Here is a 115343-nt window from a genome sequence, read left to right on the forward strand (position 1 = left end):
ATTTCCTGCATATGGAATGACTTGAGTATGATGAATGTATCCATTGATATATATTATAATTGTAATATTGCAACCTCCAATATCAACCATACAAACACCAGATTGTTTTTCTTCGGCTGTTAGTATTGCTGTACTTGAAGCAATTCCTGAGAATATGATATTTTTTACTTTTAGATTACATTTTTTTACCGCTTTTATCAGGTTTTTTTTTATTTTTTTTTTATATGTGATTAAATGAACTTTTGCAGCCATACGAAATCCAGAAAGTCCAATAGGATTTTTTATACCAGTTTCTTGATCTATTAAATATTCTTGTGGTATAATGTGTAATATACTGTAATCATTTTTTAATTTTATTGATCTGGCTGTATGTATTGCACGATCTACATCAATTTTAGTAACTTCATTATTGTTAATGGGTACAATACCTATTTCATTTTTACACTTAAAATATTTATTTGATAATGATAGATATACGTTTGAAATATTACATTCTGCCATAGTTTCAGCTTCATATATTGCTGTTTTTATGCATAATATAACTGATTCTAGGTTTTTTATATTTCCTTGATCAATTCCCGTTGCAGGACACTGTCCTATACCAACAATGTTAATTACATTATTGATTAAAAGCTCTCCTACTAATACAACAATTTTAGTAGATCCAATTTCTAATCCTACTATTAATTTTTTATTTTTTTTTTTTATCATGATACTTTTAGCCTGTTTCCATGATTCAAAACTGTATAGATTTTGTATGAATAAAAGTTTATGATTTTATATTATATACAATAAAATTTTGATAAATTGTTATTGTAATTCTGCTGTTCTTAAAATTGCACTTCTTGATTTAGGATTATTTAAGATTTCTATAATATTTGGGAAAATTCTATTTATGATTTTAATTTTTTTCTGATACATGTTTTTGATTTGTTTTTCTGAAATTGGAATTCCCATTGGGATATCATTAATACTACTATTTTTTAACATGAATTGTTTTACAATTTTATCTTCTAATGAATGAAAGCTAATTATTGATATTCGTCCTTTTTTATTCAATATATTAAGGATTTTTTTGAGAAAAATTTGGAGTTCTTGTAGTTCTTGGTTAATGAAAATTCTAATTGCTTGGAAACTTTTAGTAGCAGGGTGTTTTTTTTGGTTTTTTTTTGTTTTAACTTTCATTATAATTTTTGATAATTGTTCGGTTGTTGTAATGGGTTTAATATTTTTATATAGTTCAATTTTTTTAGCTATTTTTTTTGCAAATCGTTCTTCTCCAAATGTTTTTAAAATATTTGCAATGGTTTTTTTATTATTTGAGTTGATCCATTGTGCTGCTGATATTCCTTGTTTCTGGTTCATTCTCATATCTAATGGTCCATTTATTTTAAATGAAAATCCACGATTTTTTGACATTAATTGCATTGTTGACATTCCTAGATCTAATATGATTCCATCGATCTTTTTTTTTATTTTATTTTTTTTAAAAAATAAATCAATATTTGAAAAGTTTCCATGTATAATATGGAATCTAGGATCTGATATTTTTTTTGCAATTTTTACCGCTTCAAGATCCCTATCAATTGCATAAAGTTTTCCTTTTGGTCCTAGTTTATTTAGAATATTTAATGAATGTCCTCCAGATCCAAAAGTTCCATCAATGTATGTTCCATTTTTTTTAATATTTAATGATTGTATTGTTTCTTTTAATAAAACACTCTTATGTAATTTTGTATTCATATTATGTACATAACTCACATTCAAAGTAGATAATTTATGTATGAGATTATTATTTTTCTATTCCTATTATTCCTGAACGGGACATTTCAATAATCTTAGATGTTGTTTTTATCATTTTTAAAAATTCATTGATTCTTTTATTTGTGCCAATAATTTTTACAATATATGTGTTGTAATGTGTGTGTACTATTTTTCCATGAAAAATATCTATTATGATTTTCATATTTTGAATGTCATATCCTGAATTTTTTATTTTAATTAACATAATTTCACATTCAATATATTTTGTTTGTTGGATTTGTTGTACTTTTAATACATTAATTAATTTACGTAATTGTTTTTCAATTTGTGAAATGATTTTTTTATCACCATTTGTTTGTATAGTCATACTAGAAATTGTTGTATCTTCAGTAGGTGACACAGTAATACTTTCGATATTATATCCTCTTTGTGAAAAGAGTCCTATTACTCGAGATAATGAACCGGATTCATTTTCTAATAATATTAATAATATTTGTTTCATAAATATAGTATTCCTTATTTTCGTAGCCACATTGCATTCATTCCTCCTCCACGTATTTGCATAGGATATACGTTTTCGGAATGATCAATTTTTACATCTACAAATACTAAATTCCCATTTTTTATTTTTTGTAGTGCATATTTTAGTTTTTCTTTGAGTTCATCACGTTTCATAATTGAGATTCCAATATGACCGTATGATTCAGACAATTTTACAAAATTTGGTAATGATTTCATATATGAATGTGAGTGTCTTCCTTCATAAATAATATCCTGCCACTGTTTTACCATTCCTAAAGCATGATTGTTTAAATTTAAGATTAGAATCGGTAATTCATATTGCATAGCAGTTGATAACTCTTGTATATTCATTTGTATGCTTCCATCTCCAGTAATACATACTACTGTTTCTTTTGGAAAGGCTAATTTGACTCCTAGAGCTGCTGGTAAACCAAAACCCATTGTTCCTAAACCTCCGGAATTAATCCATCGTCTTGGTTTATTAAATGGGTAATATAATGCAGTAAACATTTGATGTTGTCCGACATCAGATGTAATATATGCTTGACCATTTGTTAATTCCCACAATGTTTCTATTGCAAATTGTGGTTTAATTGTGAAATTATCGTTTTTATATTTTAAACTTTTTACATTTTTCCATTTATAGATCATATTCCACCATTTTTTCAAACGATGTGATGGTAAAGGGTATATTTGTTTTTGTAAAATATTTAACATTTTTTTTAATATTTTTTTTGCATCACCGATAATTGCAATATTTGCTGTCACTGTTTTTGATATTGATGTTGGATCAATATCAATATGTAATATTTTTGATTTTGGGCAATATTTTTCGAGATTATTGGTAGTTCGATCATCAAATCGTGCACCGATAGCTAAAATAACATCAGAATAATGCATTGCCATATTTGATTCGTAGGTTCCATGCATTCCTAACATTTGTAAATTTTGAGGATGTTTTCCTGGAAATGCACCTAGTGCCATTAATGATGTTGTGACTGGAATATTTAAAATTTCTACTATACTTTTTATTTCTTTTGTGCTATTTGAATTAATGATACCTCCACCTAAATAAATAATTGGATATTTAGCTTTTAATAAAATATCTAATATTTTTTTTATTTTCCATATTTTTATAGATTTAATTGGTTGGTATGATTTAATATAAAGTTTTTTTGGCCAAATATATTTGTATTTTTTATTTTTATTTAGGATATTTTTTGGAAGATCAATAACAATTGGACCTGGTCTCCCAGTCGAAGCTAACCAAAATGCTTTTTTGAAAACTATAGGAATATCTTCAGTATTTTTTACTAAAAAACTATGTTTTACAATAGGTCTTGAAATACCAATCATGTCGCATTCTTGAAATGCATCATATCCTATTAAAGCAGAGTCTACTTGACCAGATATAATAATCATTGGTATAGAATCCATATATGCTGTTGCAATTCCTGTTATTGCATTTGTAGCTCCTGGTCCTGATGTTACTAATACTACTCCTATTTTTCCGGTAGATCTCGCATATCCATCTGCCATATGTGTAGCACCTTGTTCATGTCGAACAAGAATATGTTTAATATTATTGTAGTTTTTTAATGCATCATAAATATCTAATACGGATCCTCCAGGATATCCAAAAATATATTCTGTTCCTTGATCAATTAATGAACGAATTACCATTTCTGATCCTGATAATAATTCCATTATTTTTCCTTAAATTATATTACTGATGGATTTAATGTTGTTTTAAATTAACATTTTTATGATCATTACTACTGATAATTTTAATTTTATAAAAACAACATAGTTGGGTTTTGTATTTTTTATATTTTATATGTATTTCAGATCCATGAATATTTTATTGGATCTGAATATTTTACTATATTTATTAATCAATATTTCTTAATAATTGATTGATTTCTACTTTTTTTAATGTTTTATAATCAACTTTTTTTACGATTACTACGCAATATAGATTATATTTTTTATTTTTAGATGGCAAAGTTCCAGGAACAACAACTGAACCTGAAGGAATTTTTCCATAAGTAATTTCTTCTGTCATACGATTGTAAATTTTTGTACTTTTCCCAATGTATACACCCATAGAAAGTACTGAACCTTCTTCTATTAGTACTCCTTCTACAACTTCGGATCTTGCTCCTATAAAACAATTATCTTCAATAATAGTTGGGTTATTTTGTATTGGTTCTAATACACCTCCAATTCCTACACCTCCAGAAATATGCACATTTTTACCAATATGTGCACATGAACCTATTGTAGACCACGTATCGATCATAGTATTGCTGTTAACATATGATCCAATGTTAATGAATGATGGCATAATGATTGTGTTATCTCCAATAAATGCTCCCTTTCGTATTGTTGCTGGTGGAACAATTCGAATATTGTTCTTTTTAAATTCTTTTTCTGTTGTTTTTTCATATTTTAATGGAATTTTATCATAAAAATTATTTTTTTTATCTGATATTATTTTGTTTTTTTTAATGCAAAAATATAATAAAATTGCTTTTTTTAACCATTGATGTGTAATCCAATTCCCGGATATTTTTTCTGATATTTGTAGTATACCTTGATTAAGTAAATTAATTGTTTCTTCAATAGCATTTTTTGTTTCATGATTAACATTATAAGAATTAATTTGATTTTTTATTTCAAAAGCTTTATCAATTATTGTTTTTAGTGTTTTCATTACTTTCAACTCTGATGATGGATGAATTTTTTATACATATAATATTCATAATGATGAAAATTTATATATTAATATATTTTTTATGTATTTTTTCTTGTGTTCTTTTAGTTAAAATTTCGCAACCATTTTTAGTAACTAAAACAGTATGCTCATATTGTGCAGATAATTGATCATCTTTTGTACAGATTGTCCAATTATCATTCATACAAAATACTTCACAAGTACCAGCATTAATGATTGGTTCAATTGTGAATATCATTCCTTTTTTAAATAAGATTGTGGTGTCTTGATTTTTATAGTGTAAAATATATGGTTTTTCATGAAAATTTTTTCCAATACCATGACCGCAGTATTCTTTAACAATAGAAAATGGAGTGCTATCAATATAGTTTTGTATTGTATTTCCAATGATATTGACAGGTATTCCTGGTTTAATTTTTTTGAATGTGATGTATAAACTTTTTTTAGCTGCATGACAAAGTTGTTTAGATAATGTATTAGTTTCACCAACAATAAACATTTTAGAAGTGTCAGAGTAATATTTATTTTTTATCACTGCAACATCGATATTAACAATATCACCGTTTTTTAATATTTGATCTTTTCTTGGAATACCATGACATACGGTATTATTTACAGAAATACAAGTAGATTTTGGAAATCCATGGTATCCTAAACATCCTGGAATTGCATTTTGTTCATATACTATGTAATCATGACAAATATTATCTAATTGTTCAGTTGTAGTTCCAGGAATAACATATTTAGAAATCATATTCATAACATTACTTGCTAAGTTTCCAGATATTCTCATTTTTTTAATTTCTTTAGTATTTTTTATATAAATATTCATTTTTGAACTTATATTTATTTAATATAAAATGTTATAATACATTAAATAATATTGTTGAAAGTATTTTTATTGTATATTATTTATCGATTTTTACTATAAAATATTGATTTTTTTGAAATAATTTAATTTTTATGAATTTATTGATAATAATACATTATTTATATAGAATACTAATTATTAATTTTAAAATATAATATAATGTTAATATATTTTTATTTTTTTAATGGAGATTATTATTGTGAAAAGAACGGTTATGAGTGACATGATAAAGGCTGGTGTACATTTTGGTCATCAAACTCGTTATTGGAATCCTAAAATGAAATCTTTTATTTTTGGAATACGTAATAAAATACATATTATTGATTTAGAAAAAACGATTCCTATGTTTAATACTGCTCTATTAGAATTAAAAAAAGTTTATACAAGACAAGGAAAAATTTTATTTATAGGAACTAAGAAGTCTGCAAGTAATATTATTAAAATATCAGCTATGAATTGTAATCAATTTTATGTGCATCGGAGATGGTTGGGAGGCATGTTAACGAATTGGAAAACTGTTCGTCAGTCAATTCATCGATTAAAAAATTTAGAAATGCAAATGCAGGATGGAACTTTATCTAAGCTAACTAAAAAAGAAGGTTTAATTAGGATGAGGGAATTGTTAAAATTAGAAAATAGTTTAGGAGGTATTAAAAATATGGGTGGTTTACCAGACGTTATTTTTATTATTGATGCACAACATGAACGTATTGCTATTAGAGAAGCAAATAATTTAGGAATTCCAGTATTTGCTGTTGTAGATACGAATTCTAGTCCAGATGGTATAGATTTTATTATTCCTGGTAACGATGATGCGATTCGTGCAATTACTTTATATTTAAAAATTATTGTAGATTATATATCACAATGATACTTTTTATAAAGTATATTTTTATTACATTATACATATAATTATTTTTAATTATATTTTATATATTTTATTCTTATATGTTTTATATTGTATTTTGAGGAATATTATATTCATGCGTATTAATATTGATCTTATAAAAAAATTACGATTAAAATCTGGTATTAGTATTATAGAATGTAAAAATGCATTAATAAAATCTAAAGGAAACATTGAAAATGCAATAATGATTTTAAAAGAAAATGAAAAAATCAAAGCAAATAATAAAATTAATAATATTGCGATTCGTGGTATTATTTTAACTCACGTTATTAATAATCACGCTTATTTAATTGAAGTAAATTGTGAAACAGATTTTGTTGAAAAACATGATGATTTTGTAAATTTTGTTCATGATGCTTTAGTTATTGCGCATGATAAGAATATTAAGGATATAGCGTTATTAAAATGTGTTTTAGAAAAAAAACGATTGTTATTAATTTCAAAATTTAATGAAAATATTGTTATTCGTAGGTTTTTTGTATTATTTGGAGATAATATTTCAGACTATTTGCATCATGATCGTATTGGTGTGATACTGCATGCAAGTAGTAAAAAAAATGATTTATTAAAAAAAGTTTCGATGCACATTGCAGCTTCACGACCAGATTTTATTTCTAGAGATGATATTCCTAATTCTTTAATTGAACAAGAAAAAAAAATACAATTAAATATTGCATTACGATCAGGAAAATCTGTATTAATTTCAAAAAAAATTGTTCACGGTCGTATAGAAAAATTTATTAATGATATTTGTTTATTAGAACAAAATTTTATTTTTGATATTTCAAAAAAAGTTAAAGATTTTCTGGAAGATAATCACATAAAAATTTTACAGTTTGCTCGTTTTGAACTAGGTGAAGACATTTAAAATATTTTTTAGTATAATATTATTATCATGAATATTATAAAGATTGTGAATGAAAAAGTATGAATTTTATATATAAACGTATCGTTTTTAAAATTAGTGGCGAAGTTATTAAAGGTATTAATAAATCAAAAATAAATGATGATGTTATTCATGATATTATTCGTGATATTAAATTTATTTTAAATAAAGGAGTAGAAGTTAGTATTGTAATTGGTGGAGGAAATTTATTTAGAGGAGTTTCGTTATTAAAGTTAGGGATCAATAGAGTTACATGTGATTACATTGGTATGTTATCTACAGTAATTAATGGATTGTTTTTAAAAGATCTTTTCAATAAATGTAATGTTCCGGTATATCTAATGTCTGCGATTGCTACACATAATATGTGTAATGAATATAATTTAGAGAAGGCATTGCATTTATTATCAAAATCAGTTGTTGTAATTTTTTGTGGAGGTCTTGGACAACCGTTTTTTACAACAGATTCTGTAGCGTGTTTACGTGCTATTGAAACCAATTCTGATATTATTTTGAAAGGAACAAAAGTAGACGGAGTATATTCCAATGATCCAAATAATTCTAAAAATTCAGTTTTTTTTCATCAGTTGAGTTATCAGGATGTTTTGAAAAATGAGTTTAAAATTATGGATTTAACAGCATTTATTTTAGCTCGTGATTATAAGATTCCAATTTGTATTTTTAATATTAATCATAAAAATGCTTTATTCCGTATTTTAAGAGGCGAGCATGAAGGAACAATTATTAAAGATATTGATTAATATTGATACGAGTATTATTAATTTTTATGTTATATCATGGATAAATTGTATTTAATTCCATATAATGAGGGAAATATATGAAAAGTGATATCATAAAAAATATTACAGAACAAATGAATTCTTGTATAGAAAGATTTACAAAAAATATTAATAATATAAGGACTAATCGTGTGTCATCAAAAGTATTAGAAGATATTAAGGTGGATTACTATGGTTTAAAAACTCCATTAAAAGAATTATCTAATATTACAATCGAAAATTTTAATACATTAAAATTAAGTGTATTTGATCGTAACATGATTCGAATAATCGAAAAAGAGATTTTTCATTCAAAATTAGAAATAAATCCCATTGTTCATGATAATGTTATCAGAATAATTATTCCTCCTTTGACTGAAGAAAGAAGAAATAAATTATTTAAATTAATTCAATCCGAATCTGAAAAGAGTCGTATTAATATACGAATTATAAGACGTGATGCAAATGATAAATTAAAAAGATTTGTAAAAGATAAATTAATTAGTAGTGATGCTGAACGCATTATACAGAATGAAATACAAGATTTGACTGATAAATATATTAATAAAATTAATGACATATTATCAAAAAAAAAAATTGTCATGATGAAAATATAAATAATTCATAAATTGTCATCATAATATTATAGAATAAATATATAGTGTGATGTAATATAATTATATGTTTTTATAAACCATATTATTAATAATGTAAATTATAATTCGCATTATTAATAATGATGATGTTATTTATTATTAAAATTTAAGTAAATTATGAAAATATTTTTTATTCGGTATTCTTTATTTTTATTTTTTTGTTTCTATAGTGTTAGTGTTTTTGCTCAACCATCAGATGATTTTAAAAAAATAGATTTTATTGGTTTAGATAATATTGCTAGAAATGTTATTTTGAATTATAAAGTAAATCATCAATATAAAATTAGTGATATTGGTAATACATATCTTAAATTATCAAAAACAGGAATTTTTAATCATATTACAATTTCTGAAATTAATAAAACTGTATTTTTTATATTAAATACACATCCGATTATTTCAAATATTATTTTCAATGGAAATTATAAGTTAGAATCTATTTCTATTTTAAATGCGTGTCGATGTTTTGGAATACAAGTTAATCACGTATTTGATATAAAAAAAATTATACATTTGAAACATATTATACAATGCTTATATCATAATATTGGTATATGTTATACAAAAATTAATATTGATTATAAATTAATAAATGATCATTTTGTTTTAATTAATATAAATTTAATAGAAGGTACTTGTCCAACATTAAAAAATATTAATATTATTGGAAATCACGATTTTTTAAATTCTGATCTTATATCCTTATTTCATTCTTATTCTGGATTCTTAAAAAATTTAATTTTTTCTAATAAATATAATGATGATACCTTTCGTAAAGATTTAATATTGTTAAAATCTTTTTATTATGAACATGGATATATTGATTTTTTTATTAAGAAAATTACTTTAGTTTTATCAAGTGATAAAAAGAGTATGAATATATACATTAATATTTTTGAAGGTAAAAAGTTTTATGTATCAAAGGTATTAATTCATGGAAATTTTAGAAGTGATATAATTGATTTGAATTCTTTATTTTCAAAAGTTTTTTATCAAGATCCATATAATGTATATCAATTTTTTGAAATACAGAATAAATTACGAACCTTATATTTTAATTTTGGATTTTTACAATGCAATTGCTATTTTCAAACTGAAATTAATAATATTAAACATAGTGTTGTTGTACATATGTATACCTCTCTTGGTGAGAGGATGGTTGTAAATTCTATACATATTCAAGGTAATACTTTTACAAAAAATTTTGTATTATACCATCTTTTAAAAAATATTAAAATCGGTTCTTATGCAAATTTAAGTGTCATAAAACAAGGTAAATATATTCTTGAAAATTCAGGATATGTGAAAAATGTTTTTTTTAATCTTCATATTATTCATAATCGCAATAGAATTGATGTTGTATATAAGGTACAGAATAAAAATTCTCATGCTCTTAATATGAAACTTGGTTATGATTTATCTTATGGTCCAAATTGTAATTTTAAAATTAGTAATAATAATATTTTTGGTTACGGTATATTAACAAAACTAAATATTTTTCATAACAATAGAAAAAATAATGTTCTTTATGAATTTAAATATCCAAATGTATTAAATAACGTAACATGGATGAGTAAGTTTTTTTATAATCATATCATCTATAATACAGATTCTATTTTATCTAGTAATGATATTTATGGCATGAAAGAAAAGATAAATTTTTATTTTTATAAAAATAGTTTAATTAATTTTTATTTTTATAATTATCATGATTTTTCTATAAAAAAAATACATACATGTTCTTTGTGGAATAATTTTAAATTTTTTAATATTCATTTTAATAATCATAATTTAAAAAATTATGATCATTCAAAAATTTCGATTTCTTATTCATTTATTTATAATAGTGTACCAAAAGTTTTGTTTCCAAATTATGGTAATAAATTATCATTTCATCAAAATATTTATTTTTCTAATGTTATAAATCATTATCATAAAGAGTTATTATTTTTTGAACGATATTTTTCTTTTTTTAAATATATTAGATGTGTTTCTCATGAGAGATTAAGAATTGGTTTTATTTCTCCATTTCATCATGTAAACTATCCAGTTTATGAAAATTTTTATTTAAAAGATGATAATAATCTTCGTGGTTTTATTAATTTAGGATTAGGACCTAGTAATTTTGATTCTAGAATTTGTAATAATAAATCTTATAAAACAAAAAAATTAAATCATGGTTTTCAAAATCATTTTGGTGGAAATATATTTTTTGTTAATAAAATGGATTTTATAATTCCAAATTTTTATATTTTTAATCATTATTATGATCGTTTTTTTCATACAACATTTTTTATAGATATTGGTAATATTTGGAATACAGATTGGAAAAATACTATTAAAAATGTGTATTATAAAATTACAAATTATAGTCATCCACATTTTGTACATGTTACAACTGGTATTGAATTGACATGGATTTCTCCAATTGGTCCCTTAGTATTCTCTTATGCTTATCCAATATTACATTATTGTAGAGATATTTTAGAACCATTTCAATTGAATATTAAAAATAATTGGTGATTCTTTTAAAATAGTTGATGTAAACATGAAAACACTTTTTCACTTATTACCTCATCGTTATCCATTTTTATTAATTGATCGTGTCAGATATTTTAAAAATAAAAATATAGTTTTTTGCATTAAAAATATTACTGCAAATGATCCTTGGTTACAAGGTCATTTTCCTAATCATTTTATTTTCCCCGCGGTATTAATGATTGAGGCAATAGCACAAGCAGCAATTATTTTATCTCTATTGAATCATCCTGATCATCAAAATTCTAATGGATATTATTATATTACTGGGATTGATGTTGCTCGATTTAAAAGACGAATAATTCCTGGAGATCAGCTAAAAATAGAAGTATTATTAATTAAAGAGATTAGAAATATAATTTTTTTTAAGGGATCAATTTTTGTAAAAAAAAATATTGTGTGTCATGCTAAAATCATGTGTAAATATATTTTGAATTGATTATTATAATTTTTTATAATATGAAATATTAATAAATATTTTTATGATTATCAATATTTTTCAATTTTTTATTTTTATTATAAGATATTAAATAATATGATGCATCCTAAATTTATTCATTTATGTACTCAAAGTGATTATTCAATCATAAGTGGTTTAAATAAACCGAAAGAATTGATTCAACAAGCGTATAAATTAAATATGCCAGCATTGGGAATAACTGATTATGGTAATTTTTATGGTGCAATAAAATTTTATACTTCGGCAATGGAATATGGAATTAAACCGATTTTTGGAGTAAAATTCAAAATAAAATTTAATTTTATTTCATCATTAAGTTTAATTAATATTATTGCTTTAGATACCATTGGTTATAGAAATTTAATATTACTAATTTCTAAATCGAGAACTAATTTTGATCCAACGTCTTGTATAAAAGAAGATATAATAATATATCAGGACTGGTTATTAGAGTGTAGGAAAGGATTACTTATTTTGTCTGGTGGTTATAATGGAGATTTTGGAAAATATATTCTTAATAATAATCAAAAAATTATAAATGAGTTTATAAATTTTTATAATACATATTTTTTAGATTTTTATTATTTTGAAATACATCGTACAAATCGAATTTATGAAGAAGAATACATACAAAGTATTTTAAAACTCTCAAAAATTTATGAAATTCCGATTGTTGCCACTAATGATGTGTGTTTCATACATAAACGTGATTTTGATATTTATAAAATTAAATTATCTATTCATCAAGGTGTAACACTGAAAAAATACACTAATCATACTAATTGTAGTCATGAACAATTTATGAAATCTGAGCAAGAAATGTGTTTGTTATTTTCAGATATTCCTGAGGTATTAAGAAATAGCATTGAGATTGCACAACGCTGTAACGTTAGTATACCTACTGGAAATTATTTTTTGCCTATTTTTTCAAAAGAAAATACTGATGAAAAACAGTTATTAATTAATATTAGTTTAAATGGTTTAAAAAATCGATTAAATGTTTTATATCCAGATAGTAAGATTAGAAAATTAATGGAAATAAAATATCGAAATCGATTACATGAAGAGTTAGATGTAATTAATAAAATGAATTTTCCTGGATATTTTTTAATTGTAATGGAGTTTGTAAAATGGGCAAAAAAAAATGATATTCCAGTGGGTCCAGGTCGAGGTTCTGGAGCTGGATCTTTAGTTGCTTATTCAATAAATATTACCGAATTAGATCCTTTAAGATTTGGTTTAATTTTTGAAAGGTTTTTGAATCATGAAAGACGATCTATGCCAGATTTTGATATTGATTTTTGTATGGAAAAAAGAGATTTGGTAATTGAACATGTAGCTCAAGTATATGGAAAAGATCGTGTTGCACAAATAATTACATTTGGAACAATGTCAGCAAGAGCGGTAATTCGTGATGTTGGTAGAGTTTTGGGTTACCCTTATGGTTTTGTTAATTCAATTTCAAAATTAATACCTTTAGATATTGGTATTACTTTAAAACAATCTTTATTAAAAGATTTAGATTTTTTTAATTTATATGATAAAAATATTGAAGTAAAAAGATTAGTAGATATTTCTCAAAGATTAGAAGGAGTTATTAGGAATACAGGAAAACATGCTGGAGGTATTGTAATTTCTCCAAGTAAATTGAAAAAATTTACACCCGTACAATGTGATGATAATATATTCATTACACAATTTGATAAAAATGATATTGATTATATAGGATTATTAAAATTTGATTTTTTAGGATTAAGAACGTTGACAATTCTTCATTCTGCTGTAAGAATGATTAATAAAAGATTAAAATACAAAAATCAAAAATTAATACATTTGAATCATATTTCTTTGCAGGATAAAAAAAGTTTTGAATTATTGAATACTGGAAATACAATTGCAGTATTTCAATTGGAATCATATGGCATGAGAAATTTAATTTTACGTTTACAACCAGATTGTTTTGAGGATATTATTTCTTTGATTGCTTTATTTAGACCAGGTCCATTACAATCAGGTATGGTAGATAATTTTATTAATCGTAAGCATGGAAAGGAACCTATTTCATATCCTGATAAAAAATGGCAACATATATCCCTAAAACCAATATTAGAATCTACATATGGTATTATATTATATCAGGAACAAGTTATGAAAATTGCACAAGTTTTGTCTGGTTATTCATTATCTCAAGCAGATATATTGCAGCGTGCGATGTCTAAAAAAAATTTTAAAGAAATGTCAAACCAACGCATAAAATTTCAAAAATGTGCTATGATTAATGGAATATCGAATTTATTATCGAGTAAGATATTTGATTTATTAGAAAAATTCTCAGGATACGGTTTTAATAAATCACATTCTTCTGCTTATGCTTTAATATCATATCAAACATTATGGTTAAAATCTAATTATCCTTCTGAATTTATGGCTTCTGTAATGAGTGCAGATATTGATAATTCAGATAAAATTAAAATCTTAATTTACGAATGTCGACGTATGAAAATTAAAATAATTCCTCCAGATATTAATATTAGTGAATATTTTTTTACAGTTAGCAAAAATAATCATATCATTTACGGTTTAGGAGCGATTAAAGGTTTAGGTAAAAATGTGGTGAAAGAAATTATTTTATCCAGAAAAAAAGTAAAAATTTTTCATAGTTTATTTGAATTTTGTATAAATGTTTCATCACAGTGTATTAATAAACGAGTTTTAGAAAAATTAATTTTTTCTGGATCATTTGATTCATTTAAGGTTTCTAGAGAAATATTATTTTATTCAATATCTGATGCTATTCAACTTTCAAATCAAAATAAAAAATTAAATAATATTTGTCAATTAACTTTATTAAAACCTTTAGAGAAAGAAAATAAAATTTTAAGTATAAATTATAAAAAATCAAAAAATTTATTTTGGACGAATAAAAAAATTTTATGTCATGAAAGAGATGTAATAGGTTTTTATCTTACTGGTAATCCAATTTGTGAATATTTATCAGAATTAAAATATTATACCAATGGTTTCAGAATAAGAGATATTGTTATTTCTAAGAAATCAAAAATAACCATATTTGGTATAATATCTTCGATAAGTATGAAAATTACAAAAAAAAAAAAAAATATTATTTTTTTAGAATTGATAGATCATCCAGATAAAGTTGAAGTTATTATTTTTGATTATATAGAAAAATTTTATAAAAAATATTTAAAGAAAGATAATATTGTGATTATTAAGGGTTATGTTTCTAAAATTGATGCTTTTAATTCCATTAAATGCATTGCTCATAAGATTATAGATATTAATTATTATAGAGATAAATATGTGAAAAAATTAGTTCTTTATATTAAAAATCATGATATTTATGATGCATTATATAATGACATTAAAAATATTATTACACCATTTTTGGGTGGTAAAATACCAATATATATTTGTAATATGATTAGTAGACCTAAATCTAATTTTAAATTGCATTGTCGATGGAATGTTAAAATTCATCAAAAATTATTAAATCGTTTAAAATTTTTGTTAGGAAAAGATAGCGTTCATTTAATGTTTTGATTTTTTTTTATTTAATATAAATTGTATAATGTTGTCAATATGTATGGTGATTTTTTTTTGAATGTTTTTACGTTCTTGATATTCCACAGTATTTTGATAAACGGTATTTTTATTAATAATAATGATATTAGGGATACCAATTAGGTTTGCATCGGAAAATATTACTCCAATTCTTTCATCTCTATCATCCATTAACACTTTAATATTTTTATTTTTAAATTGTAAATATATTTTTGTAGATATTTTTTGAATTTTTTTACATTGATATAAATTTATTGGAATAATTAATACTTCAAATGGAGCAATATGATTTGGCCATATTATTCCTTTTTTATCATGATTTTGTTCAATAATTGCGTTAATTAATCGCGTTACTCCTATTCCATAACATCCCATATGAATAAGTTTTTTATTTCCTTTTTTATTTGTGATACTTGAATCAGTATTTTTAGAATATTTTGTACCAATTTTAAAAATATGACCTATTTCGATACAATTTTTAATTTTATATCTATATTTCGATTCATCATAGTTTATGATATCGTATATTTTTTTTTTTTTAAAGTTTTGTTGTAAAGAATATTGATGAAAATATATATTATTAATTAAAACTATTGGTAAAATAGAATCTAAATATGAAATATGAGTATCTATAATTATTGGTATTGATAAGTTAACTTCTTTTGTTTTTTTTAAAATATTTTTGATTTTTTTTTTTTCTGAAAATAATATTTGATTTTTTTTTATAATTTCTGGCTGACAGTTTTTAATTTTATTGATATTAAGTTCATGGTCTCCTCGAATCATAAATGCAAAATATTTATTTTTTTTATGATTTATATTGATAATAAAAATCTTTATAATTTTTTTTTTCATTTGAAAAAATATATTTTTTATGTTGTAGTTATATTTTTTGAGTATTTTATTAATATTTATTATTTTATTTGGTAAGATTTTTTTTTTAACGGTTTTTTTTATTTCATATGAATTATTTTTTGAATTTTTTTTTTTATAATATGAAATCATGATTTGATCTTCACCATTATTAGATGGTGATTGAAATTCATGTGAATATTTTCCACCTATTAATCCAGAATTCGCTTGTACAGAATAAAATTTTAAATTCAATACGTTAAATATTTTTTTATATGCATCGTATATTATTTGGTATGTTTTTTCCAATGAATGCTCATTAATATGAAATGAATATGCGTCTTTCATAATGAATTCTCGAGCCCTCATAGTTCCAGATCTAGGCCTAATTTCATCTCTAAATTTTTTCTGTATTTGATATATTATGATTGGTAATTTTTTATATGATGTGATTTCTTGTGTAATAAATTGTGTAATCATTTCTTCATATGTTGGACTCAATATGAAAATATTATTATTTCGATCATATATTTTCATTAGTTCTTTCCCATATTCTTGAAAACGGTTACTTTTTTCCCATAAGTATTTCGGTTGTAATAAAGGGAAAGACATTTCTATTGCATTCAATTTATTTATTTCATAACGTATAATTTTTTTAATGTTATTTAGTACTTTTAATCCATTAGGCAACCAAATATATAGTCCTGATGATGATTGACGTATTAATCCTGATTTTAACATTAATTTATGGCTAATAATATCTATTTTTTTTGGAGTTTCTTTTATGGTATATAATGGATATTGGCTAGTTTTCATTTGATATATTATAAATTGATATCATAATAATATATTATAATGTACTTTATGATAAATTTAAATTAATATTTAAGTTCTTGATCTTTATATAATTTAATTTTTATGAAATTTTATATTAAAAATATATATTACATAATACATACATATTTATTTTTAATAAAAGGTTGTTGAATGTGAAGTACGATGATCAAGAAAAAACTGAAAAACCAACTCGTAATTATATTAAGAAAGCTCAAGATCAAGGTTTAAAAAATTATTCCATTCAGTTGAATACTTTTATGATTTTATTATCTGGTTTTTTATCAATTTGTATTTATAATAATCAGATTTTTTTATTTTTTATAAAAATACTTACTTTAGGTTTTTCATTTCAACATGATAATATTTTAGATAATTATTTAGATTCAGGTTTTTTACATTATGTACTAATACAATTTTTATATTTTTTTTTAATTTTTTTTTTTATTTCTTTTAGTTTTCTTTTAATTACACCTTTTTTTTTTAATGGTTTTTTTTTTAAATGGAGTTTTTTTAAGTTTTATTCATTAAAAATGAATATTTTTAATAAAATTAGTATGTTTTTTTCCTTGGAATTATATTTTAGTTTTTTTACGAAGTTAATGATGATACTGATGATATTTTTAACAACTTGGGTATATTTCATTTATTGGTTTTTTGAAATAAACAATTTAAGTTTTTTATTACCATTTTCATCTTTTAATATGATTATGAAATCATTATTTTATTTTTTTATTTTTATTTTATTTAGTTTAATTCCAGTAATGGTTTTTGATATTTTTTTTAAAAATATTTTTTATTATAGAAAATTAAAAATGAGTCGTAGAGAAATAAAAGATGAACAAAAAAAATCAGGTATAAATTTTCATATTAAACAGATAATTTATAAAAAACAAAATCAACTGCTGAAAAAAAAAATGTTAAATGTTAGTTTTGATAAATATGTTTTATTTTTTTCTTTAAATTATGCTGTTGTTATAAAATATTCTTTAAAAGAAAAATATGATTTAAAAATTATTTCTAAAGGTTGTGGTAAAAAAGTATTAAAAATTAAAGAAGTTGCTTTTAAAAATAATATTTTAACTATTTTAGAAACAAAATTAACGTATGATTTATATGTATATGGTGTAATAAATTCACCTGTTCCTGATAAATACTATAGTGAAGTTATTAAATTTTTAAAATGATTAAATTACTGAATTTTTCATGGATATTAAATTTTAATATTTAATTATTGTGAAGTTATTACTGATGTTGTATAAATTTTAATTCTGTGAGTATAGAATGATTATAAATATTATTTTTTTTACTATATTAAATATTATCAGAAAGATTAAATGGAAGAAATTATTTGGATCTATTTTTATTTTAATCATTTTATTCATGATGATATTACCACTCCCTTCTTTATTTTTGGATATTTTTTTTACATTTAATATCATTCTTTCAATTATGATGCTTTTAATTTCAATGTTTATAAATGATGTATTGGAATTTTCATCTTTTCCTACTATGTTATTATTTTCGACGTTATTAAGATTATCTCTCAACATTGCTTCTACTAGAATTATTTTGTTAAAAGGTCATTTGGGTCTATTTTCTGCCGGTCATGTTATTGAATCATTCGGTAATTTTTTAGTTGGTGGAGACTTTTTAATTGGAATTATTATATTTATTATTTTAATTATTATTAATTTTATTGTTATTACTAAAGGCTCTGAACGCATTTCAGAGGTGAGCGCAAGGTTTGCTTTAGATGGTCTTCCTGGTAAACAAATTTCAATTGATTCTGATTTGAATACAGGATCGATTAATTCGGATATTGCTAAATATCGCCGTTTAAAAATATTAAGAGAAGCAAATTTTTATGGTGCTATGGATGGTGCTAGTAAATTTGTTAGAGGTGATGCTATTGCAGGTATTTTAATTATGGTTATTAATATTTTTGGTGGTTTATTGATTGGAATTTTTAAACATCATATGAAATTAATAGAAGCTAGTACGTCTTATACGATACTAACTATTGGTGATGGATTGGTTGCTCAAATTCCTTCATTAATGATTTCAACAGCTGTTGGGGTTATTGTAACAAGAGTTGACACTAAAAAAAATATTAGTGAACAAATTTTTAATCAGATATTTCATAATACAAATGTTATTTTATTAACTAGTATTATAATTGGTATTTTAGGATTTATACCTGGAATGCCTAATTTGGTTTTTTTATTTTTTACATTTTTTTTAATATTAATTTTTTTAGTAATCAAAATGTCTAAAAAAAATATTTTGAATAAAGATGTTATGAAAACTAATAATATTAATAATATATCTAATTCTGATCATTATTCTTATAATGTTTCATGGAATGATGTTGTTTTAGAAGACGTGATACGTATAGAAATTGGTTCTATGTTAATTTCAATGATTGATATTAATAAAAAAAATAATTTATTTACTTTAATTGATCTTTTTAGGAGAGATTTTGCTAAAAAAATTGGTTTTTTACCTGATTCAGTACATGTTATTACTAACTTAAATTTGTCTCAAGACTTTTATCGTATTGTTATTAATGGTATTGAATATGGAAGAGGAAAAATTTTTATTGATCATTTGGTAGCTATTGATATGGGTAACGTAAAAAAAAATATTTCTGGAAAAAAAATAATAAAAGATATTTTTAAAATGCCTGCTGTGTGGATTCCAATATCTTTAAAATTAAAAGCTGAGAGATATCAATACTGTATTATAGATCCTGAAGAATTAATTATTACTCATTTTAGTAACATTATGTTTGAAAATTTAAAAGATATATTTAGAAGATCTGAATTGCAAAAACTATTAGATTATACATCCACTAAAATTCCAAACCTTGTTGATGAATTGATTCCAAAAATTATGGATTTAACATGTTTACATAAGGTATTAAAAAATTTGTTGATGGAAAATATTCCTCTTCGAGATATGCGAACCATTTTAGAAACATTGATTGAATATGCTTCACATAATCAAGATTCAGAAAAATTAACTAGTTTAGTTCGTTTGTCTTTAAGTAAATTTATTACACAAAATTTATTTTATAATAAGGATACGATTCATGTTATGCGTTTTGATGCAGAATTAGAAAATAAAATTCTAAAAATATTGGAATCTAAAGATATTGTTTTTGATCCTGTTTTTAAAGAATTATTATTAGAAAAAGTTGGTAATGCTATTTCATATCAAGAATCTATGAATGATCCCTTAGTGTTACTAGTGAGACATACTATACGAAGTTTTTTGTCTGTTTTTTTACGTGATTATTTTAAGAAATTAATTGTTTTATCTGATCTTGAAATATCAGATAATAAGAATATTATTGTAAAAAATATGATATCATTTTCAATATAATGGATACGACTAGTATCATTATAAAAATTTTAAGGTAGGTATTCCTAAAATTTTTAGACCTAATTTAATGGTTTTTCCTATTAAAAATGATAATTTTATTCTACTTTTTTGAGTTTTAATAGTTGAGGTATAAATAATAGGATATTTTTCATAAAATGTTGTAAATAATGAAGATATTTGAAATAAATATAAACATAGAATGTGTGGTTTTCCATCTTTTATCATAGATGTTATGATTTCTTCAAATTGTAATAATTTAATTGATAATTTTATTTCAAGATCAGTATTTAATATGCATTTCACATTAAGTTGTCGTATAGAATATTTTGATTTTTTGATAATGGATTGAATTCTTGTATATGTATACTGTATGTATAAAGCAGTATTTCCATTAAATGATAACATATTTTTCCAATCAAAAATATAGTTTTTTTTTCTGTTTTTTGATAAATCAGCGTATTTAATAGCACTAATTCCAATAATTTTTGATAAATATAGGATTTTTTTGTTATTGAAACTCGGATTTTTTTTTTTGATAATTTTTATTGATTTTTGTATTGATTTTTTTATTAAAGTTTTAAGTTTAATTAGTTTACCGTCTCTAGTTTTAAATGGTTGATTTTTTTTATTTAATACCATACCAAATTCATGGTGTTCAATTTTAATTTTTTTTTTGATATATCCTGCTTTTTTTGCAATAATTTGAATTTGTTTTAGGTGTTGTTTTTGTCGAACATCTGTATAATAAATTATTCTTTTTGCTTTTAATGTTTCTATTCGATATTTTAGACAAGCTATATCAATAGTGGAATATAAAAAGTTATTATTTTTTTTTTGAATAACAACACCCATCTTTTCACCTTTTTTATTTTTTATTTCATCAAGATAAATAATAGTTTTTCCATCATTCTCCATTGCAATTTTTTTTTTTTTTAAATCTGAAATCATGTTTCTTATCATTGGTATATAGAAGCTTTCTCCGGTAATATTTTTTTTTTTTAATTTTACATTTAGTTTTTTGTATATTTTTTGGTTTTCTATTACAGTAGTTTGAATTATTTTTTTCCATAATGATATGTAATGGTGATGAGAGTTGTTTAGTTTTGTGAGATATTTTTCTGATTCTTTTTTAAAGTTTTCACTTTTTTCATATAGTATCTTTGATTTTTGGTATAAAATTTCTAATTCTTTTAAAGAAATATTTTTTTCATTTATTACAATATTTTTTCTTTTTAATAGAGCAATCATCATTCCAAATTGTAATCCCCAATCTCCAATATGATTGATTCGAATTACATTATAACCCATGAATTCTATTACTCTAGACATTACATCACCAAGAATTGTTGATCTTAAGTGCCCAACATGCATTTCTTTTGCCATATTTGGTGAAGAGTAATCTATAATGATGTTTTTATTTTTTTTTTTTTTTATATCTAAACGTCTACAGTATGTAATATTTTCTATTTTTTTTGATAACCATTGTTTTTTTAAAAAGATATTAATGAATCCAGGATGTGAATATTCTATTTTTTCAAATATCTTTTTAGAATTTAAATATAAAATTATGCTATCAGACGTTTTTTTTATTGTTGTATTTATTTTTTTTGAAATTTCTATTATTCCATTTATTTGATAGTGTCCAAAATTTGATTTTGAAGATAGTTTTATAAGTTTAATATTTTTTTTTGATATATTTGATTTTAATGCTGCTTTTGTAATGTATGTAATTAATTTTTTTTGAATATTCATATGATGTCATGTGTTATATTTAAATTTTTTGTAAGTATACCTGATTTGTATTTTACAATATTATTTATTTATGATTTTATATTATAGTTTATTTTTAATGTAAATAATTTTTGATATACAAAATATTTTATTACAATTCTGAAAATTATATAAAAAATTAAAAAAACATGTTGACATATTTTTATGATCATGTAGTATGTATTTATAAGTGATTTACACTACGTTCTTTAAAAATTAATTAGATAATTATTGTGGGCACTAAAATTAACTGTCAAATATTCTCTTATAATTTAAAGAGATTAGATTTTTGAAGTTTTAAGCTACATCAATTGAAGAGTTTGATCATGGCTCAGATTGAACGCTGGCGGCAAGCCTAACACATGCAAGTCGAGCGGCAGCGAAAGAAAGTTTACTTTCTTGTCGGCGAGCGGCAAACGGGTGAGTAATATCTGGGGATCTGCCTAAAAGAGGGGGATAACTGTTGGAAACGATAGCTAATACCGCATAATGTTGGAAAACCAAAGTAGGGGACTTTTTAAGCCTTACACTTTTAGATGAACCCAGACGAGATTAGCTTGATGGTGAGGTAATGGCTCACCAATGCGATGATCTCTAGCTGGTCTGAGAGGACAACCAGCCACACTGGAACTGAGACACGGTCCAGACTCCTACGGGAGGCAGCAGTGGGGAATCTTGCACAATGGGCGAAAGCCTGATGCAGCTATGCCGCGTGTATGAAGAAGGCCTTCGGGTTGTAAAGTACTTTCGTCAGGGAAGAAATGAAAATAGCTAATAACTGTTTTCTTTGACGTTACCTGAAAAAGAAGCACCGGCTAACTCCGTGCCAGCAGCCGCGGTAATACGGGGGGTGCAAGCGTTAATCGGAATCACTGGGCGTAAAGAGCACGTAGGTGGATAATTAAGTTAGATGTGAAATCCCTGAGCTCAACTTAGGAACTGCATTTAAAACTAATTATCTAGAGTATTGTAGAGGGAGGTAGAATTCCAGGTGTAGCGGTGAAATGCGTAGATATCTGGAGGAATACCTGTGGCGAAAGCGGCCTCCTAGACGAATACTGACACTGAGGTGCGAAAGCGTGGGTAGCAAACAGGATTAGATACCCTGGTAGTCCACGCCGTAAACGATGTCAACTTGGAGGTTGTCTACTTGATAGATGGCTTCCGAAGCTAACGCATTAAGTTGACCGCCTGGGAAGTACGGTCGCAAGGCTAAAACTCAAATGAATTGACGGGGGCCCGCACAAGCGGTGGAGCATGTGGTTTAATTCGATGCAACGCGAAGAACCTTACCTGGTCTTGACATCCATAGAATTTCTTAGAAATAAGAAAGTGCCTAAGGGAACTATGAGACAGGTGCTGCATGGCTGTCGTCAGCTCGTGTTGTGAAATGTTGGGTTAAGTCCCGCAACGAGCGCAACCCTTATCCTTTTTTGCCATCGGTTCGGCCGGGAACTACAAGGAGACTGCCGGTTATAAACCGGAGGAAGGTGGGGACGACGTCAAGTCATCATGGCCCTTACGACCAGGGCTACACACGTGCTACAATGGTGCATACAAAGAGAAGCAATTCTGCAAAGACAAGCAAATCTCATAAAGTGCATCTTAGTCCAGACTGGAGTCTGCAACTCGACTCCACGAAGTCGGAATCGCTAGTAATCGTGAATCAGAATGTCACGGTGAATACGTTCCCGGGCCTTGTACACACCGCCCGTCACACCATGGAAGTGAGTTGCAAAAGAAGTGAGTAGTTTAACCCGTTAAAAGGAGAACGCTTACCACTTTGTGGTTCATAACTGGGGTGAAGTCGTAACAAGGTAACTGTAGGGGAACCTGCGGTTGGATCACCTCCTTATAATAAATTACACTTTAATTTTTTAAAGTGCCCACAATAATTATTGTGTACTTAAATAGGCTTGTAGCTCAGCTGGTTAGAGCGCACCCCTGATAAGGGTGAGGTCGGTGGTTCAAGTCCACTCAGGCCTATAATTTATGGGGCTGTAGCTCAGCTGGGAGAGCGCCTGCCTTGCACGCAGGAGGTCAGCGGTTCAATCCCGCTTAGCTCCAAGCAACGGTTATTTTATTTTATGAAAACAAAATATAGTAGAAAAATAGTAATAGATATTGAAACTACAGGAATGAATAAAGTAGATAAAATTTATAAAAATCATAAAATTATTGAAATTGGAGCTATTGAAATTATAGATAGAAGTATTACATCCAATACTTTTCATAAATATCTTAACCCAAATCAAGAAGTAAGTGATGAAGCATTCAAGATACACGGTATTTCAAATTCATTTTTAAAAAATAAACCAATTTTTCTTGATATTTATGATGAATTTATTAATTATATAAAAAATTCAGAAATTGTTGTTCATAATGAAGGATTTGATATTAGTTTTTTAGATTATGAAATAAAAAATATTAATAATAAATTTAAAAAAATATCTAAAATATGTAATATAATTGATACACTTAAAATAGCAAGGGATTTGTTTCCTGGAAAAAAAAACAACTTAGATGCTTTATGTAAGAGATATAATGTTCTAAATGTAAATAGAAAATTACATAGTGCTTTAAATGATTCGAAATTATTATCTGAAATATATTTAAGAATGACAAGAGTTCAGAAAAATATTGATTTTAGTCACAATATAAAAAATGAGTTTTTATTAATTAACAATAATGATTTTGATAAAAAATTAAAAGTTCTAAAAACAAGTTTACAAGAGAAAGAAAAACATATTGAATATTTGAACAATATGAAAAATTATCATAAATGTTTATGGATAAAATAGTATTAATAATTTATGATAAGTATTATTATTTGGTGCGATAGTTCAGTTGGTTAGAATATCGGCTTGTCACGCCGGGGGTCACGGGTTCGAGTCCCGTTCGCACCGTTTTTATAACATTAAAATATTTTAATATTTTATTTTATTTAAAACTTGTAAGGAATGTTATGAGTAAGAAACATATTGTGACATGGGATATGCTTCAAATATATACAAAAAAATTAGCTCATAAAGTACTTGCAATAAGACAATGGAAAGGTATTATTGCAGTTAGTAGAGGTGGACTAATTCCATCAGCGTTATTGGCTCGTGAGTTAAGTATTAGGTACGTTGATACAATTTGTATATCTAGTTATAACAATCGTTGTTTAAAAAAAATAAAAGTTATTAAAAAATCAGATATTTATGATGAAAATATTTTAATTATGGATGATTTAGTAGATACAGGTGGTACTGCTAAAATTATAAGGAAAATGTACCCAAAGGCATATTTTGTAACTATTTTTGCAAAACCAAGAGGTATATCATTGGTTGATGACTATATTATTGATATCCCTCAAGATATTTGGATTGAACAACCATGGGATATGGCAATATCTTATATTGAACCTTTAATTAAAGAAAAAAAAATTTTATAATTCAACTATATTTATTTAAATATATTATTAAAAAAGTTTTATTGTAAAGTTATGAAAAATAATATGAATCATATTAAAAATATTATATTTGATGAAGAAAAAGAAATTAATTTTATAAAAAAATTCTTTGAAAAGAATTCAAAAATTCTATTAAATAGAATTAAAAAAGATATTAAAAATGCTCATCAATATTCATTATCAAAAATAATTACATCTATATTATCTGATGTTGATAATTTAGAAAAATCATTAGAATTGTCTAAAACAACATTAGGATTTGAAGAAATATTTTTAGAATTAAAAAAAATTTTGAATAGCATATTAAATTTGTTATATACTACTCATGTGAGTACTATAAATGATAAATATGTGTTATTTAATCCAAATATACATCAAGCAATTGCACTATCTAATTCAAAACAGGTAAAATCAAATTATATCCTTAATGTTATGCAAAAAGGATATATTCTACATCAACGTCTTTTAAGACCAGCTATGGTTGTTGTAGAAAAATAAATAATATATGTAATTTATTATATTATGTATATAATGCAAATATATGAATTACATATAAAAAATAAAAATATGGTTTACATGAAAAATAGTAAAAAAAATTTTTTTAATGAAATTGTAAAAAACAAAAAAATATATTATGATTATTTTGTTGAAAATACATTTGAAGCTGGTTTAGTTCTAAAAGGATGGGAAGTAAAATCCATTAGAAATAAATCTGTTAATATTACTAATTGTCGAATTTTTTTTAAAAATTTAGAAATGTATTTATTAGGATTAAATATAAATCCTAATTATAATTCTGATATAAATAAAAATGTTAGTTTAATTCGTAACATAAAAGTATTATTAAAAAAGAAAGAGATTACTTACTTACATGGTAAGTATCAAGTTTCGGGATATAGTTTAGTGATATTATCTTTATATTGGAAAAATGCTTGGTGTAAAATAAAATTAGCTATTGTTAAGGGTAAAAAAAAACAGGATAAAAGACTTAATTCTAAAAAAGAAGAATGGATACTACAAAAAAATAAAATTATGAAAAGATTATTAAAATAATATGTCATTATTAAATAATGAACATGAATTCCAAAAAATAGATACTATGTGGATGCATTATGCTTTTACATTAGCAAAATATGCAGAAAAAATAGGTGAAGTTCCAGTTGGATCTGTTTTAGTATTTGATAATCGTATTATTGGATCGGGTTTCAATTGTTCAATTTCAAAACACGATCCAACAGCACATGCTGAAATTATAGCTTTAAAGGAAGGAGGAAGAACTTTAAAAAATTATCGTTTGTGCAATTCAACTTTGTATGTGACACTAGAACCATGTATGATGTGTTTAGGTGCAATTAAACACAGTAGAATTTATAGATTGGTTTTAGGTACTAAATATAAATTTAATCAATTAAATTATAGTATTATGGGGATTATAGAGAAACTAAAAAAAAAAATAATAATTGATGAATCAATTATGATGGATCCCTGTATTCAATTAATAAAAAAATTCTTTAAATCAAAAAGAATTTAAAATATACTTTTTATTTTTTTTCTAGTATTGCAACAGAACATATGTATTTTTTTTCATCAGTAATGCTAATATGTATAGATTTCAGATTTAATTGAAATGCAAAAATTTTTGCTTTGTTTAATAATTTAACATATGGTTTTCCTAATTTGTCATGTAATATTTCAAAACTTGTAAATTTAATTTTATTACGAAATCCCGTTCCTAGTGCTTTTGATATAGATTCTTTAACTGAAAATTTTTTTGCAATAAAATTAGTTTTTTTTTTTATTGTTAATAACTTTTTTAATTCTTTTTTGGATAAAATTTTTTTTGAAAATTTATGACCGAATTTGTTTACAATATTTTTAATTCTTTTAATTTTTAGAATATCTATTCCTAATCCAATAATTGTCATATTTTTTAATTTTTCTCAATTTTAATTTTAAAATATAGATTTATTTTATTTTTAAGGAATTTTTCTATATCTTTTTTTGATTTTTGACGACAAATATTAATTTTTATCCCATTTTTACCAATAATTATTTTTTTATGTTTTTTTTTATTAATAATAATTGAAGCATAAATATCGTGTATTCCTAAATTATTGATTTTATATTCATCGATATTGATTTTTATTAAGTATGGGATTTCTTGATTTAAAAAACGAATAAATTTTTCTCTAATAATTTCAGATATAAAGAATTTTTTTGTAAAATTTGTGGTATATTTTTTTTTATGATTTTTTATGTCTTGTTTTGTGTATTTGTTGATTAAATTAGATAATGTTTCAATATTTTCTCCAGTTTTTGCAGAAACTGGTATAATTTCTAAAAAATCATGTTTATTTTTCATTTTTTTAATGAAGGGTAATAATATTTTTTTATTAATAATGTAGTCAACTTTATTAATTACTAAAATACTTGGTGCTAATGATTCTTTAATTACTGTTAAAATATTTTTTTCTATTATTGTCCATTGTGTTTTATTAATAATAAATAGTATTAATTTTTTTTTCTCCTTATTTAATATTTTTAAGGTGTTATTGTAATTTTTATTTTCATTCATACCTGGTGTGTCTACATATTGTATCTTTTTTTTTTTTTGATTTAAAATTCCAATAATATTTTGTATTGTTGTTCCAGATTTATGAGATGTAATAGAAATTTTTTTACCAAAAATAGTATTCAGTATACTAGATTTTCCAACATTTGTTCTTCCAATAAAATAAATATATGAGGAATTGTATTGATTATTTTTCATTTTATTCCTAATTTTATTCTTGCTTGATAAGCAGCGTGTTGTTCTGCTTTTCTTCTACTGGAACCAATACCAATTACTTTTTGATTCAATTCAATAATTGAGCATGTAATAGTAAATAATTGGTTATGTGTTTCTCCATAAACTTGTACAGTAATATATTCTGGTAACGGTAAATGTTTAGATTGTAAGTATTCTTGTAACCTTGTTTTTGAATCTTTTTGTGTATCACCTGGTACAATTTTTTTTAATCTTTTTTTATACCATTTTAATATTAATTTTTCAACAATGTTGATGTTGCTGTCAAGAAAGATACTTCCAATAATTGCTTCAATAGTATTTGCTAAAATTGATTCTCTTTTGAATCCTCCGCTTTTTAGTTCACCATTTCCAAGTGTTAAATATTTTCCAATATTAAATTCCAATGCAATTTTTGTTAGAGTTTTACCTTGTACTAAAGTAGCTCGCATTCTACTCATTTCTCCTTCATTACTTTCTGGAAAAGTCTTATATAAAGCATTTGCGATTACGAAACTTAAAATGGAATCTCCTAAAAATTCTAACCTTTCATTATGTTTATTGCTAGCACTGCGATGTGTTAATGCTTGTTGTAAAAGTTCAATTTTTATAAAATGGTAACCTAATTTTTTTTGTAATTTTCGTATCACAATTCAACTCTTTATAATTTTATCATTTTTAAATATTTTATAAAATTTTACCAATTCGGTGAAAATTAATACCGGTTGGCCATTGATTTTTTTTCTTATCTATACTCATCCAGATGTAATCTACTTTACCTAATATATTATTTTCTGAAACAAAACCAAGATATCTACTATCTAAACTGTTATCTCGATTATCACCCATAACGAAATAATGTTTTGGTGGTATTAACCATATTTGTTTTGGTTGATCATTTTGTTGAAAGTATGATTTTAACTGGTTTTTTTTTGCATATGTAATTAAAATATTATACCTATATTTATCTATATTTTCTTTATAAATCATACAATTATAATTTAATATATTATCAGGATGATTAAATTTGGATACATCTAAAATATTTCTTTTAATATCTTTACTTTGGGTTTCGTTATATGCATCAAAAACATAGTGATGTACTAAAATTTTTTTATTATATTTTTCATTCTGATAATCTTGATAAATAGTTAAAATTTTGTTAATGCTATCATATGAGATTTTATCTCCAGGAAGACCAATAATTCTTTTTACATATTGTTTATTGTGATTATTATTATCATTAAAAACAACAATATCTCCTCTTTTAGGAAGGTGATAAGTGAATATTGGTTTATTTGTAAAAGGGTTTTTAATATTATAAAAATTTTTTTTTACAAGTATATAGTCTCCAGGTAATAGTGTTGGCATCATAGATTCTGAAGGAATATAAAATGGTTCATAAAAAAAACATCGTATAATAAGGATTAAAAATAACATTGGGAAAAATGAACCAAGATAAGATAGTTTATCAATATAATTTACTGGTTTAATATGATTTTCATAATATGATTTTTTATGTATTTCAATATTTTTTTTAAACTGGTTTTTTTTATTGATGAATTTTTTAATTTTTCTAGTAATCCAGATAGTTCCTGTTACAAATACTGATATCGTTAATAAATTAGTAAAATTATTTTCCATACTTTTCCTTTATAATTATAAAAGATTAATGCATTGATTAAAATTATGATTTATTTTGAAATATTGAAAAAAATACTGTGTGTGGTATGTTAATGTTCCCTATTTTTTTCATCTTTTTTTTTCCCATTTTTTGTTTTTTTAATAGTTTTTTTTTTCTACTAATATCTCCTCCATAACATTTTGATAATACATTTTTTCTTAGTTGTTTAATATTTGCTCTAGCAATAATATTATTACCAATTGCTGCTTGTATTGCAATATTAAATTGTTGTCTTGGAAGTAATAATTTAATTTTTTCAACTATTTTTTTTGCTGTATCATAAATATGATTTTGATGAACAATAGAGGATAATGCATCAATTTTTTCTGAGTTAATTAATATATTTAAACACATTATATCAGTTTTTTTAAAACATTTAAAATTATATTCTAAAGAAGCGTATCCATTTGAAACAGATTTTAATTGATCAAAGAAATTAATAATTATTTCTGAAGTTGGTATTTCATATTGTAAAGATACTTGTTGTGCATGATACGTGATATTTTTTTGTATTCCTCTTTTAGTTAAACATAATTTCATAATTTTACCAATATATTTTGATGGTGTTAAAATATTACAAAATGATATTGGTTCTCTACATTCTTTTATGTTATTTAATTTTGATAAATAATTTGGGTTATTTAAATAAATTGTGGTATTATTTTTTTTATACACTTCATAAATTACAGTTGGAGTTGTGGATATAATATTTAAATTATACTCTCTTTCTAACCTTTCTTGTATAATTTCCATATGTAATAATCCTAAGAAACCACATTTAAAACCAAAACCTAATGCGCTAGAATTTTCAGGCTCAAAAATTAATGCTGAATCATTGAGGCTTAATTTTCCTAGTGCAATTTTAAAGGTTTCATATTGTTCACTATTTGATGGAAATAATCCTGCAAATATCTTAGGTTTAATTTTTTTAAAACCAGAAAGAGCAAATTTTGTTGGTCTTTTTTCTGAAGTTAATGTATCTCCTACAGAAAATGATGTAATATCTTTTATTCCACATGTAATCCATCCTACTTCTCCACATATTAAAGATTTTTTTTGTTTTCTTTTAGGTGTGAAAATACCTATTTTTTGTATAAAATAAGTTTTTTTTGTACTAATGACTTTAATATTTTCTCCTATTGATAATTTTCCATTCTTAATTCTTACTAAAGATATTACACCTAGATAGTTATCAAACCATGAATCAATTATAAGAGCTTGAAGTTCAGATGTAACAGATCCTCCTGGTGATGGAATATCAGTGGTAATTTTATTTAAAATATCAATTACACCTTCTCCAGTTTTTGCTGAGCATTGTATAGCATCTTTTGTTGAAATTCCAATGATATCTTCAATTTCTTGCATTACTCGCTTAGGATTGGATGTTGGGAGATCTATTTTATTTAATATTGGTATTACTTTTAATTTCATTTTTAATGCTAGATTACATGTTGCAACTGTTTGTGCTTCAACACCTTGACAAGAATCTACAATTAATAATGCTCCTTCACATGCACTTAGAGATCTAGAAACTTCATATGAAAAATCTACATGTCCAGGAGTATCAATAAAATTTAAATGGAATTTTTGTTTTTTTTGATTAATGTATTGTATTGTAACACTTTGTGCTTTAATTGTAATTCCACGTTCTTTTTCAAGATCCATTGAATCCAGTACTTGTTCTGACATTTCTCTTTGTGTTAAACCACCACATATTTGAATAAATCTATCTGATAGTGTTGATTTACCATGATCAATATGTGCAATAATCGAGAAATTTCTTATGTTCTTATGTATCATATTGATTTTTAATCTCTTTAAGTGATTAATAATGTTTATTATACTCATCATTAAAAAAAATAATACGATTATATATTATTTAAATCATTTTAAAATTTTCATACTATAATAATATAATAAAAAAATTTATAAAAATTTTTATAAATATATATAATTAGTAATTATATATGATATTTTAAAATTATTGATCATCATGATAAAACCTAAAAAAGTAATTCTTGGTATGTCTGGAGGTGTTGATTCTTCAGTATCTGCTTATCTTCTTTTAAAGAATAAATATATTGTTGAAGGTGTATTTATGAAAAATTGGGAAGAGGATGATAAATTTAATTATTGTTCCGCATTAGAAGATTTAAATGACGCGCGTAATGTATGTAAATTTTTAGGTATTCATTTACATGAGATAAATTTTTCTCATGAATATTGGAATTATGTATTTAAGGATTTTATATCTGTTCATAAAAAAGGAAATACACCAAATCCAGATATTTTATGTAATCAAAAAATAAAATTTGGAGTATTTTTTGATTTTTCTATGAAACAATTAAATTCAGATTATATTGCTACAGGACATTATGCACAAATTTCATATTTTAATCATAAACCAATGCTATTACGTAGTACAGATCTTTTAAAAGATCAAACATATTTTTTATATACTTTAAAACATTATCAATTAAAAAAAATACTGTTTCCTATAGGTCATTTAAAAAAATATGAAGTTCGAAATATAGCAAAAAAAATTAATTTATTAAATTCTCAAAAAAAAGATTCTTTTGGTATTTGTTTTATTGGTCCACGTAAAATGTCAAATTTTTTAAATCGATTCATTAGAAGTTTACCAGGAAACATTGTTACGATCCATGGATATATTATTGGTATACATACTGGTTTAGTGAATTATACAATTGGACAAAGAAAAGGTCTTGGTATTGGTGGAAAAAATGATAAAAAATTATTACCATGGTATGTAATGAAAAAAAATTTATTTAAAAATAGTTTAATTGTTGTTCAAGGTCATCAAAATAATAAATTATTTTCGATAGGTTTAATTGCTAGAAATGTAAATTGGATTAATAAAGATAACGTATTAGATATTTTTAAATGTACGTTAAAAACTAGATATCGACAAAAAGATATATCATGTAAAATAACATTATTAAATTTAAGATCTGTAAAAGCGATTTTTAGTCAACCTGTTTCATCAGTTACCATTGGTCAATCAGTAGTGTTTTATCAATATGATATATGTTTGGGAGGTGGAATTATTACATCTTCTATACCCTATTATCCAGATTCAAAAATTGATTAATATTTATATTATACTTTAAAGTATTTATTTGGAAGATTTTATATATGGAAAATTTCTATTTATCCGCAATTTCTCCTGTAGATGGAAGATATCATAAAACAACTTCTGTTCTTAAAAATATATTTAGTGAATATGCATTTTTAAAATTAAAAGTAAAAATTGAAATTAGATGGTTGCAAAAATTATCTAAGGTATCTGGTATTTTTGAGTTACAAAAATTTGATGATTTCACAAATGATGCATTGAATAATATAATAAAAAACTTCAATTATAATGATGCAAAAGAAATTAAACAAATAGAACATATTATTCATCATGATACTAAAGCTATTGAATATTTTTTAAAAAAAAAAATTTCTAAATTAATACCAAAAAAAAAATCAATGATAAATTTTATTCATTTTTCTTGTACTTCAGACGATATTAATAATTTAGCATACGCTAGTATGATGAAAAGTACTATATTTACAGTATTGTTACCATATTGGGAAAAAATTATATTAGTAATTAAAAATATGGCAATAAAATTTAAAAATATTAGTATGGTTTCTAGAACTCATGGTCAACCAGCTACTCCTACAACCCTGGGTAAAGAAATGTCAAATTTTTATTCACGTTTAATATTACAAAGCGTTAATTTAAAAAATACAAAAATTTTTGGTAAAATCAATGGCGCTACAGGGAATTATAATGCACATGTAGTTTCTTATCCTGATATTGATTGGGAAAAAGTAAGTGAAAGTTTTGTTAATGATTTAGGTTTTACGTGGAATTCTTGTACTACTCAAATTGAACCACATGATTATATATCAGAAATATTAAGTTGCATTATACGATTTAATACTATTTTAATTAATCTTAATCAAGATATTTGGGGTTATATTACATTACATTATTTTAATCAAAAATGTAGTACAAATGAAGTTGGTTCTTCTACTATGCCTCATAAAATTAATCCAATTCATTTTGAAAAATCGGAAGGAAATCTTGGTTTATCTAATTCTATTATGAATCATATGATATTAAAACTACCTATTTCAAGATGGCAAAGAGATTTAAGTGATTCTACTGTACTAAGGAATCTTGGAGTAACTATTAGTTATTCAATCATTGCATACGATTCAATTTTATTTGGATTAAATAAAATCCAAGTAAATACTATAAATATTGAAAAGGATTTAAAAGATCAGTGGCAATTATTAGCTGAACCAATTCAAATGGTTATGCGTCGTTTTGGAATTAATGATGCATATGAAAAATTAAAACAACTAACTCAAAATAAGAATATTGACGCTAATCAATTGCACAAATATATTGATTCATTAAATATTCCATCATATGAAAAAAATAAGTTGAAAAAATTAACACCAATTAATTATATCGGTAATGCTGTGGAGATAGTTAATAAAATATGTAATTGATTGTTTTTTATAATATGATGTATGTACTTTAATTTATAAAATTATTTTTAGGAATATGATGGGATTTTTAAAAAATAAAAAAATTTTAATTACCGGGATATTGAATAAAAGATCAATTGCTTATGGTATTGCTCAATCTATGTATTCTCAAAATGCATCTTTAGCATTTACATGCATTAACCAAAAACATAAAAAAAAAATACAAAGCATTGCTAAAAAATTTAATTCTAAAATTGTGATTAAATGTAATTTTTTTTACAATCATGATGTTAAAAACTTATTTTTACGTTTATCAAAATATTGGAAAAGCTTTGATGGTTTCGTTCATGCATTAGCATATATTCCAAAAAAACAATTTTTTGAATATGATCTTAATAATATTAATAAAAAAGATTATTTAAATACACATAATTTTACTTCTTATAGTTTAATACATATGTTGCAATTATGTCAAAAACAATTAAATAAAAACTCTTCAATTATTACATTAACATATTTAGGATCTAAAAAATCAATTCCTTATTATAATGTTCTTGGTTCAGCAAAATCTTCATTAGAAGCTAACGTAAGATATATTGCAAATATTCTTGGTAAACATCAAATTAGAATTAATGCCATTTCTTCAGGGCCTATTAAAACAACATCTTCATATAGCATTCCTAATTTTAAAAAAATTTTAAATTATTCTAAAAATTATTCTCCTATAAGAAGGTTAATTACAAATTATGAGATTGGAAATGTTGCTGCATTTTTATGCTCTAATTTATCTAGCGGGATTACTGGTCAAATCATTTATGTTGATGGAGGTTTGAGTATATCTGGAATGAATCATTTACAATGATGATTATTTATTTTATAAATTTGTTTAATTATTGGATAAATATCTATGTTTCAAAATAATCGATTATTGATACCAATGAAAATGACATGTAAATTAAAATCATTACAAATTTCTGGAATTGTTAAAAAATTTAAAAAAGGTTTTGGTTTTTTAAAAGTAACATCAAAAATAAATTATTATATTCCTCCTAAATATAACAAGTATGTTATGCATGGAGATCGTATTGTAGCGGAATTGTATTATCAAAATGGTAAAAAATTTGTAAGACCTATTATTTTAATTAAACCATTTTTAAAAATATTTATGGGTTATATTAAAAAAATAGGAAATAATGTTTTTATTAAGCCGGATTATCCTTTAATTTCAAATTTAATTATTTGTGACGTTAAAAAAAATAATGCACGTCATATTCATGATAGAGACTGGTTTATTGCAAAATTAATTCAACATCAATTAAATAATGGAAAAATATTTCAAGCAAGGTTAATTACATTAATCTCTTCCTATAATGACCCATTACTTCCTTGGAAAGTAGTGTTATCTAATCATAAAACTAATTATAAGTTTCCTAATATTTACAATTATGAAATTAATTTCAATAAAAAAATATTTCGAAAAAATCTTATACATTTAAATTTTATTACTATTGATCATGAATGTACGAAAGATATTGATGATGCATTATATGTTAAAAAACATGATAATGATGATATTACTATAATTATTGCTATTTCTGATCCTACTGCATATATTAATATTGGTAGTAATTTAGATGTTATTGCATCAAAAATGTTATTCACAAATTATTTACCAGGATTTAATATTCCAATGTTACCTAGGATACTTTCAGAAAATAAATTTTCATTACACCCTAACGTTAAAAAACCTGTTTTAGCATGTAAAGTTGTTATTGATAAATACGGTAATATTAATAAAAATTTTAATTTTTTTTTAGCATGGATAAAATCTCATGCAAGGTTAACATATGAAGATGTTGAAAAATTAATTGAAGGTAATAGAAGTTGGTATCATAAAACTAGTATCATCAATCAAATTAATGTATTACATGAATTATGTAATAGAAGAATGAAATGGCGTAAAAAAAATGCTGTAATATTTAAAGATAAAATAGAATATAAGTTTCATTTTTCTAGTAGTCATGAATTGATAAAAGTTACTTTTCAAAAAAGAGGAATTGCACATAAAATAGTAGAGGAGACAATGATTCTTGCAAATATTATTGCATCAAAATTTATATCAAAAAATTTGGGTTTTGGTGTATATAATTCACATATTGGTTTTAATGAAACCAATGCTAAGAATGTTTCTTTAATATTAAAAAATAATGGTATATACATTAACTCTAATAATATTACTACTCTATTAGGATTTTGTGAATTTCGTCGTATTTTAAATACTATTTCTACATGTTACATCGAATCCTGTATTCAAAAATATCAATCTTTTAGTGTGATGAGTTTAACACCAAAACCGCATTTTGCTCTAGGATTCAATGAGTATTTAACATGGACATCTCCAATACGTAAATACAGTGATATGATTAACCATAGAATAATTAAAAGTATTATTTTAGGTAATTCAGCGATTAAACCAAATCAGAAAATGATAATGAATATTATGGATTGTAAAAGAAGACATCGAACTATAAAAAAAAACATTGAAAATTGGTTATATATAAACTTTTTTTATAAAACTAAAAAAATAAATCAAATTTTTCAGGCAAAAATATTTGATATTTTACCGTATGGTATACGTGCTCAATTAATAATTAATGGAGCTAATGTATTTATACCAATGTGTCATATACATCATGTTCAAAAAGAAATTATTTGTAATCAAAAATATGGTATTTTATATTTAAAAAATAAAGAATTATATCGTATCTCAGATAATATTAGTGTGATTATTATTGATATACAGTTTGATAGTCGTAGTATTATTGCTAAACCGATTTAGTTTTATAGATGATATTTTAAATGAATATTTATTTTTCTATCAAAAATATAGATTTCATATTTTTAAAAATATAAATGTAGTAGTTTTATAGTTTCGATATTATACTATGAAATAAGGATTAATATTTTCAAAACTGAGGAGATAATGTGGATTATGTAGATTCAGATTTTAAGATTTATTTAAATTTTTTTGCAGTATTATTTGCATTAATAAATCCTATTGGTATGATACCAATTTTTATTGGTATGACTGGATTAAGATCACAAAACGATAGAAACCGAATTAATCTTATTTCAAATATTACTGCAGCTAGTATTTTAATTGTTTCTTTATTTATTGGTAGTTTTATATTAAGTTTTTTTGGTATTTCTATTGAATCTTTTCGTATTGCTGGAGGTTTATTAATTATTAGCGTTGCAACATCTATGATTAATGGACAATTAATGAGTAAATTACTTTTAAAAAATAATAAAAATAAAGTTGCATATAATAAAGAAAATATTAGCATTATCCCTTTAGGAATGCCATTAATTGCTGGACCTGGAGCTATTAGTTCAACAATCATATGGAGTACACATCATAATCATTATAATAATATGATAGTAGGTAGTATATTAATATTGTTTTTTTCATTCATGTGTTGGTTATTATTTCAACTTGCACCGTATTTTATTAGGATTTTAGGAAATACTGGAATTAATATTTTAACAAGAATTATGGGTTTATTATTGATGTCTCTTGGAATTGAATTTATTATTGCTAGTATTAAAATAATTTTTACAAAAATATTATAAATATTATAAAATATTTATACTATTCTTTTAACTCAGATAATTTTATATAATGTTGAAAAATACATATATTATAATTCGTAATTTGCATTTCGAAGATTGGAAAACAGTTTATAATTATATGAATGATTTTACGAATATTCGTAATAAATATACATTGGATGAAATCTTATTAGTAGAACATTATCCTATTTACACTACAGGACATGTATTAAATGATGATAAAAAAATAAAATATATTCATAATATTCCAATAACATCATCAAATCGAGGTGGAAAAATTACATATCATGGTCCTGGACAACAAATAGTATATTTATTACTAAATTTAAAACAAAATAAGATCAATATTAGACAGTTATTATTTTATATTGAACAAATTGTTTTAAATACTCTATATACTTTTTCTATTATTGGTAACAATAATAAATTGTATCCTGGAATATATGTAGATAGTAAAAAAATTTGTTCGATTGGTTTACGTATTCAAAAAGGTTGTTCTCTTCATGGTTTTGCATTAAATGTAAATATGGATTTAAAACCATTTTTTTATATTCATCCATGTGGTATTCAGGATATGATTATGACACAAATTTCTGATATTAAACCTGAAATTTCATTATATTATGTAAAAAAAATTTTAATTGAAAATATTTCAACATTTTTTAAAATATTATGCATTAAAAATTATTTTTAATTCTTACTATTTTAAGATAGTATTATTATTATTTTATTAATATTTTTTTAATAATTGGAATTTTACATGTTAAATATTCATCAAAATAACTTAAATAAAAAAAATTTAAAAAATAATCATTATAAAAAAAAAAATAATTCATTAAAACCTAAATGGATTAGAATTAAATTACCAACAAAATTTAACCATGTAAATAAATTAAAAAATATTTTAAGAAAATATGAATTACATACTGTTTGTGAAGAAGCTCGTTGTCCTAATTTAACAGAATGTTTTCATAATCATACTGCTACATTCATGATTTTGGGAAATATTTGTACTAGAAAATGTTCTTTTTGTGCTGTTAAAAAAGGAAGACCTATACTTGTTGATCCTCATGAACCTGAAAAATTATCAAAAGTAGTAGATAAAATGGGTATTAAATATATAGTAATTACTTCAGTTAATAGAGATGATTTAAAAGATGGTGGAGCCACTCAATTTTCAAATTGTATTCATCATTTACGTAAAAAAAATGAAAATATTAAAATTGAAATCTTGGTTCCAGATTTTAGAAATTCATTAAAATATTCCATTGATATTATTTCTAAAAATCCTCCGGATGTTTTTAATCATAATATAGAAAATGTACCACGATTATATCAATTGATTAGACCAGGTGCAAACTATTATCAATCTTTAAAATTATTACAATATTTTAAAAAAAAACACCCGAATATTTTTACTAAATCTGGTTTAATGTTAGGTTTAGGGGAAACTGAAAAAGAAGTTTTACAGGTTCTTCAAGACCTCAGAAATCATGATGTTAATATGTTAACATTAGGTCAATATTTACAACCTACTCAGAATCATATACCAATAAAAAGATACGTCACTCCTTTAGAATTTCAACATTTATATGAAGAAGCCATATCTATGGGTTTTACAAAAGCTTTTTGCGGTCCTCTTGTACGTTCTTCTTATCATGCTAATGAACAAGTAAAATAAATGACTGAATGTATGAGATATGTAATTATTTAATATGTATATTATATTTTATTCATGGAGATAAAATATTATGATGAATCAAAAAAATTTAAAAAATATTCCTAAAATTATTATAGCTTTGGATTTTTGTAAAAAACATTTAGCAATAGATTTAATAAAAAAATTAGATCCAGAGATTTATAAAGTAAAAATCGGTTATGAAATGTTCATACGATTTGGAGTATCTTTTATAGAAGAAATCAAAAAATTTAATTTTGATATTTTTTTAGATCTAAAATTTCATGATATTCCAAGTACTGTTTTTAAAGCTGTTTATTCTGTTGCAAAATTAGGTATTTGGATGATTAGTATTCACGGTTGTGGAGGTTATGAAATGATGATATCTGCAAAAAAAGCATTAAGTTTATTAAAATTGAATCCTCCATTTTTAGTAGCAGTAACTTCATTAACAAGTTTTAATATTCAAAATTTATCAACAATTGGGGTTTCTAGTTCTATAGAAGAATATGTTATTAAAATTTCTAAATTATCCCAATTAGCAAAATTAAATGGTGTGATTTGTCCAGGTTTCATGTCTAAAAAAATTAAAAATATTTTTGGAAAATCATTTAAGACAATAATTCCAGGTATGAGATTTATTGCTGATGATCATCATGATCACAATATGGTAATGTATCCTGATCAAATTAAAAATTGTGATTGTGATTATATTGTAATAGGGAGAAGCATTACTCAATCTAAAAATCCAATAAAACGTTTAAAAGAAATATTAAAATATATATAATATTTTAATAAATTTTTTATTAAATTAATTATATAGATATTTAATAATAATTTTTATTGTTTTAATATTTATATTATCATCATAAAAATTTAGTATTAATTTCATTGATTACATTGAACATAATATTAATAATTTATGAATATGAATATATTTTATAATTATATGTTTAAAATACTATTTTAATTGGTATAGTATGTTAATTTTTATATGGGTACTATAATTAAAATTAATGAATAATGAATACTTTGAAATATTATTGATAGTATATATTGTAATTATTTTATTTTTATTATATTGTAATATAATTATAAATATATTAGTTACAAAAATTTATCAATAATATTTATATTTTTGTTAAAATTTATTTTAATGAATAATACAATATAATTATTGAAAATTTATTTATAATGTACCAATTTTTATTTTTTAATTTTAAATAATATATTTATATTATGGATAAAAATGTTAAAATATTTTATATTTATTACATTATATAATCATATTAATTTTTTTTTAAAACTGGTGTTGGATTACCATAATTATCAATTGCAACATATATAAACACTCCTTGTGAACTTTTTATATTTAAACCTAATGGTTCGAAAGAAATTTTTTTTACCCATGTTTCAATACTGATTTTTATGGACGTATTACCAATTTCTATACATTTAGCATAACAACTAACAAGATCTCCAATTGATATTCTTTTTAAAAACAACATATTTTCTATTTTTAGAGTTACAACTTTCCCTTTTGAAATTTCTTTAGCTAAAATTGATCCAGCTATATCCATTTGAGACATAATCCATCCTCCAAATATGTCTCCATTAACATTAATATTTTCTGGCATTGCTAATGTTCTTAATACTAGTTTTTTTTTTTTCAGATATTTCATATATTTAATAGATTTTATAAAATAAAATTTATATAATTAATTTTTAAATTAGTAATTTTATGAATTAAATAATTATATATATTTAATATTAATATGATTGTTTGATATTAAATTCGATTTTTTAAAAAAAATGTAATAATTATTATAAATATTATCATATTTAACATAAAGAAAATATCTTTAAGATTATAAAATACAAATATTGCAATTAAAAAAATCATAAATGCATTATATATTTTTATAGAAATAATATTTTTTAACGCACGGAAATAATAATTATTATTGATATATAATATGATGATTGCTATACATAATAATGCTATTATTGGAGAAATAAATGTAAAAAATATAAATTTTATGATATTGAATATTATAAAAAAAATGAAAAAATTTCTCAATTTGTATAATTTTAATATGCCATCAATGTAACTTTTAATATTTATCATATTAACTGCTATAAATAAAGAAGTATTTTAGAAATAATATAATTTATATAATTTAATTTTAATATTCTTGAATTCAATATTATTGAATATGTATTGTAGCATTTTTTAATTTTGTTGCTAATTTTTTAATTTTTAAAAACATATTTTTTTTATCATATTGAAACATTTCAATTAATTGAATAATTACTGATCCACAAATAACACCACTAGATCCCATTCGTATTGAATCAATAATATGTGAACTTTTTGAGATACCAAAACCATGTATAATAGGAACAGAATTATATTCTTTGAGTTGATTAATAATTTTTATATCAGGAATTTTTGCATGGTTCTGATGACCTGTAACTCCAGATCTAGAAATTAAGTAAATATAACTGTTGCTGTTTTTTGCAATATACTCCATGAGTATATTGTTAGCATTTGGAGGACAAATGAAGATTGAAGATATATTTTTATCATTATAATGATTTTTAAATTTTTTTTCTTCTTCTATAGGAATATCAGGAATTAATACTGAATCTATATCAATAGATTTACAATCCTGATAAAAATTTTTAATGCCATATTGGTATATCATATTTGCATATACTAATATTCCAATTGGGATTTTATAATATTTTTGACGAAAATGATACAACATATCAAAACATTTTTTCATAGTAATATTGTTAGATAATGCACGTAAGTTAGCATTTTGAACAATTACTCCATCGGCTAATGGATCTGAGAATGGAATTCCTAATTCTAACGCATTAGCTCCAGAATTCACCAAAATATCAATAATAGTGTAACATGTTTGAATAGATGGGTCTCCTAATGCAACAAATGGAATAAAACACCCTTCTTTATTTTTTTTTAATTTTTTGAACATTGTAAAATATCGATTCATATTTTATCCTGTTTCAGATATTGTTGAACTGTTAATATATCTTTATCACCTCGACCAGATAAATTTACAATAATGGTTTGTTTTTTATCAGGTTTTTTTTGAATAATTTTTAATGCGAATGCTATAGCATGAGAAGTTTCTAGTGCTGGAATAATACCTTCATATTTACATAGTTTTTGAAACGCATCTACAGCTTCTTTATCAGTAATAGAATGATATTCTACTCTTTTAATAGAATTCAACCATGCATGTTCTGGTCCAACAGAGGGAAAATCTAATCCTGCAGAAATAGAATGTGAATTTTGGATTTGTCCATCTTGATTTTGTAATAATAATGATTTCATTCCAAAGTAAATCCCAGGTGTTCCATATTTTATAGGAGCTCCATGTTGTCCTTCTTTTTTTCCAATTCCACCTGGCTCAACACCAATCAATTTTACATTTGTTTTAATAAAATCATGAAATATTCCAATAGCATTTGATCCACCTCCAATGCATGCAATAATAATGTCTGGTAGTTTTTTTTCAACATTTAAAATTTGAATTTTTGTTTCTATACCGATAATTTTTTGAAATTCTCTTACCATAGTAGGATAAGGATGAGGTCCTGCTACTGTTCCTATCATATAATGGCTATTTTTATAATTTTTTGACCAATCTCGTATAGCTTCATTGCATGCATCTTTTAACGTTCCAGATCCAGATTGTACTGGTATAATTTTTGCTCCCATAAATTTCATCCTTAAAACATTTAATTTTTGTCTTTTGATATCTTTAACTCCCATATAAATTCTACATTTTAAATTCAATAATGAACATGCAAATGCTGTTGCAACCCCATGTTGTCCTGCTCCTGTTTCTGCTAATACTTCTTTTTTTTTCATTTTTTTTACTAATAACGCTTGTGCAAGAACTTGATTAGTTTTATGTGCCCCTCCATGTAATAAATCTTCTCTTTTTAAATATAATTTTGTTTGGGTTCCGCGAGTAATATTTTTACATAGTGTGAGGGGGGTTGGTCTACCTGCATAGTTTTTCAATAATTGTGATAGTTTTTTTTTAAATTTTTTATCTTTTTGAGATTCATAAAAATTTTCTTCTAATTCTTTTAGCGCTGGTACTAATATTTGTGGAACATACATACCGCCAAATTTACCAAAATATGAATTTAAAATACTCATAAAAATCCTTATTGTTGATATATTTAATAATATTATAAAAATAAAATACTATTTTATATCGTTCTTAACATTGTAAATAGAGTTTTTAATTTTTTATGATCTTTTATTCCAGGAGATATTTCAAATTGTGAATTAAAATCTAAGCCAAAAGATTGAAAACTAGATGCTTTTTTACAATTTAATAAAGATAATCCTCCAGATAAAAATACGTTTTCTAGATTATATCTTTTTATATGTTTCCAATCGAAAGTAGTTCCAGATCCTCCTTTTAAATTATCAAAAACGTAGTATTTAATATGTTTTAGATCTAATTGAATAATATTATTTTCTATGAATAATGCTTTCCATAGTTGAATATTTTCAGGTATTTTATTTTTTAGTGTTTTTATGTATTCTTGATTTTCATTACCGTGTAACTGTATAGCATGAAGATTTAATTTATTAATAATAAATATGATGTTTTTAATTTTTTCATTTTGAAACACTCCAACGTATTTTAGATTAGATTGATTAATGATACTTAAAGCATTTTCTAATACAATAAATCTCGGTGATTTTTTAACAAAAATTAATCCACCATGTGTTGCTCCAATTTTTTCAGATATCAACGCATCATTAGGATTTGTTAAACCACATATTTTATTATTTCCAAATATAATGCTATTAATTTTATGACTAATATTTTTTGATTGCATAATGGAAGAACCAATTAAAAACCCATGTACAATATGTTTTAGTTTTTTTATTTGTATATTATTTTTAATACCAGATTCACAAATAATAATTTTATTTTTTGGTATTAAAGGTGCTAGGAAATTGGTATTTTTAATATTTATAGATAAATTTTTTAAATTTCTATTATTGATACCAATGACTTTTGAATCAAGCGCGATAGCTCTTTTTAGTTCTTTTGTATTGTTGATTTCTGTTATGATACCCATATTCATACTATGTGCTATTTTTGAAAAAAAAATATATTGATAATCTTTTAAAATGGATAACATTAATAAAATTGCATCAGCACCATAGTAACGAGCTAAATAAATTTGGTATTCATCAATGATAAAATCTTTGCATAATAATGGTTGATGTACCAATTTATTCATTTGAGATAAGTATTCCATTTTTCCATGAAAATATTTTTCATCCGTTAATACCGAAATTACTGATGCATGTTTTTTATAACATTTTGAAATTTCAATAAGATTGAATTTTTTATTAATTATTCCGTGTGATGGTGATGCTGCTTTTGCTTCTAAAATAAAAAATGGTTGTTTTAGTGTTAATGTGTGATAAAATTTTCGTACAGATGATTTTATTGTTTTCTTTATTTCTGAAATTGGTTGTATTTTTTTTCTTTTTTCTAACCAATTTTTCTTATCGTATAAAATATTTTGTAAAACGTTGTATTTCATAATCATACTCTTTGAATTTTTTTGATATGTTTTTCGATTATTCCGTTATTGAGTTCTTGAAAAGCAATTTTCGTATTTTTTTGAAGATCATCATAACCAAAAACATTTAATAAAACTGCTGTATTTATAGATATTAAATATCGGTATTTTATATCACCAATACCTTTACAAATATCATTAAAGATTTTACAGTTTTTTTTGATATTATTATTTTTTAAATAATAATTTGATATTTTATTAATTCCAAAATCTTCTGGGTATAATCTGTATGAACTAATTTCATCATAATTGATTTCTATAACATTGGTATAGTGATGCAATGTTACTTCGTCAATATCATCGCTATTAATGATCATTACTTTTTCATAATTTAATTGACGAACGATATGTGAAATTGGTTTCATTAGATTTTTAGAATAAACACCAATCACTGCAAGATCTGGGTGTGATGGATTAAGTAATGGTCCTAATATATTAAAGATAGTTCTTGTATTAAGTTGTTTTCTAATTTTTGATACATTTTGGAAACCAGAATGATAATTAGGGGCATATATAAAACAAACATTATTGTTATCTAGTTGATTTTTTATTTTTTTATAAGATTTATGAATTTTAATATTATTTATTTTTAATATATCTGATGATCCTAATGAACTGGATACGCCTTTATTACAATGTTTAATAATTTTTAAACCTAATGATGAACCTAATAAAGCACTTAATGTAGAAATATTAATAGTATTTATATCATCACCACCAGTTCCAACAATATCTGCAAATTGATATTTTGGTTTTTTAAAAAATACCATATTTTTATTAAATGCTTTAACTGCACCAATTATTTCATTAATGGAAATTGATCTCATTTTTATTGAAACAAGAGCAGCAGAAATTTCAATAGACGATATTTTTTTATGAATAATGTTTTGAAATAAATTATAACTTTCTATTTCATTTAGTTGTTTTAATGAATACAGTTTTTTAAAAATTTTTTTCATGATATCATTGAATTATAATACAAAGGTAATATTAATGATATTATATACTATTTTGAATAATTTATTATAAATTAATTCATAATAAAATATAACATATTTTTAAATTTCTGTTGTAACTATAATTATTTCATATATTTAATTTATAAAATAAAAATAATAGTATCATCATAAATTCTAATTGATATCATATTTTTACTTTTAATGATATTTGTATCAAAATTAAATGATTATAATAATGATTTTATACATTATAAAATACTTAAATGCATTTCTTTTTTTATGATACATTATTTTTAATATATAAAAATAAATAATAAATTGATTATGGATAATATAGTAAAAAAAAATTTTTTTTTAAATAAGTTTAATTTATTAAATTTTGATCGTAAAAAAATGAATGATTTCTTTAGTTCTATTAATGAAAAATCATTTCGAGTAGATCAAATTATGATATGGATGTATCAAAAATTTTGTCATGATTTTGATAAAATGACTAATTTCTCTTATAAATTAAGAAATAAACTAAAAAAAATTAGTGTGATACAAATACCAAAATTTGTTAATGAAGTAATTTCTGAAGATCATACGATTAAATGGATAATAAATTCTGAAAATGGAATTTTTGAAACAGTATATATACCTGAAAAAAAAAGAGGGACATTGTGCTTATCATCGCAAATAGGTTGCATTTTAAATTGTCAATTTTGTTCTACTGGTATGCAGGGATTTCATAGAAATTTGTTAGTTTCAGAAATAATTGGTCAGATTTTAATGGCTTATAAATGCATTAATTATAAAAATCAATTAATGTATCACCCCATTACTAATATAGTAATGATGGGTATGGGGGAACCATTATTAAATTTTAAAAATCTTATTTGTTCATTAAATATTATTTTTGATAAAAATGGATTAAATTTTTCAAAAAAAAAAGTTGTCGTATCAACATCAGGTATTGTCCCAGCTTTAGACAAATTATCCAAAATTATGGATGTAAAGTTGGCAATTTCATTACATGCATCTAATGATATTTTAAGAAATAAGTTAATGCCAGTAAATTATAAATATAGTATTAAATCTTTATTATCTTCAATAAAACGTTTTTTAAAAATATCCAAATTAAATAAAAATGGAATTACTATAGAATATGTAATGTTAAAAAATATCAATGATACTTTACTTCATGCAAAAGAATTATCGATACTTTTAAAAAATATACCTAGCAAAATTAATTTGATTCCATGGAATTATTTTCCAAATTCAAATTTTTCATGTAGTTTATTTTCTCAAATAAATGATTTTTTTTGTTTTATGGTTAAAAAAGGTTTCACTGTAACTATTCGTAAAAAGAGAGGACATGATATTCAGGCAGCATGCGGTCAATTATCAACTATTAGTATTGATTCTATACAATCAGTTTAATATAATTTTTTTAAATATAGACGTTTTAAAAAAAATTATATTGTAATAGGAAAATTTAGTGAACAATTTTATTAAATCTATAAAAGGTATGCATGATTGTTTACCACAAGAAGTTTTACTGTGGAATAAAATAGAAAATTTATTCAAAAAAATACTTTTTAATTATGGTTATTCAGAAATTAGGTTACCAATTTTAGAGAAAACTGATTTGTTTAAAAGAACTATTGGAAATAATACTGATATCATTGGTAAAGAAATGTATTCTTTTAATGATAAAAATGGAATAAGTTTCACATTACGACCAGAAGCAACAACAAGTTGTGTTCGATCAGTGATTCAAAATCATTTATTACATAATAAAAAACAAAAATTATGGTATTATGGACCTATGTTTAGGTATGAGCGACCTCAAAAAGGAAGATATCGTCAATTTTATCAATTTGGAATTGAAACCTTTGGATTTTCAGAATTAGATATAGAGTTAGAATTAATAATGTTAATTAATAGATTTTTAAAAAAACTGGGAATTTTACAATATTTAACTTTGGAAATTAATTCAATTGGATCTATTTTAAATAGAAAAAAATATCAAATGGTGTTAAATGATTTTTTAAAAAAACACCAATCTGTATTAGATGAAAATTCTTTACATAAATTAGAAAAAAATTCATTAAGAATTTTAGATAGTAAGAATGATAATATTCAGAAACTATTACTACAAGCACCTAAGTTAATGGATTTCGTTGATAAAAAAAATAAAAATAAATTTCAAGAATTATGTAATCATATGACTGATTTAAATATTTCATACAATATTAATTATCGATTAGTACGTGGATTAGATTATTACAATGACATTGTTTTTGAATGGAAAACAAAATATTTGGGATCAAAAAATACTATATGTGCTGGTGGTAGATATGATAATTTAGTGAATTTATTAGGTGGTCCAAAAACTCCAGCTATTGGTTTAGCAATGGGAATGGAACGTTTATTGTTATTATTAAATTCATGTCTCATTACATCAAAAAAAAAAAAAGAATCAGATATTTATATATTTTTTTCATCATTCCTTATTAAAAATTATGTATATCATTTTACAGAAAATTTAAGAAATATAGCATCAAAATTAAAAATATTAGTTGAATTTCAACCTATGAATTTTAGTAAAATCTTAAAAAATTTGAAAAAATATTCTACTAAAATCATATTGTTTATTGATGAAAAACAATTACAATATGGTATAATTAAAATTCATCATATTAAAAAAAAAACTTTTCAAGAAATTCATATAGATAATATTTTTAATAAAATTAATGAAATTTTTTATTAGAGTAATAATTTTTTTATTTATATAAATTATTATCGATGAGTATTATTTTAATAAATTTTAAATTTTATAATATTATATTTTGGAGTTCAGTATTGTGTCATATAAAATATTTAATAAAATATCTGATATTAAAACATTAAATTATATAAAACAAGAATCAATTAGACAAGAAAAATATATTTCATTAATTGCTTCAGAAAATTACGCTAGTATTTCAGTAATGCAAGCACAAGGTTCACAATTAACGAATAAATATGCAGAGGGTTATTCAAGTAAAAGATACTACGGTGGTTGTAGTGTTGTGGATAATATTGAAGAATTAGCTATTGATCGCGCAAAAATACTATTTAATGCAGATTATGCAAATGTTCAGTCTCATTCTGGTTCACAAGCAAATTTTTCTGTATATTTAGCACTATTAAATCCTGGGGATAAAATTTTAGGTATGAGTTTATCACATGGAGGCCATTTGACACATGGTGCTCCAGTAAATTTTTCTGGTAAGATATATCAATCTATTTCATATGGTTTAGATAAAAAAGGTGATATTGATTATAATGATTTAGAGCGTATTGCAAAAAAAAATAAACCAAAAATGATTATTGGAGGATTTTCTTCTTTTTCAAAAATAATTAATTGGAAAATAATGAAAGAAATTGCAGATAGTGTTAATGCTTATTTGTTAGCTGATATTTCTCATGTATCTGGTTTAATTGTAACAGGTTTATATCCAAGTCCAATAGAATATGCTGACGTAGTAACAACTACCACACATAAAACTTTAGCAGGACCAAGAGGTGGTTTAATTCTTTCAAAAAATAAAAGTAAAGAGTTTTATAAAAAACTAGATTCTTCAGTATTTCCAGGTAGTCAGGGTGGTCCACTTATGCATGTTATTGCTGCCAAAGCAATTGCATTTAAAGAAGCTTTGCATCCAGAATTTAAAAATTACCAAAATCAAATTTTAAAAAATTCTAAAGCTATGGTAGAAGTATTTTTAAAAAATGATTTTAACATTATTTCTAATGGAACAGAAAATCATTTATTTTTAATAAATTTAATTAATAAAAATACTACAGGTAAAGCAATAGAGGATGCATTAAGTTTGTGCAATATTATTGTTAATAAAAATAGCATTCCAAATGATGTACATAATCCTTTTACTACTTCTGGTATTCGTATTGGAACACCTGCAATCACGCGTCGTGGTTTTCAGGAAAAAGAATCAAAAATGTTATCTGAGTGGATGATAGAGATTATTAATGATTATAAAAATTCTAAAAAAATATTAAATATTAAGAAAAATGTTTTAGATTTATGCAAAAAATACCCTATATATAAATAATATTTAAATATAGTTATGAATAAAACACATAACTATATTTATATTTTATAAATATTGTATTATTTTGGTAAAATGATATTAATATTTTCAACAGAAAAATTGTGTATATTATGAATGTGTGGAATAATACCTAAAAATGGAATATTCATGTATCTTTTGATGGTGTTAATATATTTTAAAGAATTTTTTGTATTTTTCATAAAATTAGCGTACCATCCAGAACATTTTAACCCGCATTGAATAATTGCTTTATAAGTTAAAATAGCATGATTAATACATCCTAATTTTATTGCAACTACAATTATTACTGGTAGATTTTCTTTTTTTACCCAATCTGATAATTTAATTTTTTTATAAATTGGTGTATACCAACCTCCTACACCCTCGATAATGATCCAGTTTGATAATTTTTCAATATATTGTAAATGATGAGATATTTTTTTTAAACTAATTTTTTGATCGTTATCAAAAAAAAAATTTGGTGGAAAATTATTATTCACAAAAAATGGGTTGATTTTTTCATATGTTAATTGTACAGTGCTGTTTTTTTTTAAATATACTGCATCATAATTTTTAAAATGCTTCATTTGTTTAATGCAACCAGATGCAATTGGTTTGTATCCTGCTGTATTGAATCCAATATTTGATGCTTTTTTTAATATAATACCGGATACTATTGTTTTTCCAACGTTAGTATCTGTTCCAGTTAAAAACCATTTTTTAATCATATTCTTTACTTGAGTATTTACTGAAAATTACGAGAATTTTTATTAAAATAACTTTAATATTATCATTAATATATTATTTTTTATATGGCATTGTAATATTTTTTATTTTTATTAAAAATTTTTATATCTTTTTCGTCATGATTTATAACATGTTTTTTTGGATATAAATCTAACATTTTAAATAATTCAATATCTTCTTTTTCTGTATTATTATTTTTTGTTAATAATTTACATCCATAAAAAATAGAATTTGCTCCTGCCATAAAACACATAGCTTGCATATTTTTATTCATGGCTTCTCGACCTGCAGAGAGTCGTATGTAAGATTTAGGAATTACAATTCGAGTAACAGCAATAGTTTTTATAAAATCAAAAGTATTAATTACATGATTATTTTCCATAGGGGTTCCTTTGATTTTCACTAACATATTAATTGGTATACTTTCAGGAGGTGGATTCAAATTAGCGAGTTGTGCTAATAATTCAGCTCGGTCAATGTTTTTTTCTCCTAATCCTAATATGCCACCTGAACAAACTTTTATTCCAGATTTTCTAATTATGTTTAATGTATCTAATCGATCTTGATATTTTCTAGTAGTAATGATTTTTTTATACATTTTTGGAGAAGTATCTAAATTGTGATTATAAAAATCTAATCCGGCATCAGCTAATTGTATTGCTTGATTTTTATTAATTGAACCTAGTGTCATACAAGTTTCCATTCCCATATTTTTAATTTTTTTTATAATATTTAATAAATATGGCATATCACGATCTTTTGGTTTTTTCCATGCAGCCCCCATGCAAAATCTGTTTGATCCTAAATTTTTTGCTTTTTCCGCTTCTTTTAAAACTTTTTCAGTATCTAATAGTTTTTCATTTTTTATATTTGTTTTATATCTAGAACTTTGAGCGCAATATTTACAATCTTCTGGACATAAACCTGTTTTAATAGAAAGTAATGTACTTATTTGAATTTCATGAGGATCAAAATGATTTCTATGAACAGTTTGTGCTTGATACATTAAATTTAAAAACGGTTGTTTAAATAATTCATGAATTTTTTTTACTTCCCATTTTTTGTTCATGTCGTTTTCCGTAAAAATTATATTTTATAAATAAATATTTTATAATAAAAAAATCAATTTATTACATATTTTCATTATGAAAAAAAATGATTTAAAATTTGATTTACAACATATTTGGCATCCATATGATTCCATGAAAAAATCTGTTACTCGATATTTTGTCTCTTCTGCTCACGGAGTATATTTAAAATTAAATAACAATATAAAATTAATTGATGCAATGTCATCATGGTGGTCTGCTATTCATGGTTATAATTTTCAACCCTTAAATAATGCAGCAATACAACAAATAAATAAAATGTCGCACGTGATGTTTGGAGGTTTAACTCATGCCCCTGCAATTAAATTATGTAAAGAATTAATAAAAATATTACCTAAAAAATTAGAATGTATTTTTCTATGTGATTCTGGTTCTGTTTCCATTGAAGTAGCTATGAAAATGGCAATACAGTATTGTAATACAATAAATCATACTAAAAAATATTTTTTAACCATTCGTCATGGGTATCATGGTGATAAATTTTCATCAATGTCTATTTGTGATCCTATTATTTCTATGCACAGTTTATATAATACAGTGTTACCAAAAAACTTATTTGCTCAACAACCCGAATTATCTTTTACAGATTCTTGGAAAAATAATGATATTTCTTCTTTTATGAATCTAATTATACAATATAAATCAAAAATTATTGCAGTAATTTTAGAACCAATTGTTCAAGGGATAGGTGGAATGAAATTTTACCATCCTGAATATTTAAAAAAAGTACGATTATTGTGTAATATGTACAATATTCCGTTAATTTTGGATGAAATTGCTACTGGTTTTGGTCGTACTGGAAAAATGTTTGCATTCGAACATTCTAATATAGTTCCGGATATACTTTGTTTAGGTAAAGCATTAACTGGAGGAATGATGACTTTAGCTGCTACTGTTACAACAAAAAAAATTGCTGATGTTATTAGTAATCATTATCCTTATAAATTTATGCATGGACCTACATTTATGGGTAATCCTTTAGCTTGTTCAGTTGCTAGTAAAAATATATCGATACTACGTACACAAAAATGGAAAATACAAGTACGTCGTATTGAAGAATTTTTTAAAAAAAAATTATTACCATTAATTAATCATCCACGTATTGTACAAATAAGAATTCTTGGTGCAATTGCAGTTATTGAATTCTATAGTTTCATTAATGTAACACTAATACAAAAATTTTTTGTTAATCATGGAGTATGGATTAGACCCTTTCAAAATATTCTTTATTTAACTCCTCCATATATTATTAAAACGCATCATTTAAAAAAAATTATTACAACGATTAAATATGCAATACAAAATAACACTTTATTTTTATGAAATTATTTTAATATTTATTGTATATTATTTACTATATCTTAATTATAATAAGATATAGTAATTTTTATAATCTTCATAAATTATCATTATAATTGTATAATATAAGAAATTATGTTAAATATGATGACATGTAATCCATGTTGGATTTTTACCAACATCATAAGTATTTAATAATTTTAAAAAACCATTATCTTTTAAAATATTATATACAGAAACAGTATTTGATTTTTGTCCAGCAACGATTAAATATTTATCATGTTTATCAATGACAAATGATTTAGGCTGTTGAACAGTATTAAAAACATTTATTATATTTAATGTATTGTCTTTATTAATCTTAAAAGCGGTGATGGTGTTTTGTTTTCTATCAGAAGCATATAAATATTTACCACATTTTGTAGTATGAATATCGGATGACCAAAAAGATTTTATATTCATTTCAGAAAAAAATAAATTTACATTTTGAATATGTTGCAGATGATAAAATTCATGGTTTATTTTCCACACATCAATGGTTGCATTATATTCATTCAAACTGTATAAAAAATTATTATTTTTATGAATATCTGCATGTCTTGGCCCACTATTATGTAAGCATTTTATACTATTCATTTTTTTTAAATAAAAAATTTTTTCTGAATTTTTTTGAAAAGAATATACATAAATATTATTTTTTAATAATGCTGGAATAAATAATATTTTATGGTACGAATCTATATGAATTGAATGACAACCTTTAATGTTATGAACAATTTGAATTGGTAATGACGGACAGTGGTTATTTTGAATTTCATGCATCGTTATACAACCTGAATGATAATATCCACAAAATAAAAGATTAGATTCATCATCTATGTTAATATAATTTGAACTGTATGGAATTTTAGTAATTCCTATTTTTTTTAATATCCCACTTTTTAAAATATCATACGTAATAATACTGTATTCTGGTCTAGTTCCAACATATAGTTTCTTACGTTTCCATGAAATAGATAAAGGTTGACCCTCATTATGATTTGTTCCAATCTTTTGAATTAGATTCATTTTTCCTGTATGTAATAATTCCCATACTTCGATAGATTGGTTTCCAGCTGATACTATATAAATAATTTGTTTCATATATGATCCAATAAAAGTATTATAAAAATATATAATATATTTTAAGTGTTATTATTTAATTTTTTTAAAAAATTTAATATCCATAATATTCTTTTATTATCATCAGATATGTAATATAAATAATTCAAAATATATTGATTACTAATTTTCCATTTTTTAAATTCTGTTTCACAAATTTTTATAAATTTATGAATATTAATGAATTTATTTATTTTAGAAAATTTAATTTGACCTCCATTTTTATCAGATTGAAGATTAATGATTCCAATATTATTCAATAAAAATTTAATTTTTATTTTTGAAATTAAATTTTCAACTTCTATAGGTATTGGTCCAAATTTATGTATTAATTGTTTTTTAATTTTTAGTAGATTTTCTTCTGTATTGACAGAAAAAATTTTTGTATAAAAAAATAATCTTGTATTAATATCTGTGATGTATTTATTTGGAATAATAGTTGGAATAAATAATTTTATTTTTGGTTGTTGATTTTTCAATGTTTCTAATGATAATCTTTTATTATTTTTAATATATTTTATCGTTTTATGTATTAACTGTTTATATAATAATAAGGTAACATTTTTCATGTGCCCACTTTGATGTTTTCCAAATATTTCTCCTACACCTCGAATTTTTAAATCATGTTTTGATAATTCTAAACCAGATTTAAAATCTTTAATAGATTCTATTATTTTTAATCTTTTTTTATTATGTAATGACATCTTATTTTTTTTTGATATTAATAACCATGCATAAGATTGTATTTCAGATCTTCCTACTCGTCCTCTCATTTGATGAAGTTGAGCTAAACCAAAAAAATTTGCATGTTCAATAATAATGGAATTTACTGTTGGTATGTCAATACCAGTTTCTATAATTGTAGTACATATTAATACATCAAATTTTTTTTCATAAAAATCCTGCATAATATTTTTTAAAACTTTTCCGTTCATTTGACCATGACCAATTTTAAATTTTGATTCTGGAACTAATTTTTTGAGTTTTTGAAGTTTTTTTTCTAAATTTTGAATTTTATTACAAATATAGTATATTTGACCATTTCTTGATATTTCAAATAAAATAATTTTCCTAATCAACATATTACTTTTATTTTTAATAAAAGTTTTAATAGGTAATCTATTTTTTGGGGGAGTTAACAAAATAGATAAGTCATATATTCCATATTTTGACATATTCAATGTTCTTGGAATAGGTGTTGCAGTTAACATTAAAATATCAATGTTAGGAAAAATTTTTTTAATTTTTTCTTTTTGAGAAACACCAAATCTGTGTTCTTCATCAATAATTAAAAGACCTAAATCATAACATTTTAGTGTATTAAATAAAATTTTATGAGTTCCAATAATAATATTTGTGTATCCTTTACTCATATTCTTTATACAATTTAATTGTTCGTTTTTTGATTGAAATCTGGATAAAATATCAACTTTGATATTATATTTTAAAAAACGATTTTTAAAATTTTTGTAATGTTGTTGTGCTAATAATGTTGTTGGTACTAAAATAATTACTTGTTTTTGATTATTTACCGCAACAAAAGATGCTCGAATAGCAATTTCAGTTTTACCAAAACCAACGTCACCACAAATCAATCGATTCATTGGAGTTTTTTTACTCATATCAGACAATACTTCATTTATGACAATATTTTGATCTCTAGTCATTTGAAAAGGGAAATCATGACAAAATATTTTATATTTTTCAAGGTTGTTATGAAATGAAAAACCAGGATTTAACGCACGTTGTGCATGGCTATCTAATATTTTAACTGCAAGATCATTTATTTTATTAAATATTTTATCTCTTTCGTTTTTCCATTTCGAACAACCTAATTTATTTAAATGAACATTTTCATCATAATCATAATTATGATATCTTGAAATTAAATATATTTGTGAAATTGGAACATATAATTTCGCATTTTCTGCATACAACAAAGTTAAATATTCTGATGGAATATTATTGCATGTAATTGTACTAATACCTTGATATTTTCCAATTCCATATTTTAAATGCATAACAAGTGAGTTTTTCTGTAATTGAAATGTATGATAATCTTTCATAAATATTTAATTATTATTATAAAATATATTATTATTGTGATTAATATGAATATATGATATTACGTATGATATTTAATTTTTTTAATATGATATGATTTATAATATTTTTATAATACGATTATGTAATGAATATTATGATATGAAATATTCTAAAAAAATATTATAATAAATATTATAATAAAAATTTTAAATATTAATATTTTTAATAATTTTATTTTAAATATTTTTATATATAAATTTCATAATTAATATTTTATATGGTATATAATATGACAATTAAAGTTGGAATAAATGGTTTTGGTAGAATTGGAAGAATTGTATTTAGAATGGCTCAACAAAGAAAAAATATTGAAATTGTTGGTATTAATGATTTATTAGATATTAACTATATAGCATATATGTTAAAATTTGATTCAACACATGGAATTTTTAATGGAACTATTGAAATTAAAAAAGATTTCATACTAGTAAATAATAAAAAAATTAGAATATTTTCTAAAAGTAATCCTGAACAAATTCCATGGAAAGATTTAAATACAGATGTTGTAATAGAATCTACTGGAATTTTCTTGAATAAAGAACAAGCTAAAAAACATCTTTTATCTGGAGCAAAAAAAGTAATCATCACTGCTCCAACTAAGGATGATATACCAATGTTTGTTTGTGGTGTCAATTTAAATCATTATGAAAATCAAAAAATTATTTCTAATGCTTCGTGTACTACAAATTGTTTAGCTCCATTAGCAAAGGTTATACACGAAAATTTTGGAATTCGTGAAGGATTAATGACAACCGTACATGCTACTACTGCAACTCAAAAAACTGTTGATTCACCTTCACAAAAAGATTGGAGAGGAGGTCGAGGTGCATTACAGAATATTATACCTTCATCTACTGGAGCTGCTGTTGCTGTTGGAAAAGTTTTACCAGAATTATCTGGTAAATTAACTGGTATTGCATTTCGTGTTCCAACTCCTAATGTTTCTGTTGTTGATTTGACAGTACGTTTATTCAAAAAAACTAGTTATAACAATATTTGTAGAATAGTAAAACATGCTTCTCAAACTTATATGAAAAATATTATTGGATATACAGAAGATGAAGTTGTATCAACTGATTTTAATGGATCACATGTGACATCAATTTTTGATTCAAAATCTGGATTATCTTTAAATGACAATTTTGTGAAATTAGTATCATGGTATGATAATGAAACAGCTTATTCAAATAAAGTATTAGATTTAGCGGTTTTTATTATGCAGTAAATAAAGAACTAATATTAAATTTTGAAACAGCATGTTTAATTTATAAAATTATTACATGCTGTATTTTTATTAAAATTAATTTTTTAATTTTTAAAACTGATGCTTAAATAATTAAGTATACAATTTTTTATTTTCTTTTAATTCAATAAAAAAATTTTTTAACCAAATTTCAATTCTTGAAATTGTTTTGTCTTCTTGTCTGTCTTCATCAATAACTAAACCTACAAAATATTTTTTATTCAGTAATGCTTTAGAAGATTCAAAATTATATCCTTCGGTTGGCCATTTTCCAATTAAAGTTGCATTTTTTTTTTTGAGGATTTTATATAGAGTACCCATACCATCACAAAAATATTCGCTATAATCCTCTTGATCTCCACAACCAAATAACCCAATAATTTTATTTTTAAAGTTCATTTTTTCTAATTTAGGTAACCAATCATCCCAATCACATTGTACTTCACCATAATACCAAGTGGGTATTCCAAATATTAAAATACTAAAATTATTTATATCTTCTATTTTAGAATTAGATATATCATAAACTAAAGATTTTTTCTTACCTATTTTTTTTTGTATTATTTTTGCAATTTTTTCAGTATTTCCTGTATCGCTTCCAAAAAAAATTCCTATTTTTTCCATTTTTTTATCCTATAATTAATCATTTAAATTATTTCATAAAAATTTTTTTGAAACATAATTTCATATTACGTTTATTATAAATGTAAGTATGAGATAATAAAATTTTTATAAAATATTACATATAAAATTTAGTATGATATTAATTTAATATTTTATTTTATTCATATTCATGAATTCTTATATAAATATACAGGAATTTAAATTTAATAAAATTAATATCGTAATTCTATAAATATTATATAATTGATGAAAAGGTTAATATGAATAATTTTGAACTAGAAAAAGTAATTAATAAAAAACTATTTCATCATAATCTTGTAGATATTATACCTAATGGTTTACAAATTGAAGGTTCTTCCAGTATTTATAAAATTATTACTGGAGTTAGCATATGTCAGGAATTAATTGATTTTGCTGTATATAAAAAAGCACAAGCAATTATTGTTCACCATGGATTTTTTTGGAAAAATGAATCACAAAGAATTATTTATAATAAAAGAAAACGATTACATAAAATTTTATTAAATAATATTAATGTTTATAATTGGCATTTTCCTTTAGATGTACATCCAGAATTGGGAAATAATGTTCAAATTGCAAAGAAATTAAATATTAATATTTTGGGTAAAATTAATGATTTTGTATTATGGGGTAAATTTTTTTCATCAATTACAGTACAGGATTTATATAAGAAACTTGAATTGTTATTTTTTAATAAACCTATATATTTTAGCACAAACATTAAAAATGTTATTCATAATATTGCTTGGTGTAGTGGCAAAGGACAAAATTTTTTAAAAAATGTATTGAATTTTAATTTAGATTCATTTTTAACTGGTGAAGCTTCTGAAGATACAATATATTTTGCAAAAGAAAATAACATTAATTTTTTTTCTGTTGGCCATTATTCAACAGAACGTTATGGAATACAAGCATTAGGAGATTGGTTAATTAAAAAACATAATTTACATGTTGAATTTTTTGATGTTTATAATCCTATATAAATTAATATATTTATATTTTTAATTAAATAATTTTATAAAATGTTACTTATTTCATTATAATCATTGATAGGGATTTTATGAATAAAGATGTTCCTTTTTCATTGAAGATTTTAAATATTCAGAATTGTAATCAATTTTATCTTGAAAAAATTTATCAAGATTTTTTAAGAAATCCAAATTCGGTTTCCGATTATTGGAAAAATATTTTCGAAAACTATAAGAATTTTTTTTATAATGAAAATGATTTAAATGATTCATCTCAAACTTTACGTGATAATCTTAAGTATGAAAAATTTCATATTCTTAATTTTATTAGAAATTATGGTCATAATTATTCTCAATTTAATCCATTAAAAAATTCCTCTATGAATAAAAAATTATATGAGGATTTATTATTACATAAAATTTTAAAAAATACTAAAAAAAAAGAATTTGATATACAATATGATGACTTATTAAAAATATATTGTGGTTCTATTGGAATAGAATACATGTATATTGAGAATTTTAAAGAAAGAATATGGATACAGGAATATTTAGAAAATAATTTTTTAAAATTTAAATTAAAAAATGATAAAAAAATTGATATATTAAAAGGTTTAATTAAATCAGAAATATTTGAAAAATATTTAAATACTAAATTTCCAGGTTCAAAAAGATTTTCATTAGAAGGTGCAGACGTATTAATTCCTATGATAAAATATATTATTAATTATTCTAGTAATAATTATATATCAAAAATTATTATTGGTATGGCTCATAGAGGAAGATTAAATGTTTTAGTAAATATTCTTAATAAAAATATTAAAAATTTATGTCATGAATTTTCTGAAACATATCAGAATTTTTTTGGTAGTGGAGATGCGAAATATCATTCTGGTATGAGAAAAAAAATTTATTTTGATAATCAATCAATTGATATTGATTTAAAATTTAATCCTTCACACTTAGAAATCATTAATCCTGTTGTTATGGGATCTTCAAAAGCATACATTGATAATTTAAATACAAAAAATACTAATGTTGTGTTACCTATTAACATTCATGGGGATGCTGCAATTATTGGTCAAGGTGTGAATCAAGAATTGTTAAATATGTCACAAGCAACACATTATAATGTAGGTGGTACACTACATATCATTATCAATAATCAGATTGGTTTTACAACTTCTAAAATTAAAGAAATGAGATCAAGTAAATATTGTACTGATATTGCAAAAATGATACAAGCTCCAGTATTTCATGTTAATGCTGATGATCCAGAATCTGTAATATTTATTACTAAATTAGCTTTAGATTTTCGATTATGTTTTAAAAAAGATGTTTTTATAGATTTAGTTTGTTATCGAAGACACGGTCACAATGAAGCAGATGAACCTTATGTAACACAACCATTAATGTATAATATTATAAGAAATCATCCTACTGTCTGCAGAATTTATTCTCAAAAATTGTATTTTCATAAAATTATTTGCAAAAATTTTTTAAAAAATGAAATAAAAAAACAACGTCAAAAAATAAATATCGTAAAAAAATCCATAAATTATCAAAATGAAAAAAAAAATAAATCATCAATTATAAAAAAAAATATAGTAACCCATATTAATATTAATACATTAGCACAACAAATTAATATCATTCCAAAGGATATAAAATTACATGATCGTGTTCATAAAATATATCAATTAAGATATGATATGGCAATAGAAAAAATTCATTTCGATTGGGGGGCTGCAGAAAATCTTGCATATGCTAATATTTTATCTCATGGAATATCATGTCGATTATCCGGAGAAGATGTTGCTCGTGGAACATTTTTTCATCGACATGCCATAGTATATGATCAAAATAGTGGTAAAAATTATATTCCTTTACAAAATATAAAAAATATAAAAGGAAAATTTCATATTTGTAATTCTGTTTTATCAGAAGAAGCAACTCTTGCATTTGAATATGGTTATTCTATTGAATCACATAATGTATTAAATATCTGGGAAGCACAATTTGGTGATTTTGTTAATGGGGCTCAAATTGTAATTGATCAATTTATAAGTTCTAGTGAACAAAAATGGGGAGTTAAATCCAATTTAATATTATTTTTACCTCATGGTTATGAAGGACAAGGTCCTGAACATTCTTCAGCTCGAGTGGAACGTTTTTTACAATTATGTTCTGAAAATAACATGCAATTATGTATACCTTCTACTGCTTCACAAATGTATCATTTGCTAATGAAACAAGCTTTATCTAGTATTATAAAGCCTTTAATTATTTTAACCCCAAAATCATTATTAAGACATGAATTATCAAAATCTTCTTTTGAAGATATTAAAAATGGTTCTTTTAAGACTGTAATTAATGAAATTGATATTTTGAATATAAAAAGTGTTAAAAAAATAATTTTTTGTTCTGGAAAAATATATTATGAAATACTAAATTCAAGACGTGAGAGGAATTTATTAAACATTTTTTTAATTCGAATTGAGCAATTATATCCATTTCCTAAAAAAGAAATACTAAAATATATAAATAATTTTAAAAATATTAAATATATATACTGGTGTCAAGAGGAACCCAAAAATCAAGGACCCTGGTATTATATATACCATCAATTTTATAAAATACTTCCTAAATCTGTTATTTTAAAATATATTGGACCAAAATCCCTAGCAGCTTCTGCAGTAGGATGCATATTTATGCATAAAAAACAACATAAAAAAATAATTTTTGAAGCACTACAGATTACATAAAGAGACATACAATATGAAACAAAAAACTATTTTAGTACCTGAATTACCAGAATCTATTAATAGTGCTACAGTTATTAAATGGCACAAAAAAATTGATGATATAATAAAAATAGATGAGGTATTGGTAGATATTGAAACAGAAAAAGTTATTTTAGAAATACCATCAGAATTTTCTGGAAAATTAATAAAAATATCAGCACCAGAAAATACTGTTGTTAAAAATAGACAAATTTTAGGTTATATTGAAGAAATTAATAATGAATCAAAATATAAAAAAAACAAAAAAGAAAAAAAAAGTAAAAAAGATATTTTTACTCCTGATATAAAATTTAATAACCAAAAAGAAAATTATTATAGTCCTTCAATTCGTAGGAAATGTTATTTAAAGAAAATTAAAAATAACAATAATAATTTCAGTCATAATATTGAACAAAATAAAGAAGTTCAAATCAAAGAAAATTTAAAAAAATCTCATATAAAAGATGAAAATCGTGTTCCAATGACTTTAATTCGTAAAAGGATTACACAACGTTTATTACAAACAGTCCGTAATACTGTGATGTTAACAACATTTAATGAAGTTAATATGCAATCAATTCTTAATCTTCGTAATAAATACCGTGATATTTTTGAAAAAAAATATTGTATACGATTAGGTTTAATGTCTTTTTTTGTTAAAGCAGTTGTAGAATCTTTAAAGTATTTTCCAGAAATTAATGCTAAAATTGATAATAATGATATTATATATCATAAAACATTTGATATTAATATTGCAATTTCTACCATTAAAGGACTTGTGACACCAATTTTAAAAAATGCAGATCTTATGTCTATGTTTGAAATAGAAAAAAAAATTAAATATTTTTTATTAAAAGGAAATGAGGGAAAATTAGAATTATCAGATTTAATAGGTGGAAATTTTACTATTACTAATGGAGGAACGTTTGGTTCATTATTTTCAACCCCAGTTTTAAATCCTCCACAATCTGCTATTTTAGGTATGCATGCGATTAAAGATCGTGTAATAGTAATAAAAGATAAAATAACTGTTGCTCCTATGATGTATATCGCATTATCTTATGATCATAGATTAATTGATGGTAAAGAAGCGGTGGGTTTTTTAAATATGATAAAAAATATATTAGAAGATTTTTCAAGAATTTTATTAAATATTTAATACATAATAATTATTTTCAATACAATTATTACATAAAAATTTAATTTTTTAATATTTATAGTTCTGTTATATTTTTAAATAAATCATTTATATAATTTAATTCAAGGAGAAATTATGCAACCAGGTCAATTAGTTTTAATCAGACATGGGGAAAGTGTATGGAATAAATTAAATCAATTTACAGGATGGACAGATGTAGAATTGACAGAAAAAGGTCGAAATGAAGCAAAATGTGCAGGACAGTTACTAAAAAAAAGAAAATTTGTTTTTGATTATTGTTACACTTCAGTTTTAAAAAGAGCTATTCATACCTCATGGATCATATTAGATCAATTAGATCAATTTTGGATTCCAATTAAAAAAACATGGCGTTTAAATGAAAGACATTATGGTAAACTTCAAGGTTTGAATAAGGAAGCTATTATTGAAACCTATGGTTCAGAGCAAGTTCAAGAATGGCGTAGAAGTTTTGAAGCTATTCCTCCTCAAATGGAAAAATCTAAAAATCTAAATTTGTATTATGATAGAAGATATTATGATTTAGATTATAAAAAAATACCTGCTGCTGAAAGTTTAAAATTAACTTTAAAACGATTAATTCCTTTTTGGAAAAAATATATAATCTCAAAAATTCAAAAAAATCAACGAGTTTTAATTGTTGCTCATGGAAATTCTTTACGATCTTTAGTAAAACATGTATCTAATTTAAGTAATGATGAAGTATATAATTTACACATTCCAACTGGTGTTCCTATCATATATGATTTTAATAATGATCAATATCCAATACAATACTCTTTTTTAAAAGAGTAATTATTATAATAACGATTTTATATTTTATAACATATGATGTCATGTATTCTATTTTGAATTAATATTTTATGTTGTCATTTTTATACTGATTGATATTAAAGATTAATTATGATAAAAAGAATCGGTGTACTAACGAGTGGTGGTGATGCTCCTGGAATGAATGCTGCTATTCGATCTGTTGTAAGAACGGGTTTAAGTGAAAAACTAGAAATTTTTGGTATATATGATGGATATTTAGGGTTATACGAAAATCGTATTATACAACTATCACGAGATAGTGTATCAAATATGATTAATCGTGGGGGGACTTTTTTAGGATCAGCAAGATTTCCAGAATTCAGTAAAAAAAAAATGCAATTAATTGCAAAAAAAAATTTAAATAAAAAAAAAATTGATGCATTAATTATTATTGGAGGTGATGGTTCATACATGGGTGCAAAAAAATTAACTGAACAAGGAGTACCATGTATAACATTACCTGCAACAATTGATAACGATATTTTTGGTACAGATTATACTATAGGATATTTTACTGCATTAGAGACTGTAGTAGAAGCCATTGATCGTCTTCGAGATACATCGTCTTCTCATCAAAGAATATCTATTGTGGAAGTAATGGGAAGAACTTGTGGAGATTTAACATTATCAGCAGCAATAGCTGGTGGTTGCGAGTTCATTATATTACCTGAAATACCATTTAAAAAACAAAATTTATTAAATGAAATTCAAAGAAGTATAAAAAACGGAAAAAAACATGCTATTATAGCAATTACAGAATGCATCTGTGATGTGGAAAAATTAGCTCGATATATTGAGAAACATACTCAACGATCAACTAGAGCAACAATATTAGGTCACATTCAAAGAGGTGGTTCTCCAGTAGCATATGATCGTATTCTAGCATCAAGAATGGGGGCATATGCTATTGCAAAAATTTTAAATGGTTCAAGCGGAAAATGTATTGGTATTAAAAACGATACAATTATTGACTATAGTATTGATAATTCCATAAAAAATATTAAAAAAAAATTTAAACATCATTGGCTAAAAATTGCTAAAAAATTATACTAATAATTTTTAGTGCCGGAGAAAACCGGCGCTGAATAATGTTATGATAATAAAAACTTATTATCTTATTTTATTAGTAAGTTTTATAATTTTAATAAATTGTTCGTATATTAATGATGAATTTCCTATTAAAACACCATCAACATATTTTTCTGAAAAAAACTCTAATATATTATTTGAATTGATTGAACCTCCATATTGTATTTTTACCTCATTAAATTTTGTATTGCTATTTTCAGAAATATACTTTTTAATAAAAGTGTTTATTTTTTTTACTTCCTTAATATTTGCGCTTTTACCTGTTCCAATAGCCCAGATTGGTTCATAAGCTATAATGGTATCATTAAATGCATTGTTACCAGAAATATTTAAAATATCATCAATTTGATTACGTATAATCATTTCAGATTTTTTTAATTTTTTTTCTTCGATACTTTCTCCAATACACAATATAGGAATAATATTGTGTTTTTTTATAATTTTTAACTTATTTGCAATGTATCGATTAGTTTCATTATGAAATTTTCTCCGTTCAGAATGACCAATAATAACATATTTAACATTAATATCTTTTAACATACATATAGAAATTTCTCCGGTAAAAGATCCAGATAAATGTATATCAACGTTTTGAGAACCTAAAAAAAAATTTTTATTTTGTATTATATTTTTAATACTATTTAAATATACAACTGGTGGAATAAAAATTATTGTATTAACAATTTGATTTTCATGAAAAAAAGTTTTTAACTGATTCATAAAAATAGAAATTACATGATGATTTCCATTTAATTTCCAATTTCCAGCAACAATAAAATTTTTCAAAAAATACCTCATAAGTTTAAGAAACTAAGTACGAAAATATACAAATCTTAGTTTCTTTTTTATTAAAATGAACAATAATTAATGATTATGAATCATAATATTATAAAAAACAATGACAATAAAATTTTATTTAAATTATTTTAAAAATTCATGTTTTAAAAAAACATCATTTTTTATTTTTTCTAAAAATAATTTTTTACCATTTTCTTTATTACTATAATTTTCATATGCATTTAAATGAATTACTCGATTTTTACGATCAAATTTATTAAATTTAAATTCTATACAATCATTAATATTTATGGAAATTGAAGAATTTTTGATATTTAAAATACCAAATACATCTTTTCCTAATTGTACATTAGCTATATTATTTTTTATTGATATTATTTGACCTGGAATAATATCGTCTTTTTTATATGTTTGGATATATTTACTGAAGAAATCTTCTGTAAGTTGTTTAATTCCTAATGATATTCTTTCTTTTTCAGGATCTACTTGTAATACTACTGCTGAAATTTTGTCACCTTTTTTGTATTTACTTAAAATATTATCATTTACATTATACCAGGATATATCTGATAAATGTACTAAACCATCAATTCCTCCTTCTAATCCGATAAAAATACCGAAATCAGTGATTGATTTAATCCTACCATAAACATGAGTATTTTTTTGATGTAATTTTGAAAAAAGTTCCCATGGATTTGGTTGACATTGTTTAATACCAAGAGAAATTCGACGTCTTTCAGCATCAATATCTAAAATCATAACTTGTACTTTATCCTTAACATTAACAACTTTGGTAGGATGAATATTTTTATTAGTCCAATCCATTTCTGAAATATGTACTAGTCCTTCTATACCTTCTTCAATTTCAACAAAACAACCATAATCTGTTAGATTTGTTACTCGACCATTAACTTTTTTACCCTCAAAATACCGTTCTAAAATAGAATTCCAAGGATCATCACTTAATTGTTTTAAACCCAATGATACTCTAGTGTTTTCTCGATCAAATTTTAATATTTTTACTATAATTTCATCGCCAATATTTACAATATCACTTGGGTGTTTAACACGCTTCCAAGCCATATCTGTAATATGTAGTAATCCATCTACTCCCCCTAAATCAACAAAAGCTCCATAATCAGTCAAGTTTTTTATAATACCCTTGATTTTTATTCCTTCTTGTAAATTTAATAATAGCTGATCTCTTTCAGCGCTTGTTTCTGATTCAATGACAGCTTTTCTTGAAACAACAACATTATTTCTTTTTTGATCTAATTTAATGACTTTAAATTCTAATTCTTTTCCTTCAAGATGATGAGTATCTTTTACTGGTCTCACATCCACTAAAGATCCAGGTAAAAATGCACGTAAATCGTCTAATTCAACAGTAAAACCACCTTTAACTTTACCACTAACAACTCCAAATACGGTTTTGCATTTTTCATGTGCTTTTTCTAATTTAATCCATGACTCATGTTTTTTTGCTTTTTCTCTTGATAAAACTGTTTCTCCAAATCCATCTTCTATTGCATCTAATGCAACATCAACTTTATCACCAACATTAACCTCTAATGCCCCATATTTATTTTTAAATTGTTCTATTGGAACATACGATTCTGATTTTAATCCAGAATCAATTAATACTGAATCTTGTGTGATTGAAATTACAGTTCCAGAAATAATGGATCCAGTCTGTGTTTTAATCTTTTTTAAAGATTCTTCAAACAAGTGTGAAAATGATTCATTCATATAAATATTTATAATTCATGTAATTATACATTTATTTAACATCATGTTAAATAATATGTGTTGATATTTTCTATAATCATCCTAATTATAGAGGGGATAAGTATTAAATATATTGATTTTTTTTTATATGTTTTATTGCAATGTGTAATACTTCTTTAAAAGTCATTTTACTAGAATCTATTATAATGGCATTTTTTGATGGTTGTAAAGGTGCATATGATCTATTTGTATCACGATCATCTCGATGTTTCATTTGTAAAAATATATCTTGAAAATTTATTTGAAACCCCCTTTTTTTTAATTCATATAATCTACGCTGAACGCGACATTTTAATTCTGCTTTTAAAAAAAATTTTAATATAGCATCAGGAAATACAATGGTTCCCATATCACGACCATTTGTAATCAATCCAGGTGATTGTCGAAATAATCTTTGTTTATTTAATAAATTTTTACGAACATATTTTATAGTAGCTAATTTAGATGCAGTATACGTTATATTATTAGAAATAATATAATTATATTTAAAATTTTTATTAATTAATTTTTTTATTGCTCCCTTTTTATAAATAAAGTGGTTTTCTAAATTTTTAAAAGCTATTATTAAATTTTTTTTTAAAATTAATGATTTTTTTTGTAAAAATAAACATGCAAATATTCTATAAATCATTCCAGATTCTAAATGATACCAATTTAAATATTTAGACAATTCTTTGGATAATACACTTTTTCCAGAACCACTTGGTCCATCTATTGTAATTACAGGTGGCAATTTAATCATCTATAATTCTCATATAAAATATATCTATTATATTATTTTAAGAAAATTAACAATACCCATTATGACTATAATTAAAAATTTTTATTTATTCATAATACTAATTTTATTAAATATTTTAAAATATTCTGGAAATGTTTTTGAAACACATTGTGGATTCATAATTGTAACAGAAGCATCAGATAATGCAATTAAAGAAAAACACATTGCCATACGATGATCATTATAAGTATGAATTTTAGAAGGAATAAATTTTTTTGGAGGAAAAATTTTAATGAAATCTTGACCTTCATGAACCACTGCTCCAACTTTTCTAAGCTCTGTAGACATAGCATATAACCGATCTGTTTCTTTTACTCTCCAGCTTTCAATATTACGAATTGTTGTTGGAGAACCGTCTTCTGTAAACAATGCAAGAATTGCAATCGTCATAGCTGCATCTGGAATATGATTGGCATCTAAGTCAATTCCTATTAATTTTCCTTTTTTACATTCTATATAATTTTTTCCAAAAGTAATTATTGCACCCATCTTTTTTGCAATTTTTATGAATTGAATATCTCCTTGTATACTATTTTTAGTTATTCCATAAATTCTAATACACTTTCCTTTAATAGCAGCAGCAGCAATAAAATATGTTGCTGATGAAGCATCTCCTTCTATATCATAAGTTCCAGGTGATTTATATCTTTGATTACCAGGAATATAAAACTTTTTGTATTGATTATTTTCGATAATTATTCCGAAATTATCTAATAATTTTAATGTTATATCGATATATGGGATAGAAATTAATACATCTGGAACACTAATAGTGGTATCCTTCTTTGATAAAGGAGAAGCTATTAATAGTGATGTTAAAAATTGACTTGAAGTATTACTTTTAATAGTAATGTTACCACCAGTAAAACCTCCATGAATACAAATAGGAAGATAGTGTTTTTTTTTTAAATATTTAATTATACTTCCACCCTGATGTAAAGCATGAACAAGATCATGAATTGGTCTTTCTTTCATCCTTTCATCACCAGTAATAATAATTTCTTTATTCATCAATGATAAAACTGAAATTAATGGTCTTACAGCAGTACCAGCGTTTCCAAGAAATAGTACTGTATTATTTTCATATATAAAATTATTTTCACAGCCATGGATTTCCAAATCTTGATTTTTAATTGATCTTTTATATTTTACACCTAGCTGTTTTAATGCATTTAACATATAATTACTGTCATCACTACATAATAAATTTTTTAAATATGTTTTTCCTGATGCTAATGCAGACATTAATAATACTCGATTAGAAATACTTTTTGAACCTGGTAAAATAATCTCACCTTGTACATATGATATTGGTTTCAAAGTAATGCAATTACACATATTATTGCCTTAAGTATTAAATTTATATCTCATGTTATTAGAGTATACTATCCAAATTTTTTTTCAAAATTACTCATAAATTTAATAAGCTTTTTTACCCCTGACATTGGCATAGCGTTATATATTGAAGCTCGAAAACCACCAATAATTTTATGTCCTTTTAAAAACTTTAGACCATATTTATGAGCTTCTGTTAAAAATTTTTCATTCAATTTTTCATCATACAAATTAAAAATAACGTTCATCCATGAACGATTTTTTTTATGAATTCGATTAATATAAAATTCACTATTATCAATTTTTTGATATAGTAATTTTGATTTTTTTTGATTATTTTTTTCAAAATAATCAACCCCACCTTTTTTTTTCATCCATTTTAATACTAAACTCATTACATACCATGAAAATGTTACAGGAGTATTAAACATAGATTGGTGCATAAATATTGTTTTATAATTTAATATTGATGGTGTAAATGGTTGACTTGATTGTAACATGTTTTTTTTCATAATAATAACAGTAATACCAGAGGGTCCTAGGTTTTTTTGAGCGCTTGCATAAATAAAACTGTACCTATTAATATTAATTTTACGAGATAATAATGAAGAAGAAAAATCACCAATAATCGTTTTTTTTTCAAAAAATGGTTCTTCATGTATAGCAATTCCTTCAATAGTTTCATTAGGACAGTAATGTACGTATGATGATTCATTACTTAATTTCCATTTTTCCATTGGTAGGACTTTAATTATTCCATTATAATTATTCTTTACAGGAATATGATTTACTGTACAATATTTTTTTGCTTCTAACATAGCACTATTTGACCAATAACCGCTATCAACATAATCCGTTATATTAAATGAATTTTGAAAATTCATCGGTATTGCAGAAAATTGACCACGAGCTCCACCTGAACAAAATAAAATAATATAATTTTTTGGTACTGATAACAATTCTCTTAAATCATTTTCTGTATTTTTTATAATTTTTGAAAATTCTTGACTTCTATGACTAATTTCTATAACTGATGTTCCAATATTATCCCAATTTAAAAAATCTTTTTTTACATTCACCAAAACTTCTTTAGGTAACATAGCTGGACCAGCGCTAAAATTATATATTATATTTTTCATATGGTTTTTCATTTCACGACTGAAAAATTAAACTAAAATTTTCATTAAAATACTAATTAATATATTTTAATCCATTCATATACTTATCTCTTAATATTTCTGGTATTTCAATACTACCATCATGATTTTGATAATTTTCTAAAATAGCAGCTAATGTTCTTCCAACAGCTAATCCAGAACCATTAATAGTATGCACAAAATTTTTTTTATTGCTATGCATTTGAAAATATTTTGTTTTTACACGACGGGATTGAAAATCCGACATATTAGAACAAGAAGAAATTTCTCGATACTTATTTTGTGATGGGAACCATACTTCTAAATCATATGTTTTAGAAGAAGAAAAACCCATTTCTTGTGTACACAATAATACTTTTCTATATGGTAACTTTAATAATTTTAATATTTCTTCTGCATGAAGAGTTAATATTTCTAAACTTTTCATAGATTTTTCAGGTGTTGTGATTTGAAAAATTTCTACTTTATCAAATTGATGCATTCTAATTAATCCACGAGAATCTTTTCCGTATGATAAATTTTCTGCTCTAAAACATGGAGAATATGCAGTTAACATGATGGGTAAATCATTTTCTTTAAGTACCTGATTTTTAAATAAATTAGTTAATGGAACCTCTGAAGTTGGAATTAAAATATATTTATGATTATTTTTATTTTTATGTAACGTAGAAACATAAAAAATTTCTTTTTTAAATTTTGGTAATTGACCAGCTCCATACATACTTTCATGATTTACTAAATATGGAAGATAAATCTCTGAATATCCATGATTAATGGTATGTACATCTAACATAAATTGACTCAGTACACGATGTAAACGTGCTATTTTATTTTTCATGATTACAAAACGAGAGCCAGATATTTTACTTGCAGCATACCAATCAAAACCATTTATATTATTACCTAAAGTAACATGATCCTGTACATGAAAATCATATTTTTTAATATTTCCCCAATATATTATATTTTGATTATTACAAGAATTACTTCCAATAGGAACTGTATCATCAGCTATATTTGGTATTTTAGATATAAAAATCTTCATATCATTCTGAATTTTCTTTAATATTTCTTCTTTTTTTGTTAATTGTTTTTTAACTTTCTCCACTTGTACTGTTTCATAATCACAATTTTTATTTTTCTTTTTGAGATTTCCAATCAATAAAGATAATTTTTTATATTGTGTTCTTAAATTTTCAACAGTAATCTGTAGTATTTTACGTTTTTTTTCTAAATTATTAAATTTTATAGTATCTAATTTAAAACCACGGTGATATAATTTTTTTTCAATAAATTGAATTTTATAGCGTAATAAATATGGATCAATCATATTTTTAAATTTTATTGATATCATTAATGTAGAATATATAATTATAAATTATATAATTATTATTAATTATTTTTAATAATTTAATTATTATTAATTTATTGAATATCTAATAATTTATATAAAAATATTTTTATATTTTATTTATAATTAAATTATCTTTTATTATGCAATGAGTAATATACCATGAAAAAAAAAAATCCATTAATACATAAAATTGTTATTATTGGTTCTGGTCCTGCAGGGTATACGTCTGCTATATATGCAGCAAGAGCAAATTTAAATCCTTTATTAATTACAGGACTAAACAAAGGTGGACAATTAACTAAAACAACAAACATTGAAAATTGGCCTGGAACATTTAATAATATTTCTGGTATAAAATTAATGGAAAATATGGAAAATCATGTAAAATTTTTCAATACAAATGTTGTTTTTGATCAAGTATTAAAGATTAAAATTTCTAAAAATATCATAGAATTAAATTGTGAAAAAAATAAATATTTTAGTTATTCTATTATAATTGCTACTGGATCATCCCCACGTTATTTAAATATTCAGTCAGAAAAAAAATTCCTTGGAAAAGGAATTTCGACATGCGCAACATGTGATGGTTTTTTTTACAAAAATAAAGATGTTGCTGTTGTTGGAGGAGGTAATACAGCAGTAGAAGAAGCATTGTATTTATCAAAAATTGTTAATGTAGTTTATTTAATACACAGAAGGGAAAAATTTACAGCAGAAAAAATATTAATGAATCAATTATACAAAAAAATTAAACTTAAAAAAATTATTTTGTATACAAATTATACAATTACAAATATTTTTGATACTAAACCTCAATTATCAGAAATTGAAATTAGTCATACAAATAACGAGAATTTAAAAAAAATTCTTTTTATTTCTGGATTATTTATTGCTATTGGAAATATACCAAATACTAAAATTTTTAAAAATATTATTGATATGGATAATGAATATATTAAAGTATATAAGCATAACTCACATAGTAGTACACAAACAAACATACCTAATATTTTTGCAGCTGGGGATGTAGTGGATCATGTTTATAAACAAGCTATCACTGCTTCTGCAAGCGGTTGTATGGCTGCTATAGATGCAGAGAAATATTTAAATACTTTGAACTTAATTAATTAAATTCTATTATAAATAAAAATTGGGAAAAACTATGATTAAAGAAAATAATATTGAAATGCAGGGTAATATTATTGACACATTACCAAATACAATGTTTAAAGTGCAATTAGAAAATGGTCATATTATTACAGCACATATTTCTGGAAAAATGAGAAAAAATTATATTCGAATATTAACTGGAGATAAAGTCACTGTTGAACTTACTCCATATGATTTAACTAAGGGAAGAATCATATTTCGAAGTCGATAAATATATTTATAAAAATATTTTATAGGTAATAAATATATGCGTACAAAATATTGTGGAAATATTACAATAAAAGACGTTAATACACAAGTTACATTATGTGGTTGGGTAAATTGTAAAAGAAATTTTGGTGATTTTATTTTTATTGATCTTAGAGATTGTACAGGAATTATACAGGTTTTTTTTCATTATAAAAACCATGTTTCATTTCAACAAGCGATAAAATTAAAAAATGAATTTTGTGTTCAAATAACTGGTATGGTACAAAAAAGAAAATCAAAAAATATAAATGAAAAAATCAAAACTGGTATATTGGAAATTATTGTAAAAAAATTAAAGATTTTTAATCATTCAGTAACATTACCAATAGATTTTAACAATAAATATGATGATAAAAATAAATTAAAGTATCGTTATTTAGATTTGAGAAATCATCAAAAATTCAATAATTTAAAAATTAGAAATGATATTACATATCATATTATGAATTTCATGAATGATCATCGTTTTTTAAATATTGAAACACCGATTTTGACAAAATCAACCCCTGATGGGGCTAAAGATTATATAATTCCAAGTAGAATACATAATAAAAAATACTATGCATTACCTCAATCACCACAATTATTTAAACAATTATTAATGATTTCTGGAATAGATCGATATTACCAAATTGCTAAATGTTTTCGTGATGAGGATTTACGATCAGATCGTCAACCCGAATTTACACAAATTGATATGGAAGCTGCATTTGTAAATGATATTAAAATTCGAGATATAACGGAATCCATGATTATGATGTTATGGAAAAAAATCATTAATTGTAATTTAAAAAAATTTCCTGTAATATCATTTAGTGAATCCATAAAAAAATATGGATCTGATAAACCAGATTTACGTAATCCGTTAAAATTAATTGATATAAAACATTCCATTATGTATGATACAACTGATTTAATAAAATATTCTGATAAAATCAGAACAGCTGCATTAATAATTCCAAATGGTATAAAAAAAATAAAAAAAGAAAAATTAAAACAATATACTCAAATAATTAATCAAAATCAAAATATTAATTATACATTCATTTATGTAAAAAATTTAAAAAAAGAAAATAAAGAAATTGTATGTTCACCAAGTATTTTAAATAGAATAATTATGTTAGAAATTATTAATACAATATATTCTGAAGAAGGCGATATAATAATAATTATTTCTGGAGAAAATAATTTAGTAAATAAAATTTTTAGTAATTTAATCACACGAGTTGGAAAAGAAATGAATATAATTCAAAAAAATACTTGGAAACCAGTTTGGATAGTTGATTTTCCATTATTTAAAAAAAATCAGTTTGGATTATCTGCTATGCATCACCCTTTTACCTCTCCTAAAAATATTAATGTAATAACATTACAAAATCAACCAGAAATTGCTATTTCCAACTCGTATGATTTAGTTATCAACGGATATGAAATAGGTGGAGGTTCAGTTCGTATCCATAATTATGAAATACAAAAAACTATTTTTAAAATATTAAATATTTCTTTAGATGACCAAAATAAAGCATTTGGTTTTTTTCTTCAAGCATTACAATACGGAACACCACCACATGCAGGTATTGCTTTAGGTTTAGATAGAATTACAATGCTTTTAACCAATAGCAATAGTATTAAAGATGTTATTGCTTTTCCAAAAACCAATACTGCTACTTGTCTCATGACAGGATCTCCATCTCATACTACATATTAGTTGTATAGTGATTAAAATCTTAAAAATTTTGTATCATGAATATATCTCACAAATAATCATCTTATATTAAAAAATAAATAATACTAATTTTTATTAATAATTAAACTGATTAAAAAAAAAATAGATGTAATTAATACAATAATTGGACTGATTGGAATATTAAAAAAATATGTAATAAAAATACCTAATAATATTGAAACTATATTAATTAAAATTGTGTAAATAATCATCGTTTCAGGAGAATAAACGAAATTTTGTACAATTGCTGGTGAAATTACAAGTAATGATGTAATCAATAATGCACCTATTAATTGTGTAGTAATTCCAATTAATAATGCAGTTGTAATCATTAAAATTAATTTCATTTTAAAAACATTAATACCACTTACTTGAGATAATTCAGAACTAATTACCATAGAAACCATATCTTTCCATAATATCATTGTAGTAATAAATATGATCATTGTTACCATGGAAATGATTATAGTATCCAAAAAAGTAACATTTAATAAATTACCAAATAAATATTTGGTTAAATCAGCTTTATGTTCTTTTGAAGTAACATTTAAAATAATCATACCCATGGACAATGAGCTGTATGTAATAATACTAAAAATAGTGTCTAGAGATATTTTTGAAAAATGTTCTATGCATACAATTAAGATTGTTAATACAATTAGTAATAATAATACTGAAACAAATGCATTACTATGTAATAATAATGCAACTGATAATCCTAATAATGAAGAGTGTGATAGTGTATTTCCAAAAGATGCCATTTTTCTCCAGAAAATAAATGATCCTAATATACCACACGAAAAAGACAATAAAATACCAAATATAATACTCATTAAATAATGATTATACATATTACAAATACTCAAGATAATAAATGAGGTTGTATTATTAATTTAAAAAATATGAATATGATTATGTTTATGCTGGTATAGTGCCATTTCTTTTAAATTATTTTCACCAAACATAGAAATAAATTCATTACTTTTAGTAATAGATTTTGGTGTTCCTGAACAACAAATGTGATTATTTAAACATATTACTTCATCAGTACGAGCCATTACTAAATTTAAATCATGAGATACCATAAATACAGAACATGATAATTCGTGTTTTATTTTATGAATTAATTTGTAAAATAAAATTTGACCAGATACATCAACACCTTGATTTGGTTCATCCAAGATTAATAATTGAGGAGAATGCAGTAGTGTTCTTGCTAATAACACTCTTTGAATTTCACCTCCAGATAATTTTTGTAACTGCATATTTTTTAAATGTTCAACTCCAGATTTTTTTAATGCATGTATAGCATGATGGTATTTGGTGTTTTTTAATAGTTGCATAAATTTTATTACTGATATTGGAAATTTTGTTTCAAAATTTAATTTTTGTGGAATATAACCAATTTTTAAATTTGAAATTTTTTTAACAATACCTTGATTTGGTGTGATTAATCCTAATAAAATACGAACTAATGTTGATTTTCCTGCTCCATTTGGACCAATTAGTGTAATAATTTGGTTTGAATTTATATTAAAAGATATATTTGAAAGAATGCTACGTTTTGAAAAATTTACATATACATTCTTAATTTGAATCAATGCGTTCATAAAAGATATACCAATTTTTATTTACATTCATTATTCAATAGAAATAATATATTTTATGTTTTAGTTGTCATACAATTTTGTACTCTTAGGATTCGATGAATGTTTGTATTTCCTGCTTTTCCCATAATATCACCTTGAGTGATAACAATTAAATCTCCTAAACTTAAAAAATGATTTTTTAAAAGTAATAGAATTGCGTCATGAGCAACCTTTAATCCTTTATTTTGACTATTAAAATAAACAGGTATTACTCCTCTGTATAGTGCAACAATATTTAATACATGTTGATGTTTAGATAATGCAAAAATTGGTAAACTGGAACTGATTCTCGATGTTAATAATGCACTATGTCCTGATTCAGTTAATGTAATTATTCCTTTAATTCCATTCAAATGATTTGCAGAATACATTGCAGATAATGCAGTGGTTTCTTCAATATCATTAAATATTAAATTTAATCGGTGTTTAGAAGTTCTAATACTAGGAATTTTTTCTGCACCCCTACATATATTAGACATAGCATGAACCGTTTCTGATGGATATTGACCTGTAGCTGTTTCAGCAGAAAGCATAACTGCATCTGTTCCATCTAATACTGCATTTGCAACATCCATAACTTCAGCTCGAGTAGGAATAGGATTATTAATCATTGATTCCATCATTTGTGTTGCTGTTATAACAATACGATTCAATCTTCTTGCGTATTTGATTAATGTTTTTTGAACACCAACTAATTGAGGATCACCAATTTCAACTCCTAAGTCACCTCTAGCTACCATAATAGCGTCTGAAGCTAAAATCATACTTTTCATGACATCAATGTTATTTACAACTTCTGCTCGTTCTATTTTAGCTACTATTTTTGCATTGCTTCCTAAAGCATGAGCTAATTCTCTAACCATCATTAAATCTCTTGGATGTCTAGGAAATGATACTGATAAATAATCTATTCCAATATCAATTGCAGTAATGATATCTTGTTTATCTTTCTTAGTTAAAGATTTTGCAGATAACCCCCCACCTAATTTATTGACACCTTTATTATTTGATAATTTACCTCCTAATAAAACACGAGTAATAATTCTTGTATCATATACTTTTAGTACTTGTAATTGTATACGACCATCATCAAGCAACAGTATATCATTTATTACAACATCAGAAGCAATTTTTTTATAATCAATTCCTACTGATTTTTCATCACCCTTTTTTTTTTCTAAACTAACATCTAATGTAAAAATACTTCCAGGAGATAATATAACGTATCGATTTTTAAAACTTCCAATTCGAATTTTAGGTCCTTGTAAATCTGCTAAAATAGCAACATGAGAACCAATTTTTTTTATGATTTGACATGCATGATACGCTCTACTTTCATGTTCTTCTCGTGTTCCATGAGAAAAATTTAAACGCAATACATTTGCACCAGCTAAAATTGATTTTTCAAGATTATCATCTAAATCTGTTACTGGTCCTAAAGTTACGACAATTTTAGTTCTTTTAAATTCATTTTCATTCATTTTATTAACCATATTATTAATTTATTAAAATTTTCAAAACATAAACTTAGATATTTTAATGAATTATATATATTTTTTTTAAAATATATAAAATATTTTATAAAAATTTATATTTGATTTATTTTAAAAAATTGAATTGATAATCATTATATGTATATTACAATATTTTGAATATTATAATATTATTAACTAATTTTTAAAAAAAATAAATTGTATGATACAATATTTAAAAAATATAATTCATCATGAGGAACATGTGAAAAATAATATTATTCAACCATATGATATAGTAATATTTGGAGCTAAAGGTGATTTATCATGTAAGAAATTAATACCAGCATTATATGAATTAGAACAAAAAAAATTATTACATGATAAAACACGAATTATTGGTGTAGGAAGAGCAGAATGGAATCACAGTGATTATATTAATAAAACATGTAGTTTATTAAAAAATCTTTATCTCCAAAAAATTAATTTAAAATCTTTAAATATTTTAAAAAAAAGATTATTATTCTGTAATTTAGATGTAACAAATATACAAAATTTTTCACAATTAAGAAAAATATTATCCCAAACATTAAGTATAAAAATTTATTATTTTGCAGTACCTCCAAATACTTTTAATAGTATTTGTTCTGGTTTAGGGAAAATTAAATTTAATCATCATCCAAATCGAATTATTGTAGAAAAACCAATTGGAACATCATTAAGTTCATGTAAAAATATTCATCATAAACTAGGAATTTATTTTCAGGAAAAACAAATATTTCGTATTGATCATTATCTTGGAAAAGAAACAATATTAAATTTATTAATATTACGTTTTGCAAACCCACTATTCTATCATATTTGGAGCTATAAATATATTAAATGTGTTAAAATTACTGTAGAAGAAAAAGTAGGTATTGAGGGTCGATGGGAATACTTTGATAATATTGGTCAAACAAGAGATATGATTCAAAATCATTTATTGCAAATATTAAGTTTACTTACTATGTCAATTCCAAAAGAACTAAAATCTAAATATATTAGAAAAGAAAAAATAAAAATATTAAAATCATTGCGTAGTATAAATTCAGAAAATATTCATATAGATACAATAAGAGGACAATACACTTCTGGAATTGTTGATGATAAAAATGTACCTGGTTATCTTGAAGAGCTAGGATCAAAAAAAAGTAGTAATACCGAAACATTTGTATCTATTAAAACATATATTGATCATCCAATATGGAAAAATGTACCTTTTTATTTAAAAACAGGAAAACGTCTTTCAGAAAAAAAATCAGAAATTATTATATATTTGAATCATATTCCTAATTCAATATTTAATATTAATAAAATTAATATGTGTAATATATTAAAAATAAAATTGCAACCTAATGAAGGATTAGAGATACAATTTTTAAATAAAACTCCTGACATAAATAATAAATATCAGTTTCAACCAACTCATTTAAAATTTAATTACACAGATATTTTCCAAAAAAATATTACGGATGCATATGAACGATTATTACTAGAAGTTATGAAAAATGATCAATCATTATTTGTTTCTCGAGAAGAAATCGAAGCTTCATGGACATGGATTGATTCTATAATTAATTTATGGAATAAACATAAAATACATCCAACATTATATCCATCTGGAACATGTGGTCCAAAATTATATAAAAATCAAGATAAAAATTATCATACTAAATAACTTTTCGAAACACATGAATATTAAAAAATTGTATTAATATTTCAATATATTCATTTTCATGATTTTTTTATATTTTTAAACATCACATTAAGATTCATTGTAAATAGAGGAAAATGAGTCATATGATACGTGTTATTTTATTTTTACTTACTAACTTATCTGTTATGTTTATGTTCGGGACAGTATTGTTTTTAACAGGTATGAAATCTAATAGCATTAAAGCTTTAATGGTTCTTTCATCTATTGTTGGTGTTAGTGGATCAATTACATCATTAATTTTGTCAAAATGGTCAGCATTAAAATCTGTAAACGGTCAAATTATTTATCGACCACGTAATTCCATGGAGGCTTGGATATTAGATGTTGTAAGATATCAAGCTAGTCAGTTAGGAATTCAAACACCAGAAGTTGCTATTTATCATACACAATCAGTAAATGCATTTGCTACAGGTTATAGTAAAAATAGTTCTTTAATTGCATTATCTACTGGTTTATTAAATAATTTAAATAAAGAAAATATTCAAGCAGTGATTTCACATGAAATGAGTCATATTGTTAATGGTGATATGGTAACTTTAGCTTTATTACAAGGAGTTATAAATACATTTGTATTTTTTATATCTACATTTATTTCAAGATCCATTGTTCATTTTTTATCTCAACATAGAAGATCAAATTATGTTCGAGCTTATGGTTTTTTTATTAATTATGTTGCTTCAATTTTTTTACAAGCATTATTTGGAATGATAGCAAGCGTGATCGTAATGTCATTTTCAAGATATCGTGAATTTCGAGCTGATGCAGATGCTGCAAAACGTATTGGGTGGGATAAAATGCTTTGTTTATTAATACAATTTAAAAAAGTAACTGAACCACAAACAGCAGAAGAAATTAAAACATACTGTATAAATGGTCAATCAAAATCGTTTTATAATTTATTTTCTTCACATCCTCCAGTTCAAGATCGAATTAATGCATTACATAAAAAATCATATGCATAATATAAAAATTATATTTAACAAAATTGAATACATGAATTATTTTGAACGGGGTTCTTAATGTCATTTTTATTAAATCCAGAAACTTATCTTGGATTATTAACATTAATTATATTAGAAATTGTATTAGGTATTGATAATTTAATATTTATTGCAATTTTGTCTGAAAAACTCCCCCCAAATAAAAGAGATAAGGCGCGTGTTGTTGGATTAGGATTGTCTTTAACAATGCGATTAATTTTATTGTCTACGATATCTTGGATTATTACATTAACTCACCCTATTTTTAATAATAAATATTTTAATTTATCTGGTCGTGATTTAATATTATTGTCAGGAGGTTTATTTTTATTATTTAAATCTACTATTGAACTACATGAAAAACTAGAAGGAAGAACTAATCATCAACAAAGCAATAAAAATTATTCTGGTTTTTGGGTCATTATTATTCAAATTGTAGTTTTAGATGTAATTTTTTCACTAGATTCTGTTATTACTGCAGTAGGTATGGTAAATAAATTATTTATTATGATGCTTGCAGTAATAATTGCTACTATTTTAATGTTTTTAGCATCAAAGCCACTAACAAAGTTCATTAATTTACATAAAACTATTGTAGTTTTATGTCTAAGTTTTTTGTTAATGATTGGATTAAGTTTAGTATCAGAATCTTTCGGTATATATATACCTAAGGGATATATTTATGTATCAATAGGTTTTTCCATGTTAATTGAATGCTTTAATCAAGTAACATTGTACAATGTGAATAAAAATGAATCTTTAAAACCAATTCGACAGCGTGTGACTGAAATTATTTTTAGATTAATAAATAAAAAAAATCACATTCAACCAAAAAAATTTTTATACAAATACAATAATAATTACGATAAAAATCTTAAAAATATTACACATGAAACAAAAGAAAATTTTCATGATGATGAAAAATATATGATTAAAAGTATTTTAACACTATCCGCTCGTTCTATTCGTAGCATAATGACACCAAGAAAAGATATTTCATGGATTAATACAAAACATAGTACACAACAAATAAAAATTAAACTACTTGATACACCACATAGTTTATTTCCAGTATGCAGAGGAGAATTAGATAATATTATTGGAATTGTAAGAGCAAAAGAATTATTAGTATATTTAGATCATTACACTGGACAAATTGAAAAATTTGCTTCTAAAAACCCACCCATTATTGTATTAGATACACTAGATCCAATTAATTTAATTACAATATTAAGACAATCCAAAGGAAGTTTTGTAATTGTTGCTAATAGTTTTGGTGTAATTCAAGGGTTAATTACACCATTAGATGTTTTAGAAGCAATTGCAGGTGAATTTCCTGATGTTGATGAAACTCCAGAAATTACTATTGAGAAAAATAGTTGGTTAGTAAAAGGTAATGCTGATTTACATACTTTAGGACAAGTTTTACAAATACCTCAATTATTATGTAAAAATAAAAACTATTCTTCTTTATCTGGACTATTAATTGATAAATATGGTAAAGTTCCTCATCCAGGAGATTTAATTTATATTCCGCCTCTCGTATGTAAAATTATTGAAGTCAAAAATTATCATATTGATCTCATAAGAATTATTAAAAATAATAACAACTATTATGAACATTATAAAAGAACGTATAAATTATAGTGCGTATCTTTTTATAAAAATATTAAATATTATGACTATATATAAAAATATCCTCTCAATTGATACATCATTACATCAAACTTCTATCTCATTATTTTATAAAAATAATATTCAAAGCAAATCTAAAAAATGTGATTATAATCACGAAAAACACATATTAAAAATTCTTCATAAATTATTACTAATAAATAATTTTACAATTAAAGATTTTCATTTTATATCTTTTACTACTGGTCCTGGTAATTTTACTGGTATAAGATTAGGAATAAATATTGCACAAGGATTATCCATTCCATATAATATTCCATTAATTGGAATTTCAACGTTAAAAATATTAGCAGAACAGTGTTGGAGACGTTATAAATTTAAAAAAATTATCGTATGTAATTTAGCAAATAAAAAAAAAGTATATTGGGCACAGTATATTAGAAATGATTTTAATGTATGGGAAAAAAAAGGAAAAGAAGAATTATTAAATATAAAAAATATGAACTATAAAATTGAATATTTAAAAGAAAATTGGAATGTTATTGGATCTGGTATTATGCATATTAAAAATAAAAATAATCCATTTTTAAATATTATCTCTATTACAGAATCACATTCTCAAGATTTAATTCCTTTAACAATAATTGAAATTCAAAAAAAAAATTTTTTTACATTAAATAACATTAAATTAAACTATTTAAATAATCTTGATTATTAAAAATTCAATTTGAATGAACTACATATTTTCATTTATAAAATAAAATATATGTAGTTTAATTATAATAATATGTTTTTAAAAGTTTATTTTGTACTTACAAAAAACTTTGGTATATTTTTTTCATATTTTTCAATTTTATTTTTTTTTTTCAATGTTAAATCAATATTGTCTAAACCATTTATTAATAATAAACGATGAAAATTATCAATATTAAATCTATATTTTTGATTATCGATTATAATTTCATTATCTAGTAAATTTATTTTTAATTTAATTCCTGGATTATGATCAATTATAGAAAATATATTATGTATTTTATTTTCATTTAATTTAATTAATAAAAGATTATTATTGAAACTATTACTATAAAATATATCAGCAAAACTAGGAGCAATAATACAACGAAATCCATAATCTAAAAGAGCCCAAACAGCATGCTCTCTAGAGGAACCGCAACCAAAATTCTCATATGAAATAAGTATACTTGATTTTTGATAATTTGGATCGTTAAGTACAAATTTGGTATTAATATGATTTTTATTTCCATTAATAAAACGCCAATTAAAAAATAAGCTTTCTGAAAAACCAGTTTTTTCTATTTTTTGTAAAAATTGTTTTGGTATAATAGCATCTGTATCAACATTTGATAATTTTAAAGGGGCAATAATCCCAGTATGTGAAATAAACTTTTGCAATTTTTAACTCCAAAATCTTTTTATTTTTATGTTAATTTTCTAATATCATAAAATTTTCCAAAAATTGCTGCTGCAGCTGCCATAGATGGACTTAATAAATGCGTTCTACTATTGCAACCTTGACGATGTTCAAAATTTCTATTACTAGTAGATGCACAACGATCGCCTGTTTTTAATTGATCATCATTCATCCCTAAACACATTGAACAACCAGGTAATCTCCATTCAAAACCTGCATTAATAAATATTTTATCTAATCCTTCTTTTTCAGCTTGTTTTTTTACTACTTTTGAACCTGGTACAACAATTGCTTGTACTGTTTTATGTACGTGCATATTATTAATAATATTTGCAGCTGATCTTAAATCTTCTATTCTGGAATTTGTACAGGAACCAATAAATACTTTATTAATTGAAATATCTGTTAAAAATATCCCTGGTTTTAACCCCATATATGAAAGAGACTTTTCATTAGTAATATTTTGTTCAGAATTTTGAGACGTTTTTAAGTTAGGAATAGGCATATCAATAGATATGCATTGACTTGGATTAGTTCCCCATGTTACTTGTGGGGCAATATTACTAATATCAATTTTAAAATATTTATCAAAAATAGCATCAGAGTCTGATCTTAATTTTTTCCAGTGTTTTATTGCTAAATTCCAATTTTTTTTCTTTGGAGCAAATGTTTTATTTTTTAGATATTTAATAGTAATTTCATCAGGAGCGATGATTCCTGATTTTGCACCCATTTCAATTGCCATGTTACATATTGTCATTCGACTTTCCATGCTTAATTGAGAAATAACACTACCACAAAATTCAATCACATATCCTGAACCACCAGAAACACCAATTTTACTAATAATAAATAAAATAATATCTTTAGCGCTAATATAAGAATTTAATGTACCACAAATATCAATCTTCATGTTTTTAAAACGTTTTTGTTGAATTGTTTGTGTTGCTAACACATGCTCTACTTCTGATGTTCCTATTCCAAATGATAATGCACCAAATGCTCCATGTGTTGAAGTATGAGAATCACCACATACAATTAACATACCTGGCAGCGTTAATCCTTGTTCTGGACCAACAACATGTACAATACCTTGTTTTTCATGATTTAAATCATATAATGGAATATTAAATTCATCACAATTATTTGATAATGTTTGTATTTGCGTTCTAGCCATATGATCTAATAATTGAATATTATTAGTTCTTGTTGAAACATTATGATCCATAGTTGCAAGTATTTTGTGATTACATCTAATTTTACGTTTTTTTAATCGTAAACCACTAAATGCTTGAGGAGATGTTACTTCATGAAGTAAATGCAAATCGACATATAAAATTGATGTATAATCTGAATCATGATAAACTACATGGTTATCATATAGTTTTTCATATAATGTTTTTCCCATATTATATCTCTTTAATTAAATTTTGGGAAATTATATCACCCATTTGTTGTGTTGTTAAATAATCCTGATTATTATTTCTGATATCATATGTTCTGTAACCTTTTTTTAATGTATTTTTTACAGATTCATAAATAGCATCTGATAAATCATATAATTTCATACTATATCGTAATAATAATGCAACAGATAAAATTTGAGCAATAGGATTTGCTATGTTTTTACCTTGAATATCTGGAGCCGACCCTCCAGCTGGTTCATATAAACCAAAACCTTTTTCATTTAAACTAGCTGATGCCAACATTCCAATAGAACCTGTAATCATGGCGCAAGCATCTGACAAAATATCTCCAAATAAATTGGAACATAAAATCACATCAAATTGACTAGGATTATTAATAATCTGCATTACAGCATTATCAATGTATAAATGTGATACTTTTACATTAGGGTATTTTTTAGAGACTTTATCAACAGTTTTACGCCATAATTTTGAACTTTTCAATACATTAGATTTATCAATTGAAATAACATATTTTTTTCTTTTTAAAGCAATTTTAAATGCTATATGTGTAATTCGTTCTATTTCAGATTCATAATATAATTCTGTATCAAAAGCATATTTTTGGTTATGATGATCAAAAGTACAACCAGATTTTCCAAAATATATTCCGCTAATTAATTCTCTAACACATAATATATCTATTCCAGAATCAAGACGATCATCACGTAAAGGAGATAAATCACTTAACTCTTTATATAATATTGAAGGTCGAATATTAGCAAATAAATTAAAATATTTTCTCAGAGGAAGTAATGCTCCACGTTCAGGTTGTTGAACATCTGGAAGAAATTGCCATTTTGGACCACCAACAGAACCCAATAAAATAGCATCAGAATTTTTACAACCCGTTAATGTTTTTTCAGGTAAAGCAATACCATGTTTATCTATAGCAATTCCTCCAATATCATATTCATTAATAATTAAATTTAAGAAGCATTTTTTTTTCAATATATTTAAAATTTTATATGCTTCTCGCATAACTTCTGGTCCAATACCATCACCGGGTAAAACGGATAAAAAAAAGTTTTTTTTCATATAATATACTTTTTTAGAGTTAATTTATACAATATTATGAGTTTTATATGTATGAATTAATACATAAATAATTTTGTTAATAAAAACATATAATTTGAATAAAATAATTTATGATTCTAGTTTCTTGAATTTTAATGATACTTGTTTTGATCTCCAAATGCTGTTTAAAACATTTATCATAGCTTTTGCTGAAGATTCAATAATATCTGTTGACAAGCCTAATCCATGAAAAGTACGATTATTATATTTTACAATGATATCTACTTGACCTAATGTTTCTTTTCCTTGACCTTTTGCAATCAATTGAAAATTTTTTAAGAATATAGAATAACCAGAAATTTTATGTAGTGCTTGATATACAGCATCAACTGATCCATTATTAGTAGTAGCTGATTTTATCACAATTTTTTTTCCACAAATTAATTTTACTAATGCTGATGAGTATCCATTACAGTTAGATTGTACATTAAAATCTTGTAATCGAAAATATTCTGAATTTTTGTTTTGATTTTTAATAAATGCTAAAGATTCTAAATCATAATCAAATACTTGACCTTTTTTATCAGCTAATTTTAAAAATGATTCATATAATTTATTAATATCGTATTCATTATCTTTATACCCCATATTTTTCATTCGATGCCGTACCGCTGCTCTTCCTGATCGAGAAGTTAAATTGAATTGAACATTTTTCCAACCAATTGTTTTTGGAGAAATGATTTCATAATTTTTTCTATTTTTTAAAACACCATCTTGATGTATACCAGATGAATGTGAAAAAGCATTTTTCCCAACAATAGCTTTATTATTTGGTATTGGAATGTTACAAATTTTACTAATAATTTTACTTGTATTATATATTTCTTTACTTTCAACAGTAGTATGTACTTTAAGAATATCTTTTCTTGATATAATAGCCATAATAATTTCTTCTAAAGCAGCATTTCCTGCTCTTTCACCAATACCATTAATTGTTCCTTCTACTTGTCTAGCACCAGAAAGAATAGCAGAAATGGAATTCCCTACAGCCATACCTAAATCATTATGACAATGTACTGAAACAACTGCTTGATCAATATTTGGGACTCTTTCATATAAGGTATGAATAATATCACCAAATTGATTAGGCAATGTATAACCTACAGTATCTGGAATATTTATAGTAGTTGCTCCATGATGAATAACTTGTTCAACAATCTTACATAAATTATCCATAGAAGTACGACCTGCATCTTCGCAAGAAAATTGAATGTCATTAGTATAGCGTTTAGCTCTTTTAATAGAACGTATTGCCATATTTAAAATATCATCAAATTTTTTTTTTAATTTATATTTCATGTGTAAATGTGAAGTTCCTAAAAAAATATGAATCCTAAAATCTTTTAATACTGACATCGCATCTGCAGCAACATCAATATCTTGATCAAGACAACGTGCTAAACTACATATTTTTGTATTTTTAATATTTTTTGATATTTCTCTGACAGAATTAAAATCTCCTGGAGAAGAAATTGGAAAACCAACTTCCATTATGTCAACTTTCATTCGTTCTAATGCAAATGCAATTTTTAATTTTTCTCTTACACTTAAACTAGCTTGTAATGATTGTTCTCCATCTCGTAAAGACGTATCAAAAATAATAATTTTTTCGCTCATTATTTTTCCAAAATTAAATATAAAATATTTAATATAAAAAATTAAATATTTTAATAATTAAAAATTTATTATATTTTCATAAAATTCATTATATTATTCAATAATACTGTTTATAAAATTAATTTTTATAGGTTAATAAATTAATTTCTATAATAAAATTATGTGAAGTATTTTTATGCATTGTACAAGAAAGCATATTAGGTGTATGGTTTATATATTTATTTATTATTAACAATAGTTCATTTTTTAAAGATAGAAAACTTTTAGTATCTATTATATTATTTTTTTTTTCAAAAATGATATTTAATCTTTTTTTTGCAATAGATGCTGTATTTTTACGTCGAGATAAAAAAAAATCTAATAATGACACTTGTTTATCTCCAAAATAATCTTTTAAAAAAATTTTTTTTTTCATTTAAAAATCTAAATTTACATTTTTTTCCGAGTAGTCTGTTTACAGTATCAAGATATGCTTGTCCTGCTTGAGAATGATGATTTAAAATAATTGATTCTCCTTGATTTGATGCTTTCAATACCGAAGCATCTTCTGGTATAACTCCAATTAATGGAATTCGAAGAATATCTAATACATCATTCATACTTAACATATCTCCTTGATTCACACGAACTGGATTATATCTATTCAATAGTAAAAATTCTTTTACTGGTGATAAATTTTTTTCAGATCTTCTTGAATAAGAAGAAATAATCCCTAACATTCGATCAGAATCACGAACAGAAGATACTTCAGGATTAGTCACGATAATTGCTTCATCAGCAAAATATATTGCTAAAACTGCACCATTTTCAATCCCAGCAGGAGAATCACAAATAATAAACTGAAAATTCATATCTAACAATTTATTTAAAATTAAATGAACTCCATTTTTTGTTAAAGAACTTTTGTTTCGTGTTTGTGAAGCAGGTAAAATAAATAAATTATCAGTATATTTATCTTTTATAATAGCTTGATTAATAGTAGCATCGCCTTCAATCACATTAATTAAATCGTATACAACACGTCTCTCACAACCCATAATTAAATCTAAATTTCTTAAGCCAATATCAAAATCAATTACTATAGTCTTTTTACCATTTTTTGCAAGACCTGTTGCTATTGCTGCACTGGAAGTAGTTTTTCCAACACCACCTTTACCTGATGTAACTGTAATAATACGCGACATATATTTATTCCAAGCCAATAAATTTAAATTTATGATAATAACATCATGGATAGAATATCATTTTTAAAAAAAATACGCACTCCGCGTCCTATAAAATTAGGTTCAATTTGATCTATTAATAAATACTCTCCTGCTATTGAAACCAATTCAGCAAAAAAATTGGTACAAAAAATATTTTTTGTTTTATCTCCATTTACCCCAGCTAAAACACGGCCTCTCATTATTCCAAAAATATAAATATTACCGTCTGCAATCAATTCTGCACCAGTATTAACATTATTAATAATGATTAAATCAGATTTATGAACATAAATCTTTTGTCCTGAACGTACCGGAACAGTAATTACTTTAGTTTGAAGTAATTTATGATTTTGATTACAAATATTTTTATAGTATAATTCTCTTTTTTCAATAATTTTTTTATTTTTTGATAAAATCGGTATACCTGATTTTATAATTTTTTTTTTTACTATATATTTCATGTTATCATCAACACCAATTATTTTGATTCTAGTATTTATGATTGCTTTATACATTTCTTCCCATTCTACAGAATCTGTTAAATTTTGAACATTTAAAATTACTGAAGCGTTATTAAAAAATCTAGGAGCTTCTTTTATTTTTTTTAATATTGCATGTTGAACCATATCTACGGCATTACTATTAATATACAACATGAGACATGTAAGAACACTACTTTTAAATTCAATCGGTTGTTTTTTTAACATACATGACATATTTATCATCATTATTTACTTATTTAATATTATCATATTAATATGAGAAAATTATTATAATTATTTTTAATATAATTTTTTTACATTTAATAGGGTTATTAAACCATAATAGTATAAAAAATAGGTTATATATATTTATGTTAATTGATGAAAGTAAGGTGGTAATCAAAAATTTAAATAATATTCAAGATAAAACGATTCTTTTTTCTGGAAATATTCATGATAATATTTTTCATTATTTTAATAATAAAAATAACAAAATTCATTTACAAAAATACTATGATAAAAAAATCATTAATAATATTCATAATGATAATTATTCATTTAGAATGCTTCCTAAAAAATCCTTCATATTAAATTGTAAAATATTAGTATTTTTTTGGTTTAAAAATAAAAATGAATCCATATTTCAGTTAAAATATTTATTATCAATATTGGATACTAATAGTGAAATTTTTGTAGTTGGTAAAAATAAATTAGGAATCAACAGTATAAAAAAAATGTTCCATAATATTATAGAATGGGTAAAAATTGATTACCAAAAAAAATGTTCTTTATATTATGGAAAAATTAAAAAAAAAATAATATTTCAATTAAAAAAATATTTTCATCAACATGAATTATTTAATTTTAAAATTATGACATTACCTGGAATTTTCGGATATAAAAATATTGATTTTGGAAGCATGACTTTAATTGATACTTTTAATAAAAAAATTAAAGGAGAAGTACTAGACATCGGATCGGGATCAGGAATATTATCTATAGCAATGAAAAAAATATCTCAAAATTTAAAAATTACACTTGTAGATAATAATAGTACTGCATTAATATGCAGTAAATATAATTTAATTAAAAATAAAATATCAGGTAATGTATATTACAGTAATATATTTTCCAATGTTAAAAATAAATTTAATTTAATTATTTCTAACCCACCAACTCATTATAATAATGGAAATAATTTAAATATTATTTATAAAATTATTAAAGAATCAAAAAAATTTTTATATAAAAAAGGTGAATTAAGAATTGTTTTACATTCAAATATATCATGTAAAAAAATATTAAATAAAACATTTGGTAATTACAAAATTTTAATTAAAAAAAAACACTTCAATGTTTATCAATCAATTTATAAATAAAATTTTATTATTAATAATACCCGGAGCGGGAATCGAACCCGCAAAGCTTTTACGCCGAGGGATTTTAAGTCCCTTGTGTTTACCGATTTCACCATCCGGGCAAAGATTTTTTAATTTATTTAAGGCGCGTTCTGGAATTGAACCAGATTATACGGATTTGCAGTCCGTCACATCACCAATCTGTCAACGCGCCACATGATTTATCAAATCATATGTTTTATTTTAAACGTTATTATAAATATTGTCCAATTATTTTTTAAAATTTTTATGTAATATCATAATAAGAATCATTAATAATTCTTTACAATTTATTCATATTATATAATAATATGAATGTTATTTATTGAAATTAATTTTAAAATATTTAATTTTAATATTTGAAATATTTTGGAGGGGTGGCCGAGTGGTTTAAGGCAGCGGTCTTGAAAACCGCCGATGAGTACTACTTATCCGAGAGTTCGAATCTCTCCTCCTCCAATTTATAAAAATTATATGGATTAATTTAATAATAAATAATATATTTTATTTTTATGATAAAATAAAATTTATCTTATTATCCTATAATAAAATATTTAAAATTTAAAATTTATTCTTAAAAAAGAATAAATTATAAAATAAATTTTCAAATTAACATTACGATATAAATTTGTTCAATAAAAAATAAAAAAATAAAAAAATTATAATTTTAAATACATATAATATATCAAAAATTTATTTTTTATTAAAAATTATATAAATATCATTCAATAAAATCATATATAATTAATAATATACTATAAATTTATAGTAATAGTATCCAAATAAAATACATTATTTTAAAAAATATTCATGATGCATAAAAAATTACATTTTTATTGAATTGAATAATATTTTAATATTTAAAAACCATTATGAATTTAAATTCATATGATTAAATACATTAAAATATAATATATCCAATATATTATTAAATAATTAATGATATTTAAATTATAAAATATTTAATTATATACTGTTAAATATTAAAAATTAAAATTTATATGAAGAGAAATGAATATTAAAAATAATGTTTCTACATTACATATTTCTCATGAAACGAAAGATCAAAGAATTGATAATTTCATATGTTCTAAATTTCAAAAAACTAAAAAAAACTTATTATATAAACTAATTAGAAAAGGTTTTATTAAAATTAATCAAAAAAAAATTTTACCATATTATAAATTAAAATCAGGAGACATATTATCATATCCTGATATCTTGAAATTAAAAAATACTAGTAACATTTCTCATATGTTAAATAAAAAATTAAAAAAAAAACTATTATCATGTATTCTATATGAAGATGATTATTTGTTAATTATTAATAAACCTTCTGGAATAGCAGTTCATGGAGGTAGTGGATTAAAATTTGGAATTATTGAAATTTTTAGATACTTAAAACCAGAATGTCATTTTTTAGAATTAATACATCGAATTGATCGAGATACTTCTGGTGTTTTAATGTTAGCAAAAAAAAAAATGGCTTTAAGAAGTTTACATGAACAATTCCGAAACAATGAAATCCAAAAACAATATTTTGCTTTATTACATGGACATCTAAAAAATAAAAATCTAGTTATTAAAACACCACTAAAAAAAAAAATCATAAAAAATAAAAAAAAAATTATTTCTGTTAATAATGATGGTAAAAAATCTATTAGTATTTTTAAAGTAAAAAAAAAACTAAAATCCAGTACAATAGTTTATATTACTCCAAAAACTGGACGTACACATCAAATAAGAGTACATGCTTCATATATTGGTCATCCAATTATTTTTGATCCCATTTATGGAAATTACATTCTAGACAATAATATTGATAAAAAATATAAAAAAAAAAAATTATTACTACATGCTTTAAGTATTAAATTCCAACATCCTAAAAATTTTCAAAAGTGTTTAATTCATGCTCCAATTAGTAATCGTTTTAAAAAACATGTAAATGATTTTAAAATATAATAATATTTTATTATCATTTTTTTAAAACTTAAAATCTTAATATTACTATATTCTTAATATAAAAATAAAATATTTTAATAAAGGAAATACTATATGGCAGTTCAAAAAAGTAAACCAACACGATCAAAAAGAGGAATGCGAAGATCTCATGATAATCTTAAAATAACATTATTATCAAAAGATAAATTTAGTCAAGAAACACATATTAGACATAACATAACAAAAAAAATGTTCTATAAAGGTAAAAAAATCTTACAAACAAATAAAAAAAAAAGTAAAAAAAATTAATAAATTTATATTAGCATAAATATGTACATCATATTTATGTTAAATATTTAAATACTATATAATTCAAAAAACATTTACTAAATAATAATTTTAATTTCAAATCAATATGATTAATGTATCGATGATATTTCCAGGACAAGGTTTACAAAAACCATGTCACTTAATAAATTTAAATCAATATAACCATATTATAAAAAATACATTTTATGAAGCATCAGAATATTTAAAAAATAATATGTGGAATATGATAAAAAATAAAAATAATGTTAATAAAAAACATCATCAGTATATACAATCGATTACCTTTATTTCTTCAGTAGCATTGTATAGATTTTGGATAAAAATAAGTGGTATAAAACCAATAATTGCTTCTGGTCATAGTTTAGGTGAATATTCTGCTTTAGTATGTAGTAATGCAATTAAATTTTCAGATGCTATAAAATTGGTTCATAAAAGAGAATTAATGATGAATAAACAAAGTTTAAAAAATAAATTACAAATGAATATGATTGTTGGTTTAGAAAAAAAAAAAATTTTAAATATATGTAAAAAATATTCAAAAAATAAAATAGTAAATATTGCAGCTATAAATACAAATAAACAAATTGTAATTTCTGGACATAAAAAATCAGTAGAAAATACAATCATTGCGTGTAAAAAAATGGGAGCAAAATATACTATTAAGCTACCGATCTCAATTGCTGCACATTGCTCTATTATGAAAAAAATAAGAAGAAATTTATCCAAAAAATTAAAAAAAATTAATATTAAAAATACTCAGTACCCTATTATTAGTAGTACATCAACAACACAATATAAATCAAAACATACAATAAGAAAATCTTTAATAGAACAACTTTTTAAACCTGTTCAATGGGAAAAAACAATGAAATTTATTATATCAAAATCTGATATTATATTAGAAGTTGGTACTAATGATTTCCTAACAAGGACATATAAAAAAAAAAATAATAAAAAATTCATATCAATCAATTCAATAAAAAATATAAATTATATTTTACAACTATTAAATAACCATTATGATTAGTACTAATAAAAAAATTGCAATTGTAACTGGAGCAAATCGAGGTATTGGTAAAACAATAATAAAAAAATTGTCTTCAAAAAATATATTTGTTATTGGAACATCAAGAAGTATTCAAGGAAAAAATATTATCAATAAACAACTAAAAAATAATGGATTTGGAATTATTTTAAATATAAATGATACTTTTAAGGTATCACAAAATATAAAAAACATTTATACAGAATTTGGTAAAATTGATATACTGATCAACAATGCTGCCATTAATCACGATCAACTGTTAATAAATATGAATTATAAAAACTGGAATAATGTTTTAGAAACTAATTTAACATCAGTATTTTATATATCCCAACAAGTTATTAAATATATGATGAAAAAAAAGTATGGTAGAATAATCACTTTAGGATCAATTTCTGGTAGCATTGGTAATATTGGACAAATTAATTATGCAACAACAAAATCAGGAATAATTGGATTCAATAAAACTTTAGCACTAGAAGTAGCAAAGTATGGTATCACATCTAACGTTATTGCTCCAGGTTTTATAGATTCTGGGATGACAAAAAATATTCATCAAAAAAAAAAAAAAAAATACTTGTTAAGCATACCTATGGGAAAATTTGGTAAAGCAAATGATATTGCAGCAGCAATATTATTTTTATCTTCAGAAGAAGCTTCATATATCACTGGACAAACTCTCCATATTAATGGAGGAATGTATATGAATTAATATTTATAAAAATAAAAATATTAATTATTAAATTATACATGTAATATAAAAATATATACTTTATAAAACCACTACTTTAGATATTAAAATTCGCCTATGAATACTATCAAAAAAAGAACTAAAAAAATTATTTCTAAAATATTAGAAATTAATATTTTAAATCTTAAAGAAAATACTAATTTAAAAGACGATTTAAAAATAGATTCACTGGATATTATCGAAATTGTAATGACTATAGAAGAAGAATTCAATATTGAAATTTCTGATACAGATATTGAAAAATTTGTTTATCTAAAAGATATAATAGAATGTATTCATAAACTAAAACAACATATATAAGATTTTTTAAAACAATGCATGAAATGAAGAATAAAAATCATAAAAAAAGTAAATTTATTGTTGTAGAAGGTATTGACGGTTCAGGGAAAACCAATGCATGTCAAATTATTAAACATAAACTAGATAAAAATCAAATTAAAAATATTATTGTACGTGAACCTGGTAGTACTCCATTATCAGAAAAAATCAGGAAAATTATAAAAAATCATTGTCCATATGAAACTCTACATCAAAAAACCCTCCTATTATTAATTTATGCTGCAAGAATGCAGCTAATAAAAAACAAAATCCAACCATCATTAAAAAAAAATATATGGGTTATTGCAGATCGTCATGATTTGTCATCATTAGCATATCAAGGTGGAGGATTTAAAATAAATAAAAAACATATATTTTTTTTAAAAAAAATGATAGTAGGGAAATTAACTCCAGATTTAACTATATATTTAGATATTCAACCAAAAAAAGCATTGCATCGTATTTTATTTAGAAATCAATTAGATTTCATTGAGAAAAAAAATTTAGAATTCTTTATAAGAACACGAAATATGTATTTAAAAATGTTATCTAAAATAAATAAAAAAATTTTTATTAATGCAAATTTAAAAATAAATATTGTGCATCATGATATTATTAATCAATTTACTGAGTGGTTAAAGAAATATAAATGACACATTATCCCTGGTTAGAAAATATATATAAAAAAATTATTTCATATTATAAGAAAAAAAAATTACATCATGCTATTCTTTTCGAATCATATAATATTCAAAATACCTTTTATACTATATTTGCTATTATTAGATGGATACTATGTAATAAAAAAAACGGTTTTAATTTCTGTAACAAATGTCAAGGATGTTATTTAACAAAAAATAGAAAACACCCTAATTTATACATTATATATTTAAATCAAAAAAATAAAAATCTAGAAATTGAATATATTCGAAATATATTGCATTCTATTCAAAATACTCAACAACAAAAAGGAAAAAAAATACTATGGATACCACAATATTCTAAACTCACAGAATCTGGAATAAACATATTATTAAAAATCATAGAAGAACCTCCAAAAAATACATTTTTTTTTATTGGTAATGACATTCAAACCACTGTATATCCTATATTGAAAAGTCGATGTCTATCATATCTTTTTTCAACACCAAATGAAAATAAAATTTTAAATTGGTTGATAAATTATACAAAATCTTCAAAAGAATTATCTTTGATTGAACTACGAATTAATAATTATGATCCTTTTTTAACAAAACAAGCATTACAAAAAAAATATTGGATGAATCGTAAAAATTTATATAAAAAAATCTTTTATGCGTTAAATAATAATAATTTTTTAATACTTTTGTCATTCTTAACCGAAGACAATATTCTTATAAAGATTCATTGGATAATTTTACTATTATTAGACGCAATGAAATTTCAAAAAAAATGTTTTTTATTTCTAATTAATATAAATTATATGGAATTAATTAATCAATTGTCTAAAAAATATTCATATGATGAACTTTATTTAATTTTAAAATCATGGATAGTATGTAAATATCAATTACGTAATATAAAAAACCTTCATATAGAATTTTTAATAGTAAAAAACTTATTAAAATGGGACATAATTAATCATAAAATCTAAATTATTTCATCATTATGAGTAAATATTATATGCATTTTATTGATACGCATTGTCATTTGAATCTTATACAGTCATTAAATTCTAATTGTAATATAAAAGATATTCTACATAGTGCACGTATTTGTGATGTAAAAAAAATTTTAACAGTAGCAACTTCTATTCAAGATTATGAGAAATCTCTTCATAATTTTAAAAATACATCAAATGTTTTATACAGCTGTGGTATACATCCATTATATAAAAATATACAGGATAAAAATAATATTCATCAATTATCAAAAATACTTTCAAAAAATAACAATATTATTGCAATAGGTGAAACTGGTTTAGATTTCTATCACTCCTATAACAATGAGAGTATACAAAAAAAAATTTTTGAACAACAAATTCGACTAGGAATAAAATATAAAAAACCAATTATTATACACACTAGAAATTCAATTCTAGAAACTATAAAAATATTATCAAGTCAAGAATTTAAATCCTGTTCAGGTATTATCCACTCTTTTACTGGAGATATTGAATCTGCAAGAAAATTTTTGAATCTAGGTTTTTATATTTCTTTTTCTGGAATTGTAACATTTAAAAATGCAAAAAATGTTCAAGAATCGGCAAAATTTGTTCCTATAGATCGATTATTAATTGAAACAGATGCTCCATATTTAACACCAGAACCACATAGGGGAAAATTCAATCAACCACATTATTTAATTTATATTGCAAAACATATTGCTAATTTAAGAAATATTAGTATAGATCATCTTAAAAAAAAAATGAAAGAAAATTTTTATTCACTGTTCCAAAATGTATATTAAAATAATGTTATTAAAATACTGATAATAGTATTTATAATAGAGGTATTTATATGTTTAAAAACATTTTTTCGAATTTACAAAAACTAGGTAAATCATTAATGTTGCCAGTATCTGTACTTCCAATTTCTGGTATTTTATTAGGGATTGGATCAGCACATTTTCGAATTATACCAGAAATTGTCTCACATATTATGGCCTCAGCAGGAGGTTCTGTATTTAATAATATACCATTAATTTTTGCAATAGGAATTGCTTTAGGGTTTACTAATAATGATGGTATTGCTGCATTAGCTGCAGTAATTTGTCATGAAATTATGATACAAACAACATCAATTATTATTCCAATAGTTTTATTACACACTAAAATCATTGTCCATTCTAATGAGAATTTCTGTGATATTGGGGTATTAGGTGGAATTATTTCTGGAATCATTACTGCAATTTTATTTAACAAATTTTCAAGAATTTCATTACCAGAATATTTAGGTTTTTTTTCTGGAAAACGTTTTATTCCTATGATTTCTGGATTATCTGCAATATTTTTTGGTTGTGTATTATCATGCATTTGGCCTCCAATTAGTATTGGTATTCAAATTTTTTCAAAATGGGCTGCCTACCAAAACCCTATTCTTGCATTCGGAATATATGGTTTTGTAGAACGAGCGCTAGTTCCATTCGGATTACATCATATTTGGAATGTTCCATTTCAAATGCAAATTGGTTCATATACTAATTCATTAGGTCAGGTATTTCATGGAGATATTGCACGTTATATGGCTGGTGACCGTACTGCTGGAAAATTAGCTGGAGGTTTTTTATTTAAGATGTACGGTCTTCCAGGAGCAGCATTTGCAATTTGGAGATGTGCGCATAAAAAAAACCAAGCTCATATTGGTGGTATTATGATTTCTGCAGCATTAACAGCGTTTCTGACAGGAATTACAGAACCTATTGAGTTTTCATTTTTGTTAACCGCACCAATATTATATGTTATACATGCTATTTTATCTGGTTTAGCATTTCAAATTTGTATTATTTTAGGAATGCATGCAGGAACTAGTTTTTCACATGGATTAATTGATTTCATTATATTAAGTATGAATGGTAAATCAATATGGTTATTTCCTGTTGTAGGAATAGTATACGGTTTTATATATTATATTATCTTTTACTGTTGTATAAAATATTTTAATTTAAATACTCCAGGTAGGGAACATAATCAACAAATCAATACATATAAAACAACAAAAGAATTAGCAAAATTGTTAGTTTATGCACTAGGTGGAAAAAAAAATATCCAACATTTAGATGCTTGCATTACAAGAATTAGAATTACTGTTAAAGATATTTCAAAAATTAATCAAATAAAAATAAAAAAAATGGGAGCTTCAGGAATTATTATTTCTGGTCTCGGAGTCCAAATAGTTTTCGGAACAAAATCTGACAATTTAAAAACTGAAATGGATGATTATATAAAATCTAATTAAAAATTTTACATACAATAAAAATATGATCCCATGATATAAATTTTATCATATGGAATAACATGGTTCATTTTTAATATAAATGACTTCTACTACTATAGAATATAAATATTAATAATAAATAATAGTAGAAGTATAAATATATTTATAAAATTTTTTTAAAAGTAATAAAATATTCCACCTTCAATGATATTTTTAATAGAAGATAATTTTATAGGATTCATATTAAAAAAATTAGTTCTATTATTAAAATATAAAACAGAATATTGATTTATATGATATTTCAAAGAAATATTAAATTGATGTAATGAATTTAAAAATTGATGCGTATGAAACCGATACATATGAGTAATAGAATTATTATGTTGTTGACATAATAATTTTTTACAATTAATATTTAAATAACCAATTGATATAAACCATTTTGAAAACAATTGATATTCAGCAAAATATTCTAAATGCTGAACATTATTTAATAAAACCATATTGTTAAAACTGGGTTTTATATGATTACTAGAACTGTAAAATGCTGCAATATATACATGATGTACAGAATACTTCATAGATAAAGCATATGATTTTGTTATATTTTCTTTATAATTAAATTGATTAGGATTTAAATAATTATTTAAATTTGTTAAATATACACCAGATATACTCATACCGATACTTTTAAAATCATACTGTATTAAATTATTTATAATTTCTTGGGGGTGATAATATGAATTACTCTTAATTTTTTGATACTGCGATGCTATAGTTAAATTATCTATTAATCCAAAAAATCCGTGATTTTTATAGGTTGCTGTTTTATGCATATGATACATTAAATCACGATAAATATTTAATTTTGAATTCATATCCTTATATACAAATCTTTTTGTTATATTATTTAAATCATGTATTAAATTATAATCTCTACCAAATTCTATATTTCCTATGTGATTAATACAGTATCCAAAAACTAATGGGGTCATAGTATTTGAGTTAACTTTATAATGATTCACTAAAATATTAGAATTATTAAAATCATATCCTAAAGTAAAATAACTAATAATATCTTCACTATCTTGTTTAGTTCCAAAGAAAACACAACTTAAAAAACGATTATAAATTCGATAATTTTTTTTACCATTTTTAATATTACATGCATATTGTTTATTTTGATTCACTTTAACATGTGTTTTTATTGTTAAATTATTATCATTATAAATTGTGATTCCATGTGCAACATTGATAGAACATAAAACAGCAAATACCATTACTATAATTTTTTTGATACTCATCATATTAACTCTCATCTTATTGAAAAATTATTTAAAATTATTAATAATAATTAAAAAATAAAATTATTATTAATAGAATATGTGAAATAAAAAATACACTAATAATTATATATTAAAATTAATATATTAATACAATAATTTTCTTAACATAAAATATTTCGTACTGTTCTTGGAAATGGAATAATGTCTTTTATATTTTTAACTCCAGTAATATAAGACATTAATCTTTCAAAACCTAAACCAAAACCTGAATGAGGAACACTTCCATATCGACGCAAATCTATATACCAAGAATAATTTTTAATATTTAGATCTAACTCTAAAAATCTTTCTTTTAAAACATTTTTTCTATCTTCTCGTTGTGATCCACCAATAATTTCTCCAACTTTTGGAACTAACAAATCCATTGCAGCAACAGTTTTATTATCATCATTAACACGCATATAAAATGCTTTTAAATTTTTTGGATAGTTTTTAATTACAATTGGAATATTGCAAAAATGTTCAATAAGATATTTTTCATGTTCTATAGATAAATCCATTCCAAATTTAATTTCATTATTAAAATGTTTTTTAGAATATGATAAAATTTCGATTGCGTCTTCATAATTTATATGAACCATATCAGAAAATAAAAAAGTTTCTAAACGTTTAAAAATATTTTTATCAATATTATTATATAAAAAATCCATATCGGTTTTACAATATTTAAGTACGAATTTAACTACATATTTTAGCATTTTAATCGATATATTAATAATATCTTCTAAATTTGAAAACGATTGTTCAACTTCTAGCATCCAAAATTCTGACAAATGACGAGTTGTATTAGAATTTTCAGCTCTAAACGTTGGACCAAATGTATAAACTTTTCCCATAGAGCATGCATATGCTTCTGCTGTTAATTGACCAGATACCGTTAAAAAAGCTTCTTGACCAAAAAAATCTTTTTTGAAATCTATTTTACCAATTTTATTTTTAGGAATATTATTCATGTCTAATGTTGATACACGAAACATTGATCCTGAACCTTCAGTATCTAAACTCGTAATAATTGGAGTGGGTATCCAATAATAATTATTATTATAAAAAAATTTATGTATTGCATGAAAAAGATTATTTCTAATTCTAGTGATCACCCCAATGATATGAGTACGTGATCGTAAATGCGGTACAGATCTTAAATACTCATAAGTATGCTTTTTCGATGAAATAGGATATTGATGTGCTTTTTCAACCCAACCGATTACTTTAATAGTATTAGTTTGTAATTCATACTTTTGATACTTATCTAAGGTAGATATTACTTTTCCAATCACACAAACTGAACATCCAATACTGATTTTTAAAATTTCAGAATTATAATTTGATATAATATTTTTTTTTACAATACATTGTATGATTTGTAAACAAGAACCGTCGTAAATATCAATAAAAGAAACTCCAGATTTTGAATGTCTTCTATTTCTAATCCATCCGAAAATTTTAACCTCTTTATTAATTAAGTTCTCATTAGTATATACATTATGAATTGATACTATTCTCATTTTTATATCACCTTATTTTATAGTATTCAAAACATACCGATATTATTCTCATTTAAAGTATATAAATTATTAATATATTAAATTATATATTAAATATTTTAAAAAAATCAAGAAAAAAATTATATTTTTATATAAATAATATAAAATAATTATCAAATATATTAATATTAACTTTTAAAAGTAAAAATATTAATAATAATTTTATATAAATTATTTTATAAACTCTTAAGAAATAGTTTCTTACATAATTTAGAACAGCAACCACTATATTTTGTATTACACATTTTACATTGAAGAAATAACTTATGGCAATAGTTGTTTTTACAATTAATATAATAATTACATGGTACGTCACAATTTTTACATTTTGAAAAAACATGATGTGATACCCTTTCTGTCATACGATTATCAAAAACAAAATTTCTTCCTTGAAACATACTTAAAAAACCTTTTTTACGTGACTCATTAATATAATTTAAAATTCCACCATAGATGTGGTAAACATTTTGAAAATTATGTATTTTAATCCATGATGTTGCTTTTTCACAACGAATTCCTCCTGTACAATACATAACAATATTATGGTTTTTAAATTTTTTTAATTCAGGAACAATTACTTTCAATTGATCACGAAATTTTGATCCAGGTATATGTATCGCGTTTTCAAAATGTCCAATTGCATATTCATAATCGTTACGAATGTCTACAACAACAGTATTTTTTTTTTTTATCATATCATTTACTTGAATTGGTTGTAAATATGTTCCAGATTTTTTAAGATCAAAAATATTATGAACAAGACCATCGGCTACAATTGTTTTTTTAACCTTTACTTGTAACACCCAAAATGATGGTTTATCATTTAAAGCATAATTGATATGTATATTATGAAAATTATCATTAATATTATATAAAAATTCTTTAAAAATATTTATTTTTTTTTTTGAAATACTTATTTGAGCATTAATACCTTCTTTAGCAATATAAATTCGACCCAGTATTTTTAACTCATAAAATTTTTCATAAATTAGATTTCGAAATGCATATGGATCTGATATGTCAAAATATTTATAAAATGATAGTGTAATTCGATATGAATAATTTTTTAATAAATCAGATTTTAATTTTTTTTTTGAATAAATATTATGTAATAATGACATGAATCAACCTTATAGTGAAAATAATAATAAATAATATTATATTCAACAGTTTAATTTATTGGTGATTTTTATTAAAATTTTTAAAAAATAAAATTTGTTGAAAACAATTTTCTTTTTCTACTAGTAATGTTTTTAAATAATTCCTTTTTTTATTAATAATACTTTTATCAGCTTTTTTTAAAAAATCAATATTAGACAATATCTGATTAATAGAGTAAATTTTTTTATCAAAATTATTTATTTTTTTTTTTATATCTTTTATTTTTAAAAATATATCAAATTTAAAATTAATTATAACAAAAACTTTATTATTATCAATTATTTCCATAATAGAATTTTTTGGAAAAATATCATGAGTATTTGAAAAAATAATTTCTTTTATATATCCAATTTTTTTAATTAATTTAATATATGATAAAATAAAATTTTTATATTCCATATCTGTGGTAAAAATTAATACAGATAATAAAATATTATACTTAATATTTAATAGTATCCGAATTTTTCTTAAAAAAGAAATCATTTTTTGTAAGAAAACCATAATTTTTAAAACATTATACGATACCAAACTGTTATTAAATTCTGGAAACTCTTGTAACATGATTGTTTGATCTTTTATATTTAAAAAATTTTTAATTTTTTTCCAAATATGTTCTGTAATAAAAGGAATAATCGGATGAGCTAATCTCAAAAAAATTTCAAAAATATATAACAATGTATATTTTGTATTTTGAATTTCATGTACTAGTTGAGTATTCATGATAATTTTTGCAATCTCTAAATACCAATCACAAAATTTATTCCAAAAAAAGTCATATAAAATTTTTGAAGCTAAATCAAATCTATAATCATTTAAAGCTCGACGGTACTTTTTAATGGTACAATTTAATTCTTGATAAATCCAAATATTAAAGAAAAAATCTTTTTTATTATGAATAATAAATTTCATATCTATATTTTGAGTATTAATTAAAATAAAATTTCCAGCATTCCAAATTTTACTACAAAAATTTCTATAACCCTGTAATCGATTCATATCCCAATTAATACTGCGTTGCATCGAAGACAATGAAGCACAAGTAAAACGTAACGCATCAGCACCAAAAGCCTGAATACCTTTGGGAAACATTTTTTTGGTTCTTTCATTTATTTCATTTTGTAAATTATCTTTTAAATTTAATAATTTTCTTTTGTGCAATAAACAGGATAAGCTAGTACCGTCAATTAAATCTAATGGATCTAAAACATTACCTTTAGATTTAGACATTTTTTGACCACTTTCATCTTTTATTAAACCTGTAATATAAATTTTTTTAAATGGAATTTGAGGGTTACCATTCTCATCTTTAATAAAATGCATTGTCATCATAATCATTCTTGCAATCCAAAAAAATATGATGTCAAAACCACTAACAAGTATTGTTGTTGGATGAAAAGAATTTAATAAATTTTTTTTCTGAGGCCAATCTAAAGATAAAAATGTCCATAAACTTGATGAAAACCAAGTATCTAAAACATCTGAATCTTGAAAAATAAAAATATTTTTTGATATACTATACTTTTTTCGAATTTCCTCTTCATTATATCCAACATAAATATTACCCAAATCATCATACCATGCTGGAATTTTATGACCCCACCATAACTGACGAGAAATACACCAATCTTCAATATTATTCATCCAGGATAAATACATATTTTTATATTGTTGAGGTAAGAATATAATTCTTTTTTTTATAATTGCTTGAATAGCATTTTCAGATATTTTTGAAGTACGAAGATACCATTGATCAGTTAGCATTGGTTCAATAATTTCACCACTTCTGTCACCATATGAAACAGTAATAGTCTCTTTTGAAATATGATTTAAATAATCAAACTGTTTTAATAGAGATACAATTCTTTTTCTTGCTTTTAGAAAATGTAATCCACGTAATTCATTAGGAATATTAATATTATTTGTTTTTAAAATATTACCATCGATGTCATAAATACTACAAATACTAACAACATTTCCATTAAGATCAAAAATATTAATCAAAGGTAATTTGTGTTTTATTGCAGATTTATAATCATTAAAATCATGTGCAGGGGTTATTTTTACACAACCTGTACCTTTTTTCATATCAACAAATTCATCCTGTATTACAGGAATACATCTATTAACTAATGGAACATAAACACGACATCCAATAAAACTTTTATATCTATCATCATCAGGATGTATAGCAACTGCAACATCACCTAACAAAGTTTCTGGTCTAGTAGTAGAAACAATTAAATATTTTTTTTTATTAAATGTGTTATCATTTTTTAAGAAAAAATATTTAATGTGCCACATTTTTCCAATTTTAGTATGATATTCCACTTCTAAATCTGATACTACTGTTTGTAGTTTAATATCCCAATGAGATAATTTTTTTTTTCTATAAATGAATCCATCATCATATAATTTAATGAAAGCTTTTTTTACACCTTTAGATGAAATTTCATCTAAAGTAAATCGTGTTCTTGTCCAATCTACAGAACTTCCTAAACGTTTTATTTGATAAATAATATTATTTTGAATTTGATTCTTCCACTCCCAACATTTTTTAATGAAAAAATCTTTTTTAATTGTAGATACATCATAATTATTTTTAGATCTCATTTTTTTTAATACTATTATTTGTGTTGCAATTCCAGCATGGTCTGTACCCATTTGCCATAAAGTATTTTTACCTTGCATACGATGATAACGTATCAAAATATCCATAATTGTATTTTGAAATGCGTGACCCATATGTAAACTACCAGTAATATTCGGTGGTGGCATAATAATAGAAAAACTTTCACGACATGATCGATGATTTGGAGTAAAATAACCATTTTTACACCAAAAATGATATAATTTTTCTTCAATTTTATTTGGATTATATTTTTTTTCCATATTTATTCTTAAATTCATCATGAATTAAATTAGACTCTACATACATCAATTTTATAAATTAATGTAATATATATAATATTAATAATAACAATAAATCTTTTAAATTAATAAATTTAACTATTTTAATAAAAAATATAATAATATATTATCTGTAAATTAAATAATTATTTTAAAAAAATTAATAATAAAATATAATTTTTTATAATAATTGTAAAATTTTAAAATATGAATCATATTATTTTTAATAATTGAAAATTATTATACTAATATATATTTTGAATTTTTAAAAATAAAAAATTATATACTAAATATTATATAAAAATAAATATAAAAAAAATAATGTATCCATAAAATTCATATCTCTTAGATAAATAATTATATTTATATGAGTATCAAAAAATTAATTTTAATTTATAAATTAAATAATTAATATTTAAAATTATTATAACAGATAAAAATAAAAATAATTTAATATCCGTTTTTAAAAAATAAAATAAAAATTATACTATAATCATAATATTAGAATTAATTTTAAAAAATTCGTCAATTCATCATTCATAATATCTAAGTTTTTTTTTAATTAATAAATAAAATATTTCATTTTTTAAATCATTATGTGAATATTTTTATTTATAAATAATATAATAATTATTATTACTATTTATATATAAAAATTTAATTCAAAATAACATATTAAAAATTATTTAATAAAATGAATAATTTATATATAAAATATCTAATGAATATAAAAAAAATATATTATTATTTAATTCATATAAATACTTTTTATGAATTAAACAACACTATTCTAATTAGTATCAACTATAATTTTATACACATTTCTCATTACATTGATTTTTTATGTCATCATCATAATGATGATAATATTTATTAGAATAATTTTCATATAACAAACAATGATTAAAAATAACATAAAACGAATAGCTCATACAAAAAACTTTTAAAAACATCTGATTTTAATAAAAAAGAAATTTATAATATTATTCAATTATCCATCATATTAAAAAAAAAGAAATAAAAAAAAGAAATAAAGTATCTCAAAAATAAAAAAATTGCTTTAATTTTTAAACAAGAATCCACAAGAACAAGATGTTCTTTCGAAATTGCTGCCTCTGAATAAGGAGCATATTTTAATTATTTAAATACAGGAAACACATACATTTACAATATAAAGAATCTTTAATTGATACAATTAAAGTTTTAGAAAATCTATATGATACTATCGTATATCATGGAATAAATCATAATATTATTAAAATTTTATCTAGATCTTCCAAAATACTTATTTGGAATGACTTAACCAAAAAATATCATCCTAAACAAATATTATCAGATATTATGACTATGAAAGAGTTTTTACCAAATAAAAAATCTCAAAAATAAAATATGCTTATTTAAGTGATGCATCTAATAATATTACAAATACCATATTGGAAGCCTCAATAATATTAGGGTTTGAATTAAGATTAGTAGTACCAAAAAAATTTTTTCTTAAAAAAATATCTTAAATAAATATAATATAAAATAAAAAAAAATTAAAATTAATGAAGATATTCAAGAAAGAGTAAAAAATGTCGATTTTATTTATACAGACGTTTGGATTTCTATAGGAGATAGAAAAAATTCATTAAAAGAAAAAATATCATTACTAAAAAATATCAGATTAATAGTAAAATGTTAGAATTAACTAATAATAAAAATATAAAAGTATTACATTGTTTGCCAACTTTACATGATAATTCAACAATTATAGGAAAAAAATTTCTGAAAAATATAAATTTCATAATGGTATTGAAATTACCAATACCGTATTTAATAATCATAATAAAACAATTTTTCAGAAATCAAAAAATAAATTGCATACAATAAAAGCATTAATGATTTTAACTTTAAATGATACTGATATAATTAAATATAAATAATAATAAAAAATAAGGAATAATATGTCTTATATAATTAACACTAAAAAATCACCACAACCAATTGGTCCATATGTTCAAGGTATAAAAATAAACAACCTTTTGATGGTATCTGGACAAATACCAATAAATAACAATGGTAAAATTATATCCGAAGATATTGAGCAACAAACACTTCAAGTCTTAAAAAACATTAAAAATATTATTGAAAAAGCAGATTTACATGTCCATAATATCATAAAAATGACAATATTTGTTACAAATCTGAATGATATAAAAAAAATTAATCAAATATATCAAAAATTCTTTATAAAAAATGATTCAAATTTTCCATCTAGAACATGTGTTGAAGTAAATAAATTACCAAAAAACTCAAAAATAGAAATTGATGCTATAGCAATACAAAATTAATATCATTAATACAAATATGCCACAAAGTGGCATAAGATACAAAAATTGAAAAATACATAACAAAAGTAATAAAAATAATTATTATAATTATATTTTTCAGTCGCAAAAATCGTAATAAAATATCTTGATAAAAGAACTCATTATGCAATGAATCATTTATTATTATAGCGTTTTTTATGATTCAGTTCTAATAATTTAATTCTAATAGGTTTGTTTAAAATTCTCGTTTGTAATAGTTTTTTTAAAAAATCATTTGATATCGTACTAGATAATTCTAAAGTAGAATATTCAGAAAAAATTCTAACATTACCAATATTTTTGCTGTGTATTTTCCCCTCATTAGCAATTGCCCCTACTATATGCCTAACCTCCACTCCATCATTACGACCAACTTCAATACGATATAAGTTCATACTTGTTCTTATTTTATAATTTTTAAAAATATTAATTTTTCTGATTTGATTATTATTTTTTATATCTAAAACATTATTAATAGGTTTTGAATCTTTAATAATTAATTTTCTTTTACCTTCTGCTATTTTTAATAAAGCAGCGGCTATCATATATATATCATATTTATCATTAATATTAAATTTTTTTAATAATTCGTAATATTCTTTTAAATTATTACTTTCTAAAGTATCAGAAAGTTTTTTATAAAATTTATTTATTCTATATTTTCTTAATAAATTAATATTAGGTAATTCAATTTTAATAATCGGTTGTTTAATGATTCGTTCAATATTTTTTAATAAACGTCGTTCACGATACTCCACAAAAAGTAAAGCTCTTCCAGTGCGACCAGCGCGACCAGTACGTCCAATTCTATGAATATAAGATTCTACATCCATTGGAATATCATAATTAATTACTAAATTAATACGTTCTACATCTAAACCTCTTGCAGCGACATCAGTAGCAATCAAAATATCTAATCTTCCATCTTTCAATCGTTCTAATGTTTGCTCTCTCAAATTTTGATTCATATCACCATTTAATGCAGAACTGTTATATCCATGACGTTCTAATACTGCAGCAACTTCTAAGGTTGCATTTTTTGTACGTACAAATATAATTGTAGCAGAAAAATCTTCAAATTCTAGAAACCGTATTAAACCATCAGTTTTTTTTCCATTTACCAACCAGTAATTTTGTTGAATGTTAGGTCTAGTTGTAATACTAGATTGAATTTTAATTTCTTTAGGAGATACCATAAATTTTTTTGCAATATTTCTAATAATATTAGGCATAGTCGCAGAAAATAATGCTGTTTGATGTTTTTTAGGTAAACGTTTCATGATATTTTCAACGTCTTCTATGAAACCCATTCGTAACATTTCGTCTGCTTCATCTAAAACAAGTGATTTTAGATTAGTTAACTTTAGTGTCCCTCTTTTTAAATGATCTAATAGACGACCAGGAGTAGCTACAATCACTTGAGGTCCATATTTTAATATTTTTAATTGTATATCGTATCTTTGACCACCATATAATGGAAGAACTTTTATATTTATTATATATTTTGAAAATTCTGAAAATGCCTGAGCTACTTGTACAGCTAATTCTCTAGTTGGTGTTAAAACTAAAATTTGAGGCGATCGTAAGGAAGAAATAATATTATTCAAAAGAGGAAGAGCAAAAGCAGCAGTTTTTCCACTACCAGTTTGAGCCATACCTAATACATCTCGACCAGACAAAAGATGTGGAATACATAATTTTTGAATAGGAGAAGGCTCCATGTATTCCATATCACGTAATGCTTTTACAACTGAATCATTTAATCCGAATTTTAAAAATGAGTTTTCAATTTGTATCATGTCAATATATACACCTTTTAAATGTTCCATAATACATATATATTAATTAATATAAATGCATCATATTATAAAATTTTTTAAAAAAGATATAATAAAAAATACTTAATTATCTCAATATACATGTAATATAATATTAATGAATATTTCTATAAATATATAAAAATTTTATTCATTATTAATTTCTTTCATACTTAATCTTAATCTTCCTTGTCGATCAATTTCTAATACTTTTACTAACACTTTTTGCTCAATGTGTAAATAATCTGTAACTTTTTCTACTCTTTTATTTGTAATTTGAGAAATATGAACCAACCCCTCTTTTCCAATTCCAATTGAAACAAATGCACCAAAATCTGTAATTCGAATTACTTTACCAGTATATATTTTACCAACAGAAATTTCAGAAGTTATTTCTCTGATTCTTTTAATAGCATTTCTTGCTTTTTTTTCAATTGCAGCAGAAATTTTTATAACACCATCATCTTGAATTTCAATCACAGTACCTGTTTCTTCTGTTAACATTCGAATGATTGATCCACCTTTTCCAATAACATCTTTAATTTTTTCAGGATTAATTTTAATAGTATGTATTCTAGGAGCAAATTTTGAAATACTTTTTCTTGGAGTATTAATAAACTGATTCATAACGTTCAAAATATACAAACGAGATTTTTTAGCTTGGTATAAAGCCTCTTCTAAAATTTGATACGTAATACCGGTAATTTTGATATCCATTTGTAATGCAGTAATTCCGCATTCAGTCCCAGCAACTTTAAAATCCATATCACCAAAATGATCCTCATCTCCTAAAATATCAGATAAAACAATATAATTTTCATCTTTTTTAATTAAACCCATTGCAACACCTGCAACTGCAGATTTAACAGGAATACCTGCATCCATTAAGGCTAAAGAAGCACCACAAACAGATGCCATAGATGATGAGCCATTGGATTCAGTAACCTCTGAAACTACTCTAATAGTATATGGAAATTCATCTATTTTAGGCATTACAGCTAACATACTACGTTTTGCTAATTTTCCATGACCAATTTCACGTCTTTTTGGAGACCCTAATAATCCAATTTCACCAACAGAATAAGGTGGAAAATTATAATGAAATAAAAAATTATCTGTTTTATCTCCTAATAATTCATCTAAATTTTGTGCATCTCTCGAAGTTCCTAATGTTGCAGCAACTAAAGATTGTGTTTCACCTCTAGTAAATAAAGAAGATCCGTGAACTCTAGGAAGAATTCCTGTGCGTATATCTAATTTTCGAATTTCACTTTTTTTACGACCATCAATACGTATTTTATCATAAATAATTTTATTCCGAACAATATTTTTTTCAATATGATATAGAATTCTTTCAATTTCATTTGCTATAAATACAATATTTTTTAATTTTAAATTTTGTAAAATATTTTCTTTAATTAAATTTAATACCTTTTTCCTACGTTTTTTCTCTAAAATTTCATACGTCTTTATAATATCATATTCAGATAATTTTAAAATATAAGAAAATAATTCATGATCCTGAATTCTAACTGGTACATAGTTCCATGGTTTAATTTTTACGTCTTTTGAAAAAGAATCAATATTTTCAATTAATTGCTGCTGTTTTGTATAACCGAACATAATAGCATCTAAAACTTCATGTTCACTTAATATATTAACTTCAGCTTCAACCATTAAAATAGAATGTTTTGTTCCAGAAACAACTAAATCTAATTTACTATTCTTCATTTCATCTATAGTAGGATTTAATATATATTTATTTTCAATATATCCAACTCTTGCTGCACCAATAGGACCAAAAAATGGAATTCCTGATATTTTCAACACTGCTGATGCACCAATCATAGCTACAATATCAGGATGAATTTGAGGATTTACAGAAACTACCGTTGCTGTAATTTGTACTTCATGCATAAAATCTGATGGAAATAATGGACGAATAGGACGATCAATTAATCTCGCAATTAATATTTCATTTTCACTAGGTCGACCTTCTCTACGAAAAAAACCACCAGGAATTCGACCAGCAGAATATGTACGCTCTTGATAATTAATACTTAATGGGAAAAAATTTTGATTCAAAGATAAATTTTTATTTGCAACAACAGTCACAAATACCGTTGTATCATTCATAGTTACCATGACCGATGCATCTGCTTGTCTTGCCATAATACCTGTTTCTAATGTAACAGTATACTTTCCATATTTAAATTTTCTGGTAATAGCATTTAACAAAATAATATCCTTAGTTGACATTAAAATTTTTAAAAATTATACATCAAAATTTTGATCTCAATTTATCTAAGTAAGCATTTTATAAAAATATAATATCAAATACATTAAACAATAATTATAACATAAAAACCAATATTTGCTTTTCATGTTATAATAAATATTTATTAATGTTATTTCTAATGACGTAAATCTAATTCTTTAACTATAGAATTATAACGATGAATATTCATATTTTTTAAATAATTCAATAATTTACGTCTTTTAGAAACCATTTTTAATAAACCTCTTTTACTAGAAAAATCTTTTTTATGAATATTAAAATGCTTTTGTAAATAATTAATATGATGACTTAACAATGCAATTTGAACTTCAGATTTTCCTGTGTTTTTTTCAGTCGAACCATATTTTAATATAATATTTGTTTTTATATTTTTCATAACAATCCTAAAATTATATAATGAACGCTTTTAAAATAACATATTTTATAACATATTTAATAATTTATATGAAGTTAATCTTCCGTGATGATTAATGTTACATATAATACATACATTTAAATTATTTTTAATGGTAACTCTAAAAATACCTGAACCAATATTTTTAAAAATATCAAATTTATTATTTATATTAAATTTTTCATAAGAAGAATAAAAAATTTCAGGTAATTTAAAAAAAACATCTTTCATGGATAATAAGAATTTATAAATTATATTATGATATTTATTTAAAGAATATGATTTACGTAAATTATATAAATAATCAAAACTAATAGCATCAGAAATATCATAATCAGATACTTTTAATCTTCTTAATTTAACAATATGAGCACCACATTTTAATAAAATTCCTAGATCATATACTAGTTTTCTAATATAAGTTCCTTTAGAACATAATACATTTAATTCAATTCTTTTATAATTATACTTTATACATTCTATCTGATAAATATTGATTTTATTATGAATTACTGGAACGTATTCATCATTTCGAGCATACTTATATAATG

At 23.3% G+C, this 115343-nt stretch carries 97 protein-coding genes, 6 tRNA genes, 1 rRNA gene and 1 pseudogene (2 of these 105 running past the window's edge); 56 read left to right on the forward strand and 49 right to left on the reverse strand.

What is annotated here, in order from left to right:
- From ftsA to map, 6 genes are all read right to left on the reverse strand, one after another.
- Positions 1 to 711: the 5' portion of a cell division protein FtsA gene (gene ftsA, locus AB4W46_RS00815; protein ID WP_367678649.1), read on the reverse strand. Its footprint begins 552 nt before the window's first position; only the first 711 of its 1263 coding nucleotides appear in the window; its start codon is at positions 709 to 711; the stop codon falls past the left edge of the window.
- Positions 712 to 810: 99 nt separating this feature from the next.
- Positions 811 to 1743 carry a 16S rRNA (cytosine(1402)-N(4))-methyltransferase RsmH gene (gene rsmH / locus AB4W46_RS00820; protein ID WP_367678650.1) on the reverse strand — a complete coding sequence of 311 codons (933 nt, stop codon included), beginning with the start codon at positions 1741 to 1743 and terminating at the stop codon, positions 811 to 813.
- Between the two features lie 49 nt (positions 1744 to 1792).
- Entirely contained in the window at positions 1793 to 2266 is a 474-nt protein-coding gene (gene ilvN, locus AB4W46_RS00825) for an acetolactate synthase small subunit (RefSeq protein WP_367678651.1), read from the reverse strand.
- Between the two features lie 14 nt (positions 2267 to 2280).
- Positions 2281 to 3993 carry a biosynthetic-type acetolactate synthase large subunit gene (ilvB, locus tag AB4W46_RS00830; RefSeq protein WP_367678652.1) on the reverse strand — a complete coding sequence of 571 codons (1713 nt, stop codon included), beginning with the start codon at positions 3991 to 3993 and terminating at the stop codon, positions 2281 to 2283.
- Between the two features lie 184 nt (positions 3994 to 4177).
- Positions 4178 to 5002 (reverse strand): 2,3,4,5-tetrahydropyridine-2,6-dicarboxylate N-succinyltransferase, encoded by an 825-nt coding sequence (dapD, locus tag AB4W46_RS00835; RefSeq protein ID WP_367678653.1) that lies wholly within the window; start codon positions 5000 to 5002, stop codon positions 4178 to 4180.
- A gap of 61 nt (positions 5003 to 5063) precedes the next feature.
- Positions 5064 to 5855: a type I methionyl aminopeptidase gene (gene map / locus AB4W46_RS00840; RefSeq protein ID WP_367678654.1), complete on the reverse strand. Its 792-nt coding sequence runs from the start codon at positions 5853 to 5855 to the stop codon at positions 5064 to 5066.
- 262 nt (positions 5856 to 6117) lie between these two features.
- On the opposite strand from map, the gene rpsB reads away from it, so the two are divergent.
- From rpsB to dnaE, 7 genes are all read left to right on the forward strand, one after another.
- A complete protein-coding gene (rpsB, locus tag AB4W46_RS00845) occupies positions 6118 to 6765 on the forward strand; it encodes a 30S ribosomal protein S2 (RefSeq protein WP_367678690.1) in 648 nt (215 codons plus the stop codon).
- Positions 6766 to 6877: 112 nt separating this feature from the next.
- Positions 6878 to 7672 (forward strand): translation elongation factor Ts, encoded by a 795-nt coding sequence (gene tsf, locus AB4W46_RS00850; RefSeq protein WP_367678655.1) that lies wholly within the window; start codon positions 6878 to 6880, stop codon positions 7670 to 7672.
- 59 nt (positions 7673 to 7731) lie between these two features.
- Positions 7732 to 8451 (forward strand): UMP kinase, encoded by a 720-nt coding sequence (gene pyrH / locus AB4W46_RS00855; protein WP_367678656.1) that lies wholly within the window; start codon positions 7732 to 7734, stop codon positions 8449 to 8451.
- A 77-nt stretch (positions 8452 to 8528) separates the two neighbouring features.
- Positions 8529 to 9086, forward strand: a complete 558-nt coding sequence (gene frr, locus AB4W46_RS00860) for a ribosome recycling factor (RefSeq protein ID WP_367678657.1) — start codon at positions 8529 to 8531, stop codon at positions 9084 to 9086.
- Between the two features lie 156 nt (positions 9087 to 9242).
- Complete coding sequence (gene bamA, locus AB4W46_RS00865) at positions 9243 to 11648, forward strand: outer membrane protein assembly factor BamA (protein ID WP_367678658.1); 2406 nt, start codon at positions 9243 to 9245, stop codon at positions 11646 to 11648.
- A gap of 25 nt (positions 11649 to 11673) precedes the next feature.
- Entirely contained in the window at positions 11674 to 12102 is a 429-nt protein-coding gene (fabZ, locus tag AB4W46_RS00870) for a 3-hydroxyacyl-ACP dehydratase FabZ (protein WP_367678659.1), read from the forward strand.
- A 99-nt stretch (positions 12103 to 12201) separates the two neighbouring features.
- Positions 12202 to 15684, forward strand: a complete 3483-nt coding sequence (gene dnaE / locus AB4W46_RS00875; protein ID WP_367678660.1) for a DNA polymerase III subunit alpha — start codon at positions 12202 to 12204, stop codon at positions 15682 to 15684.
- Here the strand turns inward: dnaE and AB4W46_RS00880 are convergent.
- Positions 15673 to 17373 carry a proline--tRNA ligase gene (locus AB4W46_RS00880; protein WP_367678661.1) on the reverse strand — a complete coding sequence of 567 codons (1701 nt, stop codon included), beginning with the start codon at positions 17371 to 17373 and terminating at the stop codon, positions 15673 to 15675. The genes dnaE and AB4W46_RS00880 overlap by 12 nt on opposite strands.
- Before the next feature lie 173 nt (positions 17374 to 17546).
- On the opposite strand from AB4W46_RS00880, the gene AB4W46_RS00885 reads away from it, so the two are divergent.
- The gene (locus AB4W46_RS00885; protein ID WP_367678662.1) at positions 17547 to 18578 is read left to right on the forward strand and encodes an EscU/YscU/HrcU family type III secretion system export apparatus switch protein; all 1032 of its coding nucleotides are present in this window, start codon (positions 17547 to 17549) and stop codon (positions 18576 to 18578) included.
- 97 nt (positions 18579 to 18675) lie between these two features.
- On the forward strand, positions 18676 to 20778 hold the full coding sequence (locus AB4W46_RS00890) for a flagellar biosynthesis protein FlhA (RefSeq protein WP_367678663.1): 2103 nt from the start codon (positions 18676 to 18678) through the stop codon (positions 20776 to 20778).
- A gap of 18 nt (positions 20779 to 20796) precedes the next feature.
- Here AB4W46_RS00890 and argS read toward each other — a convergent pair whose 3' ends face one another.
- Positions 20797 to 22530: an arginine--tRNA ligase gene (gene argS, locus AB4W46_RS00895; protein ID WP_367678664.1), complete on the reverse strand. Its 1734-nt coding sequence runs from the start codon at positions 22528 to 22530 to the stop codon at positions 20797 to 20799.
- Positions 22531 to 22856: 326 nt separating this feature from the next.
- On the opposite strand from argS, the gene AB4W46_RS00900 reads away from it, so the two are divergent.
- From AB4W46_RS00900 to tadA, 9 genes are all read left to right on the forward strand, one after another.
- Positions 22857 to 24403, forward strand: a 16S ribosomal RNA gene (locus AB4W46_RS00900).
- Between the two features lie 57 nt (positions 24404 to 24460).
- A tRNA-Ile gene (locus AB4W46_RS00905) sits at positions 24461 to 24534 on the forward strand.
- An 8-nt stretch (positions 24535 to 24542) separates the two neighbouring features.
- Positions 24543 to 24615, forward strand: a tRNA-Ala gene (locus AB4W46_RS00910).
- A 20-nt stretch (positions 24616 to 24635) separates the two neighbouring features.
- Entirely contained in the window at positions 24636 to 25349 is a 714-nt protein-coding gene (gene dnaQ, locus AB4W46_RS00915) for a DNA polymerase III subunit epsilon (RefSeq protein ID WP_367678665.1), read from the forward strand.
- A 31-nt stretch (positions 25350 to 25380) separates the two neighbouring features.
- Positions 25381 to 25454, forward strand: a tRNA-Asp gene (locus tag AB4W46_RS00920).
- 59 nt (positions 25455 to 25513) lie between these two features.
- Positions 25514 to 25984 (forward strand): xanthine phosphoribosyltransferase, encoded by a 471-nt coding sequence (gene gpt / locus AB4W46_RS00925; protein WP_367678666.1) that lies wholly within the window; start codon positions 25514 to 25516, stop codon positions 25982 to 25984.
- Between the two features lie 63 nt (positions 25985 to 26047).
- Entirely contained in the window at positions 26048 to 26500 is a 453-nt protein-coding gene (locus AB4W46_RS00930; RefSeq protein ID WP_367678667.1) for a nucleotide exchange factor GrpE, read from the forward strand.
- A gap of 78 nt (positions 26501 to 26578) precedes the next feature.
- Positions 26579 to 27055: an SsrA-binding protein SmpB gene (gene smpB / locus AB4W46_RS00935; RefSeq protein WP_367678668.1), complete on the forward strand. Its 477-nt coding sequence runs from the start codon at positions 26579 to 26581 to the stop codon at positions 27053 to 27055.
- A 1-nt stretch (position 27056) separates the two neighbouring features.
- A complete protein-coding gene (tadA, locus tag AB4W46_RS00940) occupies positions 27057 to 27533 on the forward strand; it encodes a tRNA adenosine(34) deaminase TadA (RefSeq protein WP_367678669.1) in 477 nt (158 codons plus the stop codon).
- Positions 27534 to 27543: 10 nt separating this feature from the next.
- On the opposite strand, the gene acpS is transcribed toward tadA, so the two are convergent.
- Genes acpS through lepA form a run of 5 tightly spaced genes read right to left on the reverse strand, consistent with a single transcriptional unit; the run spans position 27544 to position 32271 of the window.
- A complete protein-coding gene (gene acpS, locus AB4W46_RS00945) occupies positions 27544 to 27927 on the reverse strand; it encodes a holo-ACP synthase (protein WP_367678670.1) in 384 nt (127 codons plus the stop codon).
- Positions 27928 to 27932: 5 nt separating this feature from the next.
- Positions 27933 to 28772, reverse strand: coding sequence for a GTPase Era (gene era, locus AB4W46_RS00950; protein ID WP_367678671.1), 840 nt, complete (start codon positions 28770 to 28772; stop codon positions 27933 to 27935).
- The gene (rnc, locus tag AB4W46_RS00955) at positions 28769 to 29440 is read right to left on the reverse strand and encodes a ribonuclease III (RefSeq protein ID WP_367678691.1); all 672 of its coding nucleotides are present in this window, start codon (positions 29438 to 29440) and stop codon (positions 28769 to 28771) included. Before rnc ends, era begins: the two co-directional genes overlap by 4 nt.
- A 34-nt stretch (positions 29441 to 29474) precedes the next feature.
- A complete protein-coding gene (gene lepB, locus AB4W46_RS00960) occupies positions 29475 to 30431 on the reverse strand; it encodes a signal peptidase I (RefSeq protein ID WP_367678672.1) in 957 nt (318 codons plus the stop codon).
- A 43-nt stretch (positions 30432 to 30474) separates the two neighbouring features.
- Positions 30475 to 32271 carry a translation elongation factor 4 gene (gene lepA, locus AB4W46_RS00965; RefSeq protein WP_367678673.1) on the reverse strand — a complete coding sequence of 599 codons (1797 nt, stop codon included), beginning with the start codon at positions 32269 to 32271 and terminating at the stop codon, positions 30475 to 30477.
- A 187-nt stretch (positions 32272 to 32458) separates the two neighbouring features.
- Here lepA and mnmA point away from each other — a divergent pair, with 187 nt between their 5' ends.
- From mnmA to pyrF, 8 genes are all read left to right on the forward strand, one after another.
- Entirely contained in the window at positions 32459 to 33583 is a 1125-nt protein-coding gene (mnmA, locus tag AB4W46_RS00970; protein ID WP_367678692.1) for a tRNA 2-thiouridine(34) synthase MnmA, read from the forward strand.
- A gap of 44 nt (positions 33584 to 33627) precedes the next feature.
- On the forward strand, positions 33628 to 35004 hold the full coding sequence (gene purB / locus AB4W46_RS00975; protein WP_367678674.1) for an adenylosuccinate lyase: 1377 nt from the start codon (positions 33628 to 33630) through the stop codon (positions 35002 to 35004).
- Positions 35005 to 35062: 58 nt separating this feature from the next.
- On the forward strand, positions 35063 to 35845 hold the full coding sequence (locus AB4W46_RS00980) for an enoyl-ACP reductase (RefSeq protein ID WP_367678693.1): 783 nt from the start codon (positions 35063 to 35065) through the stop codon (positions 35843 to 35845).
- 45 nt (positions 35846 to 35890) lie between these two features.
- The gene (locus AB4W46_RS00985; RefSeq protein WP_367678675.1) at positions 35891 to 37822 is read left to right on the forward strand and encodes an exoribonuclease II; all 1932 of its coding nucleotides are present in this window, start codon (positions 35891 to 35893) and stop codon (positions 37820 to 37822) included.
- 146 nt (positions 37823 to 37968) lie between these two features.
- Positions 37969 to 38616: a YchE family NAAT transporter gene (locus tag AB4W46_RS00990; protein ID WP_367678676.1), complete on the forward strand. Its 648-nt coding sequence runs from the start codon at positions 37969 to 37971 to the stop codon at positions 38614 to 38616.
- Positions 38617 to 38668: 52 nt separating this feature from the next.
- The gene (gene lipB, locus AB4W46_RS00995) at positions 38669 to 39310 is read left to right on the forward strand and encodes a lipoyl(octanoyl) transferase LipB (RefSeq protein WP_367678694.1); all 642 of its coding nucleotides are present in this window, start codon (positions 38669 to 38671) and stop codon (positions 39308 to 39310) included.
- A 66-nt stretch (positions 39311 to 39376) separates the two neighbouring features.
- Entirely contained in the window at positions 39377 to 40297 is a 921-nt protein-coding gene (gene lipA / locus AB4W46_RS01000; RefSeq protein WP_367678677.1) for a lipoyl synthase, read from the forward strand.
- Between the two features lie 73 nt (positions 40298 to 40370).
- Positions 40371 to 41081, forward strand: coding sequence for an orotidine-5'-phosphate decarboxylase (pyrF, locus tag AB4W46_RS01005; protein WP_367678678.1), 711 nt, complete (start codon positions 40371 to 40373; stop codon positions 41079 to 41081).
- A gap of 502 nt (positions 41082 to 41583) precedes the next feature.
- Here the strand turns inward: pyrF and yciA are convergent.
- The 5 genes from yciA to trpD all read right to left on the reverse strand — a co-directional run bounded on the left by yciA (position 41584) and on the right by trpD (position 46908).
- Positions 41584 to 41976, reverse strand: a complete 393-nt coding sequence (gene yciA / locus AB4W46_RS01010; RefSeq protein ID WP_367678679.1) for an acyl-CoA thioester hydrolase YciA — start codon at positions 41974 to 41976, stop codon at positions 41584 to 41586.
- Between the two features lie 525 nt (positions 41977 to 42501).
- Entirely contained in the window at positions 42502 to 43314 is an 813-nt protein-coding gene (gene trpA, locus AB4W46_RS01015; RefSeq protein ID WP_367678680.1) for a tryptophan synthase subunit alpha, read from the reverse strand.
- On the reverse strand, positions 43311 to 44495 hold the full coding sequence (gene trpB / locus AB4W46_RS01020; protein WP_367678681.1) for a tryptophan synthase subunit beta: 1185 nt from the start codon (positions 44493 to 44495) through the stop codon (positions 43311 to 43313). Before trpB ends, trpA begins: the two co-directional genes overlap by 4 nt.
- A 53-nt stretch (positions 44496 to 44548) precedes the next feature.
- Positions 44549 to 45910 carry a bifunctional indole-3-glycerol-phosphate synthase TrpC/phosphoribosylanthranilate isomerase TrpF gene (gene trpCF / locus AB4W46_RS01025; RefSeq protein ID WP_367678316.1) on the reverse strand — a complete coding sequence of 454 codons (1362 nt, stop codon included), beginning with the start codon at positions 45908 to 45910 and terminating at the stop codon, positions 44549 to 44551.
- A 2-nt stretch (positions 45911 to 45912) separates the two neighbouring features.
- A complete protein-coding gene (trpD, locus tag AB4W46_RS01030; RefSeq protein ID WP_367678317.1) occupies positions 45913 to 46908 on the reverse strand; it encodes an anthranilate phosphoribosyltransferase in 996 nt (331 codons plus the stop codon).
- Positions 46909 to 47232: 324 nt separating this feature from the next.
- Here trpD and rlmN point away from each other — a divergent pair, with 324 nt between their 5' ends.
- The 3 genes from rlmN to glyA all read left to right on the forward strand — a co-directional run bounded on the left by rlmN (position 47233) and on the right by glyA (position 51008).
- Positions 47233 to 48330, forward strand: a complete 1098-nt coding sequence (gene rlmN, locus AB4W46_RS01035) for a 23S rRNA (adenine(2503)-C(2))-methyltransferase RlmN (RefSeq protein ID WP_367678318.1) — start codon at positions 47233 to 47235, stop codon at positions 48328 to 48330.
- A 58-nt stretch (positions 48331 to 48388) separates the two neighbouring features.
- Positions 48389 to 49663: a histidine--tRNA ligase gene (hisS, locus tag AB4W46_RS01040; protein WP_367678319.1), complete on the forward strand. Its 1275-nt coding sequence runs from the start codon at positions 48389 to 48391 to the stop codon at positions 49661 to 49663.
- A gap of 94 nt (positions 49664 to 49757) precedes the next feature.
- Entirely contained in the window at positions 49758 to 51008 is a 1251-nt protein-coding gene (gene glyA / locus AB4W46_RS01045) for a serine hydroxymethyltransferase (RefSeq protein WP_367678320.1), read from the forward strand.
- A 59-nt stretch (positions 51009 to 51067) separates the two neighbouring features.
- On the opposite strand, the gene bioD is transcribed toward glyA, so the two are convergent.
- Entirely contained in the window at positions 51068 to 51736 is a 669-nt protein-coding gene (gene bioD / locus AB4W46_RS01050) for a dethiobiotin synthase (RefSeq protein WP_367678321.1), read from the reverse strand.
- Positions 51737 to 51816: 80 nt separating this feature from the next.
- A complete protein-coding gene (bioB, locus tag AB4W46_RS01055) occupies positions 51817 to 52824 on the reverse strand; it encodes a biotin synthase BioB (protein ID WP_367678322.1) in 1008 nt (335 codons plus the stop codon).
- A gap of 76 nt (positions 52825 to 52900) precedes the next feature.
- Between bioB and bioA the strand changes: the two genes are divergently transcribed.
- The gene (gene bioA, locus AB4W46_RS01060; RefSeq protein ID WP_367678323.1) at positions 52901 to 54187 is read left to right on the forward strand and encodes an adenosylmethionine--8-amino-7-oxononanoate transaminase; all 1287 of its coding nucleotides are present in this window, start codon (positions 52901 to 52903) and stop codon (positions 54185 to 54187) included.
- 114 nt (positions 54188 to 54301) lie between these two features.
- On the opposite strand, the gene AB4W46_RS01065 is transcribed toward bioA, so the two are convergent.
- A complete protein-coding gene (locus tag AB4W46_RS01065) occupies positions 54302 to 55342 on the reverse strand; it encodes a beta-propeller fold lactonase family protein (RefSeq protein ID WP_367678695.1) in 1041 nt (346 codons plus the stop codon).
- A 5-nt stretch (positions 55343 to 55347) separates the two neighbouring features.
- A complete protein-coding gene (locus AB4W46_RS01070; protein ID WP_367678324.1) occupies positions 55348 to 57390 on the reverse strand; it encodes a DEAD/DEAH box helicase in 2043 nt (680 codons plus the stop codon).
- Positions 57391 to 57647: 257 nt separating this feature from the next.
- Here AB4W46_RS01070 and gap point away from each other — a divergent pair, with 257 nt between their 5' ends.
- Positions 57648 to 58655 (forward strand): type I glyceraldehyde-3-phosphate dehydrogenase, encoded by a 1008-nt coding sequence (gene gap / locus AB4W46_RS01075; RefSeq protein WP_367678325.1) that lies wholly within the window; start codon positions 57648 to 57650, stop codon positions 58653 to 58655.
- A gap of 111 nt (positions 58656 to 58766) precedes the next feature.
- On the opposite strand, the gene fldA is transcribed toward gap, so the two are convergent.
- Positions 58767 to 59297 carry a flavodoxin FldA gene (fldA, locus tag AB4W46_RS01080; protein WP_367678326.1) on the reverse strand — a complete coding sequence of 177 codons (531 nt, stop codon included), beginning with the start codon at positions 59295 to 59297 and terminating at the stop codon, positions 58767 to 58769.
- Positions 59298 to 59557: 260 nt separating this feature from the next.
- On the opposite strand from fldA, the gene AB4W46_RS01085 reads away from it, so the two are divergent.
- The 5 genes from AB4W46_RS01085 (at position 59558) to pfkA (ending at position 66112) form a co-directional block, all read left to right on the forward strand.
- Positions 59558 to 60301: a Nif3-like dinuclear metal center hexameric protein gene (locus AB4W46_RS01085; RefSeq protein WP_367678327.1), complete on the forward strand. Its 744-nt coding sequence runs from the start codon at positions 59558 to 59560 to the stop codon at positions 60299 to 60301.
- Positions 60302 to 60378: 77 nt separating this feature from the next.
- The gene (locus AB4W46_RS01090) at positions 60379 to 63051 is read left to right on the forward strand and encodes a 2-oxoglutarate dehydrogenase E1 component (protein ID WP_367678328.1); all 2673 of its coding nucleotides are present in this window, start codon (positions 60379 to 60381) and stop codon (positions 63049 to 63051) included.
- A 13-nt stretch (positions 63052 to 63064) separates the two neighbouring features.
- On the forward strand, positions 63065 to 64228 hold the full coding sequence (gene sucB, locus AB4W46_RS01095) for a dihydrolipoyllysine-residue succinyltransferase (RefSeq protein WP_367678329.1): 1164 nt from the start codon (positions 63065 to 63067) through the stop codon (positions 64226 to 64228).
- 114 nt (positions 64229 to 64342) lie between these two features.
- On the forward strand, positions 64343 to 65041 hold the full coding sequence (gene gpmA / locus AB4W46_RS01100) for a 2,3-diphosphoglycerate-dependent phosphoglycerate mutase (RefSeq protein ID WP_367678330.1): 699 nt from the start codon (positions 64343 to 64345) through the stop codon (positions 65039 to 65041).
- A 108-nt stretch (positions 65042 to 65149) separates the two neighbouring features.
- Complete coding sequence (pfkA, locus tag AB4W46_RS01105; protein WP_367678331.1) at positions 65150 to 66112, forward strand: 6-phosphofructokinase; 963 nt, start codon at positions 65150 to 65152, stop codon at positions 66110 to 66112.
- 57 nt (positions 66113 to 66169) lie between these two features.
- Here pfkA and tpiA read toward each other — a convergent pair whose 3' ends face one another.
- The 6 genes from tpiA to serS all read right to left on the reverse strand — a co-directional run bounded on the left by tpiA (position 66170) and on the right by serS (position 73337).
- Positions 66170 to 66934, reverse strand: coding sequence for a triose-phosphate isomerase (gene tpiA / locus AB4W46_RS01110; protein ID WP_367678332.1), 765 nt, complete (start codon positions 66932 to 66934; stop codon positions 66170 to 66172).
- A 135-nt stretch (positions 66935 to 67069) separates the two neighbouring features.
- Positions 67070 to 68695, reverse strand: coding sequence for a 30S ribosomal protein S1 (rpsA, locus tag AB4W46_RS01115; protein WP_367678333.1), 1626 nt, complete (start codon positions 68693 to 68695; stop codon positions 67070 to 67072).
- A 103-nt stretch (positions 68696 to 68798) separates the two neighbouring features.
- On the reverse strand, positions 68799 to 69476 hold the full coding sequence (cmk, locus tag AB4W46_RS01120) for a (d)CMP kinase (RefSeq protein WP_367678334.1): 678 nt from the start codon (positions 69474 to 69476) through the stop codon (positions 68799 to 68801).
- Between the two features lie 81 nt (positions 69477 to 69557).
- Complete coding sequence (gene aroA, locus AB4W46_RS01125) at positions 69558 to 70853, reverse strand: 3-phosphoshikimate 1-carboxyvinyltransferase (protein WP_367678335.1); 1296 nt, start codon at positions 70851 to 70853, stop codon at positions 69558 to 69560.
- Between the two features lie 47 nt (positions 70854 to 70900).
- Complete coding sequence (gene serC / locus AB4W46_RS01130; protein WP_367678336.1) at positions 70901 to 71989, reverse strand: 3-phosphoserine/phosphohydroxythreonine transaminase; 1089 nt, start codon at positions 71987 to 71989, stop codon at positions 70901 to 70903.
- 52 nt (positions 71990 to 72041) lie between these two features.
- On the reverse strand, positions 72042 to 73337 hold the full coding sequence (gene serS / locus AB4W46_RS01135; RefSeq protein WP_367678337.1) for a serine--tRNA ligase: 1296 nt from the start codon (positions 73335 to 73337) through the stop codon (positions 72042 to 72044).
- Positions 73338 to 73520: 183 nt separating this feature from the next.
- On the opposite strand from serS, the gene trxB reads away from it, so the two are divergent.
- The 3 genes from trxB to aspS are packed head-to-tail and all read left to right on the forward strand — an operon-like array spanning position 73521 to position 76488.
- Positions 73521 to 74492, forward strand: a complete 972-nt coding sequence (gene trxB / locus AB4W46_RS01140; protein ID WP_367678338.1) for a thioredoxin-disulfide reductase — start codon at positions 73521 to 73523, stop codon at positions 74490 to 74492.
- 31 nt (positions 74493 to 74523) lie between these two features.
- Positions 74524 to 74742, forward strand: a complete 219-nt coding sequence (gene infA, locus AB4W46_RS01145) for a translation initiation factor IF-1 (RefSeq protein WP_367678339.1) — start codon at positions 74524 to 74526, stop codon at positions 74740 to 74742.
- Positions 74743 to 74778: 36 nt separating this feature from the next.
- On the forward strand, positions 74779 to 76488 hold the full coding sequence (aspS, locus tag AB4W46_RS01150; protein ID WP_367678340.1) for an aspartate--tRNA ligase: 1710 nt from the start codon (positions 74779 to 74781) through the stop codon (positions 76486 to 76488).
- 83 nt (positions 76489 to 76571) lie between these two features.
- Here the strand turns inward: aspS and AB4W46_RS01155 are convergent, their stop codons facing one another.
- From AB4W46_RS01155 to pyk, 3 genes are read right to left on the reverse strand one after another with little or no spacing between them, the layout of a single operon-like run.
- Positions 76572 to 77357 carry a metal ABC transporter permease gene (locus AB4W46_RS01155; RefSeq protein ID WP_367678341.1) on the reverse strand — a complete coding sequence of 262 codons (786 nt, stop codon included), beginning with the start codon at positions 77355 to 77357 and terminating at the stop codon, positions 76572 to 76574.
- 42 nt (positions 77358 to 77399) lie between these two features.
- On the reverse strand, positions 77400 to 78116 hold the full coding sequence (gene znuC, locus AB4W46_RS01160; RefSeq protein ID WP_367678342.1) for a zinc ABC transporter ATP-binding protein ZnuC: 717 nt from the start codon (positions 78114 to 78116) through the stop codon (positions 77400 to 77402).
- Positions 78117 to 78169: 53 nt separating this feature from the next.
- Positions 78170 to 79636, reverse strand: a complete 1467-nt coding sequence (pyk, locus tag AB4W46_RS01165; protein ID WP_367678343.1) for a pyruvate kinase — start codon at positions 79634 to 79636, stop codon at positions 78170 to 78172.
- A gap of 256 nt (positions 79637 to 79892) precedes the next feature.
- On the opposite strand from pyk, the gene zwf reads away from it, so the two are divergent.
- The 4 genes from zwf to tsaB all read left to right on the forward strand — a co-directional run bounded on the left by zwf (position 79893) and on the right by tsaB (position 84716).
- Positions 79893 to 81344: a glucose-6-phosphate dehydrogenase gene (gene zwf / locus AB4W46_RS01170; RefSeq protein WP_367678344.1), complete on the forward strand. Its 1452-nt coding sequence runs from the start codon at positions 79893 to 79895 to the stop codon at positions 81342 to 81344.
- 122 nt (positions 81345 to 81466) lie between these two features.
- Positions 81467 to 82345 carry a protease HtpX gene (gene htpX, locus AB4W46_RS01175; protein ID WP_367678345.1) on the forward strand — a complete coding sequence of 293 codons (879 nt, stop codon included), beginning with the start codon at positions 81467 to 81469 and terminating at the stop codon, positions 82343 to 82345.
- A 57-nt stretch (positions 82346 to 82402) separates the two neighbouring features.
- Complete coding sequence (locus AB4W46_RS01180) at positions 82403 to 84010, forward strand: TerC family protein (protein ID WP_367678346.1); 1608 nt, start codon at positions 82403 to 82405, stop codon at positions 84008 to 84010.
- A gap of 31 nt (positions 84011 to 84041) precedes the next feature.
- On the forward strand, positions 84042 to 84716 hold the full coding sequence (tsaB, locus tag AB4W46_RS01185; RefSeq protein WP_367678347.1) for a tRNA (adenosine(37)-N6)-threonylcarbamoyltransferase complex dimerization subunit type 1 TsaB: 675 nt from the start codon (positions 84042 to 84044) through the stop codon (positions 84714 to 84716).
- Positions 84717 to 84799: 83 nt separating this feature from the next.
- Here the strand turns inward: tsaB and leuD are convergent, their stop codons facing one another.
- From leuD to minC, 7 genes are all read right to left on the reverse strand, one after another.
- Complete coding sequence (gene leuD, locus AB4W46_RS01190; RefSeq protein WP_367678348.1) at positions 84800 to 85411, reverse strand: 3-isopropylmalate dehydratase small subunit; 612 nt, start codon at positions 85409 to 85411, stop codon at positions 84800 to 84802.
- 26 nt (positions 85412 to 85437) lie between these two features.
- Positions 85438 to 86838 (reverse strand): 3-isopropylmalate dehydratase large subunit, encoded by a 1401-nt coding sequence (leuC, locus tag AB4W46_RS01195; protein WP_367678349.1) that lies wholly within the window; start codon positions 86836 to 86838, stop codon positions 85438 to 85440.
- Between the two features lies 1 nt (position 86839).
- Complete coding sequence (gene leuB / locus AB4W46_RS01200; protein WP_367678350.1) at positions 86840 to 87934, reverse strand: 3-isopropylmalate dehydrogenase; 1095 nt, start codon at positions 87932 to 87934, stop codon at positions 86840 to 86842.
- A 108-nt stretch (positions 87935 to 88042) separates the two neighbouring features.
- On the reverse strand, positions 88043 to 89590 hold the full coding sequence (gene leuA, locus AB4W46_RS01205) for a 2-isopropylmalate synthase (protein WP_367678351.1): 1548 nt from the start codon (positions 89588 to 89590) through the stop codon (positions 88043 to 88045).
- A gap of 118 nt (positions 89591 to 89708) precedes the next feature.
- Entirely contained in the window at positions 89709 to 90005 is a 297-nt protein-coding gene (minE, locus tag AB4W46_RS01210) for a cell division topological specificity factor MinE (RefSeq protein WP_367678352.1), read from the reverse strand.
- A complete protein-coding gene (minD, locus tag AB4W46_RS01215) occupies positions 89965 to 90774 on the reverse strand; it encodes a septum site-determining protein MinD (protein ID WP_367678353.1) in 810 nt (269 codons plus the stop codon). The genes minE and minD overlap by 41 nt, the downstream gene beginning before the upstream one ends.
- A 29-nt stretch (positions 90775 to 90803) precedes the next feature.
- Entirely contained in the window at positions 90804 to 91520 is a 717-nt protein-coding gene (gene minC / locus AB4W46_RS01220) for a septum site-determining protein MinC (RefSeq protein ID WP_367678354.1), read from the reverse strand.
- Positions 91521 to 91648: 128 nt separating this feature from the next.
- On the opposite strand from minC, the gene rsmC reads away from it, so the two are divergent.
- A complete protein-coding gene (gene rsmC / locus AB4W46_RS01225; protein ID WP_367678355.1) occupies positions 91649 to 92656 on the forward strand; it encodes a 16S rRNA (guanine(1207)-N(2))-methyltransferase RsmC in 1008 nt (335 codons plus the stop codon).
- Positions 92657 to 92673: 17 nt separating this feature from the next.
- Here rsmC and AB4W46_RS01230 read toward each other — a convergent pair.
- Positions 92674 to 92757, reverse strand: a tRNA-Leu gene (locus AB4W46_RS01230).
- 21 nt (positions 92758 to 92778) lie between these two features.
- A tRNA-Cys gene (locus AB4W46_RS01235) sits at positions 92779 to 92849 on the reverse strand.
- A gap of 196 nt (positions 92850 to 93045) precedes the next feature.
- Here AB4W46_RS01235 and AB4W46_RS01240 point away from each other — a divergent pair.
- The 10 genes from AB4W46_RS01240 to ptsG all read left to right on the forward strand — a co-directional run bounded on the left by AB4W46_RS01240 (position 93046) and on the right by ptsG (position 100994).
- A tRNA-Ser gene (locus AB4W46_RS01240) sits at positions 93046 to 93133 on the forward strand.
- Between the two features lie 552 nt (positions 93134 to 93685).
- Positions 93686 to 94636, forward strand: coding sequence for an RluA family pseudouridine synthase (locus tag AB4W46_RS01245; RefSeq protein WP_367678356.1), 951 nt, complete (start codon positions 93686 to 93688; stop codon positions 94634 to 94636).
- A 93-nt stretch (positions 94637 to 94729) separates the two neighbouring features.
- Positions 94730 to 94924: a 50S ribosomal protein L32 gene (gene rpmF / locus AB4W46_RS01250; RefSeq protein WP_367678357.1), complete on the forward strand. Its 195-nt coding sequence runs from the start codon at positions 94730 to 94732 to the stop codon at positions 94922 to 94924.
- A 121-nt stretch (positions 94925 to 95045) separates the two neighbouring features.
- Complete coding sequence (locus AB4W46_RS01255; RefSeq protein WP_367678358.1) at positions 95046 to 95972, forward strand: acyltransferase domain-containing protein; 927 nt, start codon at positions 95046 to 95048, stop codon at positions 95970 to 95972.
- Entirely contained in the window at positions 95968 to 96702 is a 735-nt protein-coding gene (gene fabG, locus AB4W46_RS01260; protein ID WP_367678696.1) for a 3-oxoacyl-ACP reductase FabG, read from the forward strand. Before AB4W46_RS01255 ends, fabG begins: the two co-directional genes overlap by 5 nt.
- 96 nt (positions 96703 to 96798) lie before the next feature.
- A complete protein-coding gene (locus tag AB4W46_RS01265) occupies positions 96799 to 97041 on the forward strand; it encodes an acyl carrier protein (RefSeq protein ID WP_367678359.1) in 243 nt (80 codons plus the stop codon).
- Positions 97042 to 97055: 14 nt separating this feature from the next.
- Complete coding sequence (tmk, locus tag AB4W46_RS01270) at positions 97056 to 97712, forward strand: dTMP kinase (RefSeq protein WP_367678360.1); 657 nt, start codon at positions 97056 to 97058, stop codon at positions 97710 to 97712.
- The gene (locus tag AB4W46_RS01275) at positions 97709 to 98692 is read left to right on the forward strand and encodes a DNA polymerase III subunit delta' C-terminal domain-containing protein (RefSeq protein WP_367678361.1); all 984 of its coding nucleotides are present in this window, start codon (positions 97709 to 97711) and stop codon (positions 98690 to 98692) included. The genes tmk and AB4W46_RS01275 overlap by 4 nt, the downstream gene beginning before the upstream one ends.
- A gap of 29 nt (positions 98693 to 98721) precedes the next feature.
- Positions 98722 to 99507 (forward strand): TatD family hydrolase, encoded by a 786-nt coding sequence (locus AB4W46_RS01280; RefSeq protein WP_367678362.1) that lies wholly within the window; start codon positions 98722 to 98724, stop codon positions 99505 to 99507.
- Positions 99508 to 99557: 50 nt separating this feature from the next.
- The gene (gene ptsG, locus AB4W46_RS01285; RefSeq protein WP_367678363.1) at positions 99558 to 100994 is read left to right on the forward strand and encodes a PTS glucose transporter subunit IIBC; all 1437 of its coding nucleotides are present in this window, start codon (positions 99558 to 99560) and stop codon (positions 100992 to 100994) included.
- Positions 100995 to 101149: 155 nt separating this feature from the next.
- Here ptsG and AB4W46_RS01290 read toward each other — a convergent pair whose 3' ends face one another.
- The 4 genes from AB4W46_RS01290 to AB4W46_RS01305 all read right to left on the reverse strand — a co-directional run bounded on the left by AB4W46_RS01290 (position 101150) and on the right by AB4W46_RS01305 (position 107931).
- Complete coding sequence (locus AB4W46_RS01290) at positions 101150 to 102277, reverse strand: porin (protein WP_367678364.1); 1128 nt, start codon at positions 102275 to 102277, stop codon at positions 101150 to 101152.
- 143 nt (positions 102278 to 102420) lie between these two features.
- Positions 102421 to 103824, reverse strand: coding sequence for an asparagine--tRNA ligase (gene asnS / locus AB4W46_RS01295; protein ID WP_367678365.1), 1404 nt, complete (start codon positions 103822 to 103824; stop codon positions 102421 to 102423).
- A gap of 215 nt (positions 103825 to 104039) precedes the next feature.
- Positions 104040 to 104984, reverse strand: coding sequence for a rhodanese-related sulfurtransferase (locus AB4W46_RS01300; protein WP_367678366.1), 945 nt, complete (start codon positions 104982 to 104984; stop codon positions 104040 to 104042).
- A gap of 55 nt (positions 104985 to 105039) precedes the next feature.
- On the reverse strand, positions 105040 to 107931 hold the full coding sequence (locus AB4W46_RS01305) for a valine--tRNA ligase (RefSeq protein ID WP_367678367.1): 2892 nt from the start codon (positions 107929 to 107931) through the stop codon (positions 105040 to 105042).
- A 973-nt stretch (positions 107932 to 108904) separates the two neighbouring features.
- Here AB4W46_RS01305 and AB4W46_RS01310 point away from each other — a divergent pair.
- Both AB4W46_RS01310 and AB4W46_RS01315 read left to right on the forward strand, forming a co-directional pair.
- Positions 108905 to 109856: pseudogene (locus tag AB4W46_RS01310) on the forward strand (ornithine carbamoyltransferase subunit F).
- 21 nt (positions 109857 to 109877) lie between these two features.
- Positions 109878 to 110264, forward strand: a complete 387-nt coding sequence (locus AB4W46_RS01315) for a Rid family detoxifying hydrolase (RefSeq protein WP_367678368.1) — start codon at positions 109878 to 109880, stop codon at positions 110262 to 110264.
- 152 nt (positions 110265 to 110416) lie between these two features.
- Here AB4W46_RS01315 and AB4W46_RS01320 read toward each other — a convergent pair whose 3' ends face one another.
- From AB4W46_RS01320 to truB, 4 genes are all read right to left on the reverse strand, one after another.
- Positions 110417 to 112081, reverse strand: a complete 1665-nt coding sequence (locus AB4W46_RS01320; RefSeq protein WP_367678697.1) for a DEAD/DEAH box helicase — start codon at positions 112079 to 112081, stop codon at positions 110417 to 110419.
- A 165-nt stretch (positions 112082 to 112246) separates the two neighbouring features.
- Entirely contained in the window at positions 112247 to 114337 is a 2091-nt protein-coding gene (gene pnp, locus AB4W46_RS01325; RefSeq protein WP_367678698.1) for a polyribonucleotide nucleotidyltransferase, read from the reverse strand.
- A 176-nt stretch (positions 114338 to 114513) separates the two neighbouring features.
- Entirely contained in the window at positions 114514 to 114774 is a 261-nt protein-coding gene (gene rpsO / locus AB4W46_RS01330) for a 30S ribosomal protein S15 (protein ID WP_367678369.1), read from the reverse strand.
- A 45-nt stretch (positions 114775 to 114819) separates the two neighbouring features.
- Positions 114820 to 115343, reverse strand: partial view of a tRNA pseudouridine(55) synthase TruB gene (truB, locus tag AB4W46_RS01335; RefSeq protein WP_367678370.1) — the 3' portion only. It continues 388 nt past the right edge of the window; the window shows 524 of its 912 coding nt (coding positions 389-912); its start codon lies off the right edge, out of view; it ends in the stop codon at positions 114820 to 114822.

It is taken from the genome of Buchnera aphidicola (Panaphis juglandis), assembly GCF_964059065.1.
Classification (GTDB): Bacteria; Pseudomonadota; Gammaproteobacteria; order Enterobacterales; family Enterobacteriaceae; genus Buchnera_L; species Buchnera_L aphidicola_AM.

What these genes read in the sequence shown, in the direction of transcription:
- AB4W46_RS00890 (WP_367678663.1), top strand. Translation starts at nt 18,676, where the DNA reads ATGATTATAAATATTATTTTTTTTACTATATTAAATATTATCAGAAAG.
- tadA (WP_367678669.1), top strand. Translation starts at nt 27,057, where the DNA reads ATGTCATTATTAAATAATGAACATGAATTCCAAAAAATAGATACTATG.
- minE (WP_367678352.1), bottom strand. Translation starts at nt 90,005, where the DNA reads ATGAAAAAAAAAATTTTTTTAAAAGATTATTTTGGAGATAAACAAGTG.
- purB (WP_367678674.1), top strand. Translation starts at nt 33,628, where the DNA reads ATGGAAAATTTCTATTTATCCGCAATTTCTCCTGTAGATGGAAGATAT.
- leuB (WP_367678350.1), bottom strand. Translation starts at nt 87,934, where the DNA reads ATGAAAAAAAACTTTTTTTTATCCGTTTTACCCGGTGATGGTATTGGA.
- dapD (WP_367678653.1), bottom strand. Translation starts at nt 5,002, where the DNA reads ATGAAAACACTAAAAACAATAATTGATAAAGCTTTTGAAATAAAAAAT.
- pfkA (WP_367678331.1), top strand. Translation starts at nt 65,150, where the DNA reads ATGATAAAAAGAATCGGTGTACTAACGAGTGGTGGTGATGCTCCTGGA.
- leuC (WP_367678349.1), bottom strand. Translation starts at nt 86,838, where the DNA reads ATGGGAAAAACATTATATGAAAAACTATATGATAACCATGTAGTTTAT.
- yciA (WP_367678679.1), bottom strand. Translation starts at nt 41,976, where the DNA reads ATGAAATATCTGAAAAAAAAAAAACTAGTATTAAGAACATTAGCAATG.
- serS (WP_367678337.1), bottom strand. Translation starts at nt 73,337, where the DNA reads ATGATTGATCCATATTTATTACGCTATAAAATTCAATTTATTGAAAAA.
- trpB (WP_367678681.1), bottom strand. Translation starts at nt 44,495, where the DNA reads ATGAGTATTTTAAATTCATATTTTGGTAAATTTGGCGGTATGTATGTT.
- minC (WP_367678354.1), bottom strand. Translation starts at nt 91,520, where the DNA reads ATGATAAATATGTCATGTATGTTAAAAAAACAACCGATTGAATTTAAA.
- AB4W46_RS01070 (WP_367678324.1), bottom strand. Translation starts at nt 57,390, where the DNA reads ATGAAAGATTATCATACATTTCAATTACAGAAAAACTCACTTGTTATG.
- AB4W46_RS01245 (WP_367678356.1), top strand. Translation starts at nt 93,686, where the DNA reads ATGAATATTAAAAATAATGTTTCTACATTACATATTTCTCATGAAACG.
- ptsG (WP_367678363.1), top strand. Translation starts at nt 99,558, where the DNA reads ATGTTTAAAAACATTTTTTCGAATTTACAAAAACTAGGTAAATCATTA.
- trxB (WP_367678338.1), top strand. Translation starts at nt 73,521, where the DNA reads ATGAAAAAAAAAAATCCATTAATACATAAAATTGTTATTATTGGTTCT.
- AB4W46_RS01315 (WP_367678368.1), top strand. Translation starts at nt 109,878, where the DNA reads ATGTCTTATATAATTAACACTAAAAAATCACCACAACCAATTGGTCCA.
- fabZ (WP_367678659.1), top strand. Translation starts at nt 11,674, where the DNA reads ATGAAAACACTTTTTCACTTATTACCTCATCGTTATCCATTTTTATTA.
- asnS (WP_367678365.1), bottom strand. Translation starts at nt 103,824, where the DNA reads ATGAGAATAGTATCAATTCATAATGTATATACTAATGAGAACTTAATT.
- minD (WP_367678353.1), bottom strand. Translation starts at nt 90,774, where the DNA reads ATGTCGCGTATTATTACAGTTACATCAGGTAAAGGTGGTGTTGGAAAA.
- AB4W46_RS01280 (WP_367678362.1), top strand. Translation starts at nt 98,722, where the DNA reads ATGCATTTTATTGATACGCATTGTCATTTGAATCTTATACAGTCATTA.
- rlmN (WP_367678318.1), top strand. Translation starts at nt 47,233, where the DNA reads ATGGATAATATAGTAAAAAAAAATTTTTTTTTAAATAAGTTTAATTTA.
- AB4W46_RS01180 (WP_367678346.1), top strand. Translation starts at nt 82,403, where the DNA reads ATGTCATTTTTATTAAATCCAGAAACTTATCTTGGATTATTAACATTA.
- rsmC (WP_367678355.1), top strand. Translation starts at nt 91,649, where the DNA reads ATGTTAATTGATGAAAGTAAGGTGGTAATCAAAAATTTAAATAATATT.
- tsaB (WP_367678347.1), top strand. Translation starts at nt 84,042, where the DNA reads ATGACTATATATAAAAATATCCTCTCAATTGATACATCATTACATCAA.
- AB4W46_RS01265 (WP_367678359.1), top strand. Translation starts at nt 96,799, where the DNA reads ATGAATACTATCAAAAAAAGAACTAAAAAAATTATTTCTAAAATATTA.
- rpmF (WP_367678357.1), top strand. Translation starts at nt 94,730, where the DNA reads ATGGCAGTTCAAAAAAGTAAACCAACACGATCAAAAAGAGGAATGCGA.
- era (WP_367678671.1), bottom strand. Translation starts at nt 28,772, where the DNA reads ATGAAAAATAATCAATACAATTCCTCATATATTTATTTTATTGGAAGA.
- bioA (WP_367678323.1), top strand. Translation starts at nt 52,901, where the DNA reads ATGAAAAAAAATGATTTAAAATTTGATTTACAACATATTTGGCATCCA.
- AB4W46_RS01275 (WP_367678361.1), top strand. Translation starts at nt 97,709, where the DNA reads ATGACACATTATCCCTGGTTAGAAAATATATATAAAAAAATTATTTCA.
- rpsB (WP_367678690.1), top strand. Translation starts at nt 6,118, where the DNA reads ATGATAAAGGCTGGTGTACATTTTGGTCATCAAACTCGTTATTGGAAT.
- smpB (WP_367678668.1), top strand. Translation starts at nt 26,579, where the DNA reads ATGAAAAATAGTAAAAAAAATTTTTTTAATGAAATTGTAAAAAACAAA.
- AB4W46_RS00880 (WP_367678661.1), bottom strand. Translation starts at nt 17,373, where the DNA reads ATGAAAACTAGCCAATATCCATTATATACCATAAAAGAAACTCCAAAA.
- aroA (WP_367678335.1), bottom strand. Translation starts at nt 70,853, where the DNA reads ATGTGTAATTGCATTACTTTGAAACCAATATCATATGTACAAGGTGAG.
- argS (WP_367678664.1), bottom strand. Translation starts at nt 22,530, where the DNA reads ATGAATATTCAAAAAAAATTAATTACATACATTACAAAAGCAGCATTA.
- AB4W46_RS01085 (WP_367678327.1), top strand. Translation starts at nt 59,558, where the DNA reads ATGAATAATTTTGAACTAGAAAAAGTAATTAATAAAAAACTATTTCAT.
- bioD (WP_367678321.1), bottom strand. Translation starts at nt 51,736, where the DNA reads ATGATTAAAAAATGGTTTTTAACTGGAACAGATACTAACGTTGGAAAA.
- htpX (WP_367678345.1), top strand. Translation starts at nt 81,467, where the DNA reads ATGATACGTGTTATTTTATTTTTACTTACTAACTTATCTGTTATGTTT.
- AB4W46_RS00985 (WP_367678675.1), top strand. Translation starts at nt 35,891, where the DNA reads ATGTTTCAAAATAATCGATTATTGATACCAATGAAAATGACATGTAAA.
- gap (WP_367678325.1), top strand. Translation starts at nt 57,648, where the DNA reads ATGGTATATAATATGACAATTAAAGTTGGAATAAATGGTTTTGGTAGA.
- bamA (WP_367678658.1), top strand. Translation starts at nt 9,243, where the DNA reads ATGAAAATATTTTTTATTCGGTATTCTTTATTTTTATTTTTTTGTTTC.
- lepB (WP_367678672.1), bottom strand. Translation starts at nt 30,431, where the DNA reads ATGGAAAATAATTTTACTAATTTATTAACGATATCAGTATTTGTAACA.
- trpA (WP_367678680.1), bottom strand. Translation starts at nt 43,314, where the DNA reads ATGAATCGATATTTTACAATGTTCAAAAAATTAAAAAAAAATAAAGAA.
- fldA (WP_367678326.1), bottom strand. Translation starts at nt 59,297, where the DNA reads ATGGAAAAAATAGGAATTTTTTTTGGAAGCGATACAGGAAATACTGAA.
- ilvB (WP_367678652.1), bottom strand. Translation starts at nt 3,993, where the DNA reads ATGGAATTATTATCAGGATCAGAAATGGTAATTCGTTCATTAATTGAT.
- pyrF (WP_367678678.1), top strand. Translation starts at nt 40,371, where the DNA reads ATGAATCAAAAAAATTTAAAAAATATTCCTAAAATTATTATAGCTTTG.
- dnaQ (WP_367678665.1), top strand. Translation starts at nt 24,636, where the DNA reads ATGAAAACAAAATATAGTAGAAAAATAGTAATAGATATTGAAACTACA.
- AB4W46_RS01300 (WP_367678366.1), bottom strand. Translation starts at nt 104,984, where the DNA reads ATGTCATTATTACATAATATTTATTCAAAAAAAAAATTAAAATCTGAT.
- rpsA (WP_367678333.1), bottom strand. Translation starts at nt 68,695, where the DNA reads ATGAATGAATCATTTTCACACTTGTTTGAAGAATCTTTAAAAAAGATT.
- ilvN (WP_367678651.1), bottom strand. Translation starts at nt 2,266, where the DNA reads ATGAAACAAATATTATTAATATTATTAGAAAATGAATCCGGTTCATTA.
- acpS (WP_367678670.1), bottom strand. Translation starts at nt 27,927, where the DNA reads ATGACAATTATTGGATTAGGAATAGATATTCTAAAAATTAAAAGAATT.
- tmk (WP_367678360.1), top strand. Translation starts at nt 97,056, where the DNA reads ATGCATGAAATGAAGAATAAAAATCATAAAAAAAGTAAATTTATTGTT.
- frr (WP_367678657.1), top strand. Translation starts at nt 8,529, where the DNA reads ATGAAAAGTGATATCATAAAAAATATTACAGAACAAATGAATTCTTGT.
- pyrH (WP_367678656.1), top strand. Translation starts at nt 7,732, where the DNA reads ATGAATTTTATATATAAACGTATCGTTTTTAAAATTAGTGGCGAAGTT.
- gpmA (WP_367678330.1), top strand. Translation starts at nt 64,343, where the DNA reads ATGCAACCAGGTCAATTAGTTTTAATCAGACATGGGGAAAGTGTATGG.
- AB4W46_RS01155 (WP_367678341.1), bottom strand. Translation starts at nt 77,357, where the DNA reads ATGTATAATCATTATTTAATGAGTATTATATTTGGTATTTTATTGTCT.
- AB4W46_RS01090 (WP_367678328.1), top strand. Translation starts at nt 60,379, where the DNA reads ATGAATAAAGATGTTCCTTTTTCATTGAAGATTTTAAATATTCAGAAT.
- rpsO (WP_367678369.1), bottom strand. Translation starts at nt 114,774, where the DNA reads ATGAAAAATATAAAAACAAATATTATATTAAAATATGGTTCGACTGAA.
- lipA (WP_367678677.1), top strand. Translation starts at nt 39,377, where the DNA reads ATGTTAAATATTCATCAAAATAACTTAAATAAAAAAAATTTAAAAAAT.
- cmk (WP_367678334.1), bottom strand. Translation starts at nt 69,476, where the DNA reads ATGATTAAATTGCCACCTGTAATTACAATAGATGGACCAAGTGGTTCT.
- sucB (WP_367678329.1), top strand. Translation starts at nt 63,065, where the DNA reads ATGAAACAAAAAACTATTTTAGTACCTGAATTACCAGAATCTATTAAT.
- AB4W46_RS01305 (WP_367678367.1), bottom strand. Translation starts at nt 107,931, where the DNA reads ATGAATTTAAGAATAAATATGGAAAAAAAATATAATCCAAATAAAATT.
- trpCF (WP_367678316.1), bottom strand. Translation starts at nt 45,910, where the DNA reads ATGAAATACAACGTTTTACAAAATATTTTATACGATAAGAAAAATTGG.
- AB4W46_RS00930 (WP_367678667.1), top strand. Translation starts at nt 26,048, where the DNA reads ATGAATCATATTAAAAATATTATATTTGATGAAGAAAAAGAAATTAAT.
- dnaE (WP_367678660.1), top strand. Translation starts at nt 12,202, where the DNA reads ATGCATCCTAAATTTATTCATTTATGTACTCAAAGTGATTATTCAATC.
- lepA (WP_367678673.1), bottom strand. Translation starts at nt 32,271, where the DNA reads ATGATACATAAGAACATAAGAAATTTCTCGATTATTGCACATATTGAT.
- aspS (WP_367678340.1), top strand. Translation starts at nt 74,779, where the DNA reads ATGCGTACAAAATATTGTGGAAATATTACAATAAAAGACGTTAATACA.
- znuC (WP_367678342.1), bottom strand. Translation starts at nt 78,116, where the DNA reads ATGAACGCATTGATTCAAATTAAGAATGTATATGTAAATTTTTCAAAA.
- AB4W46_RS01290 (WP_367678364.1), bottom strand. Translation starts at nt 102,277, where the DNA reads ATGAGTATCAAAAAAATTATAGTAATGGTATTTGCTGTTTTATGTTCT.
- bioB (WP_367678322.1), bottom strand. Translation starts at nt 52,824, where the DNA reads ATGAACAAAAAATGGGAAGTAAAAAAAATTCATGAATTATTTAAACAA.
- gpt (WP_367678666.1), top strand. Translation starts at nt 25,514, where the DNA reads ATGAGTAAGAAACATATTGTGACATGGGATATGCTTCAAATATATACA.
- trpD (WP_367678317.1), bottom strand. Translation starts at nt 46,908, where the DNA reads ATGAAAAAAATTTTTAAAAAACTGTATTCATTAAAACAACTAAATGAA.
- tsf (WP_367678655.1), top strand. Translation starts at nt 6,878, where the DNA reads ATGCGTATTAATATTGATCTTATAAAAAAATTACGATTAAAATCTGGT.
- AB4W46_RS01255 (WP_367678358.1), top strand. Translation starts at nt 95,046, where the DNA reads ATGATATTTCCAGGACAAGGTTTACAAAAACCATGTCACTTAATAAAT.
- infA (WP_367678339.1), top strand. Translation starts at nt 74,524, where the DNA reads ATGATTAAAGAAAATAATATTGAAATGCAGGGTAATATTATTGACACA.
- pyk (WP_367678343.1), bottom strand. Translation starts at nt 79,636, where the DNA reads ATGAATGAAAATGAATTTAAAAGAACTAAAATTGTCGTAACTTTAGGA.
- AB4W46_RS00980 (WP_367678693.1), top strand. Translation starts at nt 35,063, where the DNA reads ATGGGATTTTTAAAAAATAAAAAAATTTTAATTACCGGGATATTGAAT.
- serC (WP_367678336.1), bottom strand. Translation starts at nt 71,989, where the DNA reads ATGAAAAATATAATATATAATTTTAGCGCTGGTCCAGCTATGTTACCT.
- leuA (WP_367678351.1), bottom strand. Translation starts at nt 89,590, where the DNA reads ATGAGCGAAAAAATTATTATTTTTGATACGTCTTTACGAGATGGAGAA.
- rsmH (WP_367678650.1), bottom strand. Translation starts at nt 1,743, where the DNA reads ATGAATACAAAATTACATAAGAGTGTTTTATTAAAAGAAACAATACAA.
- AB4W46_RS01320 (WP_367678697.1), bottom strand. Translation starts at nt 112,081, where the DNA reads ATGATACAAATTGAAAACTCATTTTTAAAATTCGGATTAAATGATTCA.
- map (WP_367678654.1), bottom strand. Translation starts at nt 5,855, where the DNA reads ATGAATATTTATATAAAAAATACTAAAGAAATTAAAAAAATGAGAATA.